101 protein-coding genes and 1 other RNA gene (1 of these 102 cut by a window edge) are annotated in these 112954 nt (G+C 70.0%); 66 read left to right on the top strand and 36 right to left on the bottom strand.

Going from position 1 to position 112954, the window contains the following annotated elements; all coding sequences use genetic code 11:
* The 17 genes from pilM to ACJ8AN_RS00750 all read left to right on the top strand — a co-directional run.
* A partial coding sequence (pilM, locus tag ACJ8AN_RS00670) for a type IV pilus assembly protein PilM (protein WP_407753218.1) occupies window positions 1-863 on the top strand: 863 nt, incomplete at its 5' end.
* A gap of 40 nt (window positions 864-903) precedes the next feature.
* On the top strand, window positions 904-1581 hold the full coding sequence (locus ACJ8AN_RS00675) for a PilN domain-containing protein (protein ID WP_407753219.1): 678 nt from the start codon (window positions 904-906) through the stop codon (window positions 1579-1581).
* 12 nt (window positions 1582-1593) lie between these two features.
* Entirely contained in the window at window positions 1594-2190 is a 597-nt protein-coding gene (locus ACJ8AN_RS00680; protein WP_407753220.1) for a type 4a pilus biogenesis protein PilO, read from the top strand.
* Window positions 2191-2240: 50 nt separating this feature from the next.
* Window positions 2241-2804, top strand: a complete 564-nt coding sequence (locus ACJ8AN_RS00685) for a pilus assembly protein PilP (RefSeq protein ID WP_407753221.1) — start codon at window positions 2241-2243, stop codon at window positions 2802-2804.
* Between the two features lie 68 nt (window positions 2805-2872).
* Window positions 2873-5623: a type IV pilus secretin PilQ gene (gene pilQ, locus ACJ8AN_RS00690; RefSeq protein WP_407753222.1), complete on the top strand. Its 2751-nt coding sequence runs from the start codon at window positions 2873-2875 to the stop codon at window positions 5621-5623.
* 36 nt (window positions 5624-5659) lie between these two features.
* Window positions 5660-6310, top strand: coding sequence for a hypothetical protein (locus ACJ8AN_RS00695; protein ID WP_407753223.1), 651 nt, complete (start codon window positions 5660-5662; stop codon window positions 6308-6310).
* 34 nt (window positions 6311-6344) lie between these two features.
* Window positions 6345-6707 (top strand): roadblock/LC7 domain-containing protein, encoded by a 363-nt coding sequence (locus ACJ8AN_RS00700; RefSeq protein ID WP_407753224.1) that lies wholly within the window; start codon window positions 6345-6347, stop codon window positions 6705-6707.
* Between the two features lie 105 nt (window positions 6708-6812).
* The gene (gene efp / locus ACJ8AN_RS00705; RefSeq protein WP_407753225.1) at window positions 6813-7391 is read left to right on the top strand and encodes an elongation factor P; all 579 of its coding nucleotides are present in this window, start codon (window positions 6813-6815) and stop codon (window positions 7389-7391) included.
* Window positions 7392-7425: 34 nt separating this feature from the next.
* On the top strand, window positions 7426-8022 hold the full coding sequence (accB, locus tag ACJ8AN_RS00710; RefSeq protein WP_407753226.1) for an acetyl-CoA carboxylase biotin carboxyl carrier protein: 597 nt from the start codon (window positions 7426-7428) through the stop codon (window positions 8020-8022).
* 40 nt (window positions 8023-8062) lie between these two features.
* Window positions 8063-9448, top strand: a complete 1386-nt coding sequence (accC, locus tag ACJ8AN_RS00715; RefSeq protein ID WP_407753227.1) for an acetyl-CoA carboxylase biotin carboxylase subunit — start codon at window positions 8063-8065, stop codon at window positions 9446-9448.
* 180 nt (window positions 9449-9628) lie between these two features.
* Window positions 9629-12838 (top strand): tetratricopeptide repeat protein, encoded by a 3210-nt coding sequence (locus ACJ8AN_RS00720; RefSeq protein WP_407753228.1) that lies wholly within the window; start codon window positions 9629-9631, stop codon window positions 12836-12838.
* Between the two features lie 24 nt (window positions 12839-12862).
* Window positions 12863-13813 (top strand): ExeA family protein, encoded by a 951-nt coding sequence (locus ACJ8AN_RS00725; protein WP_407753229.1) that lies wholly within the window; start codon window positions 12863-12865, stop codon window positions 13811-13813.
* 5 nt (window positions 13814-13818) lie between these two features.
* Window positions 13819-17751, top strand: coding sequence for a translocation/assembly module TamB domain-containing protein (locus ACJ8AN_RS00730; protein ID WP_407753230.1), 3933 nt, complete (start codon window positions 13819-13821; stop codon window positions 17749-17751).
* Between the two features lie 77 nt (window positions 17752-17828).
* Window positions 17829-20873, top strand: coding sequence for a POTRA domain-containing protein (locus ACJ8AN_RS00735; RefSeq protein WP_407753231.1), 3045 nt, complete (start codon window positions 17829-17831; stop codon window positions 20871-20873).
* A 74-nt stretch (window positions 20874-20947) separates the two neighbouring features.
* On the top strand, window positions 20948-21760 hold the full coding sequence (locus tag ACJ8AN_RS00740) for a hypothetical protein (RefSeq protein ID WP_407753232.1): 813 nt from the start codon (window positions 20948-20950) through the stop codon (window positions 21758-21760).
* A 752-nt stretch (window positions 21761-22512) separates the two neighbouring features.
* Window positions 22513-23850, top strand: a complete 1338-nt coding sequence (locus ACJ8AN_RS00745) for a lysophospholipid acyltransferase family protein (protein ID WP_407753233.1) — start codon at window positions 22513-22515, stop codon at window positions 23848-23850.
* Between the two features lie 4 nt (window positions 23851-23854).
* The gene (locus ACJ8AN_RS00750) at window positions 23855-26113 is read left to right on the top strand and encodes a hypothetical protein (protein ID WP_407753234.1); all 2259 of its coding nucleotides are present in this window, start codon (window positions 23855-23857) and stop codon (window positions 26111-26113) included.
* Window positions 26114-26130: 17 nt separating this feature from the next.
* Here ACJ8AN_RS00750 and ACJ8AN_RS00755 read toward each other — a convergent pair whose 3' ends face one another.
* Both ACJ8AN_RS00755 and ACJ8AN_RS00760 read right to left on the bottom strand, forming a co-directional pair.
* Window positions 26131-26694 (bottom strand): hypothetical protein, encoded by a 564-nt coding sequence (locus ACJ8AN_RS00755; RefSeq protein WP_407753235.1) that lies wholly within the window; start codon window positions 26692-26694, stop codon window positions 26131-26133.
* A 4-nt stretch (window positions 26695-26698) separates the two neighbouring features.
* Window positions 26699-26830: a hypothetical protein gene (locus ACJ8AN_RS00760; protein WP_407753236.1), complete on the bottom strand. Its 132-nt coding sequence runs from the start codon at window positions 26828-26830 to the stop codon at window positions 26699-26701.
* Window positions 26831-26980: 150 nt separating this feature from the next.
* Here ACJ8AN_RS00760 and ACJ8AN_RS00765 point away from each other — a divergent pair, with 150 nt between their 5' ends.
* The 3 genes from ACJ8AN_RS00765 to ACJ8AN_RS00775 all read left to right on the top strand — a co-directional run bounded on the left by ACJ8AN_RS00765 (window position 26981) and on the right by ACJ8AN_RS00775 (window position 30326).
* Window positions 26981-27763 carry an arylamine N-acetyltransferase family protein gene (locus ACJ8AN_RS00765; protein WP_407753237.1) on the top strand — a complete coding sequence of 261 codons (783 nt, stop codon included), beginning with the start codon at window positions 26981-26983 and terminating at the stop codon, window positions 27761-27763.
* Window positions 27764-27776: 13 nt separating this feature from the next.
* On the top strand, window positions 27777-29288 hold the full coding sequence (locus ACJ8AN_RS00770; protein ID WP_407753238.1) for an FG-GAP-like repeat-containing protein: 1512 nt from the start codon (window positions 27777-27779) through the stop codon (window positions 29286-29288).
* Window positions 29289-29393: 105 nt separating this feature from the next.
* Complete coding sequence (locus ACJ8AN_RS00775) at window positions 29394-30326, top strand: ASPIC/UnbV domain-containing protein (protein WP_407753239.1); 933 nt, start codon at window positions 29394-29396, stop codon at window positions 30324-30326.
* A 76-nt stretch (window positions 30327-30402) separates the two neighbouring features.
* On the opposite strand, the gene ACJ8AN_RS00780 is transcribed toward ACJ8AN_RS00775, so the two are convergent.
* From ACJ8AN_RS00780 to ACJ8AN_RS00795, 4 genes are all read right to left on the bottom strand, one after another.
* Window positions 30403-31473 carry an NADH:flavin oxidoreductase/NADH oxidase gene (locus ACJ8AN_RS00780; protein ID WP_407753240.1) on the bottom strand — a complete coding sequence of 357 codons (1071 nt, stop codon included), beginning with the start codon at window positions 31471-31473 and terminating at the stop codon, window positions 30403-30405.
* 155 nt (window positions 31474-31628) lie between these two features.
* Window positions 31629-32894, bottom strand: a complete 1266-nt coding sequence (locus ACJ8AN_RS00785; protein ID WP_407753241.1) for a spinster family MFS transporter — start codon at window positions 32892-32894, stop codon at window positions 31629-31631.
* Window positions 32891-33820: a Ppx/GppA family phosphatase gene (locus ACJ8AN_RS00790; protein ID WP_407753242.1), complete on the bottom strand. Its 930-nt coding sequence runs from the start codon at window positions 33818-33820 to the stop codon at window positions 32891-32893. Before ACJ8AN_RS00790 ends, ACJ8AN_RS00785 begins: the two co-directional genes overlap by 4 nt.
* A gap of 13 nt (window positions 33821-33833) precedes the next feature.
* Window positions 33834-35018: an aminotransferase class V-fold PLP-dependent enzyme gene (locus tag ACJ8AN_RS00795; protein WP_407753243.1), complete on the bottom strand. Its 1185-nt coding sequence runs from the start codon at window positions 35016-35018 to the stop codon at window positions 33834-33836.
* A 62-nt stretch (window positions 35019-35080) separates the two neighbouring features.
* Between ACJ8AN_RS00795 and ACJ8AN_RS00800 the strand changes: the two genes are divergently transcribed.
* Entirely contained in the window at window positions 35081-35992 is a 912-nt protein-coding gene (locus ACJ8AN_RS00800; RefSeq protein WP_407753244.1) for a glutaminase, read from the top strand.
* A gap of 6 nt (window positions 35993-35998) precedes the next feature.
* Here the strand turns inward: ACJ8AN_RS00800 and ACJ8AN_RS00805 are convergent, their stop codons facing one another.
* The 4 genes from ACJ8AN_RS00805 to ACJ8AN_RS00820 are packed head-to-tail and all read right to left on the bottom strand — an operon-like array spanning window position 35999 to window position 39234.
* Entirely contained in the window at window positions 35999-37285 is a 1287-nt protein-coding gene (locus ACJ8AN_RS00805; protein WP_407753245.1) for a DPP IV N-terminal domain-containing protein, read from the bottom strand.
* Window positions 37282-38052 carry an energy transducer TonB gene (locus ACJ8AN_RS00810; protein WP_407753246.1) on the bottom strand — a complete coding sequence of 257 codons (771 nt, stop codon included), beginning with the start codon at window positions 38050-38052 and terminating at the stop codon, window positions 37282-37284. Before ACJ8AN_RS00810 ends, ACJ8AN_RS00805 begins: the two co-directional genes overlap by 4 nt.
* A gap of 3 nt (window positions 38053-38055) precedes the next feature.
* A complete protein-coding gene (gene tolR, locus ACJ8AN_RS00815) occupies window positions 38056-38511 on the bottom strand; it encodes a protein TolR (protein WP_407753247.1) in 456 nt (151 codons plus the stop codon).
* A 12-nt stretch (window positions 38512-38523) separates the two neighbouring features.
* Window positions 38524-39234, bottom strand: a complete 711-nt coding sequence (locus ACJ8AN_RS00820) for a MotA/TolQ/ExbB proton channel family protein (RefSeq protein ID WP_407753378.1) — start codon at window positions 39232-39234, stop codon at window positions 38524-38526.
* A gap of 179 nt (window positions 39235-39413) precedes the next feature.
* Here ACJ8AN_RS00820 and ACJ8AN_RS00825 point away from each other — a divergent pair, with 179 nt between their 5' ends.
* Both ACJ8AN_RS00825 and murI read left to right on the top strand, forming a co-directional pair.
* A complete protein-coding gene (locus ACJ8AN_RS00825; protein ID WP_407753248.1) occupies window positions 39414-40466 on the top strand; it encodes a hypothetical protein in 1053 nt (350 codons plus the stop codon).
* A 109-nt stretch (window positions 40467-40575) separates the two neighbouring features.
* Window positions 40576-41394 (top strand): glutamate racemase, encoded by an 819-nt coding sequence (gene murI / locus ACJ8AN_RS00830; RefSeq protein WP_407753249.1) that lies wholly within the window; start codon window positions 40576-40578, stop codon window positions 41392-41394.
* Window positions 41395-41479: 85 nt separating this feature from the next.
* Here murI and carF read toward each other — a convergent pair whose 3' ends face one another.
* Window positions 41480-42328, bottom strand: coding sequence for a plasmanylethanolamine desaturase (carF, locus tag ACJ8AN_RS00835; protein ID WP_407753250.1), 849 nt, complete (start codon window positions 42326-42328; stop codon window positions 41480-41482).
* A gap of 212 nt (window positions 42329-42540) precedes the next feature.
* Between carF and ACJ8AN_RS00840 the strand changes: the two genes are divergently transcribed.
* The 6 genes from ACJ8AN_RS00840 to ACJ8AN_RS00865 all read left to right on the top strand — a co-directional run bounded on the left by ACJ8AN_RS00840 (window position 42541) and on the right by ACJ8AN_RS00865 (window position 48230).
* Window positions 42541-43083, top strand: a complete 543-nt coding sequence (locus ACJ8AN_RS00840; protein ID WP_407753251.1) for a hypothetical protein — start codon at window positions 42541-42543, stop codon at window positions 43081-43083.
* Window positions 43084-43144: 61 nt separating this feature from the next.
* Entirely contained in the window at window positions 43145-43840 is a 696-nt protein-coding gene (gene ftsE, locus ACJ8AN_RS00845; RefSeq protein WP_407753252.1) for a cell division ATP-binding protein FtsE, read from the top strand.
* Window positions 43837-44739: a cell division protein FtsX gene (locus ACJ8AN_RS00850; protein WP_407753253.1), complete on the top strand. Its 903-nt coding sequence runs from the start codon at window positions 43837-43839 to the stop codon at window positions 44737-44739. The genes ftsE and ACJ8AN_RS00850 overlap by 4 nt, the downstream gene beginning before the upstream one ends.
* Window positions 44736-45917, top strand: coding sequence for a murein hydrolase activator EnvC family protein (locus ACJ8AN_RS00855; RefSeq protein WP_407753254.1), 1182 nt, complete (start codon window positions 44736-44738; stop codon window positions 45915-45917). The genes ACJ8AN_RS00850 and ACJ8AN_RS00855 overlap by 4 nt, the downstream gene beginning before the upstream one ends.
* Window positions 45918-45948: 31 nt before the next feature.
* Window positions 45949-46833, top strand: coding sequence for an alpha/beta fold hydrolase (locus ACJ8AN_RS00860; RefSeq protein ID WP_407753255.1), 885 nt, complete (start codon window positions 45949-45951; stop codon window positions 46831-46833).
* A gap of 38 nt (window positions 46834-46871) precedes the next feature.
* Window positions 46872-48230 carry a S41 family peptidase gene (locus ACJ8AN_RS00865; RefSeq protein ID WP_407753256.1) on the top strand — a complete coding sequence of 453 codons (1359 nt, stop codon included), beginning with the start codon at window positions 46872-46874 and terminating at the stop codon, window positions 48228-48230.
* Between the two features lie 26 nt (window positions 48231-48256).
* On the opposite strand, the gene ACJ8AN_RS00870 is transcribed toward ACJ8AN_RS00865, so the two are convergent.
* Together ACJ8AN_RS00870 and ACJ8AN_RS00875 are read right to left on the bottom strand one after the other, a co-directional pair.
* Entirely contained in the window at window positions 48257-49159 is a 903-nt protein-coding gene (locus ACJ8AN_RS00870; RefSeq protein ID WP_407753257.1) for a DUF3455 domain-containing protein, read from the bottom strand.
* Window positions 49160-49266: 107 nt separating this feature from the next.
* Window positions 49267-50055, bottom strand: a complete 789-nt coding sequence (locus ACJ8AN_RS00875; RefSeq protein ID WP_407753258.1) for a glutaminyl-peptide cyclotransferase — start codon at window positions 50053-50055, stop codon at window positions 49267-49269.
* Between the two features lie 49 nt (window positions 50056-50104).
* On the opposite strand from ACJ8AN_RS00875, the gene ACJ8AN_RS00880 reads away from it, so the two are divergent.
* Window positions 50105-50878: a class I SAM-dependent methyltransferase gene (locus tag ACJ8AN_RS00880; protein WP_407753259.1), complete on the top strand. Its 774-nt coding sequence runs from the start codon at window positions 50105-50107 to the stop codon at window positions 50876-50878.
* Window positions 50879-50905: 27 nt separating this feature from the next.
* Here the strand turns inward: ACJ8AN_RS00880 and ACJ8AN_RS00885 are convergent, their stop codons facing one another.
* The 3 genes from ACJ8AN_RS00885 to ACJ8AN_RS00895 all read right to left on the bottom strand — a co-directional run bounded on the left by ACJ8AN_RS00885 (window position 50906) and on the right by ACJ8AN_RS00895 (window position 53663).
* A complete protein-coding gene (locus ACJ8AN_RS00885; protein WP_407753260.1) occupies window positions 50906-51856 on the bottom strand; it encodes an L-lactate dehydrogenase in 951 nt (316 codons plus the stop codon).
* A gap of 135 nt (window positions 51857-51991) precedes the next feature.
* Window positions 51992-53197, bottom strand: a complete 1206-nt coding sequence (gene thrS, locus ACJ8AN_RS00890) for a threonine--tRNA ligase (RefSeq protein WP_407753261.1) — start codon at window positions 53195-53197, stop codon at window positions 51992-51994.
* 295 nt (window positions 53198-53492) lie between these two features.
* Window positions 53493-53663, bottom strand: a complete 171-nt coding sequence (locus ACJ8AN_RS00895) for a hypothetical protein (protein WP_407753383.1) — start codon at window positions 53661-53663, stop codon at window positions 53493-53495.
* 14 nt (window positions 53664-53677) lie between these two features.
* Here ACJ8AN_RS00895 and ACJ8AN_RS00900 point away from each other — a divergent pair, with 14 nt between their 5' ends.
* From ACJ8AN_RS00900 to ACJ8AN_RS00910, 3 genes are all read left to right on the top strand, one after another.
* Complete coding sequence (locus tag ACJ8AN_RS00900; RefSeq protein ID WP_407753379.1) at window positions 53678-53959, top strand: LysR substrate-binding domain-containing protein; 282 nt, start codon at window positions 53678-53680, stop codon at window positions 53957-53959.
* Between the two features lie 182 nt (window positions 53960-54141).
* Window positions 54142-54804, top strand: a complete 663-nt coding sequence (locus tag ACJ8AN_RS00905; protein WP_407753262.1) for a sterol desaturase family protein — start codon at window positions 54142-54144, stop codon at window positions 54802-54804.
* Between the two features lie 27 nt (window positions 54805-54831).
* Window positions 54832-54984, top strand: a complete 153-nt coding sequence (locus ACJ8AN_RS00910) for a hypothetical protein (protein ID WP_407753263.1) — start codon at window positions 54832-54834, stop codon at window positions 54982-54984.
* On the opposite strand, the gene gspC is transcribed toward ACJ8AN_RS00910, so the two are convergent.
* Window positions 54951-55841 carry a type II secretion system protein GspC gene (gene gspC / locus ACJ8AN_RS00915; RefSeq protein ID WP_407753264.1) on the bottom strand — a complete coding sequence of 297 codons (891 nt, stop codon included), beginning with the start codon at window positions 55839-55841 and terminating at the stop codon, window positions 54951-54953. The two genes, ACJ8AN_RS00910 and gspC, sit on opposite strands and share 34 nt — an antisense overlap.
* 190 nt (window positions 55842-56031) lie before the next feature.
* Here gspC and ACJ8AN_RS00920 point away from each other — a divergent pair, with 190 nt between their 5' ends.
* From ACJ8AN_RS00920 to ACJ8AN_RS00930, 3 genes are all read left to right on the top strand, one after another.
* Window positions 56032-56880, top strand: a complete 849-nt coding sequence (locus ACJ8AN_RS00920; RefSeq protein ID WP_407753265.1) for an MBL fold metallo-hydrolase — start codon at window positions 56032-56034, stop codon at window positions 56878-56880.
* A 199-nt stretch (window positions 56881-57079) separates the two neighbouring features.
* A complete protein-coding gene (locus ACJ8AN_RS00925; protein WP_407753266.1) occupies window positions 57080-58069 on the top strand; it encodes a D-alanine--D-alanine ligase in 990 nt (329 codons plus the stop codon).
* A gap of 273 nt (window positions 58070-58342) precedes the next feature.
* Complete coding sequence (locus tag ACJ8AN_RS00930; RefSeq protein ID WP_407753267.1) at window positions 58343-59860, top strand: cellulose synthase family protein; 1518 nt, start codon at window positions 58343-58345, stop codon at window positions 59858-59860.
* 8 nt (window positions 59861-59868) lie between these two features.
* Here ACJ8AN_RS00930 and ACJ8AN_RS00935 read toward each other — a convergent pair whose 3' ends face one another.
* Window positions 59869-60447 (bottom strand): hypothetical protein, encoded by a 579-nt coding sequence (locus ACJ8AN_RS00935; RefSeq protein WP_407753268.1) that lies wholly within the window; start codon window positions 60445-60447, stop codon window positions 59869-59871.
* Between the two features lie 85 nt (window positions 60448-60532).
* Between ACJ8AN_RS00935 and ACJ8AN_RS00940 the strand changes: the two genes are divergently transcribed.
* The 3 genes from ACJ8AN_RS00940 to ACJ8AN_RS00950 are packed head-to-tail and all read left to right on the top strand — an operon-like array spanning window position 60533 to window position 63894.
* Entirely contained in the window at window positions 60533-61549 is a 1017-nt protein-coding gene (locus ACJ8AN_RS00940; protein WP_407753269.1) for a PEGA domain-containing protein, read from the top strand.
* A gap of 32 nt (window positions 61550-61581) precedes the next feature.
* Window positions 61582-63351, top strand: a complete 1770-nt coding sequence (locus ACJ8AN_RS00945) for a M1 family aminopeptidase (protein WP_407753270.1) — start codon at window positions 61582-61584, stop codon at window positions 63349-63351.
* 3 nt (window positions 63352-63354) lie between these two features.
* Complete coding sequence (locus tag ACJ8AN_RS00950) at window positions 63355-63894, top strand: DUF1697 domain-containing protein (RefSeq protein WP_407753271.1); 540 nt, start codon at window positions 63355-63357, stop codon at window positions 63892-63894.
* A 22-nt stretch (window positions 63895-63916) separates the two neighbouring features.
* Here ACJ8AN_RS00950 and ftsY read toward each other — a convergent pair whose 3' ends face one another.
* The 4 genes from ftsY to ACJ8AN_RS00970 all read right to left on the bottom strand — a co-directional run bounded on the left by ftsY (window position 63917) and on the right by ACJ8AN_RS00970 (window position 68507).
* Window positions 63917-65488, bottom strand: a complete 1572-nt coding sequence (ftsY, locus tag ACJ8AN_RS00955; RefSeq protein ID WP_407753272.1) for a signal recognition particle-docking protein FtsY — start codon at window positions 65486-65488, stop codon at window positions 63917-63919.
* 117 nt (window positions 65489-65605) lie between these two features.
* On the bottom strand, window positions 65606-66175 hold the full coding sequence (locus tag ACJ8AN_RS00960) for a hypothetical protein (RefSeq protein ID WP_407753273.1): 570 nt from the start codon (window positions 66173-66175) through the stop codon (window positions 65606-65608).
* Window positions 66176-66183: 8 nt separating this feature from the next.
* Complete coding sequence (locus ACJ8AN_RS00965) at window positions 66184-67626, bottom strand: NAD-dependent succinate-semialdehyde dehydrogenase (protein WP_407753274.1); 1443 nt, start codon at window positions 67624-67626, stop codon at window positions 66184-66186.
* A 17-nt stretch (window positions 67627-67643) separates the two neighbouring features.
* On the bottom strand, window positions 67644-68507 hold the full coding sequence (locus ACJ8AN_RS00970) for a hypothetical protein (RefSeq protein ID WP_407753275.1): 864 nt from the start codon (window positions 68505-68507) through the stop codon (window positions 67644-67646).
* Between the two features lie 183 nt (window positions 68508-68690).
* On the opposite strand from ACJ8AN_RS00970, the gene ACJ8AN_RS00975 reads away from it, so the two are divergent.
* Entirely contained in the window at window positions 68691-69248 is a 558-nt protein-coding gene (locus ACJ8AN_RS00975; protein WP_407753276.1) for a hypothetical protein, read from the top strand.
* A 14-nt stretch (window positions 69249-69262) separates the two neighbouring features.
* On the opposite strand, the gene rnpB is transcribed toward ACJ8AN_RS00975, so the two are convergent.
* Together rnpB and ACJ8AN_RS00985 are read right to left on the bottom strand one after the other, a co-directional pair.
* An RNA gene (rnpB, locus tag ACJ8AN_RS00980) (RNase P RNA component class A) lies at window positions 69263-69654 on the bottom strand.
* Between the two features lie 113 nt (window positions 69655-69767).
* Entirely contained in the window at window positions 69768-70493 is a 726-nt protein-coding gene (locus tag ACJ8AN_RS00985) for a zinc ribbon domain-containing protein (RefSeq protein ID WP_407753277.1), read from the bottom strand.
* A 161-nt stretch (window positions 70494-70654) separates the two neighbouring features.
* Between ACJ8AN_RS00985 and ACJ8AN_RS00990 the strand changes: the two genes are divergently transcribed.
* Window positions 70655-71488: a carboxypeptidase regulatory-like domain-containing protein gene (locus ACJ8AN_RS00990; RefSeq protein WP_407753278.1), complete on the top strand. Its 834-nt coding sequence runs from the start codon at window positions 70655-70657 to the stop codon at window positions 71486-71488.
* A 182-nt stretch (window positions 71489-71670) separates the two neighbouring features.
* Window positions 71671-71835 (top strand): hypothetical protein, encoded by a 165-nt coding sequence (locus ACJ8AN_RS00995; RefSeq protein ID WP_407753279.1) that lies wholly within the window; start codon window positions 71671-71673, stop codon window positions 71833-71835.
* 131 nt (window positions 71836-71966) lie between these two features.
* Here the strand turns inward: ACJ8AN_RS00995 and ACJ8AN_RS01000 are convergent, their stop codons facing one another.
* Window positions 71967-72257, bottom strand: a complete 291-nt coding sequence (locus ACJ8AN_RS01000) for an FYDLN acid domain-containing protein (RefSeq protein ID WP_407753280.1) — start codon at window positions 72255-72257, stop codon at window positions 71967-71969.
* A 144-nt stretch (window positions 72258-72401) separates the two neighbouring features.
* Between ACJ8AN_RS01000 and ACJ8AN_RS01005 the strand changes: the two genes are divergently transcribed.
* Both ACJ8AN_RS01005 and ACJ8AN_RS01010 read left to right on the top strand, forming a co-directional pair.
* Window positions 72402-74114 (top strand): AgmX/PglI C-terminal domain-containing protein, encoded by a 1713-nt coding sequence (locus tag ACJ8AN_RS01005; RefSeq protein ID WP_407753281.1) that lies wholly within the window; start codon window positions 72402-72404, stop codon window positions 74112-74114.
* Window positions 74115-74133: 19 nt separating this feature from the next.
* Window positions 74134-75321 carry an MFS transporter gene (locus tag ACJ8AN_RS01010; protein ID WP_407753282.1) on the top strand — a complete coding sequence of 396 codons (1188 nt, stop codon included), beginning with the start codon at window positions 74134-74136 and terminating at the stop codon, window positions 75319-75321.
* A gap of 233 nt (window positions 75322-75554) precedes the next feature.
* Here ACJ8AN_RS01010 and ACJ8AN_RS01015 read toward each other — a convergent pair whose 3' ends face one another.
* Together ACJ8AN_RS01015 and ACJ8AN_RS01020 are read right to left on the bottom strand one after the other, a co-directional pair.
* Complete coding sequence (locus ACJ8AN_RS01015; RefSeq protein WP_407753283.1) at window positions 75555-75830, bottom strand: DUF3006 domain-containing protein; 276 nt, start codon at window positions 75828-75830, stop codon at window positions 75555-75557.
* Window positions 75827-77038, bottom strand: a complete 1212-nt coding sequence (locus tag ACJ8AN_RS01020; RefSeq protein WP_407753284.1) for a ComEC/Rec2 family competence protein — start codon at window positions 77036-77038, stop codon at window positions 75827-75829. Before ACJ8AN_RS01020 ends, ACJ8AN_RS01015 begins: the two co-directional genes overlap by 4 nt.
* A gap of 103 nt (window positions 77039-77141) precedes the next feature.
* Here ACJ8AN_RS01020 and deoC point away from each other — a divergent pair, with 103 nt between their 5' ends.
* The 4 genes from deoC to ACJ8AN_RS01040 all read left to right on the top strand — a co-directional run bounded on the left by deoC (window position 77142) and on the right by ACJ8AN_RS01040 (window position 80887).
* Window positions 77142-77975 carry a deoxyribose-phosphate aldolase gene (gene deoC / locus ACJ8AN_RS01025; protein WP_407753285.1) on the top strand — a complete coding sequence of 278 codons (834 nt, stop codon included), beginning with the start codon at window positions 77142-77144 and terminating at the stop codon, window positions 77973-77975.
* A 22-nt stretch (window positions 77976-77997) separates the two neighbouring features.
* A complete protein-coding gene (locus ACJ8AN_RS01030; protein WP_407753286.1) occupies window positions 77998-78390 on the top strand; it encodes a TraR/DksA family transcriptional regulator in 393 nt (130 codons plus the stop codon).
* Between the two features lie 89 nt (window positions 78391-78479).
* A complete protein-coding gene (locus tag ACJ8AN_RS01035; RefSeq protein ID WP_407753287.1) occupies window positions 78480-80216 on the top strand; it encodes a phospho-sugar mutase in 1737 nt (578 codons plus the stop codon).
* Window positions 80213-80887 carry a hypothetical protein gene (locus ACJ8AN_RS01040; RefSeq protein ID WP_407753288.1) on the top strand — a complete coding sequence of 225 codons (675 nt, stop codon included), beginning with the start codon at window positions 80213-80215 and terminating at the stop codon, window positions 80885-80887. Before ACJ8AN_RS01035 ends, ACJ8AN_RS01040 begins: the two co-directional genes overlap by 4 nt.
* A gap of 24 nt (window positions 80888-80911) precedes the next feature.
* Here the strand turns inward: ACJ8AN_RS01040 and ACJ8AN_RS01045 are convergent, their stop codons facing one another.
* The 4 genes from ACJ8AN_RS01045 to ACJ8AN_RS01060 all read right to left on the bottom strand — a co-directional run bounded on the left by ACJ8AN_RS01045 (window position 80912) and on the right by ACJ8AN_RS01060 (window position 85398).
* Window positions 80912-81454, bottom strand: a complete 543-nt coding sequence (locus ACJ8AN_RS01045) for a sensor histidine kinase (protein WP_407753289.1) — start codon at window positions 81452-81454, stop codon at window positions 80912-80914.
* Between the two features lie 429 nt (window positions 81455-81883).
* Window positions 81884-82813, bottom strand: coding sequence for an ABC transporter permease (locus tag ACJ8AN_RS01050; RefSeq protein WP_407753290.1), 930 nt, complete (start codon window positions 82811-82813; stop codon window positions 81884-81886).
* Entirely contained in the window at window positions 82806-83942 is a 1137-nt protein-coding gene (locus ACJ8AN_RS01055) for an ABC transporter permease (protein ID WP_407753291.1), read from the bottom strand. Before ACJ8AN_RS01055 ends, ACJ8AN_RS01050 begins: the two co-directional genes overlap by 8 nt.
* Window positions 83935-85398: an ABC transporter ATP-binding protein gene (locus tag ACJ8AN_RS01060; RefSeq protein ID WP_407753380.1), complete on the bottom strand. Its 1464-nt coding sequence runs from the start codon at window positions 85396-85398 to the stop codon at window positions 83935-83937. Before ACJ8AN_RS01060 ends, ACJ8AN_RS01055 begins: the two co-directional genes overlap by 8 nt.
* A gap of 141 nt (window positions 85399-85539) precedes the next feature.
* Between ACJ8AN_RS01060 and ACJ8AN_RS01065 the strand changes: the two genes are divergently transcribed.
* The 10 genes from ACJ8AN_RS01065 to ACJ8AN_RS01110 all read left to right on the top strand — a co-directional run bounded on the left by ACJ8AN_RS01065 (window position 85540) and on the right by ACJ8AN_RS01110 (window position 93383).
* Window positions 85540-86844: a thymidine phosphorylase gene (locus ACJ8AN_RS01065; RefSeq protein WP_407753292.1), complete on the top strand. Its 1305-nt coding sequence runs from the start codon at window positions 85540-85542 to the stop codon at window positions 86842-86844.
* Window positions 86845-86937: 93 nt separating this feature from the next.
* Complete coding sequence (locus tag ACJ8AN_RS01070; protein ID WP_407753293.1) at window positions 86938-87114, top strand: hypothetical protein; 177 nt, start codon at window positions 86938-86940, stop codon at window positions 87112-87114.
* Complete coding sequence (locus ACJ8AN_RS01075) at window positions 87111-87491, top strand: PilZ domain-containing protein (RefSeq protein ID WP_407753294.1); 381 nt, start codon at window positions 87111-87113, stop codon at window positions 87489-87491. The genes ACJ8AN_RS01070 and ACJ8AN_RS01075 overlap by 4 nt, the downstream gene beginning before the upstream one ends.
* Window positions 87488-87892 carry a cytidine deaminase gene (locus ACJ8AN_RS01080; protein WP_407753295.1) on the top strand — a complete coding sequence of 135 codons (405 nt, stop codon included), beginning with the start codon at window positions 87488-87490 and terminating at the stop codon, window positions 87890-87892. The genes ACJ8AN_RS01075 and ACJ8AN_RS01080 overlap by 4 nt, the downstream gene beginning before the upstream one ends.
* 10 nt (window positions 87893-87902) lie before the next feature.
* A complete protein-coding gene (locus ACJ8AN_RS01085) occupies window positions 87903-89231 on the top strand; it encodes a 5'-deoxyadenosine deaminase (protein WP_407753296.1) in 1329 nt (442 codons plus the stop codon).
* 196 nt (window positions 89232-89427) lie between these two features.
* Window positions 89428-90162, top strand: coding sequence for a PspA/IM30 family protein (locus ACJ8AN_RS01090; protein ID WP_407753297.1), 735 nt, complete (start codon window positions 89428-89430; stop codon window positions 90160-90162).
* Window positions 90163-90192: 30 nt separating this feature from the next.
* Window positions 90193-91380, top strand: a complete 1188-nt coding sequence (locus ACJ8AN_RS01095) for an ABC transporter substrate-binding protein (protein ID WP_407753298.1) — start codon at window positions 90193-90195, stop codon at window positions 91378-91380.
* Window positions 91381-91420: 40 nt separating this feature from the next.
* Window positions 91421-92230: a hypothetical protein gene (locus ACJ8AN_RS01100; RefSeq protein ID WP_407753299.1), complete on the top strand. Its 810-nt coding sequence runs from the start codon at window positions 91421-91423 to the stop codon at window positions 92228-92230.
* A gap of 92 nt (window positions 92231-92322) precedes the next feature.
* The gene (locus tag ACJ8AN_RS01105; RefSeq protein WP_407753300.1) at window positions 92323-92793 is read left to right on the top strand and encodes a hypothetical protein; all 471 of its coding nucleotides are present in this window, start codon (window positions 92323-92325) and stop codon (window positions 92791-92793) included.
* An 11-nt stretch (window positions 92794-92804) separates the two neighbouring features.
* Window positions 92805-93383 carry a hypothetical protein gene (locus tag ACJ8AN_RS01110; RefSeq protein WP_407753301.1) on the top strand — a complete coding sequence of 193 codons (579 nt, stop codon included), beginning with the start codon at window positions 92805-92807 and terminating at the stop codon, window positions 93381-93383.
* Between the two features lie 63 nt (window positions 93384-93446).
* On the opposite strand, the gene ACJ8AN_RS01115 is transcribed toward ACJ8AN_RS01110, so the two are convergent.
* Entirely contained in the window at window positions 93447-94556 is a 1110-nt protein-coding gene (locus tag ACJ8AN_RS01115; protein WP_407753302.1) for an alpha/beta hydrolase, read from the bottom strand.
* 180 nt (window positions 94557-94736) lie between these two features.
* Here ACJ8AN_RS01115 and ACJ8AN_RS01120 point away from each other — a divergent pair, with 180 nt between their 5' ends.
* The 6 genes from ACJ8AN_RS01120 to ACJ8AN_RS01145 all read left to right on the top strand — a co-directional run bounded on the left by ACJ8AN_RS01120 (window position 94737) and on the right by ACJ8AN_RS01145 (window position 103586).
* The gene (locus tag ACJ8AN_RS01120) at window positions 94737-96347 is read left to right on the top strand and encodes a hypothetical protein (RefSeq protein ID WP_407753303.1); all 1611 of its coding nucleotides are present in this window, start codon (window positions 94737-94739) and stop codon (window positions 96345-96347) included.
* Window positions 96344-97039 carry an ABC transporter ATP-binding protein gene (locus ACJ8AN_RS01125; RefSeq protein ID WP_407753304.1) on the top strand — a complete coding sequence of 232 codons (696 nt, stop codon included), beginning with the start codon at window positions 96344-96346 and terminating at the stop codon, window positions 97037-97039. The genes ACJ8AN_RS01120 and ACJ8AN_RS01125 overlap by 4 nt, the downstream gene beginning before the upstream one ends.
* Window positions 97036-98319: an ABC transporter permease gene (locus tag ACJ8AN_RS01130; RefSeq protein WP_407753305.1), complete on the top strand. Its 1284-nt coding sequence runs from the start codon at window positions 97036-97038 to the stop codon at window positions 98317-98319. Before ACJ8AN_RS01125 ends, ACJ8AN_RS01130 begins: the two co-directional genes overlap by 4 nt.
* On the top strand, window positions 98316-99119 hold the full coding sequence (locus ACJ8AN_RS01135; RefSeq protein WP_407753306.1) for a hypothetical protein: 804 nt from the start codon (window positions 98316-98318) through the stop codon (window positions 99117-99119). Before ACJ8AN_RS01130 ends, ACJ8AN_RS01135 begins: the two co-directional genes overlap by 4 nt.
* 80 nt (window positions 99120-99199) lie before the next feature.
* Window positions 99200-101755, top strand: coding sequence for a protein kinase domain-containing protein (locus tag ACJ8AN_RS01140; RefSeq protein ID WP_407753307.1), 2556 nt, complete (start codon window positions 99200-99202; stop codon window positions 101753-101755).
* A gap of 76 nt (window positions 101756-101831) precedes the next feature.
* The gene (locus ACJ8AN_RS01145) at window positions 101832-103586 is read left to right on the top strand and encodes an ATP-binding protein (protein WP_407753381.1); all 1755 of its coding nucleotides are present in this window, start codon (window positions 101832-101834) and stop codon (window positions 103584-103586) included.
* Between the two features lie 49 nt (window positions 103587-103635).
* Here the strand turns inward: ACJ8AN_RS01145 and ACJ8AN_RS01150 are convergent, their stop codons facing one another.
* Window positions 103636-104568, bottom strand: coding sequence for a glutathione S-transferase family protein (locus ACJ8AN_RS01150; protein WP_407753308.1), 933 nt, complete (start codon window positions 104566-104568; stop codon window positions 103636-103638).
* Window positions 104569-104607: 39 nt separating this feature from the next.
* Between ACJ8AN_RS01150 and ACJ8AN_RS01155 the strand changes: the two genes are divergently transcribed.
* A complete protein-coding gene (locus ACJ8AN_RS01155) occupies window positions 104608-108054 on the top strand; it encodes a hypothetical protein (RefSeq protein WP_407753309.1) in 3447 nt (1148 codons plus the stop codon).
* Between the two features lie 48 nt (window positions 108055-108102).
* Here ACJ8AN_RS01155 and ACJ8AN_RS01160 read toward each other — a convergent pair whose 3' ends face one another.
* From ACJ8AN_RS01160 to ACJ8AN_RS01170, 3 genes are all read right to left on the bottom strand, one after another.
* Window positions 108103-110112: a LysM peptidoglycan-binding domain-containing protein gene (locus ACJ8AN_RS01160; RefSeq protein ID WP_407753310.1), complete on the bottom strand. Its 2010-nt coding sequence runs from the start codon at window positions 110110-110112 to the stop codon at window positions 108103-108105.
* A gap of 148 nt (window positions 110113-110260) precedes the next feature.
* A complete protein-coding gene (locus ACJ8AN_RS01165; protein ID WP_407753311.1) occupies window positions 110261-111868 on the bottom strand; it encodes a multiheme c-type cytochrome in 1608 nt (535 codons plus the stop codon).
* Window positions 111828-112211: a PleD family two-component system response regulator gene (locus ACJ8AN_RS01170; protein WP_407753312.1), complete on the bottom strand. Its 384-nt coding sequence runs from the start codon at window positions 112209-112211 to the stop codon at window positions 111828-111830. Before ACJ8AN_RS01170 ends, ACJ8AN_RS01165 begins: the two co-directional genes overlap by 41 nt.
* A 174-nt stretch (window positions 112212-112385) precedes the next feature.
* Between ACJ8AN_RS01170 and ACJ8AN_RS01175 the strand changes: the two genes are divergently transcribed.
* Window positions 112386-112954, top strand: the 5' end (the start) of a protein-coding gene (locus ACJ8AN_RS01175) for a mechanosensitive ion channel family protein (protein ID WP_407753313.1). The gene runs 1057 nt beyond the window's last position; 569 of the gene's 1626 nt are visible here — the first part of the coding sequence; the start codon lies at window positions 112386-112388; its stop codon lies off the right edge, out of view.

Raw genomic sequence — 112954 nt, forward strand, 5'->3', positions numbered from 1 at the left:
ACCGCGAGGTCGCGATCGGGGTCAGCGGTCACTCGGTGATCATCAAGAAGATCCCGATGCCGCGGATGACGCAGGAAGAGCTCGAGGAGTCCATCCAGTGGGAGGCGGAGCAGTACATCCCCTTCGACGTGAAGGACGTGAACATCGACACGCAGATCCTCAGCTCGGGGGCGGATGACGCCACGGGGCAGATGGACGTGCTGCTGGTGGCCGCGAAGAAGGACATGATCAACGACTACACCACCGTGGTCTCCGAGTCGGGGCTGCAGCCGGTGGTGGTGGACGTGGACGCCTTCGCCGTCCAGAACATGTTCGCCTCCAACTACGACGTCCCCGACAAGGAGACGGTGGTGCTCATCAACGCGGGCGCCTCGGTGGTGAACATCAACATCATCTCCAACGGGATTACCGTCTTCACCCGCGACGTCACCATCGGTGGCAACCAGTTCACCGAGGAGATCCAGAAGCAGCTCAACGTCTCCTACGAGGAGGCGGAGGCGCTGAAGATCGGTGGCACGCGCGGGGACTCGGACGCGGTGGTGCCCCAGGAAGTGGAGCGGGTGCTGCTGAGCGTGGCCGAGCAGGTGGCCGGTGAAATCCAGCGCTCGCTGGACTTCTACGCGGGCACCGCGGTGGACGCCAACTTCACCAAGGTCTACCTCTCGGGCGGAACCGCCAAGATTCCGGCGCTGTTCAAGACCATCGAGACGCGCGTGGGCGTGCCGGTGGAGATCCTCAACCCCTTCCGGAAGATCGACGTGGACAACCGCAAGTTCGACCCCGCCTTCATCATGGAGGTGGCGCCGATGGCCGCGGTGGCCGTGGGTCTGGCGTTGCGCCGCCCGGGTGACAAGCTCGGCTGATTCTTCCCCCTCCTTTTGAAGGCTCGAAGGACCGACTCACATGATGATTCGCATCAACCTGTTGCCAGTCCGCAAGAAGGTACAGCGGGAGATGGGCCGGCAGATCCTGGCCCTCTTCGCGCTCGTGCTCATTGGCGCTGGCGTAGGCAACTTCTTCTGGTACTCCGACCGTGACGGCGTGGTCCAGAAGCAGGCCGAGGCCCTGAACTCCACCCGCACGCGCATCGCCGACCTGGACAAGACGATCGGCGAGGTGAAGAACATCAACACCCGCAAGACCGAGGTGGAGAAGAAGCTGGCGGTGCTGGACGAGCTGCGCCGTGGCCGCTCCGGCCCCGTGCGCATGCTCGACGCCCTGTCCACCTCCTTCCCGAAGAAGGCGTGGATCAAGACCTTCGTCGAGGAGCGCGGCAACGTGAAGGTGACCGGTTCGGCCGTCAGCCACGACGACGTGGCCGAGCTGATGCGCAACCTCAACGGCATGGTGTGGACGCCCAAGGGGATTGGCCGCCTGGTGGAGCAGCGCAAGGAGGCCAAGACCTCGCGCGTGGAGCTCGTGGCGGCCGAGGCCACCATCGAGGAGTTCCCGGTGGGTGACATCAAGCCCTTCTTCAACAACGTGGACCTCAAGAGCACCGCGCAGCAGCCCGCCAAGGCCAACGGTGAGCCGTCCACGGTGGATTTCGACATCTCTCTCACCGCCAACTACGCCATCTGAGGAACCGGCACGATGGACAAGTACCTCGATAGAATCGTGAAGGCGCCCCCCGCGGTGAAGTTCGGCGGGCTGGCGGCCCTGGTGGTGCTGCTGACGGCCGCCAACTTCTTCTTCCTCATCCAGCCGCTCGAGGAGCAGATGGAGCAGCAGGTGGCCGAGCAGCGCCGGCTGGACCTGGAGCTGGCGGAGAAGAGCGAAATCGCCCAGAACCTCAACGAGCGCCGGCGCGAGATGGACGTGCTGGAGCAGAAGCTCGCCGAGGCCCTCACCGAGCTGCCGGAGAACAAGGACGTCGAGGAGCTGCTCGCGCAGCTCAACGACATTGGCAAGAAGTCCGGGCTGGAGATCGCCCGCGTGGAGCCGGGCCCCGAGACGGTGGGCGGCGGCGACTTCTTCGCGCGCATCCCCATCAAGATGGTGGTGAGCGGCAACTACCACGAGATCGCCATGTTCCTGCAGCAGGTGTCCACGATGCGGCGCATCGTGAACGTCAACAACATCAAGCTCGATGGCGCCAAGGTGAAGAACGAGAAGGTCGTGCTCAACACCTCGTTCCTCGCCACCACCTTCCGCTTCGTCAACACGAAGCCGGCTGAAACCAAGAAGTAGTCGCAGAAACTTGATCGGTCCTGGAAATGGGGCGACAAGGGGACCAGCGGATGAAGACGTTCCACTCCATGTTCATCTCGGGGGCACTGGCCCTCGCGCTCGTGGGTTGCGGCGAGGAGCCGCCGCCTCCGCCTCCGGTCGTGCCCAAGCGCGCCCAGGAGACGCCCAAGGAGAAGGCCGCGGAGACCGCGGTGGCCGGGCCCACCTACGTCTACGAATACAACCCGGTGGGGAAGCGGGATCCGTTCCGCAGCCCCATCGAAGATCTGGTGCGCGAGACTCCGCAGCCCGGCCAGCAGGTGGCCGCCTGCAACGAGCCGCTGTGCCAGTGGGACATCGACCAGCTCAAGCTGGTGGCGGTGGTGACCGGTGACGCCAACCCGATGGCCATGGTGGAAGACCCGATGGGCCGCGGCCACATCGTGCGTCGCAACACCCGGATGGGCCGCCAGGGCGGCAAGGTGACGCAGATCCTCCGCGACGAGGTCATCGTCACCGAGACGATCACCACGCCGGAGCGGGTGGTCTACAACCCGGTGAAGCTGGAGCTGAAGCAGGACGGCCGGGTGGACCCCGCCTACGACATGATGACGGGCAAGAACTGGGAGCCTTAGGCTCCGGGTGAGCGGAGAGCCGGGTTGGCCCGGCTCCCGTGGCCCACTGCAACTTGTTGAGGGGAAGCATGCTCGAGGAGAGCGCTGTGACGAGGGGCAAGTTGATGAGCATGGTGGCCGTTCTGGCGGTTGCCATCGCAGGCTTCGGGGCCCAGGCCGCCGAGCTCAATACGTTGCGCGACCTGAAGGTCGTGCAGACGGGAGCAGGCGCCCAGGTGGTGGTGACTGGCACCAGGGCTCCCACCTTCACCGTCTTCCGGTTGAGTGGTCCGGAGCGGCTGGTGGTGGATCTCTCGTCGGCGGATGCCACGGGCATCAAGGGGCACCACTCGGGCCAGGGACCTGTGTCCGGCGTGGTGGCCTCCCAGTTCTCGGACGAGCGCGCCAGCGTCGGCCGGGTGCTGGTGGCCCTGCAGCAGTCCGCGCAGTACGACGTGCGCGCCGACGGCAACCGGGTCATCATCTCCGTGGACGGAGCGGCGAGCGCCGCGCCGGCCGCCGAGGCGAAGGCCTCCGAGCCCAAGGCCGAGCCGGTGGCTCCGGCCGCGCCCGAGGTGAAGCCCGCGCCGGCCGTGGTGGCCCGGGCCGAGCCCGCCGCGCCGGTGGCTCCCGCGCCGCAGCCGGCCGTGGCCGAGCCGCGCGAGAAGAAGTCCGCTCCGCTGCCCGAGAACGTGGTGGCGGCCGAGGCGGACGAGCGCGACGTGGCGCACCCCGCCCGCCGGATTACCGGGCTCACCTTCGCCCGTGACACGCTGAGCATCCGCGCCGACGGCGAGGTGGCCCGCTACGAGGTGCTGGAGCTGGCGGACCCGCCGCGGCTCGCGGTGGACGTGTACGGCGTGGGCCTGTCGGCCAAGGCGCCGCGCGTGAGCTCCGGTCCCCTGAAGGATCTGCGCGTGGGCGCGCACTCGGACAAGGTGCGCCTGGTGATGGACGTGCGCGACGAGATGCCGGCCTACCGCGTGGAGCGTACCGGCCGCGGCCTGTCGGTGGTGCTGGGCGGCAAGGTGGCCCGCAAGCCCGCCACGCCCTCCGAGTCCCCCGAGAAGGCGGTGGCGAAGGTGGTGGCCGAGAACGAGCCCCTGCGCGCCAGGCCCGTGGACGCCCAGCCGGCGCCCATGGACGTCAAGGACCTGACCTTCGACGAGAACGACACCGGTGGCCGGGTGAACCTGAAGCTGTCGGGCGCGGTGGCCTGGAAGGTCGAGCGGCCGGATCCCCGCAGCGCGGTGCTGACGCTGGAGAACGCGAAGCTGCCGCGCCGCCTGGAGCGCAGCCTGGACACCAGCGCGCTGGAGACGCCGGTGAAGATGATCAGCGCCTTCTCGGTGCCCGGCGAGGGCAACCGGGTGCGCGTGGTGGTGGCCGCGGACGGCGCCATCGAGGAGAACGTCAGCCAGGTGGCCGGCGGCCTGTCCTGGCGCCTGAGCGTGAAGGATGGCGTGAAGACGGAGCAGGTGACGCTCACCCAGCGCACCGCCGGCTTCACCGCCGAGGCGCCCACCTACGCCTCCGAGGGCGCTCCCCAGCAGGCCCGCTACCGCGGCAAGAAGGTGTCCTTCGAGTTCAAGGACATCGACATCCAGAACCTGCTGCGCGTCATCGCGGAGATCTCCAAGAAGAACATCGTCGTCGCCGATGATGTCACCGGCAAGGTGACCATCCGCCTGCGCAACGTGCCCTGGGATCAGGCGTTGGATCTCGTCCTGCGCACCAAGTCGCTGGGCAAGGAGGAGATCGGCAACATCGTGCGCGTGGCGCCGCTCAAGACGCTGGAGGAGGAGGCCAAGCTGCGCCAGGAGCGCAAGAAGTCGCTCGTCGCGCAGGAGGAGCTGCTGGTGAACCTCGTCCCGGTGAACTACGCGGTCGCCTCGGACATGGCCGCGCGCGTGAAGGACGTGCTGAGCGAGCGCGGCAACGTCACGGTGGACACGCGCACCAACGTGCTCATCGTCAAGGACGTGCGCGCCAACATCGAGAAGGCGCGGGCCCTGGTGCGCAACCTCGACACCCAGACGCCGCAGGTGCTCATCGAGAGCCGCATCGTGGAAGCCAACACCTCGTTCAGCCGCGAACTGGGTGTCCAGTGGGGTGGCCGCGCCTCGGCCTCTCCGGCCACGGGCAACGCCACCGGCCTCATCTTCCCCAACTCCGTCGTCGTGGGCGGTGGTATCGAAGGCGGTGCGGCGGGCGTCTCCGACACCGCGCCCAACTTCGCCGTCAGCCTGCCGGCGGGCGTGGGCCTGGGCTCCGGTGGTGCGCTGGGCTTCTCCTTCGGCTCGGCCGGCGGAGCGCTCGCCATCAACCTGCGCCTGTCCGCGGCGGAGACCGAGGGTGTCGTGAAGACCATCTCCGCGCCCAAGGTGACGACGCTGGACAACAACACCGCCCGCATCAGCCAGGGTGTGTCCATCCCGTTCAGCCAGGTGTCCGCCTCCGGCGCCAACACCACCTTCGTCGAAGCGCGTCTGTCGCTCGAGGTGACGCCCCACATCACCCAGGATGGCAGCATCCTGATGACCATCAACGCGCAGAACAACCAGCCCGACCCGGCCAACACCGGTGCCAACGGCCAGCCCGCCATCCAGCGCAAGGAGGCCAACACCCAGGTGCTGGTGAAGGACGGAGACACCACCGTCATCGGCGGCATCTACGTGCGCCGGGGCAGCACCTCGACGGCCGCGGTGCCCTACCTGTCGAAGATTCCGGTGCTGGGTCTGCTGTTCAAGAACCACCGCGAGCGTGATGACCGCCAGGAGCTGCTCATCTTCATCACGCCCCGTATCCTCAACCGGCAGACGATTGCTCAGTCCCTGTAGCCGCTGCTCGTCGAGCCATCGAAGGAGTAGATGTTCATGAAGCGAATGATGGTGATCGCGGCACTCATGAGCGTGCCGCTGGGTTGTGTGTCCAATCAGGGCGACTCCTCCGTGCGGTTCCTCAACGTCCGCGCGCTGAAGCTCGAGTCGGATGAGTGCACGGCTACCCCCGATAGGTTCATCACCGGGGGCAGCCTCGATATCGCCCTCGGGAGCAACTACCTGATGGCCCCGAGCGTCGAGACCAATACCGCCACCCCGGCGAATGGCACGGGGCAGGGGTTGGATGTCACGATCAACGAGCTGGTGTACTCGTACGAGGTGTCGCCGGCGGGCATCAAGCTGCCCGCGGACGAGGTGGACCGCGTCCCCATCTACGCCGTCTACCGCGCGGACACGAATCCCGACGAGAGCTACCTCTTCATGTACGCCTTTGGTCCCAAGGCGCTGAAGGTCCTGCAGGAGCAGGTCCAGCCCGGGGGCGATCCGATCACCGTGCTCACCACCATCAAGGGCCAGGGCTACCTGAGCAGCGGCCAGTCGGTGGAGAGCAACGAGTTCACCTTCCCCGTCACCGTGTTCGCCAGCTCCTCGGTGCCCACCTGCGCCACGGACGAGTCCCTCAGCGGGACCTGCGGCGTGGTCGGCCAGGATGGGCCCATCCATTGTGTGAAGGCTGGGCCTTGACCCGCTCCCCCGAGCCTCCTACAAGCCAGACGCCATGTCCTTCCGCACGCACCTCGAGTCGGTGGTCAACCAGGTAGATGGGGCCCTGGCCTGTAGTGTGATGGGTTTCGACGGTATCTCCGTGGAGACCCACCAGAAGGAGGAGGCTCTCGAGCTGGAGCTCAACGGGGCCTGGGTGGAGTACGCCAACCTGCTCGGTCAGCTCCGCCAGGCCGCCGAGACGCTCAAGACGGGTGAGGTGCAGGAGGTCAGCGTCAACAGCGAGCGCGTGCTGACGCTGATGCGCCTCATCTCCCCGGACTACTTCCTGGTGCTTGCGCTTCGGGTGGACGGTAACTACGGAAAAGGCCGGTACGTCCTGCGGGTGATCGCCCCGAAGATCCGCGCCGAGCTGTAATCTGCCGGGCTGACGGCGCACCGCGCCGCGCCTTTCCACTTTGCAAGGCGCGGCCCCATCGGCTAGACACCCCGGACTTTTTCAAGCTGTCCGAAGGAGCCGTTCATGGCCGGTGTGATTGATACGTCCGACTTCCGCAAGGGCATGAAGATCGAAGTCGACGGTGAGCCGTTCGAAATCGTCGAGTTCCAGCACGTCAAGCCGGGCAAGGGCTCGGCGTTCGTGCGCACGTCCATCCGCAGCCTCCTGAGCGGCCGCGTGCTCCAGCCGACCTTCAAGTCCGGCGACAAGGTGGGCAAGCCCGACATCGAAGAGAAGGACATGCAGTATCTCTACGAGCAGGCGGGTGACTTCTACTTCATGGACACCCGCAACTACGAGCAGACGTTCATCAGCGCGGAAGTGCTGGGCGAGTCCCGCAACTTCCTCAAGGAGAACGTCAACGCCGCCATCATGTTCTACAACGGCAAGGCCATTGGCGTGACCCTGCCGAACTCGGTGGACCTCAAGGTCACCAAGTGCGATCCGGGCGTGCGTGGCGACACGGTGTCCGGTGCCTTGAAGCCGGCCACGCTGGAGACGGGCTACACCGTCAACGTGCCGCTCTTCATCAACGAGGGTGACATCCTCAAGATCGACACGCGCGACGGCAAGTACCTCACGCGTGTGGCCACCGCGGGCTAGTCCGCCCAGCGCGGTTCAGGGAGGGGAGACGGAATTGGCAACCAAGCGCAAGGCAATCCGAACGGAGTCCGCGCCCAGTGCGCAGACCGGTAGCGTTCGCCTGGAGAGCAACACCACGTCCCTGGACGTGGAGGCGCTCCGGCAGATCGTGGAGATCCTCGAGGCGTCCGAGGTGACGCGGCTCGTGTGGCAGCGCGGCGAGGAGCGGCTGTTCATCCGCCGCGGCCCCGTGCCGGTGCCCACCATCGTCCACGCGGCCCCGGTCTCGCCCTCGGTGAGCCCCGCGCCGGTGATGTCCGCCGCGCCGGTGATGTCCGCCGCGCCCGGCATGGCCGCTCCGGCGTCCGCGGCGGCTTCGGTTTCCGCGGCCGCCGCTGGAGCGGAGAAGCCCGGACACGTCGTCACCAGCCCGTTCGTGGGGACGTTCTACCGGACGCCCGCCCCGGATCAGCCGGCCTTCGTGGACGTGGGCTCGGTGGTGAAGAAGGGTCAGGTCCTCTGCATCATCGAGGCCATGAAGCTGATGAACGAGATCGAGGCCGACGTGGCGGGTCGCGTGGCGGAGATTCTCGTGGAGAATGGGCAGCCGGTCGAGTTCGGCCAGGCGCTGTTCCGCATCGAGCCGGTCTGACATACGTGGGCGCTCGAGCGCCCCGCGGAGGCACGACATCGTGTTCAAGAAGGTGCTGATCGCCAACCGCGGGGAAATCGCCCTGCGGGTCATCCGCGCTTGCCGCGAGCTGGGCATCGCCACCGTGGCGGTGCACTCCACGGCGGACGCCAACGCTCTGCATGTGCGGTTCGCCGATGAGTCGGTGTGCATCGGTCCGCCGCCCTCCAAGGAGAGCTACCTCAACATCCCGCAGCTGCTGTCCGCCGCGGAGATCACCCGCGCGGATGCCATCCACCCGGGCTACGGCTTCCTCTCGGAGAACTCCGAGTTCGCCAAGGTGTGCCGGGACTGCAAGATTCATTTCATCGGCCCCCGGCCGGAGATGATCTCGCTGATGGGCAACAAGGTGCGGGCGCGCAACGCGGCGCGTGAGGCCGGCCTGCCCCTGCTGCCCGGCAGCATCGGGACGGTGAAGAATCCCCAGGAGGCCGAGGTCTTCGCCAGGGAGATCGGCTTCCCGGTCATCCTCAAGGCGGCGGCCGGCGGTGGCGGCAAGGGCATGAAGATCGTCCGCGAGCCGAGCGCCCTGGCCCAGGCCTTCTCCACCGCGGCGGCCGAGGCCGTGGCCTCCTTCGGCAACGGCGACCTCTACATCGAGCGGTACGTGGAGAAGCCGCGCCACATCGAGATTCAAGTCGTGGCCGACGAGCACGGGCGCATCATCCACCTGGGTGAGCGCGAGTGCTCGGTGCAGCGCCGCCACCAGAAGTTGATCGAAGAGAGCCCCTCGCCGGCACTCACCCCCGAGCTGCGCCAGCAGATGGGGGAGATCTCCATCCGCGCCATGGAGAAGCTCGGTTACAACAACGTGGGCACCATCGAGTACCTGCTGGATGAGAACGGGCGCTTCTACTTCATGGAGATGAACACCCGCATCCAGGTGGAGCACCCGGTGACCGAGCTCGTCACCGGAATCGACCTGGTACGCGAGCAGATCAAGCTCTCCTCGGGCGAGCCGCTCAAGCGCAAGCAGGAAGACATCCAGATGCGCGGCCACGCGATTGAGTGCCGCGTCAACGCCGAGGACCCCATCACCTTCGCGCCCTGGCCGGGCAAGATCACGGCCTACAGCGCTCCGGGTGGCTACGGCGTGCGGGTGGACTCCAGTGCGTACGAGAACTACACGGTGCTGCCGTACTACGACAGCCTGCTGGCCAAGCTGATCGTCTACGCGGAGGACCGGCAGACGGCGATCCGCCGCATGCAGCGGGCGCTGGGCGAGTACGTGGTGCAGGGCATCCGCACCAACATCCCGTTCCATCGGGCGGCCATGGCGGAGGATGCCTTCGTCGAGGGCAACTACGACACGCGCTTCGTCGAACGGCTGCTCGCCTCCGAGACGGGCTCGCATCGGCTGCGCAAGGCCATCGAGGAGACCCCGTAGGCCAAGCCTGCTCGGCTGCTCATCGCGCAACCCCCTGATCCGAAAGGGGGTTGGGGCGGGTGGATTCCTTGACCCGCGAGGGAGGATTCCGTTAGCCTCGGGCCTCCCTCGCTGTCTCCTTGAAGGAAGCAGAAACCCCAGGTTTTCCGGGGGTTTCGCTCGGCAGGAAGCCCACGCTCGATGGACAAGAACAAGATCATCGAAGCCGCCGCCAAGCTCGTCGCGAAGGGCGCCTACGACAAGGCCATCAAGGAGTACCAGAAGGTCCTGGAAGTAGACTCCAAGGACGGCCGCGTCCTCCAGAAGATGGGGGAGCTGTACCAGAAGAAGAACGACAACGTTCAGGCGGCCCACTACTTCACCAAGGTCGCCGAGGGCTACTCGGCCGACGGCTTCTTCCTCAAGGCCGTCGCGCTCTACAAGCAGGTCCTCAAGCTCAATCCCAACCTGCTCGAGGTCAACCTCAAGCTGGCGGAGCTCCATCAGCAGCTCGGACTGATGTCCGAGGCCATGGCGTATTTCCAGATCGTCGCCAACCACTACGAGAAGGCCGGCGACGTCAAGAACTCCCTGGATACGCTCAAGAAGATGGTGGATCTCGACCCCGAGAACGTGGCGTCGAAGATCAAGCTCGCCGAGCTGTACGCGCGCGAGAACCTCACGCGCGAGGCCACGCAGGAGTTCAAGAAGGCCGCCGAGTACCTCAAGCGCAACAACCGGATGGATGACTGGTTCCGCGTCGCGGAGCGGTTGTCCACGTTGGATCCGGACAACGTCGCGATGGCGAGGGACCTGGCCCAGCAGTACCTGGCGCGCGGAGATCAGAAGCGCGCGCTCGCCCGGCTCCAGGTGTGCTTCAAGGCCGACGGGCGTGACATCGAGACGCTGAACATGCTCGCCCAGGCCTTCCACGGGCTCGGGCAGACGGCGAAGACGATCTCCGTCTACAAGGAGCTGGCCAAGGTCTACCAGGAGCGCGGCCGCAACCAGGACGCCGCCAACATCTGGAACCGCGTCGCCGAGTTGGATCCCGCCGATGCGGAGCTGGCCGAGTACCGGGCGCAGGGTCCCAGCGCCGCCGCGGCGCCCGCTCCGGCCCCGGTGCAGCAGGCCCCGGCTCCCCAGCCGGCGCCGGCGCCCGCTCCGGCTCCCCAGCCCGCTCCCGCCGCGAAGGCCGCGGCTCCGGCCCCCGCGCCCGCTCCGGCTCCCACCGCGGCTCCGGCTCCGGCGGCCCCCGCGCCCGCCCAGGCGGCGGCCCCGGCCCAGCCCGGCAAGGAGCAGTTCTCCAAGCTGCTGACGGAGACGGACGTCTACGTCAAATACGGCCTGCACGATAAGGCGCTCGAGCACCTGCGGAAGATCTTCGCGGTGGACCCGGAGAACCTCGACGCGCACGAGAAGGCGTACCACATCTACGTCGCCTCCGGGAACGCGGCCCAGGCCAGTGAGCAGCTGCTGAACGTGCTGCGCCTGTGCACGCGCCGCGCGGAGGTGCAGCGCGCCCAGCCGTACCTGGCCACCATCCTCCAGCAGAACCCCGGCCACCCCGAGGTGCCGGCCTTCCTCGCCGTGCTTCAGTCCGATGTCGCGGCGACAGCCGTGTCGGGCGTGCAGGTGGAGTCGGTGGGCGAGGACGCCATCCTGGTGGACTCCAACGACGACGAGATCGTCGTCGCCGACGCCCCTCCGGACGCCCTGGAGCACCCGCCGGGTGACGAGCTGGCCCTCGTCTCGGCGAGCAGCGTGGACGAGGAGGAAGAGGCGCAGATCCTCTCCGGCGAGTTCGGCGTCCCCGCGGACTCCGAGGACGGCGTGGTGCTGGCGGACGAGCCGGGTGCCGTGGTGTCCGGCGACGAGCCCCTCTTCGGCGCCGGCGACGAGCCCGAGGAGGCCACCACCGTCTTCATGGAGCCGGTCGGCGCGGATGACGCCGCGCTCGCGGCCGCCTCCTCCGTCGAGGACGAGCCTCTGCTGGCGGACGCCGGCGACTCGATGGCGCTCGGCGACGACGATTCGCCCCCCACGCAGGTGGCGGCGCCCTCGGCGCAGTTCCTCCAGGACGCTTTCTCGGACGACGCCGCCTTCCCCGAGCCGGACGACATGCCCACCCGGGTGGCGATGCGCCCGGCGGAGCTGGACGGCTTCGAGTCCGAGCCCACGTCCATTGGCGCTGCCCTGGTGCCCGAGGACGACGAGGGCACTCCGGTGGATTCGCCGTCGCTCGGCTCCTACGAGCTCGAGGAGCCCGCGCCCGTGGTGGCCGCGCCCGTGGCCAAGGCGCAGCCGGCGCCCACCAAGGCCCCGGCTCCGGCCCCCGCGCCCGCCGCGACCAAGGCCCAGCCGGCGCCCGCCGCCAAGGCGCAGCCCGCTCCCGCCGCCAAGGCGCAGCCCGCTCCCGCCGCCAAGGCGCAGCCCGCTCCCAAGCCCGCGCCCCCTCCCGTTGTCGAGGAGCCCCTGGAGGAGCCGGCGGGCGAGGAGTGCGACGAGGCCAGCTTCTTCCTCGACCAGGGTCTGCTCGAGGAGGCGCGCGAGATTCTCGAGACGGTGATGATCGCCTTCCCGGGCCACGCGCGCGCGGAAGAGCTGATGGCCCGGCTCGAGGCGCTCGAGTCCGGCGGTGCCCCCGCGGCCGAGGAGCCCGAGGCGGCCGAGGAGCAGCCCGTCTCCGTGCCCTCGGTGCCCGCGCTGGGCGAGTCCCCCGCCGAGCGCGACGCGTTCGACCTGGCGGCGGAGCTGGCCGGCGAGTTCGGCGACCTGGGCGGCGAGCAGCCCGCGGCCCCCGTTGTCGAGGAGGACTTCCAGTACTCGGTGGAGGAGGTGTTCGCCGAGTTCAAGAAGGGCCTCGCCAAGGTGGTCAAGCCCGAGGACGTGGACACGCACTACGACCTGGGCATCGCCTACCGCGAGATGGGCCTCATCGACGACGCCCTCAACGAGTTCGCCGTGGCGCGCGAGGGCTGCATGGGCAAGAAGCGTGAGGTGGACTGCCTCACGATGACCGGCCTGCTCCAGGTCCAGAAGGGCGATGCCGCCGCGTCGGTGAGCACCTTCAAGCAGGCGCTCGCCAGCGAGCACGCCATCGGTGAGGTCGCCAAGGCCATCGGCTTCGAGCTGGGCATGGCCTACGAGGCCACCGGCGAGTCGGGCAAGGCCCTCTACCACTTCCAGCGCGTGGCCGCGCTCGACCCGAAGTTCCGCGAGGTCTCCAGCCACGTGGAGCGCCTGGCCGCCACCACCTCCCCGGTGGCCGATCCCCTGCCTTCCGGACCCAAGCCCGGGTCCAATGGTGCATCCCCCGCGGCGGGTGCCCGTGCGTCCGTTCCCGCCGCTCCAGCCGCTCCCCCCGCGGCTGCTGGTGCAGCCAAGCCGCGCAAGGTTGGCTACGTCTAGCGCTGTCCGAGGTCCGCCGAGCCCATGACGACCTACCTCGATTACTTCGAGCTCACCCAGGAGCCCTTCTCCAACGCTCCGGTGAGCCGCTTCTATTACAACTCGGCCCAGCACTCCCAGGCGCTGACCCGGCTGATGCACTCGGTCAGCTACATGAAGGGCCTGTCCATCCTGGTGGGTGACATCGGCGCGGGCAAGACGACACTCGCCCGCCGCATGCTCGACTCGCTGCCCGAGGCCGAGTACGAGGCCGCGCTGCTCGTCATCATCCACTCGGGCATCACCGCCAACTGGCTGCTGCGGCGCATCGCCCTGCAGCTGGGCGTGGAGAACCCCGCCCAGGAGAAGCTGGCCCTCCTGTCCCAGCTCTACCAGCGGCTGCTGCAAATCTACGAGTCCGGCAAGAAGGCCGTCGTCCTCATCGACGAGGCGCAGATGCTGGAGACGCGCGAGCTCATGGAGGAGTTCCGGGGTCTGCTCAACCTGGAGGTCCCCGAGCGCAAGCTCATCTCCTTCGTCTTCTTCGGCCTGCCGGAGATCGAGAAGAACCTCAAGCTGGACCCGCCGCTCGCCCAGCGCGTGGCGCTCCGCTACAAGCTGGAGCCCTTCACCGCCGAGTCCACCGAGGCCTACATCAAGCACCGCCTGCGGCTGGCCGGCTCCCCGCGCATGCCCTTCACCGCCGAGTCCCTGGCGGCCGTGCACCAGCGCTCGGGCGGCACCCCGCGCGTCATCAACAGCATCTGCGACAACGCCCTCTTCGAGGCCTTCCTGGCCCGCGAGCAGATCATCGGCGACAAGCTCATCCATCGCGTCGCCGACAACCTGGGCCTGCAGGGCTCGGCGCTGCCCGAGGGTCAACAGAAGCCCGAGAAGCCCGCCGTGGCCGTGGCGGCCAGCAGTCGGGCAGGCGGCGGTTCCAAGGTGGACCTCGCGGAGATCGACCGCTACCTCGAGGGACTGGGTAAGCTGTAGCGGTTTTGGCTCCGCGCAAAAGGCAGCAGGGCGCACGCAAGGCGCCACTCTGGCTCATCGTCCTCACGCTCGTGTTGGGGACGGTGCTCTTCCTGCGCACGCGCATCGCCTGGGACAGCTTGTGCACCCAGGCCCGGCGCCAGCTCCCCACGCTGCTCGGCTTGGACGTCGGCATCGGCCAGTGTGAGGTGGATCCACTCGGCCAGCGGCTCATCCTCCGCGGCATCTCCGTCTTCGAGAAGGGCTCCGATTCGCCCCTGCTCGCCGCGGACTCGGCCGAGGTGCAGCTCGGCCTGCCCAACCCGTTCTCCGGCCAGCTCGCCTTCGACATGGTGCGCGTGCACCGGCCGCGGCTCGCGTTGGACCTGTCGCGTCCGCGTGCGCCCTCGAGCGAGCCGGGCGTGTGCCCGCTCAAACCGCTGCGGCACCTGCGCCTGTCCCGGCTGGCCATCACCGGCGCGGAGGTGCGGCTGACGCTGCCCGGCGGCCGGCAGGTGGAGGTGTCCGAGCTGGACGTGGCCCTGCGCGAGCGCTGGGGCGAGGAGGAGTTCGAGGTGGAGGCCCGGCGCGGCCTGGTGCGGCTGGCTCCGGGACAGGAGCTCGCCCTCGGACGGCTGGCGCTCTCGGGGGCGCTGGACGTGGACGAGGAGCTGCTGGAGCTGGACCGTGCCGAGGCGGCGCTGGACGACGTGACGGTGAACATCTCCGGCCGCGTGGAGCAGCTGTGCGAGCCGGTGCTCGCGCTGGACGCCCAGGTGTTCCTGCCGCTGCGCACGCTGTCCCGCGCGGGGCTGCTGCCCAGGCCCGCCGAGGGCCACCTCTGGACGCGCCTCACGGTGAACGGCCGTCCCGCGGCGCCCAGCGTGTCCGTGGAGCTGTCGGGCAGCGGGCTCGCCTATGGGAAGTACTCGCCGGGCTCGCTCACCGCGCGGCTGGCCTACGCCGACGACCTGGTGACGGTGGAGGAGCTGCTCGTTCCCATCGGCACGGGAGACGCGCGCATCACCGGCACGCTCGGGCTGCGTCCGGGCTTTCCGGTGGACGTGGACGTCGAGACGCACGACGCCTCGTTCGGCCTCCTCCTCGAGAAGGCCGGCCTGACGGGCTCGTGGGTGGACTTCCCGGCCTCGGCCAGGGCCCACCTGTCCGGCACGCTGACGCCCCGGCTCAACCTGTCGGGTGAGCTGTCCATGAGCCACGGCCGCTTCATGCTCGCCACCCGTGCCTACACCGCGCCCGAGTCCTCCGGCCGCACGCTGCTCACCTACGAGCGCGGCCACGTGCGCTCCCACGTGTCGCTGCTCGCGGACCGCGTCACCTTCACGGACATCGACATCGACTCGGGCCGCTCGCGCCTGGGCGGCGAGGTGACGCTCTTCTACGACTCGCAGAAGGGCCTGCTCGTCAACGCCCGCGGCGACATGGACCTCTCCGACTTCGGCCACATCGCGGGGCTGCGCTGGTCGGGGCGCGGCACGGCGAGCACCACCATCGAGGGCCCGTACTCGGAGGTGAAGATTGGCGCGAGCCTGTCGCTGCGCGACTTCGAGTTCTGGGACCTCGACCTGGGCGTGGTGCAGGGCAAGGTGACGTACGCGGACAAGGTGCTGGGCTTCCCCACCCTCTCCGGACAGAAGGGGCGCACCCAGTACTTCGGCAACGCGGCGGTCACCTTCGGGCGCTCGTTGCACCTGCGCACCGATATCCAGGTGCCCAAGGGCCGCACCGAGGACCTCATCGATCTCATCGCCCCGATGCACCCCAACGTCTCCCTCATGCAAGGCCCCGTGCAGGGCGAGGTGTCGGGCCGGGTGGAGATCGACAGCCCGTTGGACCAATTCGAGGGGCTGGTGGCGCTCGAGCTCAAGGACACCACGTACTACGGGCGGCGCATGGGCAACGGCTCGGCGCGGCTGCGCTTCGACGATGGCAAGGCCATGGTGCTGGAGCGCACGGTGCTCGAGGGCCAGCTGGGCCGCACCTGGGTGGACGGCAGCTTCGTCTTCTCCGGTCCCGACAAGGGCGTGCTGGACTACCGCTTCGGCGGCGAGCACCTGTCGCTGACGGAGCTCGTGGGCCCCGAGCCGGCCAGGCGCCTGGGGGTGCAGGGCGCGCTGTTGCTCGAGGGCACGGTGTCGGGCAACACGGACGTGCCGGTGACGACGGCCCGCGTGTGGGGCCCGCAGGTGACGTTCGCCGACCGCAACCTGGGCAACATGGGCCTGGAGGCGCGGCTGGAAGGGCGCGAGCTGCTGGTGGCCGGCCGTCCCTCGCGCGACACGAGCGGCTACCTCAGGATGAGCGTGAAGGAGCCGTACCCCTTCGAGGCGGCGTTGACGCTGGAGCTGCCCGAAATCCGTCCGCTGCTGCCCGCCAACGAGTTCACCCAGGGCCTGTCCGGCTCGGTGAAGGCCGTGGTGAAGGCGCAGGGCGCGCTGAAGAACACGCAGTCGCTCCAGATGAACGCCACCGTGGAGCGGCTCACCCTGTCGCGTGGGGAGCTCTCCGGCTCCAACGAGGCCCCCATCTCGCTCAACTACGCCAACGGCCGGCTGGACGTGCCCTCCTTCACCTTCCGCGGGCCGGACACCGTGCTGTCCGCGGAGGGCTGGGTGGGGCTGGACAAGATGCAGCTGCTGCTGAGCGGCTCCATGGAGCTGCGCCTGCTCGAGTCCCTCTCTCCCATGCTGGTGCGCACTGGCGGCCGCGTGGTGCTCAACGCCCAGGCCACCGGCAACCCGGGCAGCCCCAAGCTCGCGGGCACGGCCAACATCGAGGACGCGAAGCTGTCCCTGAGGGATCAGCCCCTGTCGGTTCGAGGCCTGAAGGGGCGGGTGGAGTTCACCGAGCAGCACATCTTCCTGCAGTCCCTCGCGGGCCAGCTCAACGAGGGTGAGCTGCTGGCCGACGGCGAGGTGCACCTGGCCGACCTCCATCCCACCGAGGTGAAGCTCAACGTTTCCCTCTCCGACGTGGCCACGCGCTTCCACGAGGACGTGCCCTTCAACACCACGGGCAAGCTGTGGCTCACCGGCAACCCGGACGCGCTGCAACTCGGCGGCGCGCTCGACATCCGCAACCTGCGCTACCGCCGTGGCCTGGAGCTGGACGACATCCTCAAGCGGTTCGCCCGCCGCACCGTGCTTCCCACCTCCACCGAGAAGCCCCGCGAGTACCTCTTCTTCGACGTCGGCCTGCAACTGGGCGATGTGCGCGTGGACAACAACCTGGCCCGCGCGCGGCTGACCGGCTCGCTGCGCCTCACCGGCACCAACGTGCGCCCCGGCGTCCTCGGCACCGTGGAGACCGCCGAGGGCAGCCAGGCCTTCTTCCGCAACAACCAGTTCACCATCAGCCGCGGCGTCATCGAGTTCCAGGACCGCTACGACATCGACCCCGTCTTCGACCTGCGCGCCCAGGCCCAGGTGCGCGAGTACCAGGTGAAAATGCACGCGTTCGGCCGCCCGGCCGCTCCCCAGGTGCTCCTCTCCTCGGAGCCGCTCCTGTCCGAGGGCGATGTCATCTCGCTCCTCACCCTGGGTCTCACCAGCACGGACAAGGACTCGGCGGCCTCGGCCAGCGTGGGGCTCGCCGCCGAGGCCTTCTTCAACATCTCCGGCCTGGACCGGCAGGTGCAGCGCTTCCTACCCAACAACCCGGTCCTCAAGGACCTGTCCCTCCAGATTTCCACCACCTACAACGACGCCACCCAGCAAGCGGAGCCCACCGCTCGCTTGGAGTCGAAGTTCCTCACGGAGCAGCTTAAGATTGGGCTGACGCAACCCGTCAGCGGGCGTGGAACACGCGCGCGTGCCGAGTACCATTTCGACAACCGCCTTTCCGCGCAGCTTCAGTGGGACAACGAGCACACCGAGAACGCTTTCGGCAACCTGGGGAACCTTGGACTCGAGCTCAAACTGGGCTGGGAGTCCGAGTAGGGCTGGCGTTTGCCCTGGTGCTGGCGGTGCTGCTGTTCCCCGCCGTGGCTCGGCCGCAGGAGTTTCCCGTCCAACCCGTGGTGCCCGCGTTGCCCTCCGGCCCCACGGTGATGGCGGTGGAGCTGCACCTGCCGGTGGACATGGACGCGGCGGGGCTGGGCGAGCTGGTGGCGGTGCGCAAGGGCCAGGCCCTGTCGGCCCGCGCGGTGCGGCGCTCGGTGGAGCGGCTGTGGGCCAGCGGGCGCTTCGCCGACATCGTCGTGCGCTCGGTGGAGGTCGAGGGCGGCGTGCGCGTGGTGTTCGAGCTCACGGCCATGCAGCCCGTGGTGCGCATCGGCCTCGAGGGCAACGTCGTCCTCGGTGACGCGGCCCTGCGCGAGGTGCTGCGCACCCATGGCATCGCCGTGGGCCAGCGGCTCGAGGAGGAGTCGCTCCAGGTGGCCATGGAGGGCCTGTCCCGCGCCTACCAGGGCCAGGGCTACAACGACGTGCGCATCGTGCCCTCTCGCGAGCCGGTCTCCGGAGGCGTGGCGCTGGCCTTCACCTTCTTCGAGGGCAACCCCACGAAGGTGGAGGCGGTGTCGGTGACGGGCAGCCCCGGCCTGCCGCTGTCCGAGCTGCTCGAGACGCTGGGCCTGCGGGTGGGCGGCGTGTTGGACCGCGCGGGCCTGGACTCCGGATTGGAGCGGCTGCGCACGCTGCTGCGCGAGCGCGGGTACTGGCGCGCCAACGTGGGCCAGCCCCTCATCGCCAAGGGCGCGTCGGCCACGGTGGTGGTGCCCGTCTCCGCCGGGCCGCGCTTCTCCCTGCACTTCCATGGCAACCACCACTTCGCGGACACGCTGCTCGAGCGCGTGCTCGCCTATGACGGCTCGGAGCCGCTGGACTCCGCGACGGTGGGACGGCTGGCCCGGCGGCTCGAGGCCTTCTACCGCTACCGGGGCTTCAACGACGTGCACGTGGAGCCGCGCGAGGTGCCGCGCCCCGACGGCGAGGAGGCGGTGCTCGCCTTCGCCCTCGAGGAGGGCCGCCCGCTGTACGTGCGCCGCGTCATCTTCCGGGGCAACACGCTGCTCTCCAACGAGGTGCTGCGCGAGATGCTCACCGAGCGCATCCGCGCCAATGAGCCCCAGCCCGCCACGCCGGCGCGCCTGAGCGAGGTGCTGGAGATGGGGCCGGGCACGCGCCGCCCCGGTCCGCCCGAGTGGGTGAGCGAGCCCGCCACCGTCTTCGTCGAGGATGCCTACCGCGAGGCCGCGGAGCTGATGACGGAGGCCTACCACGAGCGGGGCTTCCTGGAGGCCGAGGTGCGCTTCACCCGGCTGCGCACGAACGTGGCCCGGGGCACGGCGGTGGCCTGGTTCGACGTGAACGAGGGCACGCTGATGCGCGTGGCCGAGGTTCGCATCGACGGCGGCCCGCGGGGCTTCGACGGCCACAAGCTGGTGCCGGTGAAGGCCGGCGAGCCGCTGAACCGCGAGGCGGTGGAGCGCGGGCGGCAGGCGCTCGTCACGGAGCTGGGGCGCCAGGGCTACCTCTTCGCGCGAGCGGAGGCGGAGCCGAAGCCGGCCGGCGGCGAGTCCGGGGCGAAGCTGGCCGCGAGGCCCGTGAACGTCCTCTACCGGCTGGAGCCCGGACAGCGGGTGACGGTGGGCCGCGTCCTCATCCGTGGCACCTCGCGCACCAACGAGGAGGTGGTGCGGGCCACGGTGCTCATCAAGGAAGACGAGGTGGTGGACCCGGAGAAGCTCTACGAGAGCCAGCGCCGGCTCGCGCTCCTCAACATCTTCCGGCAGGTGACGGTGCGGCTGGAGAAGCCGGACGTGCCCGAGGCCAGCAAGGACGTGGTGGTGGAGGTGCGCGAGCGCCCGCGCTGGGAGGGCGAGGTCGCGGGCGGGTACTTCCTCTCGGAAGGCCCCCGGCTGGTGCTGGACGCGGCCCGGACGAACGTGGACGGGCGCGGGCTCAACCTGTCGGGCCGGTTGAAGCTCAACTACGTGGGGTGGAGCACCCAGGGGCTGGAGAAGGCCAGCCTCGCCAGGGTCCGCTGCGAGGCCCTGCCGGACGAGTGCGTCCAGCCCGGGCGCTATGCGTGGCTGAGCGACTTTGGCGGGCGCGCCGTGCTGTCGGCGGTGCAGCCGCGGCTCCACCTCCTGCTGCCCTTCGAGGTGGGCGCGCGCCTGGACCTCATCGGCGAGCGCGTGCAGCGGCCCTCGTACCTGTCCTCGCGAGTCGCCGCCGTGACGGGCCTGGACTGGTCGGCCACGCGCTGGCTGAGCCTCACGCTGCAGTACGAGCTGGAGGGCAACCTGCTGCAGCCCGGAGACCGCGTGCTCTCCACGCCGAGCCGCGCGGACCAGGAGCGGCTGCGCTTCCCGTTCGGCTTCTTCATCCTGCACTCGCTGCGCTCGGCCGCGGCGGTGGACCTGCGCGATGACCCGGCCAATCCGCACAAGGGCCTGCTGGTGTCCACCAGCGCCGAGTGGATGCGGGACATCAGCTCGTCGGAGACCACCAGCTCGGGCGAGCCGCTGGCGGCGCTGCCCATCAACGGCGTGAAGCTGTCCGGCAACGTGAGCGTGTACGCGCCGCTGATGTCCCGGGCGGTGCTGGCGCTGTCGCTGCGCGGCGGCACCATCGTCCCGCTGGAGAAGGACGCGCGCGTCATCGGCTCCAAGCGCTTCTTCCTGGGCGGCTCCAGCAGCCTGCGCGGCTTCCGCGAGGACGGCATCCTGGGCGAGGACCGGCGCACGGAGCTGCGGCGCCAGCTCGCCGACTGCCGCTCGCTCATCCACCCGTCCGGGTGCAGCTCGGAGTTGCTCACCATCCTCGGCGGCCAGGCGCCCATCAGCGAGGGCGGTGAGCTCTTCACCCTGGGCAAGGCCGAGCTGCGCGTCCCCGTGCGCTCCTCGTTCGACGTGGGCCTCTTCCTGGAGGCCGGCAACCTCTGGTTGGATCGGACGAACTTCAAGCTCACGGCGCTGCGCTACTCGACGGGCGTGGGCTTCCGCTACGTGACGCCCGTGGGCCCGCTGGCCTTCGACGTGGGCGTCAACCTGGACCCCGACGAGACGCTCAACGAGCCCATCGGGCAGATCCACTTCAGCATCGGCGCCTTCTAGGCCTCCCTCTCCCACGGGGCGAGGGCCGGGGTGAGGGTATCGCGGCTCTCGCCCCCGCCCTGTACACTGCGCGCGTGTTCTACAGCTTCGTACGTGCGGTAGTGGCCCTCACGCGTCCGCACATGACGCTTCTGGCCAGGGTGCCGCTCGTGTTTCTGTCCCTCCTGCTCGCGGGGGGATGTTCCGCCGCATCGGCAGGTCGCACCGGCGCTCAGGATTCCGGTGTTGCCAGGGGGCCGTGGGCGGAGGTGCCCGCCGTGGAGATGCCCACCGGAGACACCTCCATTCCCATCAGCCTGATCCGGGATGCAGCGGAAGGGCTTCTCAAGCGACCAGGGGCCAAGGTGTGCGATCCGGTGACGCAGCGGCCCATCGTGGGCCTGTCCACCGAATACTGCTCGACGGTCTACGCGGCGGGAAACCGTGACTCCCTATCCTGGCGAGTGACCGAGCCGGTCAGGGGAAGCCACGACTCATGCTCTCCGTTCTTCGCAGTGAAGGATGACGATTACCCTGCCTCGCAGGTGTGGGTGGTGGGCTACATCCACAACCACCCGTGTGCCGCCACTCCCTCTTCGCGCGATCTCGGCTCATGGCCCACGGACGAGTTCAATCCCTATGTGGCCATGGCGGAGGTCCGACTGGTTCCGGGCAACCCGGCTCCTGCCGTCCACGAGGGCATGGCCATCGAGATGGCTTCGGCGCTGGTGGCGGAGCGTCAGGACGGCACACGCGTCTTCCTTCGCTACTTTCCCACGGGGGAGATTCAACAGTGGAGCCAGGCGAAGGCTGGCTGGGTCACGCTCGGTCGATGCAGCCCACGCGAACGTACGAGTTTCGGTAGTGCGCCCAGGTGCGACGGGCTTTTGCAATTGCTGCATGAGTAACTCCAGCCGGTACCAGCACCCGCGGGAAGAGCTCACCATGCCAGGAACATTGCCGGGTGTGATTCGGGAGGGATGATGAAGGCGTGTGCGCTCGTGGTGCTCGCGGCGGTGATTCCAGGATGTGCATGGAGATCCCCATCTTGGAAAGGAGAGGTCGCATGGCCTGACGAGCACTCGGCCAGGCTGGTCGCTTCCCCCATGGAGGCCGGGGCCGCGCTCGCCGCCGCAGGTGCCATCCGTGAGGTGGTCAGAACCAACCCGCATCCTCATCTATTCAGAGGCTGTTCCAGTCCTGAGCAAGGGTTGGACGTTGTTGTCTTCACGGGTCCGACCTCCGGCTTGTATTACGTGGTGGTGCATCCACGCTTCGACCGATGTGGCGGCCCGATTGGGCGCGTGCTCGATGGATGGGACGCGTACGCAGTCACTCCTCAAGGTGAGGTGGTGGCCAAGGCCCCACCTCCAGCGGGTGAAACACCCGTGGTCGCACCGGCTCCCCTGAGCCAGCCTACGTCCGAGCCGAAACAGACCTCGGCCGAGCAGCCTCTGCCTCCACACGAGCTGACACCTGCCCCTGCCCCTCCGACTCGGGATTCAGGAACGGAGTCGCCTGCGCCGATGCCCTCGCCAGAATCCGTGCCCGCAGCTCCACCTCCGGCGGAGACTCCGCCTGCCGCTTCCTCCGTTCCTCCGGCCACTCCGTCTCCTGGGTGAGGGTCTCTCCCGCGCCCCACCCGGTGTACACTGCGCGCGTGTTCTACAGCTTCGTACGTGCGGTAGTGGCCCTGACGCTTCGGCTCTTCTACCGGGTGAAGGTGAATGCCCCCCCGGCCGAGCCCGAGGGCCCGGTCATGTTCGTCGGCAATCACCCCAATGGGCTCATCGACCCGGCGCTCGTCTTCATCCTCACGCGCCGGCACGTGACGTTCCTGGCCAAGGAGCCGCTCTTCCGGATTCCGGTCATCGGCGCGCTGCTGCGCGGGCTGGGCGCGCTGCCGGTGTACCGCAAGCAGGACAACCCCTCGCAGATGGGCAAGAACGAGGGCACGCTGGACGCGGCGCGCGGAGCGCTCGTGGCGGGCGGGGCCATCACCCTGTTCCCCGAGGGCAAGAGCCACTCGGAGCCCCAGCTCGCGGAGCTGAAGACGGGCGCGGCGCGCATCGCGCTCGGGGCGGCGAAGCAGGGCGCGGCGGTGCGCATCGTCCCGGTGGGCCTCACCTACGCGGACAAGCACCTGTTCCGCAGCGAGGTGCTCATCGAGGTGGGCGCCCCCATCGAGGTGAAGGACTTCCTCCCCGCGGACGAAGCGGGCGACGTGGACTCCGTGCGCCGGCTCACCGAGCGCATCGCCGAGGGGCTGCGCTCCGTCACCCTCAACCTGGAGAAGTGGGAGGACCTGCCGCTCATCCAGCTGGCCGAGCAGCTCTTCGCCTTCCGGCACAAGGAGGCCATGGACAAGGAGCGGCTGAAGCACTGGGCGCAGGGGCTCCAGCTCTTCCGCTCCGAGCAGCCCGAGCGCTTCGAGCGCCTGCGCGGCGAGCTCATGTCCTACTGGCGCCGGCTGGAGCTGGTGCGGGCGGACCCGACGGACCTGGCGCTGGAGTACCGGCCGGCCTCGGTGACGCGCTTCGTGTTGAAGAACCTGGCGCTGCTCGTGTTCGGCCTGCCGCTGTCCGCCCTGGGGCTCGCGCTCTTCTACGTGCCCTATCTCATCCCGAGGTGGGCGAGCCGCAAGGCCGAGCTGGACATCCAGGCGACGGTGAAGTTCCTCACGGCGTTCGTGATGGCGCTGGTGTGGTGGGGCGCGCTGACGGTGGGGGCGTGGCTGTGGCGCGGGGCGCCGCTGGGGCTGCCTGTGCTGCTGGGCGTGCCGCCGCTGGCGCTCTTCACGCTGTACTTCTCCGAGCGCTGGCGGGTGGTGCTGCGCGACGTGTCGGTGTTCTTCACGCTGGGCAGCCGCGCGCGGCTCAAGGCCCGGCTGCTCACCGAGGGCGAGCGGCTGGCGGCCGAGGTGGACCAGCTCGCCGGGGAGTTCCGGCCGCGTCTGGACCCGCCCGTTGCTCCATTAGCTGTGATAGCAGGGCGCTGAGCGCATGCTTTCCCGCGACGACACGTGGCCTGAGTCCATCCAGGCCCTCTATGAGCAGGTGGCGGGCTCCACGCCCGAGGCCGTGCTCGCGTCGCGTCCGCAGTGGACGGAGCAGCTCGCCGAGTGGGTGCGCGGCGCCACCCTCGACGAGCGGGAAACGGCCCAGGCGGCCACCTGGTCCCGGCTGGACTCCGGCGACCGCTCTCCCGGCGAATTGCTGTTCCTCCTGGCCCATTGCGGCGAGCTGCTGTGGCCCTACTCGGAGGCCCCGAGGGAGTTGCTCCAGCGGCTCCTCGCGCGCCAGGAGCAGCTCGTCCAGGCGATGAAGGCCGAGGGGCAGGGCGAGGCCGTGGAGCCGCTCGTGCGCCAGGTGGAGGCCGAGTCCTCCAAGGTGCTCGCGCGCTACCTCAAGCGCCACCCCGAGGAGTTGGTGACGCTGGTGAGCGGCGTGCGCTGCACCTTCGACGGCAAGGTGCTGCGCTTCAACGACACGCTGGAGGTGGACCTGAAGCTCCTGCTGGGCACGGAGCGGCGGGTCGTCGGGCGGTTGGATCAGCTCCGGGCACTGCTGCCCTACCTGCGCGAGGGCCGCGACAAGCTGGTGGGCTTCATCCGCGAGCGCGCGGCGAAGCTTCCCTGGCGCGAGTGCCGCGACATCCTCGAGGAGAAGCTCTTCCAGCTCGTGGCCACGCCCGGAGCGCGGAGCGAGCTGCGCGGCTTCCTGGGAAGCTACGCGCAGGGCAAGGGCGAGGCGCGCTGGTGCACCCGGGCGAGCCTGCTGCTCGCGAGGAACCTCGAAGAGGGAGGAGCGTTGGAGGTCATCGAGAACCTCAGTGAGCTGCTGGCGTACTTCGAGGCCCCGGTGGAGGGACTGCGAGGCGCCCTGCAGGCACTGGTGGCGAGCATCCACGAGGACAGGGAGCTCGAGCGGCACCGGCTCGTGGCGGACAAGTGCTGGGAGCACCTGAAGCCCGGGAAGGAGCCGGGCCTGGCGCTGGTGCTGCTGTGGCTGGAGGAGCGCATCTTCCGGGTGGCGCTGCGCCAGGGCGTGGAGGATGCCTTCGAGCGCCGCAACCGGGCGCGCGAGAAGGTGCGCGAGCTGCCGGTGGCCGAGACGCTGTGCTGGCTGTCCGAGGAGTGCGCGGACCTGTGGCCCCGCTTCGAGTCGGAGCGGCGGCCCGGAGCGGACGAGCTGTCGGCGTGGAGGCAGGAGGTGACGCGGCGCTTCGTGCGCAAGCCGGTACTGCGCAAGGCGGCCATCGAGTTCTTCCTGTGGTGCGCGCCGGACGCGGCGGCCTCGGAGGCAGAGCTGTTGACGCTGTCGTTGGTGAAGACGGGTACGGACCGCAGGCAGCTGCGCCGTCTGGGCGAGCACCCGTCCACGCGCGTGCGCTTCCGCGTGCGAGCCATCAACGCGTGGCTCGCGGCCGGGCCCGAGTCCACACCCGAGCCGCGGACGCCCGCGACGTTGACGGGAGCGCTGCGCCACCTGCGGGCCTCGGGGGCGATGACGCTCGGCGGGGGCCGGACGTGGCTGCGGGACAGGGACCTGGAGGAGCTGCTGCTCGGAGCGTTCAGCCGCGTCGAGCGGGACTTCTCCGCGCGCTACCCGGAGCACTTCCGCGAGGACGAGGCACGGCTCGTCACGCGGCTGCTCGAGGACCTGAAGCACGAGTTCGAGAGCATCCGCTCGGACCTGTCCATCCTGCTCTCGCAGGGGCAGCCCGTGCCGTTGGAGCTGGACCTGCGCTACCGGAGCACCCGGACGCCCGTGGAGGGCGAGCCAGTGCCGGAGAGCGCGAGGCCCGCGGGAGTGGAGCTGGCGTTCGTCCTGAAGGTCGAGGTGGACGGGTTCCTCACGACGAAGCGGGCGGTGCTGGTGCAGGCGACGAAGCTGGAGCGGCGAGGGGAAGGGCAGTGGGCGCCGAACCTCCGGCTCGGGCGCGAGCAGGTGGACGGGTTGCTCGGGCAGAGCGAGTGCTCCTTCTGCCTGTTCCTGGTGCCGCCCTCGCTGCGCGCCGAGTGCTGGATGGTGCCGGCGCGGCTGGTGCGAGGCCTGATGGATGCACAGGGCTCGCTCTCGACGGTGTCGCGCGAGGGAGCGCAGCGGGTGGCGCGCTCGCTGGCGCAGTGGATGACCTATGATCTGCTGGGCCTGTGGACCGGAGATGACCGGCCCGCGGTGCTGGAGCGGGCCGAGTCAGGCACGGCGCAGGGCCCGGACTTCGTGGTGGAGATCTCCGTCCGCAAGACCGGGCGGTGACGCGTTCCCGCGACCCGCTACGGCTCCTCCTCGAGCTGGCCGGTGGCGTCGAGGTACACGGCATAGCCGATCGCCATCAGCACGAAGACACCGACGGTGATCACCAGCGGCCAGAGCAGGTTGGCGCGGGTTCCTCCCGCTGCCTTGTGCCGTTGGTACACATCATCCAGGGACTGGGCCGCTGCCCGGGTGCCGAAGATGTTGATGATCAATCCGCCGTACGACCTGAACTGCAGAGCGATGACTGCCGCGGTCAACACCACCCCGAACACGGCCATGATGAGCGCGTTGCGCATCCGGGTCTTGTCTCCCAGCCGCTTCCAGTTGATGGCGGAGAAGATGCCCGCGAAGGCGAAGTTGCCGAGGACGCCCCACAGGTAGATGTACCAGGTCGGGTAGAGCCTGAGCTCCTTGCGGAGCAGCACCGCACAGGACTCACACAGCAGGCGCGGGCCGATCTTCTCGGGTGCTTCCTGGATGAAGGTGCCGCAGCGATCGCACGGCACTCCGGGCCTCTCGGAGGGAGAGGGGAGTGCCTCGGGGGAGGGGCCGGACGGGCGCGGGGCGGCGGACTCGGTCATGGCTTCATTCTACCCGCCAGCGGGGTTCTTCCTCGATGAGGGGTTCCTCTCGTCTGCTTCCGGCCTGGGACAGCTGCTCGAGCAACAACAACCGCTGAATCAGCAGGAAGCCCGGGTAGAAACCGAGGCTGTCCATCCGCCACTCGTGGGTGACGACGCGATGGCCGCTTGCTGGTACTCGCCGTAGCTGAAGGACTTCAGGTCTCGGAAGGGAATGCCTGGCCGCGTCCGGCGGCGAGGCTCGCTATACTGCGGGCCGTACCTTCAATCCGGTTTCGGGGGAGCCATGGACATCGGCCAGTACCTTCAGCGGCTCGGTTACCACGGGCCTCGCGAGCCCACGCTGGACACCCTGCGCGCGCTGCACCTGCGGCACCTCGAGTCCGTCCCCTTCGAGAACCTCGATATCCACGGCCAGCGGCCCATCGTGCTCGACGAGGCGGCCATCTTCGACAAGGTCGTCCGGCGCCGCCGAGGCGGATTCTGCTACGAGCTCAATAGCGTGTTCGCCGCGCTCCTGCGCGCCCTGGGCTTCCAGGTGACGTACCTGTCCGGGCGTGTGTCCTCGGATGGCGTCCGGGACACCGGGCCCGAGTTCGATCACCTCATCCTCGAGGTCTCGCTGGACGGGCCCTGGCTCGTCGACGTGGGCTTCGGTGAGGGGTTCTCCGAGCCGCTGCCCCTCGTTCCGGGCGAGTACGAGGTGGACGGGCAGCGGTTCCGCCTGGAGCGGCGTGGAGAGGACCAGGCGCTCTCGATGCGGCAGGCGGACGGGGCGTGGAAGCTGCTCTACGTGTTCTCGCGCGTGCCGAGGCGGTTGGAGGAGTTCGCCGGCATGTGCCACTACCACCAGTCGTCGCCCGACTCGTTCTTCCTCAAGAACCGGCTCTGCACGCTGAAGACGCCCACGGGCCGGGTGACGGTGAGCGGACAGCGGCTCCTCCTCACGGAGGCGGGGCAGCGCCAGGAGCTGACGCTCGGGTCGGAGGAAGCAGTCGAGCAGGCCCTGCTCGAGCATTTCGGAATTCCTCGGGGTGCTCTCGACCGGGCCCCGAGCGGGCCCGCGTGATAGGCTGAGCCCCGTGAAGCCCCTGGTGCTGGGATTGCTGCTGTGCGTGGCGTCGGTGCCCGCGCTCGCGATGGACCGCGAGCAGGTGCGCATGCTGCGGCAACTCAACGAGCGCGAGGCGTTGCAGGACTCGCTGGAGGCCTACTTCGACAAGCAGCTGTGCGCTCCGCTCAAGCGAGGCCGCTTCCTCTGGCCGAAAGAGGTGGCCGCTCCGGGAGTCCACCTGCCCGTGGAGGACTTCGTCTCGGTGGAGAACTGCAGCGTCCGGGCCCTGGGCTTCGAGCCTCGTGCGAAGGATGCCTCGGTGCGTCTGCTCTTCGAGCTGGATGGTATCGGCCGGGACGGAGCGCGCCGCACGGTGCGAGGCGAGTATCCCGCCACCTTCCGCCGGCTGCCCCGGAGCGCGTGGCGGCTGGAGCACCTGGACACGTCGCGAGCCCCCACCGTGACCGTGCGCACCGAGCCTCGCTTCCGCGAGTGGACCGAAGCCGCGGGGCTCTCGCTGCCCGACGAGTCCAAGCGGGACCATTCGAACATGCAGAACGGCTCGCTGGCCGTGCGCGACTTCGATGGGGACGGTCTGCCAGACATCCTGGTGGCCAACCCGAGCGGCCTCTTCCTGTTCCACGCCACCGCGCCCCTGCGCTACGAGCGGAGCGAGCTCGCGCTGCGTCCGCCCGCGCACACGTGGTTCTCCTCGCTGGCCGCCGGAGACTTCGACGCGGATGGCGACGCGGACGTGCTCGTCTTCTTCCAGACCGAGGAGCTGCAGGGGGCCACTCCCGTGCTGCTGCGCAACGACGGTGGCACCTTCACCGCGGTGCCCTCGAGCCTGCCCCGCGTCAACGGCCATGCCTCCGTCGTCTCGGACCTCGACGGCGACGGCCACCTGGACGTGGTGCTGCTGTACTACTCGCTGAGCCGTCCTCCGGATGATCAGCTCGATGCCAGCGATGGCCGCCCCCCGCGCTTCTTCCTCGGCCAGGGAGACCTCTCCTTCCGCGAGGTGGCTCCTCCCAAGGCTCAGCGTTACGGCCGCTGGGGCCTGGCCGCCGTGGCCGCGGACCTGCTCGGACAGGGCCGTCCCCAGGTGTACGTGGCCAATGACTTCGGCGACAACGACCTGTGGAGCCTGGAAGCGGATGGCTCTCCCCGGGACGTCACCGAGGCCCACGATTTGAGGGACCCGGGCAACGGCATGAGCGCCGACGTGGGAGACCTGGACGGGGACGGGCGGTTGGATCTGTACGTGGCCAACATGTTCTCCAAGGCCGGCACGCGCGTGCTCGCCGCCGCACGGGTGACGTCTCCCGGGCTCGAGGCCCGCCTGGACAAGTTCGCCGCGGGCAACACCCTCTACCTCGCGCGCGATGGGGGCCACTTCGAGGAGGTGGCGCTCGCCCGGAACGTCAACCGGGGGCTCTGGGCCTGGGGCTCCATCTTCCTCGACGCGGATGACGATGGACGGTTGGACCTCGCGGTGGCCAACGGCTTCTACAGCGCACCCAATCGAAAAGACCTTTGAAGTGTCTACTGGCGCCAGGTCCTGGCGCAGGCCATCTACAAGCAGTCCGGGGGGAGCACCCAGTCCCTCGAAGGCGCCAGGTTCCTCGCGAACACGCTGGGCGGCGTGGGCCCGCACGGCGGAGGTGATGGCTCACAGTCCTTCTCCGGTTGGGAGCCGAAGAAGCTGTGGCTGCAGCGGCCCGATGGCTTGTTCCAGGAGAGCGCGTGGTCGGATGGCTTCGACTCGCGAGCGGATGGCCGGGCGCTGGTGGCGCAGGACCTGGACGGAGACGGGGACCAGGACCTGGTGATGCTCAACCGGGCCGCGCCGCGGTTGCAGCTCTTCGTCAACGAGGGGCCCTCGGGCCGGGCGATGGAGCTGCGGCTGCGCGCCACGAAGAGCCACCCGGAGGCGAGCAATGCCACGGTGCGGGTGCGTACGGGCTCGGGCACGCGGGCCTTCCCGGTGCTGCTCACGCGGGGCTACCTCAGCGCGGTGGAGCCGGTGGTGCACGTGGGCCTGGGCGCGGAGGAGACGGCGGAGGTGGAGGTGACGTGGCGCGAGAGCGTCACCGAGTCCTTCGGGGCCCTGCGAGCCGGAAGCCGGTGGACGCTGGTGGAGGGAGGGGAGAAGTCGGAGGTGCCCTTCCGTGCTCCCTCGCCCCGGGCTCCGATGCCGAAGCTGCCGCTGCGCGTGGAGCAGGTGGGCGGCACGGTGGATGGGCATCCCACGGCCGTGCAGGTGTTCGCCTCGTGGTGCAAGCCCTGCCGCGAGGAGGTGCCGGTGCTGACGGCGCTGGCGAAGCAGGGGACGTGGACGGTGCGGGGACTCGGGGCCCACGAGGCCGGGCAGGTGGAGGACGAGGCCAGGAAGCTCGGCATTGGCTACCCGGTGGCCGCGCTGCCTCCCGAGGTGGCCGAGGCCCTGTCGCCCCGGGGCGAGCTCTCGCTGCCCACGGTGCTGCTGTATGACGCCTCGGGGAAGCTGGCGCGGGTGGTGCGCGGAGGCGAGCACCTGCCGGCCGCGCTCGCGGAGGTTTTCGCCGCCACGCCGTGAGGGCCCATCTTCGCGCGTCCACGGACGCACCGGCCACGGGATTGGCGGGTGCATCCGGGCTCGAGGAGGGGCGCGTTCAGTCCTGGGCGCGCTCGTACTGGGGAGGCCAGGCCACCTTGGCGTGGAGCTCGCGAGCCGCGTGCAGGGGCCAGTACGGGTCGCGCAGAAGCTCGCGCGCGAGGATGACCATGTCCGCCTGCTCGGTGCGCAGGATGTGGTCCGCCTGGAACGCCGAGCGGATGAAGCCCACGGCGCCGGTGGCGATGCCGGACTCCTTGCGGATGCGCTCGGCGAAGGGCGTCTGGTAGCCGGGGCCGGAGGAAATCTTCACGCCGGGCACGAGCGCTCCCGAGGAGCAGTCGATGAGGTCCGCGCCGTCCTGCTTGAGCAGCTTCGCGAGGGCCACAGACTCGTCGAGATTCCATCCACCGTCGGCCCAGTCGGTGGCGGAGATGCGCACGAAGACGGGCAGGTCCTCGGGCCAGCGCTTGCGCACGGCCTGCACCACCTCGCGGGTGAGCCGCACGCGGTTCTCGAACGAGCCGCCGTAGCGGTCCTTGCGCTGATTGGACAGCGGCGAGAGGAACTCGTGCAGCAGGTAGCCGTGCGCGGCGTGGAGCTCGAGCTGCCGGAACCCCGCGGTGTGCGCGCGCATGGCGGCGTCCACGAAGGCGCGAGTCACCCGCTGGATGCCCGCCTCATCGAGCTCGTCGGGCACCGTGTGCTCCGCGTCGAACGCGATGGGGCTCGGGCCGACGGGCTTCCACCCGTCCTTCACACCGGGGGGAATGGGCTTGCCGCCCGTCCAGGGCTGTCCGGTGGAGGCCTTGCGCCCCGCGTGCGCGAGCTGCATGCCGGCCACGGCGCCGTGCTCATGGATGAAGCGCACGATGCGCGCGAGCGGCGCGATGTGCTCGTCCTTCCAGATACCGAGGTCCTGCGGCGAGATGCGGCCGATGGGCTCGACGGCGGTGGCTTCGGTCATCACCAGGCCCGCGCCGCCGACGGCCCGGGTGCCGAGGTGGACGAAGTGCCAGTCGTTCGCGAAACCGTCCTCGCTCGAGTACTGGCACATCGGGGAGACGGCGATGCGGTTCTTGAACGTCACCCCGCGCAAGGTGAGGGGGGTGAACAGCACGTTGCTCATGCATCCTCCAGCATGTCGGCGCCGAGCCAGGAGGAGCCCGGCTCGGGCGTGGGCATACTGGGATAACCGCGCGCGAGCTGTCCCGCATTCTCTCGCGCACTGCATCACCCTCAACACCCCCGCCGTCGGGCAGGGGGCGCGGTGTCACGGGATGCTCAGGCGGTGACGTGCTTGAACAGCTTGCCGGCCATCAGCAGCGCGAGCCCGCCCAGCAGCACCGGCAGGGCGTTGATCTCGATGGCGAAGCTCAGGCTGCTCAGGTCGGCCACCTTGCCGATGGCGGTGGGCGAGATGGCATCACCCAGCATGTGGATGAAGAGCACGTTGAGGCCCATGGCGAAGGCGCGGAACGCCGGGGGCACGCCGTTGACGATGGCCGCGTTGATGGGGCCGCTGTTGAGGAAGATGAAGAACTGCGCCAGGAAGATGATGGCGAACATCGGCGCGTGCGAGCCCACCTTCGTCGACAGGAACATGAGGGGGGCCGCGATGAGCAGTCCCACGCCCGACATGCGCAGGCCACCGCCCTGTGCCCGCCGGTCCATCTTGTCTCCCAGCCAGCCGCCCACGAGGGTGCCCAGCAGGCCCGCCGTGGCGGTGACGGCGCCGGAGCTGAAGCCCGCTTCGCCCAGGGTCATCCCGCGCTCGCTGACGAGGAAGGTGGGCAGCCAGTACCCGAGCCCTCCGATGGCGAACGTCATCAGCGTGTAGCCCGCGGTGGTCCACCAGAAGGACGCGTTGTTCGCCAGTCCCTTGAGGCCCACGGCGAAGGGCAGCTTCGTCTGCGCCTCGGGTCCGTCCATGGCGCCGCGCTGGGGCTCGGGCATGAAGAGGGCCATGGTGCCGAGCACGAGGCCCGGCGCGCCGCCCACGAAGAAGGCCATGTGCCACGAGTAGGCCTGACTCAGCCAGCCGCCCAGCCCGTAGCCCACCGCCGCGCCCACGGGGATGGCGATGTAGAAGAAGGACAGCACCCGCGTGCGCTGCTGCCGGGGGAAGAGGTCGGAGATGATGGACGGGGCCACCGCGCCGTAGCCCGCCTCGCCGATGCCCACGCAGGCCCGGGCCACCATCAGCACGACGAAGGTCTTCGCCAGTCCCGAGGCCCCCGTCGCCAGGCTCCACAGCAGCACGCCAGCGGCCACGAGGTAGCGCCGCGGCAGGCGGTCCCCGAGGAAGCCGCTGATCGGGGAGGCCAGCATGAACACGATCATGAAGAAGCTGCCCAGGTAGCCCGCCTGCGTATTGGTGAGCTGGAAGTCCTGTTTGATGTAGGGCAGGGCGACGGTGACGATGTACCGGTCGAGGTAGTTGACCAGGTTGATGAGCGAGAGGATGAGCAGCGCGTAGTAGCCGGTGCGCGAGCTGGAGGCGGCGGAGGGAGCGGAGGCGGGGACGGCCACGGTGGCGGGGGTACTCATGAGTGGGTGGCTCCGAAACGGTGCGCGAGCAGGCCCCAACGCAGGCCGCGGTCGCTCACGAGGCAGCGGTCGAGCCCGAGTGCCTGCAGGCCCTCGAGCAGGATGAGGGCGCCGGCGGGAATCACGTCCGCGCGCTTGGGCTGGAGGCCGGGCAGCTTCTGGCGCTCGGCGAGGGGCAGGAGGCACAGCCGGTCCGCCATGGCCTCCAACTGGACGAGCGAGAGGGTGCCGCCGTGGACGCGCCCGGAGTCATACGGGTCGATGGCGTGGTGCACGGCGAAGAGCGTCGTCACCGTGCCGGCGATGCCCACGAGCCGGGCTCCCGGAGGGCAGGGGGGCAGGGCGGAGAACGTCTCGCGCAGGTGGGACTCCACGCGGGCGCGGTCCTCGGCGCTGAGCGGATCCGACGTCACGTAGCGCTCCGTCATGCGCACCGCGCCCACGTCGAAGCTGTGGCGGAAGGACACGCGGCCCTGGGTGTCGCCGTAGATGAACTCGGTGGAGCCGCCGCCGATGTCCATCACCACCAGGGGCCCGGAGGCCTCGCGTCCGAAGTCCTCGTAGGCCGAGGTGAAGGACAGCTGCGCCTCCAGCTCGCCGGTGATGATGTCCACGGTGACGCCGGCGCGGGCCTTGGCGGCATTGAGGAACTCGGAGCCGTTCTCCGCGTCGCGCGCCGCGCTGGTGGCGGACACGGCGATGGCCTCGGCGCCGAGGTTGCGCGCCTCGGTGGCGAAGTCGGAGAGCACCTGGAGGGTGGCCTCCATGCCCTCGGGCGAGAGGCGGCGGCTCTTGTCCACGCCCCGGCCCAGGCGGGTGATTTCAGCGCGCTCCTGGACGGCCTTGAAGCGGCCATCGGGCTGGCGGTCGGCGACGAGCAGGAGGACCGAGTTGGTCCCCACGTCGATGGTGGCGTAACGAGGCATTCGGCGGAGCTTATCAGCCCAGCAGCGCCTCCAAAGCCTCCGCCAGCCGCTGGTACTCCGCGTGCGAGTTGTAGAGCTGCGCCGACACGCGCACGTGACGGTGCGGGGGCCGGGGCCAGGGGGTGATGGGCACTTCAATCCCGTGCTCGAAGAGGATCCGGTCCTGGAGGGGGTCCAACCCGAGCGCCGAGGGCTGCGCCGGGAAGCCATCCGGGAGGGGCACGGTGGCCATGGAGCCCACCATGTCCTCGGGGCACGAGGGGGACACGCCGAGCCGTTGGCACAGGAAGGAGCGGGCCGCGAGCACCTTGGCGCGGTTGGAGGCCATGACCTCGGGCCAGCCGCCGGGGAGCAGGCCGCCCACGACCTCGAGCGCCTTGGGCACGCAGAGGTACGGGGTGGGGTCGTTGGTGCCGGCCCAGTCGAAGTCGAGTCGGAACTGGGAGCGGTCCTTGCGCCGCGAGTTGTAGCCGTGGCTGATGACGACGGGGCGGAGGCCGGGCTGTAGCTCCCGGCGGACGTAGAGGAAAGCGGCGCCCTTGGGAGCGCACAGCCACTTGTGGCAGTTGCCCGTGTAGTACGCGGCGCCGAGCTGGCGCAGGGACAGGGGCACCTGCCCGGGCCCGTGGGCGCCGTCCACGAGCGTCTCCACGCCCCGCTCTCGCAGCGTGCGGATGAGGGGGGCGATGGGGAGCACGAGGGCCGTCTGACTGGAGATGTGGTCGATGAGGAGGAGCCGGGTGCGCTCGGTGACGTGGGCGAGCACCGCGTCCACGATGGACTGGGAGGAGGGTACGGGCCAGGGGAGCTTCGCCACCACGACCTTCACGCCCCAGCGGCTGGCGACGAAGTCGAGCGCGTTGCGCGAGGCGTTGTACTCGTGGTCGGTGGTGAGCAGCTCGTCGCCGGGGGAGAAGCGCAGCGACTGGAGCACCGTGTTGACGCCAGTGGTGGCGTTGTTGATGAAGGCGAGGTCGTCGGGGTCCGCGTCGAGGAAGGCCCCGAGCGCCGCGCGAGCCGAGTCGGCGAGGGCCGTGATTTCCCGGTGGAGGAAGCGCACCGGCTCCGCCTCCATGCGGGCGCGCAGCCGGGACTGCTCCTCGAGCACCCGCGTGGGGCAGGCGCCGAAGGAGCCGTGGTTGAGGAAGGTCACCTCGGGATCGAGCGACCAGTGGGAGCGGAAGGGAGACGCGTCCATGGGCACGGGACTGTAGACCCTCGGCCTCGCGCGAAGTAAGCGCCACGGGAGCGAGGCACGGCATGGACTACCAGGAGGTGCTGAACCAGGTGCTGGAGGAGGTCCGGCCGGTGATGGGCCAGGGCAAGGTGGCCAACTACATCCCGGCCCTGGCGGCGGTGGACCCGGGCCAGTTCGGCATGGCGCTGGCGACGGTGGACGGCGAGCTGTTCGGCGTGGGGGACTGGCGGACGCCCTTCTCCATCCAGAGCATCTCCAAGGTCTTCACACTGGCCCTGGTGCTGGCCCGGGATGGGGATGCGCTCTGGCGCCGGGTGGGCAAGGAGCCCTCGGGCAATCCCTTCAACTCCCTGGTGCAGCTCGAGTACGAGCACGGCATCCCTCGCAACCCGTTCATCAACGCGGGAGCCCTGGTCATCACCGACCGGCTGCTCAGCCTCACAGGCGATCCGCGGGGCGTGCTCCGGGAGTTCCTCCGAGCGGAGAGCGGCAATCCCTCGCTGGACTTCGATTCCGTCGTCGCCGCCTCGGAAGCCGAACACGGTCACCGCAACGCGGCCCTGGCCCACTTCATGGCGGGCTACGGCAACATCGAGAACCCCGTCCCGAGCGTGCTCGAGCATTACTTCTGGCAGTGCTCGCTGGCGATGAGCTGTGCGGACCTGGCGCGGGCTTGCGGCTTCCTGGCCCGCCATGGCCGGCGTGCCGGGGGCGAGCGCCTGCTCACCCGGAGTCAGGCCAAACAGGTGAATGCGATCATGCTCACCTGTGGGACGTACGATGCCGCCGGGGAGTTCGCCTACCGGGTGGGCCTGCCCGGCAAGAGTGGCGTGGGAGGCGGCATCGTCGCGGTCATCCCGAACCGCTGTGGCCTGTGCGTGTGGAGCCCGGGGCTCGATGCCCGGGGCAACTCCGTGGCGGGCGTCGAGGCACTGGACCGGTTCACCACCCTGACCGGCCTGTCCGTGTTCTGACGCGGCTCAGCGGCCCCAGTCGGGCGTGGTGAGCGCGGCCTTGTCTTGCGCGGGCAGCGCCACCTGGTTGTTGCCATCGGCCGTCATCACGAAGAGCTGCGGGGGGCCGTTGCGCGTGGAGCTGAAGAGGATGAGGCGGCCGTTGGGCGAGAAGGTGGGCTCCTCGTTGTTGGCCTGATCCTGCGTGAGGCGCGTCACCTTGCCGTTGTCCACGTTGACGGTGAAGAGGTCGAACGCGTTGCGCTCGTCGCGAGCGGTGAAGGCGATGAGATCGCCGCGCGGAGACCAGTCGGGCGTCTGGTTGTAGTTGCCCTGGAAGGTGAGCCGGCGCACGCCCGAGCCATCCGTGTTCATCACGTACACCTGCGGCGAGCCGCCCCGGTTGGACACGAAGGCGATGCGCTTGCCATCCGGCGACCAGGCCGGGCTGGTGTTGATGCCGAAGCGCGTGTCGGTGAGCTGCTTCGCGTTGTCGCCATCCGGCCCGGCCACCCAGATTTGAGCGCTCTCCCCGTCGGCCAGCGCGTACGCGATGCGCTTGCCATCCGGAGAGAAGGCGATGCCGGTGGCCATCTGGCCCTCGGAGGTTTTCAGGTGCACGGTGTCGCCGCCCGGCTTGTGCACGTACAGGTCCGGCTTGCCCCCCTGGTACGAGGTGTAGCCCACCGAGCCGTCCGGCCCGAGCGTCGGCAGCAGGTTGATGCCGCCGCGGGTGAGCTGCTTCGCGTTGCGGCCGTCCCAGTCCGCCACCCACACGTCCTTGTGGGTGCCGGACTTGCGCACGTAGGTGATGTGCGAGAGGAAGGGGCTCGGCTCGCGGGTGTAGAAGCGGTAGATGGCGTCGGCGATCTTGTGGGCCAGCGTGCGAGGCTCCGCGGCGGGGGCGCTCTGGCTCGTCTTGAAGTCCTCGCGGCCGGAGCCCACGTTGAAGAGGCGCGCCTCGGCCTTCAGCTCGCCGTTCTCCTGGGCCAGCGTGTACTTCACCAGCGACTCGGCGCCCACGTCCGCCCAGCGCGAGAAGTTGATGCTGCCCGCGGCCATGCCCTCCTTGGCGTCCGCGAGGAAGCTGCTGCGCTCGAGCACCTGGAAGAGGCCGGAGGCGCGCAGGTCGTACATGAGCGCGTCGTCCACCTCCTGGGTAGTGGCCTTGGCCGCCTCGCCCTGTACGAGCGGAGCGGGGACGGCCAGCGGCAGGGGCCGGAAGTTGGCGCCGGAAATCTGGATGACGGGGGCCTGCGCGAGCGCCGCCAGCGGCAGCAGCACGAGCGAGAGGATGAGGGCTTTGGCGTTCACGGGCTGAACTCCAGGACGATGCCGCTCTTCTGCAGCGTGTCCCGTAGATGGTCGGGGGGAGGAGAGAAGGGCGAGGCCTTCTTCACCGCGGCCAGCACGGCCGAGTCGAAGAGGGTATTGCCGCTGGCCCTGGCCAGTTTGGCGTCGATGACCTCGCCGGTGCGGTTGAGGCGCATGGCCACCTGGGCCTTGAGGTACAGGCGCTCGTTCTCGGGGATGGTGTCCGCGACGTTGTAGTGGCGGCGCACCTGGGAGGAGAGCAGGCCGAAGTAGCGCTCGCCCTCGGCGGTGGCCGAGTCGCCGTTGGGATCTCCATCCTCGGCGCCGTCCAGCTCCTCGGGCGGCCTGGTGGACTTGGAGAACTTGTCGAAGGCGCCGAAGAGCTTGTTGCGCCGGTCCTCGCCCTTGGTCTCGCCCTTCTGGGGCGTGGGCTTGGGGGCGGGCTCGGGCTTCACCCCGGGGATGGCCACGGCCACCTTGGCCGGCTCGGGGGTGGGCGGCGTGGGAGCGGGCGCGGCCTCCACCTTCTTGGGCGGAGGCGGAGGCGGCTCCTCCTTGCGGGGCAGCAGCTTCTCGTCACGGGGCTTGCCCAGGCGCACCAGCGTGGCGCGGATGGGCTTTGGGTCCAGCTTCACCCGGGGGCCCTGGACGAAGGTGGTGTACAGCCCCACCGCGAGCAGCACCAGGGCGTGGCCTGCCAGGGACACTCCGAGGAATCGCCCCACGCGCGAGGGCCTGGGGGCGAGCAGGCTTTGGTTGTAGGCCATGGGCTAGCGCCGAGCCTCCTTCTTGCCCTTGGACGCCCGGCCGGTGCCCGTGGGGTCCGTGATCATCCCCACGTTGGTGATGCCGGCGCGCTGGGCGGCGGCCATCACGTCCACCACCACGCCGTAGGGCACGTCCCGGTCCGCGTGCAGGTACACTTCCTTGTCCGCCTGCGCCTTGGCGTTGCTGGCCAGCTTCTTCTCCAGCTCGTCCACCGGGATTTCCGCCTCGCCGATGTACACGTGCCGCTGCGCGTCGATGGACAGCACCAGCTTCTTCTCGGAGGCCTCCACCGGGGCGGCCTTGGCCTCCGGGAGGTTCACCTTCACGCCCTGCTGGATGAGGGGCGCGGTCACCATGAAGATGATGAGCAGCACCAGCATCACGTCCACCATGGGCGTGACGTTGATCTCGCTCATGGTGACGCGGCCGCCTCCGCCGCGATTGGAGCCCATGCCCATGGCGTGTGCCTCCTAGCGGAAGAAGTGCCGCTTGACGATGTTGAGGAAGTCCGCGGAGAAGTTGGCCATCTCCGTGTCGAACACCTTGATGCGGCTGACGAACGAGTTGTACGCCACCACCGCCGGAATGGCCGCGAACAAGCCCGCCGCCGTGGCGAACAGCGCGTTGCCCACCGGCGCGGCCACCGTGGCCAGCGTGGCGTTGCCCTGCTCGGCGATGGAGTTGAACGCGTTGAGGATGCCGATGACGGTGCCGAACAGGCCCACGAACGGCGAGGCCGCGCCCACCGTGCCCAGGAAGCTCACCCGCGACTCCAGGTCCGTGAGCTGCGCGGTGCTGGCCCGGTTGAGCGCCCGCTCCACGTTCTCGATGCCGCCGAGCCGCTCGCTCATGGCTCCTTCCGCGCCCTCCTTGTTCGTCTGGGCGAGCTTGGAGAGCTCCTCGTAGCCGGCGCAGAACACCTTGGACAGCGGCGAGCCCTCCAGCTTCTGGGCATCCTGGTAGATGGTCTCCAGCCGGGAGGCCTTCCAGAAGGAGTCGAGGAAGGCGAGGGACTGGGTCCGGGCGCGTGACAGCTGGGTGTGCTTGAGTGCGATGAGCGCCCAGGACGCCACGGAGACGACCATCAGCAGGCCCAGCACGCCCAGCTCCAGGAAGGAGGCGTCCCGGAGGATCTGCAGGTAGTTCATGGCGCCGAGCGCCAGGGGAAGTCGGGGCATCAACATGGGGGTCTGGCCGTAGCACCTGGGTCCGGGGGGGTCAAACAAACCCGACCCGGCGGGGGGTTGGTTGGTCGCTGCTGGCGGGCATTGAATAAATTCCCGGAGCGGGCGTCCGAGGGGAAGTGTGTCGGGCTGACTGCCCGCTCCCCCTCTCCTTCATCTAGAATCGAGGACGCCCCATGAACGCCAGACTCCTCGCAACATTCCTCTGCCTCGCCTCCCTCTCCACCGGCTGCATCATCGTCGACAACGACGGTAATGATGGCCCCTGCTGCACCACTCCTCCCCCGACCGGCCAGCCGGGCGACGTCACCGTCCTGTGGACGATCACCAACGGCCGCTGCGCGGACGCCCCGGAGGTCAAGAGCATCCAGATCTCCATCCCCGGCGAGACGCTCTACAACGGCGGCGTGTACGCCTGTAACACCGCGGGCGTGGACGGCATCGTGCTGCACGACTTCGCGGCCGGTAACTACACCTACACCCTCAAGGCCCTCAGCTACTCCGGCGAGGTCCTCTACATGGGCAGCGGTGGCTTCACGGTGAACGGGAACGTGCGCGTGAACGTGGACCTCACGCCCAACGGCCAGTCCTACACGCTCATCTCCTGGTACTTCCCGCCCAACACCTCCAGCTCCAACCCGTCCTGCTCGCAGGCCGGCGTGACGTCCATCAAGGCCAGCATCGACGGCGGTGACTGGGTCACCCTGAGCTGCGAGGAGGGCATGACCAACGGCGGCGTGCCGTCGCCGTACCTCAGCGCGGGCACGCACACCCTGCAGCTGGTCGCCTACGGGTATGACAGCGCGGGCCGCAACGGGATGCCGCTCTACAACAGCCAGGGCACGTTCACGACGACCTCGGGCGCGCCCACGTCCCAGAACTTCCGCTTCTACGAGGTGGGTGGCATCTCGGTGCGCTGGGACCTGTGGGACGGCTACCAGTACCGCAGCTGCGCCGAGACGGGCCTCACGGGGATGACCATCAACCTGCGCGACAAGGCCACCGGGGCGCTCGTCTACGGCACGGCCGGTGACCCCCAGTCCTGCACGGGTGCGCCCATCCTCTACCAGTTCCTCAAGCCGGGCAGCTACGAGGTGTACATCCGCGGCATGGTTGGCTCGAGCGTCGCCTACACCAACGAGGCCAGCCCGACGACGGTGACGGTGAGCGCCTTCGTGCAGAAGACGAAGGCCGACCCCTCCACCACCATCGTCCTCACCAAGCAGTAGCCACTGGCAGCTCGCCTGCCTTCCGGAGGGCCGGGGCACCCGCCTCGGCCCTCCTTGCTTTGCGGGCGGGCGGAGGGGGTTGGCATCAAACGTGATAGGGAACCAGGGCATGCGGCAAGGCAGCCACAGTCCCATCGGGGTTTTCGATTCGGGCGTCGGAGGACTGACGGTCCTCAAGGCGCTGATGTCCCACCTCCCGCACGAGAGCACGCTCTACCTGGGCGACACGGCGCGGGTGCCCTACGGCACCAAGTCGGGCGAGGTGGTGACGCGCTATTCGCTGAAGAACGCGGAGTTCCTGCTGGAGCGCGGCATCAAGCTGCTGGTGGTGGCGTGCAACACGGCGTCGGCGGTGGCGTTGCCGGCGCTATCGGCGGCGCTGCCGGTGCCGGTGGTGGGGGTGATTGCCCCGGGCGCGAGGGCGGCGCTGAGGCGGACGCGGGGTGGCGGGGTGGGCGTCATCGGGACGCCGGGCACCATCCGCTCGGGGGCGTACCAGCGCGAGCTGGAGGCGGCGGCGGGCTCCGAGGGCGTGAAGGTGAAGGCGCGGGCCTGTCCGCTCTTCGTCCCGCTGGCGGAGGAGGGCTGGATGTCGGGAGACGTCCCGCGGCTGGTGGCGCGCGAGTACCTGTCGGACTTCGCTCGGAGCGGGGTGGACACGCTGGTGCTGGGCTGCACCCACTACCCGCTGCTCAAGGACGTCATCGCTGAGGTGGTGGGGCCGCAGGTGTCGCTGGTGGACTCGGCCGAGGCGACGGCGGAGGTGGTGGGCGCGCTGCTGGAGGAGCAGCAGTTGCTGGCGTCGGCGGGAGGACAGCCCACGCACCACTACTTCGTGACGGACGTGCCGGAGCGCTTCATCGAGGTGGGCGCGCGCTTCCTCGGCCGTCCCATCCACTCCGCGGAGCAGGTGGACCTGTCCTTCTGAGTCCCGCCCCCCTCTCCCGCTCGATGGACGGTGATGAGGGGGGGCTCCACACTTACGGACGTCCGTAAGTGCGGGGCCGGGTGTGTCAGGAGGGCCGCGCCGAAGACACCGGCCGGGTCTCCTCGGGAGCCGTCTCGAGCAGCTCCTTGGCGGCCTGGACGACGGGGGCCTCGGCGGTGGAGGTGGCCTCGAAGAGCTCGATGGCGGCCTCGGTGCCGATGTCGTCCTTGCGCGGAATGGCCCCGGTGGCCCAGGTGATGAGGCGCTCCAGGGTGGGGAAGAAGCCGATCAGCATCAGCGGCTTGTTCATCCAGCCCACGGTGATGCAGTAGTACTTGTTGTAGGGCGCCGTGTGGTGGATCTGATGGTGGGCGGGGGGCAGGACGAGGTGGATGCGCTGCAGGAAGCCGATGAGCGCGGGCGGCTCGTCCAGATGCGACCACTTGTGGAACTGGTTGGTCGCCATGACCCAGAAGATCATCGCGCCGAGGAAGGCGGAGATGAACACCCAGCCCGGGCTGGAGTGGGGCAGGGCGACGGCGAGGACGGCCACGGGGATGGAGACGAGGCAGTTGTTGCCGTTGGTCTCCACGAAGTCGTGGCGGGTGATGGCCTTCTCGTCGACGTGGTGCTCGCGGAAGGGGCGGATGAAGGCCTTGCCGAGCACGGGCATGTCGGTGGAGCCCCAGGTGTCGCCCATCCAGTGGACGAGGCCGGAGACGAAGTCGGCGGCCAGGTAGCCCAGCAGCAGGGCGCTGAGGACCAGCCAGGTACCGGTGTAGGGCCCACCCCACAGCCGCCAGACGAGCGCGGACTCCAGACCCACGAAGGAGACGATGCTGGCGATCTCCATGGCCCGGATGGCGGGCGAGTAGCCCTGGGCCAGGGCCGTGGCGTCCTGCTGGCGCAGTTGGTTCTTGAGCTCGTTCTTCATCGTCGGTCCCGTCGAGGTGGATGGCCCCGGTGGAGGCTTCCCCCCGGTTGCGCGGCCAGTCTAACCCGCAGTGGGATTCTGGACGAAGTCATCGGGTGAACGGTGCAGGTGCCCGGCCTTCCAGCCGGGAGGCCAGCAGGCATTCGACCGAAAGGCGCCGTCGCGTTCCTTGTCACCCCCGGGTGCGACTGGTACGTTCCGCCGCCTCGGGCATGGCGAAAACCTTCGAAAAAGCCGTCACTGGCTTCAACCACAACATCAAGTACAAGGGGAAGGTCTACCACGTCCAGACCGAGGACTCGGGCGTCAACAACCCCCACATCATCACCCATCTGTTCGTGGGCGGTAACATCCTCGCGTCCAAGAAGACGTCGTACGCGGACATCCTCAACGCCGAGAACCTGGCGGAGGTGGTGCGCGAGTTGATGGAGGAGCAGCACAAGGAGATGCTGCGCAACCTCATCAACGGGGTCTACGACGGCTACGAGACGGGGGTACGCCACTACCAGCCGGGCCAGCTGGGCCCGGCCGAGGACGGCGCCCACGCGCGGCCGCAGCCGGCACCCAAGCCGGTCGCGCCCGTCGCTCCGCCCGCCGTCTTCGTGCCTCCGGAGATCGCCGCCGCGCGCGCCCTGCAGATCGCGCCGAAGATCAACGAGGTGGGTGTGGAGACGCTCTTCGGCGAGGACCTCATCTCCGAGAAGAGCCTGGACGAGGTCATCCTCAGCTACCTGGCGGGCGAGGACAACCAGTAGCCGCTCATCGGCGGCCGTGCGTTTGCCCTCCGGTGCTTCGGAGGCGATGATCGCCCCGCCGATGATTCAGATGTTTCACGTCTACAAGGCGTATCCGGGCGACCCCCCCGTCCTCTCGGACATCAACCTCCACGTGGAGAAGGGCGAGTTCGTCTTCCTCACCGGGCCCTCGGGCGCGGGGAAGACGACGCTCATGAAGCTCATCTTCTGCGGGGAGAAAGCCACCAAGGGACAGGTGCTGGTGGGCGGGCGCAACATCGCGCGCATCCGTGAGTCGGCCGTGCCCTACCTGCGGCGCAACATCGGGGTGGTGTTCCAGGACTTCAAGCTGCTGCCGCACCGCACGGTGGAGGAGAACGTGGCCTTCGCCCTGGACGTGCTGGGCGTGCCCCGGGCCCAGGCGCGCGAGCGCGTGCAGCGCATGCTCAAGCTGGTGGGCCTGCAGCACAAGTCGGGCTCGCTGCCGCTGAAGCTCTCCGGTGGTGAGCAGCAGCGCGTGGTCATCGCCCGGGCGCTCGTGAACGACCCGACCATCCTCCTGGCCGACGAGCCCACGGGCAACCTGGACCCGGCGCTCACGCTGGAGATCATGGATCTGCTGATGGACGTGAACGCGCGCGGCACCACGGTGCTGGTGGCCACCCACGACACCAGCCTCATCACCCGCTACCAGAAGCGCACGCTGCGGCTGGAGCGCGGAATGGTTGTGTCGGACGAGGACGGTGTGAAGGCCGCCCGGCGGATGGCGGCGGGATGAGCGCGCTGGCGAAGGCGGCGTACTTCTGGCGCTCGGCGGCCTCGGGCCTGCGGCATGCGCCCTTCGTGCACTTCATCGCGGTGACCACCATCGCCATCGCCCTCTTCTCCGCGGGGCTCGCGCAGGCCATGGGGCGCATGGTGGACGCGCTCATCGGCTCCATGGGCGGCGAGGTGCAGGTGACGGTGTACCTCTCCCCCGGGCTCGACGAGGAGGCCGCCGTGGTGCTCCAGGAGCGCATGGTGGCCATGAGCGGAGGCCGGGCCACGCTGGTGCCTCCGCAAGCCGCGCTCTCGCGCCTGGAGAAGGAGCTGGGCGACCTGGGCGAGGCACTGGCCCACCTGCCGGAGAACCCGCTGCCGCCCTCGCTGGAGCTGGAGGTTCCCCAGGAGCGGCGCACCCCCGGCGCGCTCAGGGCCCTGGCGCAGCAGCTGCGCGCCCTGCCCGGCGTCACCGGCGTGGACTACGGCGAGGAGGCGGTGGAGCGGCTCTCGGCCATCTCCAAGGCGCTGCGCTACGGCGGCTGGGTGGCCTTCGCCGTGGTGCTGCTGGCCACCGTCGTCATCGTGTCCGCGACGCTGCAGCTCGCCATCTACGCGCGGCGCGAGGAGATTGAAATCCAGAAGCTGGTGGGCGCGACGGATCGCTTCGTCAAGGCGCCCTTCCTCATCGAGGGTTTCCTCCAGGGACTGCTCGGGGCCGGGGTGGCGCTGGCGGGACTGGTGACCTTCGAGCGGGTGCTCGGGCCCGGCATGGCCTCGCTCTTCTCCTTCCTCGTGGGGTCCGGCGGCATGGCACCGCTGCTGGAGCCGGGCCTCGCGCTGGAGCTGCTGGTGGCGGGCTGCGGGCTGGGACTCGGCGGCAGCTTCATCGCGGTGGGGCGCTTCCTGCGGGTATGAGCCGGCTCGTCCTCCTCTGGCTGCTGCTGTGGGGTGGCGTGGCCCTGTCCCAGGACGAGGCCCCGGCGCAGCCGTCCGCGCAGGCCGAGGACGCCGCGTCCCCGCCGGCCGCGCCGCAGGACGAGGCGGCCGAGCGGGAGGCCATCCGCGAGAAGCTCGCCACGCAGCGGGCGGCGCTCGCGCTCATCGAGTCGCGCAAGGTGTCCGCGCTCGAGGTGCTGGAGATGGTGGAGCAGCGGGCGGCCACCAGCTCGCAGCGGGTGAAGGCGCTGGAGAAGGATCTGGCCGTGTTCCGCAAGCGCCTGGCCGTGGCCGAGCAGGAGGACGCGGTGACGCAGGAGATGCTGCGCGACCAGATGCGGCGGCTGTCCCCGCGGCTGTGGGGCATGTACCGGCTGATGCGGCGCCGGCCGCTGGAGGTGCTGCTGAGCGCGAAGGACTTCTCCGCCATGGTGTGGCGCTCGCGCGCGCTGCGGGCGACGCTGGAGGAGGACCTGAGACTGTTGCGCACGGTGCAGCGGGTGGCGCGGCTGCGGCGCCAGGCGGCGGCCGAGCTGCGGCGGTTACAGGGCTCGCTGGACGTGCGGCTGGGCTTCCTGCGTGAGCAGGCCTCGCTGGCGAAGGCACAGCAGGAGGCGCTCGAGGAGATTGTCGGCGCCATCAAGGGCGAGGCGGAGCTGGCGCGGCGCATGGTGCGCGAGCTGGAGCAGGCGGACGTGGACCTGACGCGCGTCATCCAGGAGATGAACGAGGGGCCGGCCACCTCGGGCTTCGGAGCGCTCAAGGGCAAGCTGCCGTTCCCCGCGCCGGGCGCCATCGAGGTGGGCTTCGGCCGGGTGGTGAATCCGCGCTTCAACACCGTCACCGTGCAGAAGGGCGTGGACATCCGCGCGGCCGCGGGCTCGCCGGTGAAGGCGGTGGCCGAGGGCACCGTGGCCTACGCGGGGTGGATGCGCGGCTACGGCAACCTGCTCATCCTCGACCACGGGGGCGGCTACCACTCGCTGGTGGCCCACCTGGCCTCCGTGGCCCAGCAGGTGGGCGCCCAGGTGGCGGCCGGTGACGTGGTGGGCGAGGTGGGAGACACGGGCTCGCTCAAGGGCGCCTACCTGTATTTCGAAATCCGCCGCGCCGGTCAGGCCGTGGACCCGGCCCCCTGGCTGTCGTCCGCTCGTTGATAGAGCCCCCACGGGAATGATGCGGTGCGGCATGGGGCTGGTTAATGTCCCCGCCGTGGATCTCATCTCAGGACTCCAGGAAGTCACCCGGCGCATGTTGGTGGCGCGCGGGGTGCGGTCGGGCATGGTGGACGTGGGCGGTCAGCCGCTCCACCACTACGAGCTGAAGGGCAGCGGCCAGGGGCCCACCGTGCTGCTGGTGCACGGGCTCGGCGGCACGGCCAACGGCTTCGCGCGCATCTTCTTCGGCCTGGCCAAACGCTTCGAGCGCGTGCTGGCGGTGGATATGCCCGGGCACGGCTTCTCGCCGGACTATTGCCTCGGGCCCACGTGCGTGCGCGGCCAGTACGAGCTGCTGGTGCGCTACTGCCGCGAGGTGGTGGGCGGCCCGTCCTTCGTGGTGGGCAACTCGCTGGGCGGGGCGCTGTCGGCGCAGCTGGCGACCGAGCACCCCGAGCTGGTGCGCGCGCTCGGGCTGGTGGCGCCCGCGGGAGCGGACGTGGGGCACGAGCTCATCCGCGAGGTGCTCGAGGCCATGGACGTGCGCACCGCCGAGCAGTCGCGAGCCCTCACCCGGCGCCTGTTCCACCGGCCACCCTGGCTCATGATGCTGTTCGCCGACACGCTGCGCGGCGTCTACTCCACGCCGGCGGTGCGCGCGCTGAGCGCGGACGCGCTGGCCACGGCCGAGTACCTCAAGGCCGAGGAGCTCCAGAAGCTCGCCATGCCGGTGCTCTTCGTGTGGGGTGGGAGTGAGAAATTGCTGCCCCACCAAAGCCTGGACTTCTTCCGCACGTACCTGCCGGCGCATGCGCGGGTGAGGGTGGTGGAGCAGTTCGGCCACATCCCGCACGTGGAGCGGCCGAACGAGCTGGTGTCGGAGCTGGTGCGGTTCGCGGACAGTGCCGGGCTGTAGGAGGGCCGGGGCGCGGGCCGGGTGCTAGAGTTGGCCCCATGCGCTCCCTGCACTCCTGGCGCGCGGCGCTCGCCGCGGGCCTGTTGCTCCTGGCTCCCCCGGCGCGGGCCGATGGACGTGAGCCCGCCTCCACCAACACGCCCACGTACGAGCAGCTCGAGGTGTTCGCCCGCGTGCTCTCGTACGTGGAGAACAACTACGTGGAGCCGGTGGACGACAAGAAGCTGATGCAGGGCGCCATCAAGGGAATGCTGGAGACGTTGGATCCCCACACCGTCTTCATGCCGCCCGAGGTCTTCAAGGAGATGAAGATCGACACCTCCGGCGAGTTCGGAGGGCTGGGCATCGAGGTGGCGCGCAAGGGCGACAGCATCGTGGTGGTGGCGCCGATCGACGACACGCCAGCGGCGCGCGCGGGCATCCGGGCGGGAGACGAGCTGGTCGCCATCGACGGCGAGAGCACGCAGGGCATGGGCGTGGGAGATGTGCTGCAGCGGATGCGGGGCCCGGCGGGCAAGCGGGTGCTGCTGACCCTCATGCGCGAGGGCTTCAACGCGCCGCGCGAGCTGGCCATCATCCGGGACCACATCCGCATCATCTCGGTGGAGGGCGCGCTGTACGGAGGCATCGCCCACCTGAAGGTGAAGAACTTCCAGGACCGCACGGCGCTGTACCTGCGCAAGGAGCTGGACCGGCTGCGGGAGCAGAACGGAGGCAAGCCGCTGCGCGGGGCGGTGCTGGACCTGCGCAACAACCCGGGAGGGCTGGTGGACCAGGCGGTGGCGGTGAGTGACCTGTGGCTGCCGGGGAACCTGCCCATCGTGAGCACGCGCGGGCGCAACGGCATCAAGGCGACCGAGGATCGGAGCAGGGACCGGGACACGGAGCCGGACTACCCGCTGGTGGTGCTGGTGAACGCGGGGAGCGCGTCGGCGTCGGAGATCGTCGCGGGAGCGCTGCAGGACTACGGTCGAGCGACCATCCTGGGCACGCAGACGTTCGGGAAGGGGAGCGTGCAGACGGTCATCGAGCTGGAGGATGGCTCGGGGCTGAAGCTGACCATCGCGCGCTACTACACGCCGAAGGGGCGGAGCATCCAGGAGAAGGGAATTACGCCGGACTACCAGGTGCCGGAGACCGCGGGCACCAAGGGGATGAAGGACCCGCAGCCGCGCGAGAAGGACCTGGAGCGGCACTTCAAGGCGGAGCCGTCGGTGGCGAGCGAGTCCGACGTGGTGGCGAAGCCGAAGGGCCTGCCCGAGAGCGTGCGCGACTGGGACGTGGCGGCGAAGCTGACGGACTACCAGTTGAAGATGGCGCTGAGCTACCTCAACAGCGTGGCGAACGCGGGAGCGAAGGCGCCGGCGCCCGTGAAGGCGAGCAACGAGACGCGCTGAGCCCGCTTCCCCTCTGCTCGAAGGAGCTACGGAGGCGTGAGGACGTCGATGAAGTAGTAGTCCGCCGAGTACGGCACTCGTTGCCGCTTGCCCACGTCCGCGGCGCCGCCGCAACCCGTTGCCGGGGCAATCCCTCCCGTCGTATTGAGCCGGAGCGCGTAGCCCGTCTGGGTCCCGTCGGACGTGGTCCTCGAAAACACCTCGGAGGGGAGCCCCTGGTCGATGCGCGCGACGTTGGCGACCCGCAGCTGTGGGACGTTGTCCGGCCCATTGGGGACCGAGGCTTCGACGGCGCCGACGAAGAGCGTCTGACCGGACGTGGGCGTTCCCTGGTCGAGCGCCGGAGCGGAGACGCGCCACGACGGGCCCACGGGTGGCGTGCCGGTGGGCGGGCCGTAATCAATGCCACCCGGGTAGCGGAAGTGGTCGAGGATCAACGTCTCCAGGTTCTGGACGGGCTGGGTGGTGAGGGGCTGGAGGCCCGCCTCGGGCTGGAGGAACGTCCAGGCGAAGCCGCTCCCGCTCTGGCGGCACTCGTAGACCTGGGCCGCTGGCGCCGAGCGCGTGTAATCCGGCATGGCGGACATGGTGCTGGTACCCAGGGGAGGTGGCTCCGCGGGCGTATCCACCGTCTTGTAAGCGGCCACGATGTGCGCGGAGGGCCGCGAACCCGACGGGCGGCCGAGCAGCTCTCGCAGATCGTACTGCGCACCACCGAGCGTCACCTGCACGAGTGCTTCCGGCACGTTGCCCGGCAGTTCCCCGGGAGCGTATTGGGAGAGCTGCTTCGTGGCCTCGGTCGCGGCGCGCGCTCGCTCGCCCGTGTCGGAAGTGCCTTCGTTCTCGTCCTCGTCACATCCCGTGAGGGCGCCGACGCAGGGCGCGAGCGCGGCGATGACGCAAAAGATTTTCACGGGGAAAGGCTTCAAGGTCGCCCTCCTTCGATAAGCACGAAGGGTGGTAGCGGCCTTCCGCGCCCACAATCCGTTCTACCGGAGGAGCGCGTGTTCTCTGCCCTACGCAACAGGTGCGGCGGCTACCGGGACACGGTGCGAATCTGGAACATCTTCGGCCAGTGCTTCCCGGTGACGATGAGCCGGTCTCGCGCCGAGTCGTAGGCAATGCCGTTCAGCACGTCCTCGTTGCCGGTGCGGTCCTCGTCCTTGAGCAGCCCCGTGAGATCGATCCACCCTGTCACTCGCCCCGTGGCCGGGTCGATCCGCGCGATGCTGCCGGTCCTCCACACGTTCGCGTAGACCTCGCCCTTGATGTACTCCAGCTCGTTGAGCTCGGAGACCTGGCGTCCGTCATCGGTCACCGTGATGGAGCGCTGCACCGTGAGCGTCTGGGGATCCAGGAAGCGCAGCGTGCTCGTCCCATCGCTCAGGATGAGCGACGTGCCATCGTCGGTGAGTCCCCAGCCCTCGGTGGCGTAGTTGAACTGGCCCACCTGCTGGAACGTCGCGGCGTCGTAGATGAAGCCCACATGCGAGCGCCAGGTGAGCTGGTAGAGCCGGCCCTTGAAGAAGTCTATCCCCTCGCCGAAGTACTCCCGCGCGAGGTCGTGCCTGCGCAGCACCGCGCCCGTCTCGAGCTCCACCTCGCGAAGGCTCGACTGCCCGTTGAGGCCCGTGCCCTCGTACAGCTTGCCGTCGCGGTACACGAGCCCCTGCGTGAAGGCGTTGGGGTCATGGGGCCAGCTCTGGACGACCTCGAAGCCGGACACGGGCGCGCTCGCCGCGGCGTGGATTTCATTACGGCAGGCGAACACGGTGAGGAACAGCAGGGGAGAGAGCCGCGCGAGCGCGGAACGTCGAGAGTTCACGATGAATGCTCCTGGAGCAGGCGGCTTCCATCTTATGCTCGCGGCCCCTATGCGTACTCTCCTCTCCGTCGCGTTCCTGTCACTGGCGGGCTGTGCCCACACGGCGCAGCCCTCGTCCTCCACCCCCGCCGCGAGCTCCTCGGCGGCCTCGCAGGCCATCGTCGCCGCGCCGGACCGGCCCGAGTCCGACCGGGCGCTCGACGCGGGGCGCCACCCCGCGGCCCTGCTCGAGTTCGTGGGTGTCCAGCCCGGCATGAAGGTCGCCGAGCTCATGGCCGGTGGCGGCTACACCACCGAGCTGCTCGCCCGCGCCGTGGGCCCCACGGGCGTCGTCTATGGCGAGAACCCCCACGTCGTGCTCGAGCGCTTCGCCGAGAAGCCTTGGAGCGAGCGGCTCGCCCGCCCCGTCAACAAGAACGTGGTGCGCGTGGACCGTGAGCTCGATGATCCGCTGCCGCCCGAGGCCACCCAGCTCGACGCCGTGGTGAGCAACATCATCTACCACGACAGCGTGTGGCTGGGGACCGACCGCGCGAAGATGAACGCGGCCATCTTCCGCGCGCTCAAGCCGGGCGGTGTCTACGTCGTCCTCGACTCGAGCGCGAAGCCCGGAACCGGTGTGAACGACGCGCAGACGCTGCACCGCATCGACGAGCAGACCGTGCGCTCCGAGGTGCTCGCCGCTGGCTTCCAGCTCGGGGCCGAGAGCGACGTGTGGCGCAACCCGGAGGACACCCGGGACTGGAACTCCAGCCCGAAGGCCGCGGGTGAGCGCCGTGGCACCAGCGACCGCTTCGCGCTGAAGTTCGTCAAGTCGCGCTGAGCCGCTCCCGTTCGCGCGCTGGGAGGCTCAAAAGCCCAGCGTGCGGATGGCCTGACGGATGGTGTCGGCGCTGCGCCGCAGGCCCTCTCGCTCCGAGTCGCTCAAGGGCAGCTCCAGCACCGCCTCCACGCCCTTGCGGTTGACGATGCTCGGCACGCTCAGACACACGTCGGTGATGCCGAGGTAGCCGTCCATGCGCGAGCTCACGGGCAGCACCCGCTGCTCGTCGTGCAGCACCGACTCGAGAATCTGCACCGTGGCCAGGCCGATGGCGTAGTTGGTGGCGCCCTTGCCCTTGATGATGTGGTAGGCGGCGTTGCGCACGTTGTCGAAGATGCGGGTGCGGTCCTCGTCCGTCACCCGCGCGCGTCCGGGCACCGCCCACTGCAGGAGGGGCACGCCGCCCACCGACGCCGAGCTCCACAGCGGAAGCTCCGAGTCCCCGTGCTCGCCCGCGATGAAGGCGTGCACGTTCTGCACCGCCACGTTGAGGTGGCGCGCCAGCAGGAAGCGGAAGCGCGAGGAGTCCAGCACCGTGCCGCTGCCGAACACGCGCCGCGCCGGCTGCCCGCTCAGCTTCTGCACCACGTACGTCAGCACGTCCACCGGGTTGGTCACCACCAGCAGCAGCGCATCCGGCGCCACCTTCAGCAGCTGCGGCACCAGCGAGCGGCACAGCTCCACGTTCTCGCCCGCCAGCTCCATCCGCGTCTGCCCCGGTTTCTGCTTGGCCCCCGCGGTGATGACCACCACGTCCGCGCCCGCGCAGACGTTGAGGTCGTCCGAGCCCTCCAGCGTGGCCATGGGGACGAACTGCAGTCCGTGGTTGAGGTCGAGCACCTCGGCGTCCACCTTGGCCCGGTTGACGTCGTAGAGGGCGAGCTGCCGGGCCACGCCACGAATCATGGCGGCATAGGCGATGGTGGCCCCCACCGCGCCGGCTCCGATGATGGCAATCTTGTTCACGCGCTCAGGCATAGGCGGCGCAGCCAAGCACAGCCGGGCGTCATGGCTCCAGGTTCCTGGCCGCCTGCCGTCGAGCCGACGACGGGACACGCGTTCGTGACCGACACTTCCGGGGGCGGTGACCTCGTGGGGCCACCGCCCCCTCCCTCACGCGGCGGCCGAGGGCCGGCACTCGGCGACGAGCGCCGCCACCGCCTCCTCCCAGGACAGGTCGCGCTGCTCTCCGTCCCGCCGCCGCAGCCGCACGGCGTTCTTCTCCACCTCGCGATTGCCCACCACCACGAGCCACGGCACACCGGCCTGGTGTGAGTCGACGATCTTCCGCGAGAGCGACTCGGCCCGCGCATCCACGCTCACGCGGCAGCCCAGCTCGCGCAGCTTCGCGGCGAAGCGCCCGGCGTACCCGGCGGCCGACTCGCCCACCGGGGCCACCACCACCTGCTCCGGCGCCAGCCACGCGGGCAGCGCGCCCCCGTGGTGCTCCAGCAGGATGCCGATGAAGCGCTCCAGGCTTCCGAGCATCGCGCGGTGGAGCATCATCGGCCGGCGCTTCTGTCCCGAGGCGTCCACGTAGCTCAGGTCGAAGCGCTCGGGCAGCACGAGATCGAGCTGGATCGTCCCGCACTGCCAGGCCCGGCCGAGCCGGTCCTTCAGCACGAACTCCAGCTTGGGCCCGTAGAAGGCGCCCTGGCCCGGTTGCATGAGGCAGTGGAGGCCCGCCTGTTTCGCGGCCTCGAGCAGCAGCGATTCGGCCAGATCCCACACCTCGTCACTGCCGGCGCGCTGGGCGGGGCGGCTGGAGAAGGCCACCTCCACGTGCTCGAAGCCGAAGTCGGCATAGAAGGCGTGGAGCGAGCGGCAGAAGCGGAAGACCTCCTCGCGCATCTGCTCCTCGGCACAGAAGACGTGGCCATCGTCTTGCGTGAACTGGCGCAGGCGGAACAGGCCGTGGAGCGCTCCGCCCGGCTCGTTGCGGTGCACGAGCCCGAACTCACCCAGCCGCAGGGGCAGGTCGCGGTAGCTGGGCGCCATGCGCTGCACGAGCTGGATGTGGCCCGGGCAGTTCACCGGCTTCACCGCGAGGTGCCGCCCGCCCTCGTCGGCGAGCTGGAACATGTTCTCGCGGAAGTTCTCCCAGTGGCCGCTGCGCTCCCAGATGGGCTGGGCGAGGATTTGCGGCGTCCTCACTTCGCTGTAGCCCTCGCGTTGCATCTGCAACCGGACACGGCTCTCGATGAGCCGGTAGAGCAGGTAGCCGCGCGAGTGCCAGAAGACCATGCCGGGCGCCTCCTCCTGCAGGTGGAAGAGGTCCAGTCGCTGGCCAAGGGAACGGTGATCGTGTTCGTCGAGCATTGCAGTCTCCGAGTCGGGACAAGAGGCCAACCGGTCGGAGCACTGAGCGCTTGCACGGACGCCCCGGCCGGTGAAGGCGGGGCAGGGAACCGTGCGTCCGTCAGCTCACGACACGCACGAGTCCGCTCCCGCCGGTGTTGGTGGCGGTGGTGGTCGTCGTGGTCGTGGCGAACGAGAAGCTCACGCGCTGCAAGGTGCGCGTGGGCGTTTTTTTTGTCAAGCCGGGTTCCGAAGACTGTCCGGCCGCCGTGCAACGCGCTCGGCGGCCGGTGCGAGGGTTTCGTCAGGCTCGCCGCTACGCACCCGTCCTTTGCAACTCCATGAGCCGCGCCACCGTGCGGCGTGCCCCCATGGCCCGGGCGTAGTCGAGCGCCGAACGCTTGTCTGCATCCGTTTGCTCGAGCGCCGCGCCGCGCGAGAGCAGCAGCTCGAGCACCTCCAGCCGGTCGAACATGGCCGCGAACATGGGGGCCCGGTGTCATTGCGACCATCGCGCCCTACGTGCTGCCCGAGGTTGTCCCCTCCCTGGTGAAGCAGTACCCCCGGCTGCGGATCCGCCTGCGCGAGGACAAGACGGAGCTGCTCGTGCGTGCCCTCGAGGAGGGACGGTTGGACGCGGCCCTGCTGGCGCTCGTCCCCGAGCTGGGCGACCTGGAGCACGCCGTCATCGCCGAGGATCCGTTCGTCGTCGCGGTGCCTCCGGGGCACGCGCTGGCGAAGAAGAAGCAGGTGCAGCTCGGGGCCTCGGCGAAGCGCTCCTGACGGAGGGGGACCTCCGGGCGCGTTTTCCCGCAACTGGTCCGATGGTCGTACCAGTCCGCGAAAAATGCGCCCGGGAGGGGCAGGGGTTCAGCGCACCGGGTACGTCAGGCGGAGCCGGGTGATGCGTCGGTCGAGGTCCGATGGACGTCCGGCCTGGCTCGTCGGCGGCTCTGGGGGGCACCATGCATTTCGAGCTCGAAGCATTCCTCGGTCGTTACCAGTTCCCGTGGATGATCGCCGTTCTCGTCTTGCTGCTCGTGCTCGAGACCTACCGGCCTCTCGTCCGGGAGCGGCGCGGGCGCCTCGTCCGCGGATTGCGCCACGGAGGGCTCTTCCTCCTGGGCCTCGGGGTCTTCGGCTTCATCATCGTCCTCACGAACACCCTGGCCGTGAGCGCCGCGGAGCATCACTTCGGTCTGCTCAACCGGGTGTCCCTGCCGGGCCCGGTCCACGTCGTGCTCGGGTTGCTCGTGCTCGACCTCGGGTCCTATGGCCGGCACGTGCTCTCGCACAAGGTGCCGCTCCTGTGGCGCCTGTACCGCGTCCACCACAGCGATCCGGAGCTGGATGTGACCACGCTCTTCCGGTTTCATCCCCTCGAGAGCCTCCTGGTGCTGCTCGGCCAGCTCGTGACGGTCGTGGCGTTCGGAGTCCCCGTGCTGGCGCTCCTCCTCTACGCCGTGCTCAACCTGACCTCGGAGTTGCTCCAGCACGCGAACCTCCGTCTGCCCGCCCGGGTAGACCGGTGGCTGTCGTGGGTGTTCACGAGCCCGGGCATGCACCATGTCCACCACTCGCGCCATGTCGAGCAGACCGACACCCATTACGCCGCCCTGTTCGCGTAGTGGGATCGGCTGTTCGGCACGTACCGCATGCCCCCCGAGGAGATGGATATCGAGCTCGGTCTCGCGGAGTTCGATGCGCCCCGGTACCAATCCTTCCGCGGGTTGATGGTGACTCCGTTCATCACGCCCGAGCCCACTCCCGCGCCTCAGCGCACCGAGTACGTCAGTCGCATCGGCTGACCGTTGCGCTCCACCTCCAGCTCCAGGCGCGGGGACTCGCGCATCTTCTGGTAGGCCTCGAGTCCGCGCTCCACGCTGTCGAGCGAGAGCCCGTTGATGCGCTGCAGGACGTCCCCGTTCTGGAGGCCGATCCGGCTGTAGAGCGAGTCGGGCCGGATGGAGAACATCTTGAACCCCTGGGGCTTGCCGTCGCGGAAGGAGGGGACGACGCGCGCCTGCATCATGAGCTCGTTGGGGTTGGCGAGCGCCTTGTCCAGGTCGTTGCGCGAGACCTCGTAGCTCTGTGGCCCGAGCTGGCGGACGTCGATAGCGGGCTTCGCGCCTGAAGCCACTGGAGGCAGGGTGGCTTTCGGGTCCATGCCCTGGGGCGCCGCGTCCGTCGCCGTCGGGCCGATGTACTCCACCCGCCCCGAGTTCAAGAGCAGCACCCGGGTGCGCTCGATGGCGATGACTTGTGCTCCCTGGAGGTCACCGCCCATCCAGATCGAGCGCGTGCGGTGCGTGGCGCCCTCGTACACGGAGGCGAAGGTGGCCGAGGGGTGGGTGCCCATCATCGTGCCCAACAGCCTGAGGCCCAGCGTGTTCGGCGTGGGCTCGTCTCCGGACGTGGAAGCGGGGATGACCTTCTCGCGCAATTTGTCCGGCAGCCCGAGGTAGCGGGCGAGCGGCGCCAGGGCCAGGGGCGTCGCCAGCTCCTCCTGGGGCCGCTTCGTCCGGGGTGCTTCTTCCTGGAGCGAGGGCGGGGGCTGGAGCCAGGCGTCCAGCACCGAGCTCACCGCATGGGCCATCACCAGGCAGGTGCATGCGGCGGTGACGAGGGTGAGTGCACGGAACGTGGGACGGAGGAGGGTGGACATCGGAGGTCTCCCGGAAGCGAGCGTGGATGCCGGTGCACAGAGCAAGGCCGGGACCAACGCGCGCACCAGGGGCCTCTCCAGAGGGAAGAGGGGGGTCCTTCGTCCCGTGCCGCTCGCCGCGAGCACGACAAGCTGTCAGTTGTGGCAAGCGGAGCGTGACAGCCCGTCCCCATCCGCTAGCCTCCCGGGAATGCTCACCGAGGTCAGCGCGGGGCCCTATACGATTCGAGGTATTTCGGTCGGCGGCGTGTACACGTCGCTCCAGGTGCCGGAGCTCGGCGTCGTGCTCGATGCCGGTGTGCCCATCCGCTCCTTCGCCGGCACGGATCGCATCTTCTTGAGCCACGGCCACTCCGACCACGCGAGCGCGCTCGGCTCGCTGCTCGGCATCCGGACGCTCATCGGCAAGGGGCCTCCCCAGGTGTTCCTGCCCGCGGAGATCGAAGCCCCCGTGCGCGAGTCGCTCGCCGTCCAGGGCCGCCTGCACCGCATGTCCACGGACATCGAGACCGTCCCCATGAATCCGGGCGACACGCAGCACCTCGGGCACGGGCTGTGGGTGCGCGCCTTCCGCACGCATCACTCGGTGCCCTCGCTCTGCTACCAGTTCTTCCGCCGCGTCTCGAAGCTCAAGCCCGAGTTCCAGTCGCTCCCCCCCGAGGAGATCGGCCGGCGGCGCAGGGCCGGTGAGCCCCTCTTCGACGAGGTGGACCGGCTCGAGCTCTCCTATGCCACCGACACGCTCTCGCGCGTGCTGGAGACCGCTCCCTCGCTGCTCGAGAGCCGGGTGCTGATTCTCGAGTGCACGTTCATCGATCCCAAGCGCACCGTGCAGGATGCCCAGGAGCGCTTGCACATCCACCTCGATGAAATTCTCGCCCGGGCCGAGCGCTTCCAGAACGAGGCCCTCGTGCTCATGCACTTCAGTCAGGCCTACCACCCCGATGAGGTGCACTCCGTGATTCAGGCCCGTGTCCCCGAGAGCCTGCGGGAGAGGTTACGGATTTTCGCTCCCACCTCGGGCCGCTGGTTCGGGTGAACGGGGGTTGTGGCTCCATTGCCGCGCCGTGGTCCTCGGGACACGCTCGCTCCGTGTGGGAACTCGCTCCCGGTGTCCCGATGTGCCGGAAAGACGGGGCTTTGCAGCAGCCGGGCGAGCATGTTTCCACCTCGAACCCGCCTGCTCTCGGCTGGCATCCCGCGTGCTGTAGTCCCCTGACAAGGAGGAATCCAAAGTCATGGGCAAGCGCGTCGGTGTTCTGATGGGTGGTTGGGGCGAGGAGCGGGAGATTTCCTTGAAGACCGGTGAGGCCGTCGTGGCGGCCCTCGAGGCGCGTGGCCATTCGGTGAGCCGCGTCTTCGCCGGCCCTGGTCTGGACCGCGCCCTGCGCTCGGCCGAGCTCGACGTGGCCTTCGTCGCCCTCCACGGCCGCATGGGCGAGGACGGCAAGGTGCAGGGCCTGCTCGAGCTCATGGGCCTGCCCTATACGGGCTCGGGCGTGCTCGCCTCCGCGCTCGCCATGAACAAGCCCATGGCCAAGAAGCTCTTCCGCCTCCACAACCTCCCCACGCCCCAGGGCTACCGCGTGGGCCGCACGGACGTCTCCCGCGCCCTGGAACTCCACGGCGACCTCGGCTTCCCCTGCGTGGTGAAGCCCGCGTGCGGCGGCTCCTCCGTGGGCCTCTCCCTGGTGCGCGAGCCCGAGGCGCTCGTCTCCGCCGTGGCCCTGGCCTGCCGCTTCGGCGGCGAGGCCCTCGTGGAGCGCATGGCCCGTGGCCGCGAAGTGACGGTGGGCATCGTGGGTGACGAGGTGCTCGGCACCTGTGAGATCGCCACCCCGCGCGAGGGCTTCGACTACGACGCCAAGTACAAGGGCGGCTCGCGCTACTTCCTCCCCGCGCGCCTGTCCCCCACGCGCCTGTCCAACGTGGAGTCGCTCGCGCTCGCCGCCTATCGCGCCCTGGGCTGCCGCGGTTATGGCCGGGTGGACCTCATCTGCTCGGAGGACGAGAACGACGTCATCCTCGAGGTGAACACCCTGCCGGGGATGACGCCCGTCAGCCTCCTGCCGAAGATCGCGGCCCAAAAGGGTCTCGATTTCCCCGCGCTGGTGGAGCGGATCCTGTCGCTCGCCACCCGCGACGAGGTGGACGTGGCCGAGGCGCCCCTGGCCCCCGAGGTGCCCCTGGCCGTGCCCTCCGCGCTGCCCCAGCGCGCCGCGAGCTGAGGCGGGGAAGACCTCGGAGGCCGCGGGTTTGCTCGGCCTCCCAGGGCTCCACGCCCGGTCCTGGTACCGACAACCATTTGACAGTCACCTGACGCGTCCCTATTGTCCGGCGCTCGTTGCCGCCCGGATAAGACAAACCCTTGTCATTCCGGACACATACGAGGCGGGGGGCTCCGCTCGGCCGGGTTCGGCGGTCCGTGTGGGTCGGTTTTTCTACTCCGCCGAGCAGGGTAAGGACCGCGGCGACTTCACCCGCGGTAGGGGCCAGGTCAGATGACCACCGTCGAGACCATCTTCTTGGGCGTGTACTTCGGCGTCCTGTGCGTGCTTGCGGTCTATGGATCGCACCGCTACCGGATGGCGTATCTGTACTACCGCCACAAGTTCAAGCTGCCGACTCCCAAGGGGGCTCTGCCGGCGCTGCCCCGCGTCACCATCCAGCTGCCCATCTTCAACGAGATGTACGTGGTGGAGCGGCTGGTGGAGTCGGTGTGCCGCATCGACTACCCGCGTGAGCTGCTGGAGATCCAGGTGCTGGACGACTCCACGGACGAGACGTGTGGCATCGCCCGCGCGTGCGTGGAGCGCCACCGGCAGAAGGGCCACGACATCGTCTACATCCACCGCGTCAACCGCCAGGGCTTCAAGGCGGGCGCGCTGGAGAACGGCCTGCTGACGGCCAAGGGCGAGTACGTGGCGGTGTTCGACGCGGACTTCGTGCCCACGCCGGACTTCCTGCTGCGCACGGTGCCCTTCTTCGCCGACTCCAAGGTGGGCATGGTGCAGGTGCGCTGGGGCCACCTCAACCGCGAGTACTCCATCCTCACCCAGGCCCAGAGCATCTTCCTCGACGGCCACTTCATCATCGAGCACACCGCGCGCAACCGCTCGGGCTGCTTCTTCAACTTCAACGGCACGGCGGGCATCTGGCGCCGCGTCACCATCTCGGACGCGGGCGGCTGGCAGCACGACACCCTCACCGAGGACCTGGACCTGAGCTACCGCGCCCAGGTGAAGGGCTGGCAGTTCATCTTCCTGCCCGAGGTCGTCTCGCCGGCCGAAGTGCCCGTGGAGATGAACGCCTTCAAGAGCCAGCAGCACCGCTGGGCCAAGGGCTCCATCCAGACGGCGCGCAAGCTGCTGCCGATGATTCTCAAGAGCGACCTGCCCTTCGCCGTCAAGCGCGAGGCCTTCTTCCACCTCACCAACAACCTGGCCTACCTGTTGATGGTGGTGCTCAGCGCCCTCATGCCGCTGTCCATGGTGGTGCGCTTCCAGCACGGCCTGTACGGCACGCTCTTCCTGGACCTGCCCTTCTTCCTGAGCGCCACCGCCAGCGTGTGCGCCTTCTACGTCGCCGCCCAGCGTGAGCGCGGCGCCAGGGGCTGGGAGCGGGTGAAGTACCTGCCCTTCCTCATGAGCCTGGGCATCGGCCTGGCCATCAACAACGCCCGCGCCGTGCTCGAGGCGCTCCTGGGCCAGCAGTCCGGCTTCACCCGCACCCCGAAGACGGGCGCCGAGGGCAAGAAGCTCGCCGTCGTCAAGAAGAGCTACCGCGGCGACAAGACCTGGATGCCCATCCTCGAGCTGTCCTTCGCGGCCTACTTCACCGGCGCGCTGTGGTTCGCCATCGACAAGCACATCTACAGCTCGGTGCCCTTCATCCTGCTGTTCCAGCTCGGCTTCCTGTACGTCGGCGTCTCCAGCCTCCTGCAGGGCCGCCTGAAGTTCAGCGAGTCCGCTCCCGCTCCCGTCAAGGTCAGCGAGGAGCAGACCCGCCGCGCCGCGTAGCCGGGCGCTCAGTGCCCCGCCGGAGTCCCCGCGTCTCCCGTCGTGGGGACTCCCGCATCCGGGGTCCCCGCATCCGGGGTCCCCGCGTCCGGGGCTCCCCGCAGCAGCCGCTGCTCCTTCCACACCGGCTTGGGGCCACTCGCCGCCGGCTTGCAGTCCTCGTCCACCGCCGTCGAGGCCACCGAGCGCAGCGTCAGCCCCTGCTCGTCACACACCGTCGCCTGCGTGGGGAAGCGCACCGGGCACTCGGTCCCCGTGCGCGAGAACGTCGTCGCCCGCGTCTCCCCCACGAAGCCGTCCGGTGTCCGGTTCAGCACGATGCGCACCGCCGTCCCCCCGTCCGTCCGCACCTCCCCGCCCTCGCGAGCACGCGCCAGCGTCAGCGTCAAGGTGCCCCCGTCATCCTCCCCGAGGTACCGGAACGCGGGGTTGTCCGTATGGTGGTACTCGCCTGCCTGGCCGCGCTCGCACCCCGGCGGCACCCGGATGGGCGGCGCCGCCGAGGGCAGGGCAGGGGTCCGGGCCGGACAGGCCGTGAGGGCGGCGGCGAGGCCACCCGCTACAATCCAGGGAATCGGTCGTGACATGGGGCGGCCATCCTCCCCCAACCCGTCCCCCGGGTGGACTCCTGTTTGACCCCTCTGTCCCGACTCTCTAACCTTTGTCCCCGTCATGCTCCTGCGCCGCGCCTTCCTGATCGCATTGGTCCTCTGCCTCGCCGCGCCTGCTTCCGCCTTCGCGCAGGGCATGGACGACATGCTCGCCCCCCTCACCTCGTCCAAGGGCAAGGGGAAGGGCAAGGGCAAGGGCAAGACCACCCCTCCCCGCACGCCCAAGACTCCGAAGACGTCGAAGACGGCCAAGGGCTCGAAGACGGGCAGGGGCAAGGGCGGCAAGCAGCAGCTCGCCACCCCCGAGCCCGAGCCCCAGGAGCAGCAGACTCCGGCCGCTCCGGCGGATGAGCTCCTCGCGCCGCTCGTCAAGAAGACCGAGCTGCTCGTGAAGCTCAATGCCCCCGTGCGCGGCGCGCGCCTGTTCGTCGATGACAAGGACCTTGGCCCGATTCCGAAGACGGGCCTCGAGGTGACTCCCGGCGAGCACACCGTGGTGGTGCGCCGGATGGGCTACCGCGACTTCTCCCGGCGCGTCACCGCCGCCGAGGGCGAGTCCACCGAGGTGGGCGTGCTGATGGAGGCCACCGTGGCCTTCGTGTCCGTGAAGGCCGATGTGCCGGGCTCGCGCGTGCTCATCAACGGCGAGGACAAGGGCACGGTTCCGCTCGACGGCGTGATGCTGCCGCCTGGCACCCACGACATCGTCGTCCAGCGCGAGGGCTTCCGCCCCGAGACGCAGCGCATCGCCGTGCGCGCCGGCAAGGAGTACACCGTCGACGTCAACCTGCGCCCGGAGGCCGTGGCCAGCGCCGACGAGCCCCGCAAGCCGCACCTCACGCCGAGCACCACCCAGTCGCCCTCGCCGCTCACCCAGCAGACGCCGTCCGTGTCGAGCGACACGCCGCTCACCAAGCGCTGGTACTTCTGGGCCGGCGTGGGCGCCGTCGTCACCGCCGCCGCCGTGGGCACCGTGGTCGCCACCTCCTCGCAGCCGCTGGATCCGAACAAGGTCTGCGGCGGCACCTGCGACGGTGTCATCAACCGCCCGACAGGCGGCGGGTTGTTCCAGTTCTGAGCCTCGGAGGACGCGGGTGTAACATCCCCGCCATGTCCTCACTCCTGCGTCGCTGGCCGCTGTTGGCGCTGCTGCTCGTGCCTGGGGTCGCTCCCGCCGCGGACTTCGTCCCTCCCGAGGTGCAGTTCTCCCTCCAGCACCTCAAGTCCGAGGAGAAGGCCCGCGCCGCTCAGGCGCTCGGGCCCCTGGAGGAGCTGCCGCGCTACCAGGTGCAGCTCGAGGTGGACCCCAAGGCGCGCAAGGTGACGGGCCACCTGCGGGTGGAGCTGACCGTGCGCAAGGCGCCACTGGAGGCCGTCCACCTGCGCGTCACGCCCAATGCGTTCAACCCGCAGGTGGCGCTCTCGGAAGTGAAGGTGAACGGGCAGCCCGTGAAGCTGCAGCACCCCGAGGACAGCCTCTACCGCGCCCCGCTCGCGAGCCCCGTGGCCCCGGGCAATCCGGTGGTGGTGGAGCTCGACCTCGAGGCGCGCGTGCCTCGCGCGGCGCCGGGCTCGAACTCGCTGCTGGGCTCGCTGGGCGCGGCGGGTGGGGCAGGGGACTACGGCGCCTTCGCCGCCATGGATGACTTCATGAGCCTGGTGGGCGTGGTGCCCCTGGTGCCTCCGCTCGATGCGAGCGGCAACCCCTGGGCGGGCCCCACCGGCGTGGGCGACCTGGCGCTGTACGAGCCCTCGAACGTGCTCGCCAACATCATCGTCCCCGCGGGCTGGAAGGTGTTCGCCACGGGCGTCGCCATGGGCGAGCTGCCCCAGAAGGACGGCCGCGTGCGCTTCAGCTTCGCCGCGGGCGCCGTGCGCGACTTCCCCGTGTTCGCCTCGCGCGGCTATCAGAGCGCCACCACGACGGTGAATGGCGTCACCGTGGAGAGCTACTTCGCCGCCCGGGACACCGTGGTGGGCAAGCGCGTGCTGACGTACGCCAGTGACGCGCTCACCGAGTTCGAGCGGCACCTCGGCCCGCTGCCCTTCAAGTCCTTCCGCGTGGTGGAGGCCCCGCTGTCCGGAGGCGCGGGCGGCATGGAGTTCCCCGGGCTCGTCACGGTGGGCACGGCGCTCTACCGCGGGGTGGGGGACCCCAACAGCGCGCTCGAGGGCATGCCGGGCATGGGGCAGATGCAGAGCCTGCTGCAGTCCATGGGTGGGGACACGGCGCCGCTCGCGCAGCTCGGCAAGACGCTGGAGCGCACGCTCGAGTTCACCGTGGCCCACGAGGTGGCGCACCAGTACTTCGCGGGGCTGGTGGGCTCGGATCCGATCAACGCGCCGGTGGTGGACGAGTCGCTCGCCCAATACGCGGCGGTGCTCTACATGGAGTGGAAGCACGGGAAGGCGGTGGCCGAGCAGGTGCGGCAGGAGTCGCTCGTGTCGGCCTACCACCTGTTCCGGCTCTCGGGAGGCAAGGACGCGGCGGCGGACCGGCCCACGTCGGCCTTCGACGACTCGATGCAGTACGGCGCACTGGTGTACGGCAAGGCGCCGCTGCTGCACCACGCCTCGCGCAAGCTGATGGGGGACGAGGCCTTCTTCAAGGGCCTGCGCTCCTACGTGGACACGTACCGCTTCAAGTGGTCGTGCACGGACTGCTTCACCAAGGAGCTGGCCAAGGCGAGCCCCTCGAAGGCCGCGGAGCTCGAGCGCCTGCGCGTGCGCTGGTGGAAGGAGGCCCATGGTGACGAGGACCTCGGCAAGGCGAACATGGGCGCGCTCCTGGGGGCCGGGGTGGATGGGGAGTCGTTGGACCCGGAGACGCTCAAGCTGATGGAAGAGCTGCTGCCGGGCCTGATGAAGGAGCAGGAGTAGGCCATGCCCAGGTACATCGCCCTGCTGCGCGGCATCAACGTCGGTGGCAACAAGAAGGTCCCCATGGCCCAGCTCCGCGAGCTGATGGAGGGCCTCGGCTACACCGACGTCGCCACGCTGCTCCAGAGCGGCAACGCCGTCTTCACGAGCAAGGAGAAGAGCCCGGCCAAGGTCGGCAGACAGCTCGAGGTGGCCATCGCCAAGGAGTTCGGCTTCGAGGTCTCCGTCGTCATCCGCACGCGGGACGAGCTGGCCGCGGCCATCCAGGCCAACCCGCTGTCCGGCGCCGAGGACGACCCGTCCCACTTCCTCGTGACGTTCCTGTCCGACGCCCCCGAGCCGAAGAAGCTCGAGGCGATTGATCCGAAGGCGTACCTGCCCGACGAGTTCCGCGTGGTCGGGCGCGAAATCTACGCCCGGTTCCCCAAGGGCATCGGGGACTCGAAGCTCGCCACTGTGCTCGGCGGGCCGCGCCTGGGCGTCACTCCGACGGCCCGCAACTGGAACACCGTCCTCAAGCTGCTGGAGCTCGCCGATAGCTGAGCCCCATCGTCGAGCCGTGCCGCTAGTCGAACAGCGCCTGGACGAACTCGCGGGGCTCGAAGCGGCGCATGTCGGCGACCTTCTCGCCGACGCCCACCCACACCACGGGCAGCTTCAGCTCGTCGCAGATGCCGATGATGACGCCGCCCTTCGCGGTGCCGTCCAGCTTCGTCAGCGCGATGGCCGTCACGCCCACCGCCTCGTGGAATTGCTTGGCCTGCTGGATGGCGTTCTGCCCGTTCGTTGAGTCCAGCACCAGCAGCACCTCGTGGGGAGCCCCGGGAAGCGCCTTGTCGACCACGCGCTTCACCTTCTTGAGCTCGTCCATCAGGTTCACCTTCGTGTGCAGCCGGCCCGCCGTGTCCGCGATGACCACGTCGGCTCCCGACTCCCTCGCCTTCTTGATGGCCTCGAAGATGACCGAGCTCGGATCCGCGCCCTCGGCGCCCTTCACCAGCTCGGCCTTCGCGCGGTCCGCCCAGACGTCGAGCTGCTCGGTGGCGGCGGCGCGGAACGTGTCGCCCGCGGCCAGCACCACCTTCTTGCCCTGGCCCGTCAGCTTCGCCGCCAGCTTGCCAATCGTCGTCGTCTTGCCCGCTCCGTTCACGCCCACCACCATCACCACGTGCGGCGGGCCTCCGCCCTCGAGCGTGCGCGGCACCGGCAGATCCACGATGCGCGTCACCTCCTCGCGGATGAGCCCCTTGATGCGGTCCGCGTCGCTCAGCTCGTTGCGCTTGAGCTTCTCGCGCGCCACCTCCACCAGGCTGGACGCCGTGCGCACGCCGATGTCCGCCGTGAAGAGGATTTCCTCCATCTCCGCCAGCACCGACTCGTCCACCTTGCGGTTGGAGCCGAACAGCCCGTTGAGCCGCGCCATGAAGCCCTGGCTGCGCGTCTTGTCCAGGCCCTGCGCCAGCGTCCGGCCCGCCTCGGCTTCAATCTTGGCGCGCGCCGCCGCCTCCTCCGCGCGACGGGCCTCCTCGGCCGCCGCCGCCTCGTGGGCCTTCTCCTCCGCCAGCAGCCGCTCGGCCTCCTCGCGCTCGCGCTTGCGCCGCTCCTTCGCCTCGTCGTCCGCCGCCTTCTTCGCGCGGTACTCGGCGCGCTTCTCCTCCTCCTCGCGCTCCTTGAGGGCCCGGATCTCGGCCTCCAGCCGGGCGCGCTCGGCGGCGTCCGTGGTGGCCTTCGCGGCGCGGGTGGCCTCCTCGCGCTGGCGGGCGAGCGCCTCGGCGCGGGCGTGAATCTCCTCCGCCTCGCGCAGCCTCGCGAGCTCCGCCTCCGAGGGCGGCAGCTCCACGCGCAGCTCCGGCCGCTCCGCCGGAAGCTCGGGCTTCTCCTTCCCGGGAGGCACGGGCGGCTTGCCGGGCACCTCGGGGCGCTTCTTGAAGAAGAGCTTGCGCGCGGCCGCCACCATCAGCGCCACGAGCAGCACCGAGAGGCCCACGCCCACCACCGTGCCCACGGGGCTGCCCTCGGGCGGCGGCGTGCCCGTCTCCGGCACCCCGGGCTGCGTCTGGGGCGGCTCCTGGGGCGGGGTGGGCTGCGGCGACGGCGCCTGCGCGAGGACGAAGGGGAGGGCGGTGGGCGTCTTCATGGCGCGCACCGCATACCTCAAGATGCCCCCCGAGTCCTTCCATCTTCGCCCTGAACCCCGGCCCGGGCGGCTCGGGGGCAGGGCATTGAACGCTTCAGCCGGCCCGGCGGAGCCCCTTCACTGCCGGTCGGCGACCAGCACCGACGTCAGGTAGAACAGGCGCCCCGGCCTGGGCTTGCCGGGCAGCCGCGAGCCCACCTCGTCCATGAGCGAGCCGATGAAGTGGATGTTCTTGGGGAAGATGAGCGCGGCCTGGGCCCGGAAGAGCACCGTGGCGTCGACCGTGTCCCCGTTGCGGTGGAAGTGCAGCTCGCGCATGCACTTGGCATCCCCGTCGGCTTCGTGCTGGGGCCGCGACGTGTTGGGGATGGTGATGACCGCCCGCTTCGAGGCGGGATACCGGGTGAGGCAGTCGACCACGTTGTCGAGCTTCTCGCGCATGCCCTCCCGGTAGTCGCCCTGGCTGCCTCCGCGCTGGTCGGAGAACCAGCGGCGCTGCTCCGGCCGCAGCTCGAGTCCCAGGTTGTACGCCGTGTACGCCTCCAGCGCGTCCCGGGAGAACAGCTCGGTCTCCACCAGCCAGTCATCCATCTGGATGTCCTGGTGGAAGTTGCGGACGATTGTCCCGCCCTTCGTCAGCTCGGTCATCAACTGCCAGACGCCACGACAGGTGCGCGCCTCGTTCATGTGGGGCCTCACAAGCCAAAACAGATGCTCTTCACTTCCAGGAACTCATCCAGGCAGCCCAGGCCGCCTTCCCGGCCGAGGCCCGATTGCTTGATGCCGCCGAAGGGCACCTCGGGCGCGCAGATGGAGGCGGTGTTGGCGCCCACCATGCCGGCCTCCAGCTCCTCGGCCATCCGCCACAGCCGGCCCGTCCGCTCCGTATAGACATAGGCAGACAGGCCCGCCTCGGTCTCGTTGGCCCGCGCGATGACCTCGTCCTCGGTGGTGAAGCGGTACACCGGCGCCACCGGGCCGAAAATCTCCGTCTGGTAGAGCCGCATCGCGGGCGTCACATCCCGCAGCACCGTCGGCTCGTAGAAGAGCCCGCCCCGGGCCGCCCGCCGGCCGCCCGTCACCGCCCGGGCTCCCTGGGCGAGCGCCTCGTCCACCACGGAGGCCACCTTGGCCACGGCCCGCTCGTTGATGAGCGGCCCCACCTGCGTCTCCGGCTCGAGGCCCGTGCCCAGCCGCAACCGGGCCACCCGGGCGGCGAGCTCCTCGACGAACCGGTCATACAGGGCGTCCTGCACGAAGAACCGGTTGGCGCCGATGCAGATCTGCCCGCTGTTGTAGAAGCGCGCGCCCACGGCGGCGTCGGCGGCCCGGGCGAGGTCCGCGTCCTCGAACACGATGAAGGGCGCGTTGCCACCCAGCTCCAGCGCGACCTTCTTCACGGTGCTCGCGGCCTTGGCCATGAGCGTCCGGCCCACCGCGATGGAGCCGGTGAACGAGACCATGTGGATGCGGGGATCCGTCGCCAACACCTCGCCCACCTCGCCCGGACTCGAGCAGGGGACGACATTCAACACGCCGGCGGGGAGACCGGACTCGGCGGCCAGCTTCGTGAGGGCCAGGGCGATGAGGGGGGTGAGCTCCGAGGGCTTGAGCACCACGGTGCACCCGGCGGCGATGGCGGCACCGCACTTCACCACCACGGCGGCGGCGGGGAAGTTCCACGGGGTGATGGCCGCGACCACGCCCACCGGCTGTTTGACGGTCAGGTTGCGCACCTCGCCGCCGTTGACCGGCAGCGTGTGGCCGTGCACCCGCCGGGCCTCCTCGGCGAACCACTTCAGGGAGGTGGCGCATTGGTCGATCTCCCCCAGCGCCTCCCGCAGCGGCTTGCCCTGCTCCCAGGTGAGGATGTGGGCCAGGTCCTCGCGGGCTGCGAGGAGCACCTGGGCCCAGGCCTCGACGCGCCGGGCCCGCTCGTGGGCGGGGGTGCGCCGCCAGCCGGGGAGCGCCCGAGCCGCCGCGGCCACCGCGTTCCGGGCCGCCTGGGCCCCCAGGTCGGCGACCTCGGCGATGACCGAGCCATCGCTGGGATTCCGGACCGGGAAGCGTGTCTCCCCGGCGAGCCACTCGCCGCCAATCCACGCACCGGGGGCCAGCAGCTCCCGACGTTCAATCATCCGCATGGTCATTCCCCTTAGAAGAGGGCGCCTTCGGCCCGCTGCGCCTCACGCACCTGGGCCCAGCGCTCGCGCAGGAACTGCTGGTGCACCGCCACGGCGTCCACGTCCTCGGAGACGAGCCCCTCGGGCATTCGCCGGTAGTTCGCCCCGGGCCGGCGGCTGGCCTCGGTGCGCGCGAAGTGCACCGCCTGGAAGTCGAAGCTGCGCAGCCCCGCCATCCGCCGCGGCTGCTCCAGCGTGGGCACGCGGTGGCGCATGCGCACGTTGTCGAACACCAGCACGTCCCCAGGCCGCGAGGGGGGAGAGGCCTCCTTCCCCGTCAGCGTGTCGCGCAGCACCGTGCCCTGGCACTCGCCCTGGTTCTCGTTGGAGAGCGTCAGAATCACCACCAGCCGAGGCAGCAGTCCCTCGTGCAGGGTGAAGCCGCCGTCCTCGTCCTTGCGGTAGTCGATGTACTCGCCGTCGAAGTGCTCGGTGACGGGCTTGCTGCCGCTGAGGTACGTCTGCCAGTTGAGCATGGAGCGGCTCGAGGCCGGCACCTCCGCCCCCAACAGCCCTCCCAGCACCTCGTCGTGGAAGCGCAGGAAGCGCGCCACCGCCTCCAGCCCCTCGTGCGACACCGTGGGCAACGGGCTGGGGCCCTGGCTGAGCATCATCGCGTGGCTGGTGCGCGTGGGCGTCTGGTCGCTGAGGTACACCGCGCGCCGGTCGATGTTCTCCACCCGGTAGTGCCGCGCCGCCATCTCGTCGCACTCACGCTCCAGCGCGCGGAGGAGGGTCGAGTCGAAGACGGCGGGCAGGTAGGCGTAGCCCTCCTGCTTCAACTGGGCGCTCACGCGCGGAGAATCAGGGCTCAGCAGGGCTGCGCTCGAGGACATGGACGGACTCCCGGCCTCCCTGCGTGGGAGGCGTTCGGACGAGCGGGCAGGATCCCATCTCCCTTCGCGCACTGTCAAAGCGGGCCGACGCCTCGGGGAAGTGGGGGGCCAGAGGAAGGGGACCGGGCGGGCCGAGGGTCTTGCTGGATGCCGCGCCGGGAAGCCGCTAGAAACCGGGGCGCCATGCGCCGTCCCACGCTCCTCGCCCTCCTCGTTCCCGCGTCCCTCCTCAGCGCCTGCATCGTCGAGGCCCCCGGTGGCTCCAGTCCCAACGAGCGGCGCCAGGCGGTGGTGGCGCAGGTGCCGCCGCTCTCGGTGCGCAACGGCGCCAACCTCGAGGACAAGGTGGAATTGGTGGGCGCCACGGTGAATCCGGGCCGCGTCTCCCCGGGCGACGCCACCCGAGTCACCGCCTACTTCAAGGTGCTCAAGCCGCTGGAGGAGGACTACATGGTCTTCGTCCACGTGGAGGACGCCGAGGGCCGCATGGAGCGCCTCAACGTGGACCACAAGCCGGCCGGCGGGCTCTACCCCACCACGCAGTGGAAGGCCGGCGAGACGGTGAAGGACGAGTTCGCCTTCCAGCTTCCGGCCGGGACTCCCGCCCGCCAGCTCAACATCTGGCTGGGCTTCTGGGACCCGAAGACGGACGCGCGCCTGGAGCTGAAGAACCCGGACGCGGTGCGCAACGATGGGCGCAGCCGCGTCCTGCTCGTGCAGGTGCCGGTGGAGCAGCAGTAGGCACAGGGAAAAAAAACCGGAGTGGCCCTGTAAGCCGAGTTTTGTCACCACCCCTTTCGGGATGGGCAGCGAACATTCATCTAGGGCCCTGGTTGCCCAGGGACCTCATCAGCGAGCAACCCGAGCGCATCGGGCGGGCAACCCTTGTCCCCTTTCGAGGACGCGCTCCTATTGGCTCTTGCTCCAGGTGGGGTTTTCCGTGCCGCCCGAGTCACCCCGGGCGCGGTGCGCTCTTACCGCACCGTTTCACCCTTACCGGCCCCTCGCGGAACCGGCGGTTTGTTTTCTGTGGCACTGTCCTGCGAGTCGCCTCGACTGGTCGTTAACCAGCACCCTGCCCTATGGAGCTCGGACTTTCCTCCCGTCACCCATTCCAGCGGTGACCAGCGTTCACCCGGACCACTCCGGCCCATGCCTCATACAACAGACACGGGGCCGGGGTCACTCCGGACGAGGGTGCTTGTGAGGCGCGCGGCCGGGCGGCCCATGGGCCCCCGGCTTCCAGGCCACGCGAGGCGGCTACTTCGCCGCGGGCGTCTCGAGCGCCTCGACGGCGTAGATGATGCGGTTGCAGGACGGGCAGATGTCCGTGCCCAGCGACACGCGCAGGTTGTTGTAGAGCTGCGGGGGCACGTTCATGTTGCAGCCCTGGCAGGTGCCGGCCACCACGCCCACCATCGCCGGCAGCTTCTTCTTGCGGATGGTCTCGTAGCGGCGCAGCAGCGTGGCGTCCACGACCGAGGCCACCTGCGAGCGCTTGCCCGAGAGCGCCTTCACCTGGCCCTCGGACTGGCTCTGCTTCTGGCGCAGCTCGGCCATGCGGGCCGACAGCTGCTGCTGGCGGGTGGAGAACTCGGCCTCCTTGCCCTTCACCGCCTCGCGCGCGGCGCCGAGCGTCTTGCTCAGCTCCACCAGCTCGTCGGCCATCGTCTGATTGGCCTTCTTGGCGATGTCGATTTCGCGGGCCAGGGCGGAGTACTCGCGGGTGGAGCGCTGCTCGGCCAGGCGCGCCTCCCACTTCTTCACCTTGTCCTTCTCGTCCGTGATGTTCTGCTCGAGCGTCGTCTTCTGCCGCTCGATGTCCGCGACCCGGTTGCGCTCCGCCTCGATGGCGCTGCGCGCGGCGCCCAGCTCACGCTCCAGCTCCGCCAACTGCCGGGGATGCACGTCCGCAGCCTTCTGGAGCGAGGCGACCTCGAGGTCCACCTTCTGCAGCTCCGCCAGCGCCTTCAGTTTCTCCCGCAAAATCGCTGCCTCCCAATGAGGGCCCTAGCCCAGCCCCCGGCCCTTCTACCAACAAGGATTTCCACGGTCCAACGCCCAATTCACCCGGGTGTCATCCCCTCGCGATGCGAGCGGCCGGGCGAGGTTTGAAATGCCTTCATGCTCCGGTTAGACCGGCGGGCGTGCGCTGTTCCTCCCCGACTCTCTCCGCCCTCGCCCTGCTGCTCTCCCTGGCTTCTGGCTGCCAGGAGTCGGCCTGGACGCCTCCTTCCTCCTCCCTGGCCGCCTCCCTGGGGGGCCGCCCCTCCTCCGGCCGCCCGGGCATCATCCAAGGTCATTTGAGCCTCTCGGGTCCGCCGCCCCTCCTGCCGCCCCTGCCCACCAGCCCCTCGGTGGCCGCCGTGTGTGGGCCCTCGGTGCCGGACCGCTCCCTCGTGGTGGGCCCGGACGGCGCGCTGGGCTACGTGGTGGTGGCGCTCGCCGACGGTACCGAGGCCCCCCCGCCGGCCGACCCCGAGGTCCCCTCGGCCTCCCTGGACCAGACGCGGTGCACCTTCGAGCCGCCGGTGAGCGCCGCCCGCGCCGGCACCGCGCTGGAGGTGCGCAACTCCGACGCGCTGCTCCACAACGTCGATGCCCTGGCGGGCTCGCAGCGCTCCATCCTCAACGTGGCCCTACCCATCCAGGGCTCGCGCGTGCGCCGTCCCCTGCCGGTGGCCCCGGGCGTCCTCCAGGTCCGCTGCGACCTGCACCCGTGGATGAGCGCCGCCGTCCGCACCTTCGAGCACCCCTGGTTCACCACCACCGACGCCTCGGGCCACTTCCGCCTGGAGGTTCCCCCGGGGACGCACGCCGTCATCCTCTGGCACCCGCGCCTGCCGGGCATCACCCGCTCCATTTCGGTGCGCCCCGGGGAGACGGTCCAGTTCGACTACTCCTGGGCGGCGCGGGAGGTGCGCGAGGCCGCCCAGGAGCCAGGCGCGCGTGAGACCCGGGCAGGAGAGGGCCGTCCTTGAGGGCGCCCCCCTTCGGGCAGCTCACCCGCCGTCATGACGAGTGAAGTCTATTTCATCCCACCTATTCATTTCACTCTCGCCGTGAACGGCCCTGGGACCACCAGCGCGCGTGGAAGCGAAAATTTTCCGTTGTGGGGAAAAGCTGCTACAGGGTGGTGGTGATGAGACCAGGGGGACGACCCATGCAGCCCAAGAAGCGACCGGCCCTGAAGGGCGCGTCGACGCCTGTCATTTCGACCAAGGCCCAGGAGCCTCGCCGCCCGGTGGGCCTCCAGACACTGGGGACCGCGCGCTACGAGCAACTGCGCCGCGCGCTCCACCTGCTGAGCACCCCGGCGGCTCGCTGAGCTGACGGCCGGGCGCGACGAAGCCGGGCCCGTTGCCGGGCCTGCCGCCGAGCCCCTGTATGAGCCCCTTCGAGAGCCCATCAACTGCGAAGGGGGCGCCGCCGGATGACGGTGCCCCCCTCGGGTGGAGCTCAGATTTCCTCGTCCTCCTCTGCCGCCACCTCGGTCTCCTCGTCCTCGAACTCGCCGAGCTCCTCCTCCTCGCTCTCCGCGGCGGCGGGCTCCTCGGGCTCGATGGGCTCGATGACCTTGGGGATGGACGACAACCGGCCACGTCTGCCCTCGGAGGGCGGCTTGAGCGCGGGACTTTCGCGCTGATCCGCGCCGCACTTCGGGCACAGTGGGTCCGGCTTCTTCATATCGTAGAACTTCGTGGAGCACTTGAAGCAGACGTACTTGTTCCCGAGGTCCTTCGCGGGCATGCGCCACCTTCTGTGTCAAGAGGGTAGGGGGGAGCGGCTCTTAGTTGGCCCGGCAGGCGGAGTCAACCCGATGGTTTGCACTCCACGGCCCAGGCGCTAGCATCCCACTGCCCGCCCTTGCGTGCGCGCGCCGGAACAGCCCCCTTGAACTTCTCCTGCAACAAGTGTCAGCGGCGGTACTCCATCGCGGACGACAAGGTCCGCGGCAAGACCGTCAAGGTCCGCTGTAAGAACTGCCAGAACGTCATCTCCGTGGAAGGCCCTCCCATGGAGGAGCAGGAGAGCACGCGCGTCGTGTCCCTGGCCGACGTGGAGCGCCTGCGCGAGCAGGACCGTTCGCTCGCCGAGGAGGAGGCGGCCATCATCCAGCCCGCGTCCGCGGCGTCCCAGTCCTGGGAGGACGAGCCCACGCGCACCATGCCGCTGCGCGACACGCGCTCGCCCTGGTTCGTGATGGTGAAGAGCAAGCAGGAGGGACCGCTCGACGAGGGCGCCCTGGCGGAGCTCGTCGCCTCGGGCACCGTGACGGGCCGCAGCTACTTCTGGCAGCAGGGCATGCCGGACTGGAAGCGGGGACAGGACATCGCCGAGCTGGCCGGCTTCTTCGCGCCCGCGGCCCCACCGCCCGCGCCCCCGCCGCCGCCCGCGCGCGTCGCGCCGCCGCCCCCCGTGATGGAGCCGGACCTCGAGCCCGCCCCCGTGGTGAAGTCGGCCACCTCGTGGCAGCCCGAGCCGTCTCCGCCCTCGCAGACGACGTGGCAGACCGAGCCCACGCAGCGCCGCCCGGCCGCCGTCTCCACCCCCTGGGAGCCCGACGCGGCCGCCGCCTACGACGGCCAGGGCGATGGTCAGGGTTATGACCGGGGCCATGGCCAGGGCGTGGGCGATGACGGGGCCTCCGATATCAACGGCGCGCCCCTGGGCGAGCTGTTCTCCGACCTGGACCTCCCCCAGTCCGAGCCGCAGGGCGAGCTGGGTTCGGACATGCTCGCGGGCTCGTCGCAGGAGGATCCGCTCGCCGGACTGGGCAAGGATCCGGGCAAGCGGCGCGCGCCGGTGGAGAACACCCAGCACTTCGTGAAGAAGGCGGGGGTGGACCGGCGCAACCCTCCCTGGAAGATCGCCCTCTTCGTCGTGCTGCTGCTCGGGTTGCCGGTGGTGGTGCTGTACGCGCTCACCGAGCTGCAGGTGGTGCCGCTGCGCGTCACCCGCGTGGACGCCCAGGGCAACACGGTGCAGGAGCCGGTGTCCGTCTTCTCGGCCGAGGGTATCGGCGAGCTGAGAGACCTGATGCTCGGCCACACCAGGCCGCCGCCTCCTCCTCCCGCCCCCACGGTCAAGCCCGAGCCCAAGAAGGCCGCCCCCGCCGAGCCGGCGAAGGAGCCGGCGAAGGAGGAGCCGCCGCAGGAGGCCGCCCAGCCCCAGGGTGAGGCCGCTCCGGCCCCGGAGGGCGAGGCGCAGCAGGCCGCGGCCGCGCTCTACGCCGAGGGCGAGAAGAAGGACGTGGGCCCCGAGGTGCGCGAGAACACCGAGGTGGCCGCCACGGACTCGGCGGAGAAGTCCGGCCCGCCGCAGGAGGCGCTCGCCAAGGTGGTGGCGCAGTCGCAGTCCGCCTACAAGTCCTGTATCGACGCGGCGCTGCGCAAGAATCCGAAGCTGCGCGACGGCAAGCTGCTGGTCACCGCCACCGTGGGCAGCTCCGGCAAGGTGAAGAAGGTGTCGTTGGACCGAGAGGACCTGGACAACACCATCGTGGGCAACTGCATCAAGGCGCGCACCCGGCGCCTGGTGTTCCCCGCCTTCTCGGGGGACGAGGTCGACGTCGAGATTCCGCTCGTCCTCTCCAAGTCCATGTAGTCGCGCGAGGAGACGGTTCGTGGACATCGCCACTCCTCGCGCGAGCCGTCTGCCGCGCGCCGTGGTGCTGCTCGGCGTGGTGAGCCTGCTCACCGACGTCAGCAGCGACATGATCTTCCCGCTGCTGCCGGCCTTCCTCGCCGCGAGGTTGCCGGCGGCGCCCCTGCTGCTGGGCACCATGGAGGGCGTGGCGGACCTCATCTCCTCCGTCCTCAAGTACCAGTCCGGCGTCTGGTCGGACCGGGCGCGCCGCCTCAAGCCCCTGGTGCTCTTCGGCTACGGCGTCTCCAGCCTGATGCGCCCGTTGATGGCCTTCGTCACGCTGCCCTGGCATCCCATCGCCATCCGCGCGTTCGATCGGGTGGGCAAGGGCCTGCGCTCCAGTCCGCGTGACGCCATCATCGCCCACTCGGTGTCCGCGGACTCGCGGGGCCGGGCCTTCGGCTTCCACCGGGGCATGGACCACGCGGGCGCCGCGGTGGGCTCGCTCGCGGCCATGGGGCTGGTGGCCGTGGGCCTGCGCGTGGAGCAGGTGTTCTTCGTCGCCGCCGTGCCGGGCCTGCTCGCCGTCCTCGCGCTCCTGCTCGTGCGCGAGCCCGAGCGCCCCGAGTCCGTCCTGGCCACGGGGGTGACTCGCGCGCTCGCGCCCGTGCCCCGCCGCATCGCCTACTACCTCGGGCCCGTCGCGCTCTTCGGCGTGGCCAACTCCACCGACGCCTTCCTCCTGCTGAAGCTCACCGAGGAGGGCGCCCAGCCCGAGTTCCTTCCCCTGGCGTGGCTGCTGCTGCAGGCGGTGAAGTCGGCCGTGTCGTTCCCGGCGGGACGGCTCTCGGATCGGCTGGGGGCCTCGCGGCTGGTGGTGACGGGCTGGTCCCTCTACGCGCTGAGCTACCTGGCGCTCGCGTGGGCCCGGGGCGTGACGCACACCCTGGTCGTCATCTCCATCTACGGGCTGTACCACGCGCTGGCCGAGGGCGCGGAGAAGTCGCTGCTTACCGCGCTCGTGCCGGCCGAGGCCCGGGGACGCGCCTTCGGCTTCTACAACGGGCTGACGGGTGTGTCCTCGCTCGTCGCGGGCCTGCTCTTCGGCGCGCTGTGGACGGCCCGGGGCAGCACCACCGCATTCGTCACCGCCGGAGTGCTCGCCGGGGTGAGCGCGGTGCTGCTCGTGGTGCTGCTGCCCCACGCGCGTCCCGCCGAGGCCTGAACCGCGAGCGCGTCTGAAGTCCAAGGAATTCCAGCGCTTGGGCGTGGCGGAGGGTATCTCGCCCCACCGGCTGCCCTCGTTTCACTTCTACGCGCGTAGAACCGGAATGGACCCCCCTCGTTTCACTTCTACGTGCGTAGAACCGGAATGGACCCCCTACGTTTCACTTCTACGCGCGTAGAACCGGAATGGACCCGCTGGAAACGGCGCCGGTCCCGGAAGAAGGAGGTTGGTTACAGGTCGAAGTCCCCGGGCGGCGGCGTCTTGCCCTTCATCGCCCGCTCGCGAGCCTCGCGCACCTCGTTGCGCAGGCGCTCGGTGGCCACCGCGTCCACCTCCAGTGTGTCGAGGTACAGCACGTCTCCCTCGCGGGCCCCGGGCGGCAGCTCCTCGCGCGGACGCGTCACCTGGCGCCCGTCCACGATGAGCACGGCGAGCTTGTCCTCGAAGCGGTCCAGGGTGCCCTGGGGCCTCGAGCGCGGCGGCTGCTGCTTCTTCTTCGTCTTCATGGGTCGCAGTCCTCGGCGGGACGGCGCTCGCGCACGGCGGTGGCCCGGTCCGTGTACACCGTGCGCTCCTGCGTCTTCGCCCGCTTGAGCGTGCCGCAGTCCTCGCGGTGGAACACCTTGCTGCCCTTGAGGCTCACGTAGCGCGTGCCCGAGGTGGCCACCGCCGGGACCGTGGCCGTGCGCCCGGCGGACGTCCCCTTCGCGGGCACTACCTGCGAGACAGGGGCCGCGCGCGAGCCTCCCGTGGGCATGGGCCCCTTGGCCACCGGCCCGGTCACCTGTCCGTTGACGGTGGTGGGCGTGCTCCGGCCCTTCCGCGGGGTGAGGGTGACGGTGGCGCCGTTGCTCACCGCGACCACCTCTCCCTGGAGGTCGGTGCGGAAGATGCGCGCGCCCACGGCGCCGAGCCGCTCGAGGGCCTCGTCGGTGGGGTGGCCGTAGTCGTTGCCCGCGCCGCAGGAGATGACGGCCGCCTGGGGCTTCACCGCCGCGAGGAAGGGCGCCGTCGAGGAGTAGCGGCCTCCGTGGTGCGCCACCTTCAGCACCGTGGAGGTGAAGTCGATGGGCTTCTCGAGGAGGTACTCCTCGGTCTCCGGCTCGGCGTCGCCCACGAAGAGGAAGGCCGTCTTGCCGTACGTCAGCTTGGCCACCACCGAGTTGGCGTTGACGTCCGAGCGCGTGTGCGTGAGGAACGCATCCCGCGGCGCGCGCGGCGAGAGGAGGGTGAGCGTCACGCCCTCGCCCAGGCCGATGGTGCGCAGCGTCTCGGGCGCGCTCGGGTTGGGGCTGGGCGTCATCACCTGGCCCACCTTCTGGCCCACCACGTCCAGCAGCTTGCGGTAGGACTCGCTCGGGTGGTCGAAGCCCGGGTCCATGTAGCGCCGCGCCCCCACCGCCTGAATCACCTTCGCGAGGCTGCCCAGGTGGTCCAGGTGCGGATGGGAGAGGATGACCAGGTCCAACGGCCCCTGCACCAACTGGCGCACGCGCGGCACCAGCGTGTCGTCGGCCTCGGGAGGGCCCCCGTCGATGAGGACCGTCTTGCCCGTGGGCGAGACGATGAGCGCCGCGTCACCCTGGCCCACGTCGAAGAAGTAGACGGTGAGCGGCTTGAGCGCGGGGGCCTGGGGGGCGGGGGTCGGGGCGGCCCGGCCCGGCAGGGCGGCGAGCAGGACGAAGAGGGCGAGGAGCAGCCGCACGAAAGGCATGGAGGCGCGGACTCTACCTCAGGGGGCGGGCGTGTGTTGCGTGACGCCCACGTGCCCGTCTCCGCGCTTCCCGAGCGGGCCCGAGTGGGCTACACCGCGCCCCATGGCCGAGGCCCAAGACATCAAGCGGGTCGTCGAGGAGATCGCCGACCACGTCCGCAACAGCATGCTCGGTACCCGGGCGGGCAGCGAGCCGTCCGCGCCGCCCGCTGGCTCCGAGTCCCCGCGCTCCGTGACCACGGCACGCCTCGCGCCCGAGTCCATCCAGAGCCACGCGGACCTGGCGCCCTACATCGACCACACGCTGCTCAAGCCCGAGGCCACCCGCGAGGACGTGGCCCGCGTGGCACGCGAGGCCGCCGAGCACGGCTTCGCCACGGTGTGCGTCAACTCGAGCCACGTGGCCACCGTGGCCGGGATTCTCGCCGGCTCGCGCTCCGTGCCCATCGCCGTGGTGGGCTTCCCGCTGGGTGCCGCGCTCTCCAGCGCCAAGGCCTTCGAGGCCCGCGAGTCCATCCGCCTCGGCGCGCGCGAAATCGACATGGTCATCAACGTGGGCGCGCTCAAGGCCCGCGACTACGCGACGGTGCTCGCCGACCTCGCCGAGGTGGTGCAGGCCAGCCGTCCCTACCCGGTGAAGGTCATCCTCGAGACGAGCCTGCTCACCCAGGACGAGAAGATCGCCGGCTGCGTGCTGTCCAAGGTCGCGGGCGCCGCCTTCGTGAAGACCTCCACGGGCTTCAGCACCGGCGGAGCCACCGTGGAGGACGTAGCCCTCATGCGCCGGGTGGTGGGCGACGACGTGGGCGTGAAGGCCTCGGGTGGCATCCGTTCGGCGGAGGACGCCCTGAAGATGATTCACGCGGGGGCCAACCGCCTGGGTGCCTCGGCGTCCGTGGCCATCGTCTCCGGCCAGAAGTCCACCGCGAAGTACTAGCCACCGCTCGTGGAGAGGACTCGTGACCGAGGCACAGCGCGAGAAGCTGAAGCAGAAGTTGCTGGCGCTCCATGCGGAGCTGACAGGCAAGGCGCCCTTGAAGATAGAGCCCAACCGCACCGACGAGGCGCGGGTGGGCGGCGACGAGGACGAGCAGCCGCTCAACGAGATGATGCAGGCCATCGCCTCCAAGCGGAACCGCAACCTGGACGGCGTGCTGCAGTTGGTGGTGAAGGCGCTCGGCAAGCTGCGCGATGACCCGGACTCCTTCGGCGAGTGCGAGGAGTGTGGCGACGAGATTCCGCCCGGCCGCATGGAGGCCATGCCGTACGTGCAGTACTGCGTGAACTGCCAGGGCCAGAAGGACGCCCCCAAGGGCGGCCCCACCCGACGCAAAATCACCGATTACACCTGAGCGCGTGCTCGGGTCTGATCATCGCTGAACAGACGGGGAGGGCGGGACGCGGCCGCACCGCGCCACCGTCCTTAATGGAGGGGAAGCACATGGACGCGACAGCACTGAAGGAGAAGGCCGAGGCGTGGCAGCGGGCGGACCCGGATGCGGTCACCGTGGCGGAGCTGCGCGAGGTGCTCGCGCGAGGGGACGTCGCGGACCTGGCGGACCGTTTCGCCGGAGACCTCGAGTTCGGCACCGCGGGCCTGCGCGGCGTGATGGGCGCGGGGCCCAACCGGATGAACCGGGCGGTGGTGCGGCGCACCACGGCGGGCCTGGCGCGCTACCTCAAGGCCACCGTCCCGGACGTCACCACCCGTGGCGTGGTGGTGGGCCGCGATGGCCGGCGGATGAGCGCCGAGCTCGCCGAGGACACCGCGTGCGTGCTCTCCGCCGAGGGCATCCCGGCGCACGTCTTCGACATGCTGGCGCCCACGCCGCTCACCGCCTTCGCCACCCTGCACCTCAATGCCGCCGCGGGCATCATGGTGACGGCCAGCCACAACCCGCCCGAGTACAACGGCTACAAGGTGTACTGGGGCAACGGCGCTCAAATCATCCCGCCCCACGACAAGAACATCGCCTCCTTCATCTCGAAGGTGGAGCCCGCCAACCTGGTGGAGCTGCTCACCCCCACCGAGGCGCACGCGCGCGGCCTGTGGCGGGACGTGCCGGACTCGCTCGGCGAGGCGTACCTGGATGCCATCCTCAAGCTGCGCGTGCACGGGCGCGGCTCGGACTCGCTCTCCATCGTCTACACCGCCATGCACGGCGTGGGCGGCACGTGGATGGAGCGGGCCATGGAGCGTGGCGGCTTCCGCCGCTTCCACGTGGTGGCCGAGCAGCACCAGCCCGACGGCGCCTTCCCCACCGTGCGCTTCCCCAACCCCGAGGAGCCGGGGGCCATGGACCTGTCGCTCGCCACCGCCGAGCGCGTGAAGGCGGACCTGGTGCTCGCCAATGACCCGGACGCGGACCGGCTGGCGGTGATGGCGCGCGACGCGGCGGGCCGGCTGCGCATGCTCACCGGCAACGAGGTGGGCGTGCTCCTGGGCCACTACCTGCTGGTGCAGGGCCCCACCCGGCGCGGCAGGCCGCACGTCGTCACCACCATCGTGTCCTCGACGCAGCTGGGGGACCTCGCCCAGGAGCTGGGCGTGGCGTACGACGAGGTGCTCACCGGCTTCAAGTGGATCGCCAACCGCGCCATCGAGCGCGAGAAGGCCGAGGGCACGCACTTCGTCTTCGGCTACGAGGAGGCCCTGGGCTACTCGGTGGGCACGGTGGCGCGGGACAAGGACGGCATCGGCGCGGGGCTGGTGTTCGCGGACCTGGCCGCCTGGTGCGAGTCGCGCGGGCAGACGGTGCTCGGCTACCTGGAGGAGATTCAGCGCCGCTTCGGCCTGTACGTGAGCGGGCAGAGCAACTTCACCTTCCCGGGCGCCGAGGGCGCGCAGGTGATTGCCCGCATCATGGAGGGCTTGCGCCGCTCGCCGCCCACGCGCGTGGGAGAGCTGCCGGTGAAGACGGTGAAGGACTACAAGAAGGGCGAGAAGCTCCCGCCCTCCAACGTCCTCGCCTACGAGCTGGAGGGCGGCGGACGGGTGACGGCGCGGCCGTCCGGGACGGAGCCGAAAATCAAATACTACTTCGAGCTGAAGGAGACGCCGGGCCCCGGCGAGCCGGTGGAAGCCGCGCGCGCCCGGGCCGAGGCGCGTCTCCGCAAGCTCATCGACGCCTTCATCGCGCTGGCGCGCGAGCGGGGGCAGCCGGAGGTGGGTCCGTGAAGCGCAGTGTTCTGAGTGGATTGCTGGTGGGAGTGCTCCTCGTGTCGGGCGCCGCGATGGCGCAGGAGGAGGGCGGCTATGGCGGCCGTGGCCAGGGTTGGTCCGTGCTGTCGGGCCAGACGGTGGGGCAGGGCAACGTGCTGACGGGCCAGGTGGGCTGGCCGGGCATCTCGCTGGGCCTCTTGCACGGGGCCACCAACCGCTTCGACATCGGCGGCAAGCTGAGCTTCAACTACGGCCGCGAGGGCATCGTCACCGAGGTGGTGCCGGGGCTCAAGCTGCAGGCGTGGATGCGGCTGATGCTGCTGCAGTCCTCGGGGGTGAACGTGGGGCTGAGCTTCGCCCCCGGGCCCTTCTTCTACTTCTACGACAACGGCACCGACGTGGGCCTGTCGCTGCCCATCGCCCTCACCGTGGGCATCCCCGTGGGCAGCGCCCTCATGCTCAACGTGGGCATGGACATCCCGTTCTACGTCACCTTCGGCACGGGCGGCGGCCCCGTCTTCCCCATCCTCTTCGGGGGCGGGCTCGAGTACTTCGTCGACCGCAGCCTCGCCGTCACCTTCAACGTGCGGATGGGCCCGTCCATCTTCCCCTATGATCAGCGCCGCTTCCGCGACCGGGCCGAGTTCACCATGGAGGCGATGTTCGGCGTCGCCTACCACCTCTAGCCGCTCCCGCCGGGCCCGCGAGCCCTACCAGCTCGCGGTGCCCTGGTCCGGCAGCTCCACGCTCACGGTGACGGTGCTCCCCGTGAGCCCGTGGCCCTTCACCGCGAAGCTTCCCCCCAGCAGCTCCACCAGCTCGCGCGCCGCCGTGAGGCCCTCGGCCGAGGCGCTCCGGAGCGCGTCGTGCGGCTCCTGCACCCCCGACACGTAGCGCAGCCGGAAGGTGGGGCCGTAGTCCCCGAAGTCGTCCTGCGGCTCCACCGTCAGCCGCACCGCCCGCGCGCTGGCCTCCGCGCTCCGGCGCGCCTCCACGGCGCTCGTCAGCAGGTGGAGCATCACCTGCTCCATCCTCCGGCGGCTCACCCGCGCGAACACCGGCTCGTCCGGCAGCTCCAGTTGCACCTCCGCGGGCTCCACGTGCCCCGTGGCGTGCAGCAGCGCCACGGCGTGCCTCGCCAGCGCGCACAGGTCCACGTGCTGCACGTCCGTGCCGTCCAAGGCGCCCACGGGACTGAGGTGGCCACGGCCCTCGCCGCTCATCGCCATCATCTGCTTCGGCCAAACGGCCATCGCCACCGCGCTCATCGCCTCACCTCGTGACTCGGTTGCTGTGTCTGGTTTCACGCCGGCTCCCCCCTCGTTGGCTCGGGACGCCGACCTCCCTCCTCGCCCACCATCCCCGCGACGAATCGCTCGTCCCGCGCCAGCCGCTCGCGCCCGGGGCCCTCGCGGAACCCCACTGTCACGCCGCGAACGAGCCCCCCTGGCGTGCACCCCATTCCATGCGATGGGCGTGCCGGGTGCGCCACCCTCTCCGCTCGAGTGTCCGGCGCCCGACGCTCCGTCGCTTCTTCCTTGAATCTCACGTCTTTGCTGTGTTGCCGGGAGGAAGGCACACTCCTGCCTCCCCGCGAGCACATGAGCGCAGGTGGGTCCGTTGTGAATCTCCGTCCGGAATGACCCAGGTGGCCCGGGACCTGTCCCGCGGGGCAGGTTGGCTCAGCGGGACTCCTGCTCGTAGGGGGTGCCGAGCGCGGCGGGGGCGTAGGTGCGCTGGCCCTGGAAGGCGAGCAGCGCGAGCGTCAGCAGGTAGGGCAGGGCGAGGAGGAAGCCCTGGGGCACCACCTGGAGCAGCTCGGGGGCGCTGGAGACGAGGCCGATGCGCAGCGCGCTGCCGGCGGAGAAGAAGACGGCGGCGAGGAAGGCGCCCAGGGGCGTCCAGCGGCCGAACACCATGGCGGCCAGGGCCATGAAGCCGAGGCCCGCCGGGGTGTGCTGCTCGAAGCGGTCCAACACGGCGGTGGAGAGCGTGGCCCCGCCGAGCCCCGCCAGCAGCCCGCCGCCCACCACGGCCAGCCAGCGCAGCCCCGTCACCGACAGGCCCAGGGTGGCCACCGCATGGGGCTTCTCCCCCACGGCGCGCAGCCGCAGGCCCAGGGGCGTGCGGTAGAAGAGCCAGTGGAAGGCGAAGGGCAGCGCCAGGGCGAGCCACGTGAGTGCCGAGTGCCCGGAGAAGGCGCGCAGCAGCGGCACCTCGGACACTCCGGGAAGGTGCCAGCGGGTGAGCTGCTGGATGGGCGGGGTGCCGTTGGGCCCGTAGAGGGACTCGAGGAGGTAGGTGCCTCCGGCGAGCGCCACCAGGTTGATGGCCATGCCGGACACCACCTGATCCGAACGCCAGCGGATGCACAGGTAGCCGTGCACCGCGGCCATGCCGGCCCCCGCGAGCATGCCCAGCAGCACGCCCACCGGCGTGGGGAAGGTGATGGAGGCCACGGCCGCGCAGAAGGCGCCCGCGCGCATCATCCCCTCGACGCCCACGTTCACCACGCCCGAGCGCTCCGAGAGCGTGGCCCCCAGCGTGGCGAAGAGCAGCGCGGGGAAGTACTCCAGCGTGGAGGACAGGAGGGCTTCCAGGATTTCAAGCACGGGGCACCTCCGGGCTCGGCTCGGGCTGCCGGGCGGTGGGCGCGGGTGCCGCCGCCTTGCGCCGCAGCAGGGCGAGCCACACCAGCCGTCCCGCCACGAAGAGCAGGGCGAGGCCTTGAATCAGCTCGGGGTAGCTCTTGTGCACGCCGAGCAGCTGCATGCGCGTGCCGCCCGCGCGCAGCACCCCGAAGAAGAGCGCGGAGAGCGTCACGCCCAGCGGGTGGTTGGCGCCGATGAGCGAGATGGCGATGCCGTCGAAGCCGTAGGGCGCGCCGAGGCTACCCGGGTACTTGAGCTCGGTGCCCAGCACCAGCACCGCGCCCGCGAGGCCCGCGAGCGCTCCGGCCAGTCCCATGGCCTCGGCCGTGCGCCGCGTCACCGGAATGCCCGCCGCCCGGGCCGCCTCGGGGCCGAGGCCCACCGCGCGCGTCTCGAAGCCCGTGCGCAGCCGCGCGAGCCACACCCACAGCACCAGCGCCACCCCCAGCGCCAGCGGGAAGCCGAGGTGCAGGCGCGACAGCTCTCCGAGGAGCCGGGGCAGTTGCGCGCTGGGCGCGATCTCCGCGGTGCCCGTGGTGGACAGGCCCGCGGCGGCTCCGGCCCGGAGCGGACCCAGCACCAGCCAGTTGTCCACCAGGCTCACCGCCACCCAGTTGAGCATGATGGTGGAGATGACCTCGTGGACGCCCCGGGCGAGCTTGAGGCCCGCGGCGATGAGCGCCCACAGGCCTCCGGCCACCCCGGCCGCGAGCAGTGCCGCCGGGATGTGCAGCACGGCGGGCAGTTGAAGCTGGGCACCCACCACCGCCGCCGCGAGCGCACCCACCAACATCTGTCCCTGGGCGCCGATGTTGAAGAGGCCCACCTTGAAGGCCACCGTCACCGACAGGCCGGTGAGCAGCAGCAGCGAGGCCTTGATGGCGGCCTCGCCCAGGGGCCGGGTGATGAGCGTGAGGCGGCCTCCCTCCAGGTACATGCCCCAGTCGCCCAGGCCCCCGCGGAGCATGTGCAGGTAGGCCTCGCTGGCCGTCTCCGCGTCGCGCGTGAGGGCGATGAAGCCCCAGCACACCGCGAGCGCCAGGAACACGGAGAAGACGGAGGGCAGCACCGCGCGCAGCCGCTCACCCATGGGCCACCTCCATTCCGGTGCCGAGCATCCGGCGGCCAATCTCCCGCTCGTCGAACTCCGGCCTCGAGAAGGTGCCGGTGATGCGTCCCTCGAAGAAGACGTAGATGCGGTCGGCCAGTGCCAGGACTTCCTCCAGGTCGAGCGAGACGAGCAGCACGCCCGCGCCCCTGTCCCGCGCCTCGCGCAGCTTCGACTGCACCTGCGCCACCGCGCCGATGTCCAGGCCTCGCGTGGGCTGCACCACCACCAGCAGCTTCGGCGCCGCGTCCAGCTCGCGCGCCACCACCACCTTCTGCTGGTTGCCTCCCGAGAGCGCCTGCAGCGGCACCTGGGGGTCCGGCGGCCGCACGTCATAGGCCTTCAGCAGCGCGTCGGTGCGCTCGCGCCGGCCCGTGAAGTCCACCTGCAACCCCCTGGCGAAGGGCGCCTGCGCCTGCCGTCCCAGCGCCACGTTCTCCTCCACCGTCATCGCCTTCACCACCGCGCGCCACAGCCGGTCCTCGGGCACGTGCCCCACGCCCCGCCGCCGCGCCTCGGCCGGAGACAGTCCCGTGAGCGGCTCGCCCAGCAGGGTGCCTCCGCCTCCGTCCAGCGTGCGCAGGCCCGTGAGCACCTCGGCGAGCTCCCGCTGCCCGTTGCCGTCCACCCCGGCGATGCCGACGATTTCTCCCGCGTGCACCTCCAGCGACACCCCGCGCAGCGCCGGCCGGCCGTCGGCTCCCCGCGCCCGCAGCTCCCTGGCCTCCAGCAGCTTCGCGCCCGCGGGCGGGTGGTACGTCTGTGCCTCGGCGTGCGGCATGCGTGACTCGCCCACCATCAGCGCCGCCAGCTCCTCGGGCCGGGTGTTCGCCGCGCGCACCTCCGCCACGAGTCTTCCGCGCCGCATCACCGCCACGCGCTCGGCCACGCCGAGCACCTCGCGCAGCTTGTGGCTGATGAAGACGACGGTGCGCCCTCCGGCCGCCAGCCCTCGCGCCACCCGGAAGAGGTCATCCGCCTCCTGCGGGGTGAGCACCGCGGTGGGCTCGTCGAGGATGAGCACCTGGGCGCCCCGGTGCAGCGCCTTCACGATTTCGACCTTCTGCTGCGAGCCCACGCTCAGCGTGTCCACCCGGGCGCGAGGGTCCAACTTGAAGCCGAAGCGCTCGCAGGTGGCGGCCACCTCCTGGCAGGCCCGCTCCACGTCCATCCGGCCCCAGCGCGAGGGCTCGCGGCCGAGCACCACGTTCTCCGCCACCGTCAGCGTGGGCACGAGCATGAAGTGCTGGTGCACCATGCCGATGCCCCGCGCGATGGCTTCCCTGGGGCTGCGCAGGCGCACCGGCTGGCCGTCCACGAGCACCTCGCCCGAGTCGGCCTGGTACAGCCCGTAGAGGACGTTCATCAGCGTGGACTTGCCGGCGCCGTTCTCGCCTACCAGGGCGAGAACCTCTCCGTTGCCGATGTCCAGCGACACGTCGTCCAGGGCGCTCACGGCGCCGAAGCGCTTGTGGATGTGGCGGAGGGAGATCAAAGCATTCCCCCTTTATCAGATGGTGGGCGGGGGACGCTTTTCTCCCGGTGCATGGCCGCCCGCTTTCCGCTATGGCCTGTCCTCGTGAGACCCTACGAGCTCATCAAGGCCAAGCGGGATGGGAAGCGGCTGGCGCCCGAGGACATCCGGGCGTTCATCGAGGCGTACACCTCGGGCGCGGTGCCGGACTACCAGATGTCCGCCCTGTGCATGGCGGTCTTCTTCCGGGGGCTGGACGCGGTGGAGCTGGGTGCCTGGACGCGCGCCATGCTCGAGTCCGGCGAGGTGGTGGATCTCTCGGACACACCGGGTGTGAAGGTGGACAAGCACTCCACGGGCGGGGTGGGGGACAAGGTGTCCGTGAGCCTGGCGCCCCTGGCGGCCGCCTGCGGTGTGCCGGTGCCGATGATTTCGGGCCGGGGCCTCGGGCACACCGGCGGGACGGTGGACAAGCTGCTGTCCATCCCCGGCTTCAAGATGGACGTGCCCGTGTCCGAGTACCGCCGGCTGGTGCGCGAGGTGGGCTGCTGCCTCATCAGCCAGACGTCGGCCATCGCCCCCGCGGACAAGAAGCTCTACGCGCTGCGCGACGTGACGGCCACGGTGGACTGCATCCCGCTCATCGCCAGCTCCATCATGAGCAAGAAGCTGGCGGAGGGCATCAACGCGCTGGTGCTCGACGTGAAGGTGGGCAGCGGCGCCTTCATGAAGCGGGCGGAGGACGCGCGGCAGCTGGCCCGGACGATGATTGGCATCGGCGCGGAGATGGGCCGCAAGGTGACGGCGCTGCTCACGGACATGGAGCAGCCGCTGGGCCGCGCGGTGGGCAATGCGCTGGAAATCATCGAGGCCGTGGAGATGCTGCGCGGCAGGGCCCCGGAGGACTACACCGAGGTGACGCTCGCCCTCACCGCCGAGATGCTGATGCTGGGCGGCAAGGCGGCCTCCCTCCCCGAGGCGCGCCAGATGCTGCAGAAGGTCATCGACGACGGGAGCGCGGTGCGCAAGCTCAAGGAGATCGTCTGGTCCCAGGGCGGAGACACGCGGGCCATCGACGACTACGCGCTGCTGCCCCGGGCGCGCGCCTCGGTGGACGTGGTGGCGCCGAGGGATGGCTTCGTCACCGGCATCGACACGGAGGCGGTGGGCCTGGCGGCGGTGGCCCTGGGCGCTGGGCGCCAGCGGGTGGACAGCGTCATCGACCCGGCCGTGGGCTTCACCCTGCTGCGCAAGGAGGGCGAGCCGGTGAAGGCCGGTGAGCCGGTGGTGCGCGTGCACTACAACGAGGCGGCCCCCCTGGAGGAAGTGAAGGCGCGCCTGGTCGCGGCGTACCGCTACGGGCCCCGGGCGCCCGCGCCCCGGCCCCTGGTGCTCGAGCGGGTGGAGTAGCCGCGCCGCGGCAAGTGTCGGGTGTTCACTGAAACCGCCCGCGCCTTCGCGAGTCCGTGCGGAGAGCGCGGGTGTAGGTATGATGCGGGGACGATGGGGCTCTACGAACAGGTTCAGGAGACGGCACGAACCATTCGGGACCGGGCGGGGAGCCTCTCGCCAAGGGTGGGCATCATCCTCGGCAGCGGGCTGGTCGACTGCGCCGACGGCTTCGAGCACAAGGCCGTCATCTCGTACACGGTGGCCCACGCGGGAGCGAGCAAGGCATGAGCGAGCAGTCCAAGGAAGGCAGCGAGCGGACGATGGACGACCGGCGGGAGTCCCCCCGCGTGGGCATGCGCATTCGCGTGAGGCGGGCGGACACGTCCGACGCATTCGACTCCCGCGAGGGCAACGTCTCGCTCGGGGGCTTCGCCTGGTTCGGCTATGCCCTGCCGGTGCGCACCCGGGTGGAGGCGCGCTTCTCACTGCCCGACGCCGAGGAGGAGCTCCAGGTGCTCGGCGAGGTCATCCACGTGGGGCACGGCTCGCGCGGCTCGTCCGCGCACGTGCGCTTCCTGGACCTGACGCCGGAGCTGGAGATGCGCATCGCCCGCTATCTCGACGACCTCGAGCTGGCGGAGGACAAGTCACGAGGCGGAGCATGAGCGTGGACATTCCCTGGGAGCAGCTGTTCGAGCAGGCCAAGAAGGTGCGGGAGCGCGCGCATGCGCCGTACTCGCGCTTTCCGGTGGGCGCCGCGGTGCTGTACGCGGACGGCGCGGTGGTGGCGGGCTGCAACGTGGAGAATTCCTCCTACGGGCTCTCCGTGTGTGCCGAGCGCGGTGCCCTGGCCGCCGGGGTGGCGCAGGGGCATGCCCGGCCAGTGGCGGTGGCCATCGTGGTGGACACGCCCACCCCGTGCCCACCCTGTGGCATGTGCCGGCAGGTGATGTTGGAGTTCGCCCCCAAGGAGCTGCCCGTGCGCAGCCGCAACCTCAAGGGCGACGAGGCGCGCTACTCCCTCGGCGAGCTCCTCCCCCACGCCTTCACCCGCGATTTCCTCTAGAGTCTCTCGCGTGGATCTGCTCCTCACCAACGGCACGGTCGTCACCATGAACCGCGAGCGCGAAGTGCTCGCGGAGGCAGATGTCCTCATCCAGGACGGGCGCATCGCCCGGGTGGGGCGCAACATCCGCACGCGGGGCGGCGTCCTGCGCGTGCTGGACGTGAGCGGCAAGGTGGTGCTGCCCGGCTTCATCCACGGGCACCTGCACGCCTGCCAGACGCTCTTCCGCAACCGGGCCGACGGGCTGGAGCTGCTCGACTGGCTGCGCGAGCGCATCTGGCCCTTCGAGGCCGCGCACGACGCGGCCTCCATGCGCGCCTCGGCGGACCTCACCTTCGCCGAGCTCATCCGCTCGGGGGCCACGGCCGCGCTCGACATGGGCTCGGTGCGCCACTACGACGCCGTCTTCGAGTCCGCCCGCGACTGCGGCTTCCGGCTCACCGGCGGCAAGGCGATGATGGACGCGCCCGACGTGCCCACCGGCCTGCACGAGTCCACCGAGGCCTCGCTCGCCGAGAGCCTCGCGCTGCTGGAGCGCTGGCACGGCTCGCATGGCAACCGGCTGCGCTATGCCCTCACGCCGCGCTTCGTCCTCTCGTGCACGGACAAGTTGATGCGCGAGGTGGGGCGCCTGGCCCGCGAGAAGGGCGTGCGCATCCACACCCACGCCAGCGAGAACCGCACCGAGTGCGACGTGGTGCGCGAGCGCACGGGCAAGAACAACGTGGCCTACTTCCACGAGGTGGGCCTCACGGGCCCGCACGTGACGCTGGCGCACTGCGTGTGGCCCACCGAGGAGGAGGTGCGGCTGCTGCGCGACACGCGCACGGTGGTGTGCCACTGCCCCAGCTCCAACCTCAAGCTGGCCTCGGGCCTCGCCCCGGTGCCCGAGCTGCTCGACGCCGGGGTGACGGTGTGCCTCGGCGCGGACGGCGCTCCCTGCAACAACAACCTGGACATCTTCACGGAGATGCGGCTCGCGGCGCTGCTGCACAAGCCGCGGGTGGGCCCCCGGGGCATGCCTCCCGAGCGCGTGCTGGAGATGGCCACGCTCGGCGGCGCCCGGGCCCTGGGCCTGGAGGCCGAGCTCGGCTCGCTGGAGGAGGGCAAGCGCGCGGACCTCACCGTGGTGGACCTCTCCGGGCCGCACTCCACCCCGTCCGATCCCCGCGACGTGCTCTCTCCGCTCGTCTACGCCGCCCGTGCTACCGACGTGGTGCACGTCATCATCGACGGCAAGCCCGTCCTCAAGGACCGCACCCTGATTACCCTCGACGCGGCTGGCGTGGCGTCGAGTGCCCGCCAGCACGCCGAGCGCATCGCCTCCCGGGTCCGCTGAGGGCCGGGAGGGCTCGGGAGGGGGTCTGGGGGTAGGGCCTGCTCGCACTCCGAGCGAAAGGGCATCACCCGGGACGTCGGCCGGCAATCATCGCCGTTCCGCGAGCGTAGACCCGAGGCATTCGCCATACGTGGAATACGGTGGGTTGGTGTAAGGTCCCCGCCAAGACTCGATTTGCAGGAGGTAGGCACCCGCCATGTGGCAACGGTTCACAAGGGCAATGCGCAGCTTCTTTGGCTTCTTCGTCTCCTCCATCGAGGACCCCGAGCTCATCCTGGAGCAGAACATCCGTGACCTGAACGATCAGGTCCCGAAGATGAACGAGTCCATCGCCATGGTGCGGGCGAACCTGACGCTCCTGGAGAAGGAGAACGCCAAGTACCAGCAGGACATCCGCGAGCTGACGGCGAAGGTGAAGGCGGCCATCCAGGCGGGCCGTGACGACCTGGCGGCCCAGTACGCCACCAAGCTGCAGACGGAGAAGGCGGCGCTCGAGCGCAACGAGCAGCAGCTGGCCACGGCCAAGGTGGCCTACGAGAAGTCGCTGAACCTGAAGAAGGCCTTCATGCGCGAGAAGGACCGCAAGACGCAGGAGGCGATGAACGCCATCCGCGACGCGCGGCGCGCGCAGTGGCAGTCGAAGGTGGCGGACGCCATGGAGTCCTTCCAGGTGGCCGGCATCGACGCCACGCACGACGAGATGCTGCGCAAGGTCAACGAGAAGGCCGCCATCAACGAGGCGCGCATGCAGATGGCGCTCGAGGGGGTGGACCACCAGGCCGTGCAGATCGAGGAGGACGCCGAGCGGCTGCAGGCGATGGACCTCGTGAAGCAGATGAAGATGGAGATGGGGCTGGACAGCCCCGCGCCGGTGTCCGACGTGGGTGGCGGCGCCGAGAAGACGATCGGCAAGAAGGTGGAGATCAAGTAGTCCCCCCGGGGACGGGAGGAGGCCGCTCGGATGGCAGTGAGACGCGGACCCGGCCTCTACCCGTTCCTGGTGTTGTGCCTCCTGGGGGCGGTGTACCTGCTGGCCTCGCGGCTGGGGTACCTGGACCGCCTCCAGGCGCGCTTCTTCCCGGCGGCCAAGGAGGCGGTGCGCCTGTCCCCGGGAGACTTCCCCGCGGGAGTGGCGGCGCCGGTGGCGGACCTGGCCTCGGTACCGCTGCGGCCCACGCTGATTGGCTTCACCGCGAGAGGCTCGGCGGCGGCGCTGCTGCTGGCCACGGGTGGGGCCTCGACGCTGGACAACCCCGTGGCGCCTCCGGGCGCGGCGCAGGGCGTGCTGAAGACGGCGTACGCCATGGACGCGCGCGCCGTCGTCTTCGCCAGCGAGGAGGAGCTGCGGCAGGCGCTGGCGGTGGGCGCGGAGCACGGCGGGGTGGACATGGCGGCCATCTCGGTGGACCGGCTGGCGGCGTGGCTGCCGTCGCTGCGGGACGCGGCGCCGCGCACGGTGATGCTGGTGGGACGCAGCCGCGGGCAGGAGGCGCTGGCGGCGGTGGGCGTGCCGGATCTGTCCTCGCTGCGCGGCAAGCGGCTGGGGGTGTACCCCTCGGGCTCCTCGTACTACTTCACGCTGTGGGTGCTCTCGCGCGCGGGCCTGCGCATGGCGGACGTGCGGTGGGTGGACCTGCCCTCCACGCTGGACGCGGGCCGGGCGCTGCGCGAGGGCCGGGCCGACGCGGTGTCCGGCCTGTGGGGCGACGTGGAGCTGGCGGCGCGTGATAGGGGAGGGGCGGTGCTGGCCACCACGGCGGATGCGCCGCACCTGGTGGCGACGGTGCTGGTGGCCCGGGGCGACTATGCCGCGCGCTACCCGGACGCGGTCCGCCGCGTCATCCGTGGACTGTTGGACGCGGGCGGCAGTGTGCAGAAGGATCCCGGGCCAGGCGCGCGGCTGCTGGGCGAGGTGGCGCCGTACCTGGGAGACCCCACCGAGGCCATCCGCAGTGCGCCTCCGGCGACGCTGGCGGACAATCGGGCGTTCTTCGGGCTTTCCGGCGAGGCGCCCGTCACCTATGACGAGCTGTTCCAGAGCGCCTCGGCGCTCTATCAGAAGATCAGGCGCACGGCGGTGGCACCGCCAGCCGAGGACACCCGCGATCTCGGCGCGCTGAAATACGTGTCGGAGGCGCGAGGGCCCTGAGCCCTCTGGAACGCGAGGCGCCTCCCTGGCGAGGACTTCCGTGGCGCGCACCCCCAACTTCCTGAAGGCCGCCTTCCTGATGCCCGCCAACCTGGTGGGGCTGTTGACCGCCGCGGCATCGTCGGCGCTCACGCACGAGCCCCTGCCCGCGCTGGTGGCGCTCGGCGTGGAGGGCGTGTTCCTGCTCGGGGCATCCACCTCGAAGCGCTTCCAGCGGGCGGTGCGCTCGCAGATGCCCGAGGAGAAGGAAGCAGAGGCGGCGCGCCAGCAGGTGGACGCGATCCTGTCGGAGCTGGCCGCCTCGCAGCGCGAGCACTACCAGCAGCTGGTGGGGCTGAAGGAGAAGATTCTCGCCAACTACGCGAAGCTGCCCGGAGGGCGGGTGCTGGCGGCGAGCAGCGAGCAGCGGTTGGACGCGCTGCTGACGTCGTTCCTGCGGCTCATCTCCACGCTGAACCAGTACCGCACGTACCTGAACTCGGCGGAGCGGCAGTCGCTGGAGAAGGAGGTGCGGCTGCTGGAGGCGGAGGTGGCGCAGGAGGCGAACCCGCGCCTGAAGGACGTGAAGGAGAAGCGGCTGGACATCATGAAGCGGCGGCTGGCGCGCTTCGAGCAGGCGGGGGAGAGCCGCGAGGTGGTGAGCCACCAGTTGGCGAGCATCGAGGACCTGATGCGGCTGACGCACGAGCAGTCGATCGCGATCCGAGACCCCGAGAGCGTCAACCGTCAGCTCGAGGCGCTGAGCGCCGAGGCGACGGCCACGGACGAGACGGTGCGCGAGATGGAGCGCTTCCTCGACTTCACCGAGGAAACCTCGGGCCCGCTGCCGCACGGGACGCGGGTTCGCTGAGGAGTTCCCGACAACGCGCGGCGTGAGCCGTTCCGTGTCCAGACAGTTCCCGGTCTCATGACTCCCGAGGGCTCAAGGCTCACGGGAGGAACATGATGCGAGGACTCTGGAAGCGAGTGTTCCTGTCAGGGGCGATGGCGCTGTTGCTGGAGGGGTGCGCGACCCTTCCCGGTGGGCACATCCCGCCTTCGGCCTTCGAGTTCCACGAGGTCGTGTCCGAGCAGGGACCTGGGGCGGGTGGATGGAAGATTGCGAAGGTGAACATCCTGTTGTGCCGGGTGTCCCAACGCAGGCCGTTGGAGGCCTGGTGCGACGTCGAAGTCGGAGTGCCCATCATCAACAAGAAACGCCCGATTTCGAACGTGACCGCACAGAGACGGTCGGCGGAAGCCGCTGATGCAGCGGCTCAAATGGTTCTGAGTGGACCCGAAACCGTCTCGGCACTTGCCTGCGCTCAGTTCCGGGACGAGATGTCGGTGTTGTTGAGAGCGTCTCTCAAGGGCGTCAGGGTGACGAAGTTCCTCACGGCAGGGATCGAACCGAAATCCTTCCCCGAAGATTGAGGGTCAACAGCATGGATGAGCGTTTTTCCGCGGAGTCCCTCATCAAACTCGTGCATCGCTACTACCCTTCGGGGCTTTATGAAGATGATCCGCGCCACGGCCAGAGCGAGGAATTCAAACGGCTGGTGGCAGCGAAGCAGGCTGCGATGAAGGATGCCGTGGATTGGAAAGGCTTCCTGCAGCGCGTTCGCGAGCAACTCCCCGATTGCCTCCAATGGGATCTACAGGCCCTTCGTTATGACCCGAGCCGCCATGTCCGGGTCTATCTGCCTGGCACCACGTTGGAGCAACGCGAGAAGAAGTGCGTCGTGGTGTACGTGAGCATCCTGGCTCCGGTGCATTTCCTCCATGCGTCTCAAGAGGTGGAACTGGACGAGGAACGATCTCACTCCGAGGCGTGGTTTCCTCCACTTCCTCCCGAGCTCCAGCCCCTCGAAGCGTTGCTGGACGCGCTCGCTCGCGAGTCGTTCGGGTCGGTCCGGTTGTCCAATGAGATCCTCTTCACCCCCGTGCCCGACCTCCAGGTGGGCAACACCCGATTGGGCAAGGTGAAGCTCCTCAATTGCCTCTTCTCCGACCGCATCTGGTGAGGGTGCTCGCGTCCCGGATGACGCGGCACCCTCACTCCGTTCCTCTCGCGAGGAGCGCGATGCTCAGTACGCCGTGCTCTGCCAGGGGAAGAGGTACGTCAGGGGAACATTGAGCCGCGCGGCCCACGAGGCCTCGTTGTGCCCCGCGCCCTGCGCCACGTAGTAGTACAAGTCGTTGCCCTGCACGTACCCGTCGGCCACCAGCGCGTCCCTCATGCGCGTCGTCTCCGTCAGCCCGTCGTTGTCCGTGCCCGCGTCGATGTAGAAGCGCACCGCCACCTTCGTCGTGGCCGTCTCCACCTGCTGCGTCAGCGTCTGGTTGTTCCACCAGAACGAGCTCGACATGGCCGCCAGCTTCCCGAACACCGTCGGGTTGCGCCGCCCCACGTAGAACGACACCAGCCCGCCCAGCGACGAGCCGATCAGCGCCGTGTTCGTCTTCGTCGTCAGCGTCCGGAAGTTCTGGTCGATGTACGGCTTCACCGTGTCGATCAGGAACCGCTCGTGCTTGTCCGCGCCTCCGCCGCCGTACTGCGCATCACAGCAGGGCGTGTACTCGTAGATGCGGTTTGAGCCGCCGTGGTCGATGCCCACGATGATGACCTCGTCCATCGCTCCGCTGCCGATGAGCGAGTTGGCCGTCTCGTCCATGCGCCACTCGGTGCCGTAGGTGGTCCGGGCGACGTCGAAGAGGTTCTGCCCGTCGTGCGCGTACAGCACCGGGTAGCGCTTGAGCGGATTCTCCGAGTAGCTCGGGGGCAGGTAGATGGTGAGCACGCGGGAGTTGCCGAACTGCGGCGAGTAGAAGTTGGACACGTACTGCAGCCGGCCCGAGGCCGCGCCGAAGAACGGATAGATGTCCACCGTGCTCCCGGCCTTGAGGCGGTAGTTGGCGCCCGTGGACCAGGTCGCGTCGTTGACGAGGGGCTTCACGTCCACGTCGCCCACGGAGTCGGCCCAGGAGAGCGTCCAGATGTTGCCCGTGGTCCACGTGGCGTTGGTGCCGGTGGTCCAGGACAGGGGCGCCTTGCTGCCCCGGAGGGTGATGCGGTTGCCGTAGCCCACGTCGTAGTGGACGCGGATGGTGGTGGCCTTGGCCGTGGTGCCCATGACCAGCAGCAGCAGTGCCGCCAGCAAACCGGCCCTGCGCGTGACGCAATCGTTCATGTCCATGGTGATGCTTGCCTCCCTGGGGGGTATCTCCGCTTCCCTGGACTCATCAGGTCGCGGATTGGCCACCCACTCTCCCAGTGAGTCTTCGGGTAGGGCAAGGTCGGCCCCCGGACGGCCCCTCCGGGATTCCAGCAGGAAGAATTTGACTCCAGGCCCCGGGCCGTCTGCACTCCCGTTCCCATGCTCCGCCGCGCCCCTCCCTGGCCCCTGCTCGTGCTCGTGCTGCTCGTGTTCGCCGGCTGCTCCCGTTGCGGCGAGAAGTCCGTGGGCGCCCGGGGCTCCAATCCCGCCCGCTTCCTGCCTCGCGGCGCCCCGGCCGCCCTCGTCGTGCCGGACCTCGGGGCGCTCGGCGAGAAGCTCGCGCGCTTCCAGAACCTCAAGCTGGCCAACTTCGTCGCCCAGCTCCAGAACGCTCAATCCGCCGAGTCCTACGTCTCCAGCATCATGCGCCAGGTGGGCGTGGACCTGCGCAGCCGCCAGGCCATGGAGGCCGCCGGCATCGACCCGGCCCGGGGCGCTGGCGCGGCCCTGCTCGGCGGAGGCCAGGCCTTCTCCGTGCTCGCCGTGAAGGACGAGAAGACGCTCACGGACACCTTCGCGAAGCTCGCCAAGGATCGCCTCGGAGCCGCGGAGCGCGCCGAGCAGAAGGTCCCCGGCGGGACGCTCGTCACCTTCAGCCGCGCCGGCGCGACGCAGCCCTCGCTGGGACTGCTCTTCACCGAGGGCTACGCCCTGCTGGGCGCGGGCGCCATGGTGTCGCAGCTCTCCGGCTACGCCACGCTGCCTCCGGAGAAGTCGCTCGGCCAGGAGCCGCTCCTCACCGCTTCCCTCAACCGGCTGCCCGCCGAGCGTGACTTCTACGCCTTCCTCCCCGGCGGTATCGGCTTCCTCGTCCCGGCGGGCACCACCCAGTCCGTCACCGTGACGGGCTCCGTCGGCGAGCGCGCGGTGACGCTGCGCATGGACTCGCCGTGGCCCGACACCCAGGCCTCGCTCGCCGCGCTCGTGCCGCAACAGGGGCCGGATCTGCTCGGCTACCTCCCCGAGGACAGCTTCTTCGTGGCGCGCTACCGGGGTGACCCCGCGCAGCTCGGCGGGGTGTGGCCCTACCTCGTCGGCTCTCAGGTGACGCAGGCCATGCAGCAGACCGGCTTCGACCTGAAGACCGAGCTGCTCGACAAGCTCGAGCCCGGCACCGTCGCGGGCGTGTCCCTGGCCCCCACCGTGCAACTCGGGGCCGGCCTGCCGTCGTTGGACCCTCGCCGCACCAACCCCTTCCGCTTCGTGCACCTGGTGGTGGTGGGCGAGTCCAAGGACGCGGCGGGCCTCGCCTCCGCGCTGGAGAAGCTGCCTGCCGTGGCCCAGCACTTCGGCGCCGAGGTGAAGCCCACGGACGTCAACGGGCAGCGCGTCTACCTCACCTCGTACCGGCAGGGCGAGGGCGCGCACTTCGCCGAGGTGGGCGACAAGGTGGTGCTCGCCGCGCCGCAGTCTCGCCTCGAGACGGCGCTCACCCGGCTCAAGGGTCCCGCGGGCACCAGCCCCGTGGCCGAGGACCTGCGTGGCGCGCTGAAGGAGCCGGTGTTGGGCATGGTGGTGGACCTGCGCCGCCTGTCGGACGCGGTGAAGGCGCTTCCCCCCGAGGCGTGGGGCATCGGCGGCTTCGCCATCAAGGCGACCACGGTGCGTTGGTTGGACGCCACGGATGACCTCCGCGCGGTGACGCTGGGCCTCTCCGAGAAGGAGAAGGCGCTGCAGGCCGAGCTCACCCTCTGGTTGGCACCCCATTGATACGCGCACGCGACATCGTCAAACAGTACGTGGATGGGGACGGCACCGAGGTGCGCGTCCTCGATGGACTCTCGCTCGACGTGGAGGATGGTGACTTCGTCGCGGTGGTGGGCCCCTCGGGCAGCGGCAAGTCCACGCTGCTGCACCTGCTGGGCGGGCTGGACGTGCACTACCAGGGCAACGTGGAGGTGGCGGGCGTGAAGCTCGCCGGCCTGAAGGACAAGGAGCTCGCGCGCTTCCGCAACCAGCACGTGGGCTTCGTCTTCCAGTCCTTCCACCTCATCCCCAACCTGTCCGCGGTGGAGAACGTGCTGATGCCCTCGCACTTCGGCCCCGCCTCGCTCGAGGCCCGCAAGCGCGCCGAGTCCCTGCTCGACCGGGTGGGCCTGCTGGCCAAGAAGGACCGCACCCCGGTGCGGCTGTCCGGCGGCGAGCGTCAGCGCGTGGCCATCGCCCGGGCCCTCTTCACCGGCCCGCGGCTGCTGCTGTGCGACGAGCCCACCGGCAACCTCGATGCGGCCACGGGCGCGGGCGTCATCTCGCTCTTCGAGGAGCTGCACCGCGAGGGGCTCACCCTGCTCGCCGTCACCCATGAGGAGCGGATGAGCTCGGCGGCCCGGCGCGTGCTGCGCCTCAAGGAGGGCCGGCTCGTCGAGGAGTCCCGTCCCGCGCTGGCCGGAGGTGCGTCATGAGGCTGGCGGCGCTGTCGCAACTGGTGCGGCTGAGCCTCGCGCGCGAGCGGCGGGGCGCGTTCTTCTCCGCCTTCGGCGTGGCCATGGGCGTGGGGGCGCTCGTCTTCTTCCTGGGCCTGGGCCTGGGGGTGGGCCGCGTCATTCAAGAGAAAATCTTCCCCAACGACGCGCGGCTGGTGGACGTGGTGCCTCCGGCGGTGTCGCTCGGCTCGTTCCTCGGGGGCGGCAAGCTGGACGCCGTCATGGTGGAGCGGCTCCAGGCGCTGCCGGACGTGGAGAAGCTCTACCGGAAGATGAGCGTGCGCGCCCCCGCGGCGAGCCTCTACAACGGCGACTTCTTCGGCCGGAAGCTGCGCATGGGCGTGGACGTGCTCGCGGTGGGGGTGGACCCCGGCCTCGTCGAGGGCGACGTGCAGCTGGGCAGGTTCGTGGACCCGGGGCCGGGCCAGCCCCTGCCGGGCCTCATCTCCACGCGGCTGCTCGAAATCTACAACAACACCTTCGCCCCGGCCCGCAAGCTGCCGAGGCTCACGCCGGGGATGCTCGTCGGCTTCACCCTCCCGGTGGACTTCAACCGCTCGTACGTGTCCGCCGCGCTGCCCAACACCCCCGTCATCTCGTCTCAAATCCAGGTGGTGGGCGCCTCGGACCGGGCGCTGCTCGCGGGCGTCACCATTCCCCTGGACACGGCCATCCGCCTCAACCGCGAGCTGGGCCAGGACACCGACTCGTACTCGGGCATTACGCTCGTGGCCACCAGCCCCGGCGCGGTGCCGGGCCTCGTGGCGGCGGTGAAGGAGATGGGCCTGGAGATCGACGATCAGGAGCGGCGGCTCGCGGAGAACGTGGGCGCGGCGGTGACGCTCACCACGTCCGCGCTGGCGCTGCTCTCCATCCTCATCTGCGTGCTCGCGGCGGTGAACATCGCCCATGCGCTGAGCGCCTCGGTGCGCGCGCGGGCCAAGGAGATCGGCGTCATGCAGGCGGTGGGCGCCTCGCGCTCGGACGTGCGCAACATCGTCCTGGCCGAGGCGGGCGTGGTGGGGCTCGTCGGAGGTTGCCTCGGCACCCTGGCCGCGATGCTGCTCGCGCTGCTCATGGACAAGCTCGCGGGCTCCTACCTGCCGCAGTTCCCCTTCAAGCCCGAGAGCTTCTTCTCCTTCCCCTGGCCCGTGGTGCTCGGGGGCGTGGTGCTCGGGCTGCTGGCCGCGGTGGCCGGGGCCTGGTTCCCCAGTCATCGCGCCGCCGCCACGGATCCCGCACGGACGCTCGCTGGATGACGCGGCCCTCGACCAAGACGCTGCTGGCCAACGCCGCGTGCCTGCTCACCCTCGGGTGGCTCTACGGTGGTGACCTGCGCGACGCCCTGCGCGCCCGCGGCGCCGAGGTGTCCGCCTTCCTGTCGCCGCCCCGTCTGGTGTGGCCCGCGCTGGTGCTGGCCGCCACGGGGGGGGTGCTCGGCATCGTCCTCTGGGGCCTGGTGCGCGGCCGCGCCGAGGACTTCAAGGGCTACCGGCTGCTGCCCATCCTCCTGGTGAGCGCGCTCTTCTTCGACCTGGTGCTCGCCGAGAACCAATTGCCCCTGCACTCCGACGACCTGGCCGCCCTGGCGATGCGTCAGTTCCAGGAGAGGGCCGGGGCCCTGTCCGAGGGAGAAACGGTGCCCTCGCGGCCGGAGGTGTTGCAGCCGCTGCTCGCGGACCTGGGCCAGCCGCCGTATCTGGTGCGTGGCGTGCGCGTGCCGGTCTGGTCACTCCAGGTGCGCGAGGAGTGCCAGGGGCCCGTCCAGCAGGCCCCCGGCCTCGCGGTGGGCACGTTCATCTACTGCGTGGCTCCCGGCCGCACCTCGGCCTGGCTGACGCTGGTCGGTCTCCCAGCAGGCGAGCGCTTTGGCCTTCCCTCGGTCTTCTCGGTGGACGGCCAGCCGCACGTGGCGGTGGTACGACCCACACCGCCCGAGGAGGCCGAGCCCCTCCAGGCCGAGGAAATGCCCTTCCCGGGCCTCCCCGAAGCCCCGCTTCCCGGTGTAGCCCCCGAGGCAACGGACGCGGGGGAACTGGCTCCGGCTCCCGCTCCCTGAGGGGCGTTCAACTCGCGCGGTTGACCCTATGGAGGGGCGGTCGATAGGCTCACCTCTCAAACACGCGAGCCACGCACCCCGTGACGACCACTCAACCGAAGCGGCAGCCCATCCCATTTGGGAAGTACCTCCTCCTCGACCGCATCAACATCGGCGGCATGGCGGAGGTGTGGCGCGGAAAGATGTTCGGCGCCGGAGGTTTCGAGCGCCTCGTCGCCATCAAGCGGATCCTTCCGAACATCGCCGAGGATGACGAGTTCATCGCGATGTTCATCGATGAGGCGAAGATCAGCGTCCAGCTGAACCACGCCAACATCGCTCAAATCTACGAGCTGGGGCAGATCTCCAACAGCTACTTCATCGCGATGGAGTACATCCCCGGCAAGGACATGCGGGCCATCTTCGACCGGTGCCGGAAGAAGAGCGAGCCGGCGCCCGTGCCGCTGGTGGCCTACGTGGTGTCGAAGATGTGCGAGGGCCTGGACTACGCCCACCGCAAGAAGAGCAACCAGGGGCAGGATCTCAACATCGTCCACCGCGACATCTCGCCGCAGAACATCCTCATCTCGTTCGAGGGCGAGGTGAAGGTCATCGACTTCGGCATCGCCAAGGCCGCGGGCAAGGCCACCAAGACGCAGGCCGGCATCCTCAAGGGCAAGTTCGGCTACATGAGCCCGGAGCAGATCCGCGGCCTGCCGTTGGACCGGCGCAGCGACATCTTCGCCATCGGCGTGTGTCTCTACGAGATGCTCACCGGCGAGCGGCTCTTCGTGGGCGACAGCGACTTCAGCGTGCTGGAGAAGGTGCGCAAGGCCGAGGTGGCCCCGCCCTCCACGTACAACCGCCGCATCCCCGAGGCGCTGGAGAAGATCGTCCTCAAGGCGCTCGCGCGCGACGTGGACGACCGCTACCAGTACGCCAACGAGCTGGGCGACGACCTGCAGCGCTTCCTGCTCACCTCCGAGTCCGTCTTCAGTCGCAAGGACCTCCAGCAGTACATGCGGTCCACCTTCGCCGAGGACGTGGAGCGCGAGAAGCAGCGGCTGCAGGAGTACGCCGACATCAAGCCGCCCGACGGCATGCTGGCCGCCATCGAGATGGGCTTCAGCGGCTCCTCGTCGGCGCCGCAGGTGCAGGCCCCGCCGGTCAGCGCGCCGCCGCCGGTGCCGAGCCAGCCGCCCGTGTCGCCGCCCATGCCCGCCACGCCCTCGCTGAGTGGGGTGCGCCGCTCGCCCACGCTCGGTACGCTGCCCAAGCTGACGGCCGCCGCGCCCCCGCCACCGCAGCTGGAGGAGGAGTCCGGGGCCACCATGGTGGTCAGCAGCCCGGAGCTCATCGGCGAGCCCACCACGCAGCCGGGGCTCGTGGGCCCCGGGCGCAAGGTGACGCCGGTGGAGGTGCCGCGCGCGGCCCTCATCGACGAGCAGCCGCCGCAGCGCGTCCCCAGCGTGCGGGTGCCGCCGGTGATGTCGCCTCCGCCGAGGCCTCCGGGCCCCCCGCCGTCCGCGGAGAGCACCACCGTGGCCCGCCAGGGCCGCAACACCATGGATGGGCTGCGCGCCGTCCGGCCGTCGACGGAGACGCCCGTCTCCGAGCCGCCCGTGGGTCCGCCGCCGCGGGCCTCGATGACGTCCATCCCCGCCGTGGCGGCCCCCCGGCCGCAGCCGCCGACGTTGGTGCCTCCGCCCGTGATGACGGAGCGCGAGCCGCTGGTGCACGAGGAGGAGGACCCGATGGAGCAGACCGCTCCGGTGCTTCCTCCGGCGCGCGCATCCCTCACCAACCCGAGGATTCCCGCTCCGGCTCCCGCCGCCGCTCTGGCGCCGGTGGCCGCCGCGACCAACCGCATGCCGCTCATCGCGGCCGTCGCCGCCCTGTTCATCGTGGCGGGCGTGGGCCTGGTGGGCTTCTTCGTGACGCGGCCGGCGCCGGCGCCCCAGGGGTACATCCTGGTGGATCTCCCCTCCGAGGTGCAGGGGCGCACCGGGCTGCGGGTGAACATCAACGGCCAGGACGTCGACAAGCTGCCCAGGTCCGGGCCCATCGTGCAGCCCACGAAGGTCGGCTCCACCCTGGTGATGGTGAGTGCCGAGGGCTACAAGACCTTCACCCAGACGGTGATGGTCACCGAGGGCGCCACGCCCCAGCCGGTGCCGGTGAAGCTCGAGCGCGAGAAGAAGGTGGCGCAGGTGGTCGTCGTCACCCAGCCGCCGGACGTGGAGCTGAAGGTGGGCGACAAGGTGGTGCGCGAGAAGGGCAGCAGCGCGCCCTACATCGGCGAGGTGCCGGCGGGCGAGAAGGTGGTGGTGTCCGCCAGCGCTCCGGGCTTCAAGCCCGCGCAGAAGGCGCTCGAGCTGTCCGCGGGTGACAAGCCGGCGAGCGTGCAGCTCACGCTCGAGAAGATCGAGCCGGAGGGCTTCGAGGTGCAGGTGCTGTCCACGCCCTCGGGGGCCACCATCGTCGCGGGGGGCCAGGAGCTGGGCGTCACCCCGAAGCTGGTGCGCCTGCCCCTGAGCGTGAAACAGGTGAGCCTGAAGCTGCGTTGCCATGAGGACGAGGACGTGGACGTGGCTCCGGGCGACGGGGCGCCGGCCACGGTGCGGCAGCGGCTGAAGAAGCAGCGCGGCTGCAAGTAGTCCCATCATTCAGACAGGCGCCCTCCCGTTCGAGGTGGGCGCCAGGGGCCTCGCGAGGGGCCGGAGGGGTGTGTTGGTGACCAGGTCACGCAAGGTGGATGCGGCGGATCCGCTCGCGGAGCTGCCCGGGTGGGCCCGCAAGCTGGCCCAGAAGTACTACACGAAGACCGTCAGCACCTTCCTGCTGTACGGCGCGGTGAGGGACCTGCAGCCCACCACCGCGGAGGACGGCGGCCGCAGCTTCGGGCCGCTGCGCACGTTCCTCTCCGAGGAGCTCTTCGGCGGGCGGGATCACGTCATCTTCTATGATCGCTCGTCCGGCATCCGCTCGGGCTCTCCGGAGACGCAGAAGGAGCTGCAGCGGAACATGGCCGGCTATGACGCGCTCTACGGCACGGACTACGCCAAGAGCCTGCCGAGGGACCCGGGCCGGGCGCTGCAGATCCTGGAGAACTTCCTGCGGATGCGGATGAGCGAGGGCAAGTCGCTCGCGCTCATCATCGACTTCGCCGAGACGCTGGTGCCCGGCGGGGAGATGAGCCACCTGTCCACCGAGGACCGCTTCGTGCTCGCCACGCTGGAGAAGTGGGGGCACGACCCGCAGTTCCTCGCGGGCGACATGTCCGTGGTGCTGCTGGCGGAGAACCTGGCGGACGTCTCCCCGCGCCTGACGCGCAACCCGTACGTGGCCACCATCGAGCTGCCCCTGCCCACGGAGGAGGAGCGGCTGGAGTACGTGCGCTACAAGCTGGAGGGCAAGAAGCTGGCGGCGGTGTCGGACGTGCCGCTCACGGGCCTGGCGAAGATGACGGCGGGCCTGTCGCGCATCAACCTGGACCGCGTGCTCACCGAGGCGCTCGAGCAGGGCGTGCGCATCACCAGCGACCTGCTCAAGGAGAAGAAGAAGGAGCTCATCCAGGCCGAGTGCCACGGCCTGCTGGAGTTCATCGAGCCGGTGCACACGCTGGACTCGGTGGCGGGCCACGGCAAGGCCAAGGAGATGCTGCGCAACGCGGCCAACGCGCTGAAGAAGGGGCGCATCGAGGTGATGCCCATGGGCTACCTCGTGAGCGGCCCGGTGGGCACCGGCAAGACGTTCCTGGTGTCCTGCTTCGCCGGAGAGATTGGCATCCCGGTGGTGAAGTTCCTCAACTTCCGCAGCCAGTGGCAGGGCGTCACCGAGGCCAACCTCGAGAAGATCTTCAACCTGCTCAAGGCGCTCTGGCCGGTGGCGGTGATGGTGGACGAGGCGGACACGTTCCTGGGCAACCGCGATTCGGGCGGGGACTCGGGGACGAGCAGCCGCGTGTTCGGCTCCATCGCCTCGTTCATGGGCAACACGGTGTACCGCGGGAAGATCGTCTGGTTCCTGATGACGGCGCGGCCGGACCTGCTGCCCATCGACCTCAAGCGCCAGGGACGCGCCGAGGAGCACCTCGCGCTCTTCTATCCGGAGACGGAGGCGGAGCGAGAAGAGCTCTTCAAGGTGATGCAGAAGAAGACGGGCCTGAAGCTGGAGGTGTCGTCCATCTCGGAGCTGATTCCGACGGGGACTCGCCAGCTGAGCGGCGCGGACATGGAGGCGGTGCTGGTGCGCACGCGCTTCCGGGCGCTGGCGCAGGGACGCGAGCAGGCGACGGTGGAGGACCTCAAGGCGGTGTTCGAGGACTTCGTGCCGCCGAGCTACCCGTTGGAGATCGAGCTGCAGAACCTGGTGGCGGTGCAGGAGTGCACCAGCCGCGAGCTGCTGCCCGAGAGCTTCCGCCGCCTGGACCGGGACCACATCACCCGGCGCGTGCGCGAGCTGAAGCTGCTGCTCGAGCAGGGCTGAGGCGTGCCGGGGTGGGGCCGTGGCTCCCCACCCCGAGCCCCTCGGGTGCTCACCCCGCCTTGCGCACCTCGAAGCCGAGGCGGGGGAAGTGCACGACGACCTCGCCCGCGCGCGCATCGACGCGCCGGACCGCGAGCTCGTTGGGACGCGAGAGCACGAGCTCTCCTTCCACCGGATCAACGCCGTAGTCGGTGGGGGCGATGCTGACGCGCTCGCCCTTCTCGAGGCCGTGCAGGTCGAGGAAGTCCTCGCCCTCGGTGGACACCGGCGTGCTGGCGGCGGCGAGCTTGACGGCGTCACCACCCTCCATCGTGTCGGACGTGCCGTGGCCCATGTCCTGGACGCGCTTCATCCACGCCACCAGGTGCGTGTGCGGCGCGAGGATGCCCGCGACGGCCTGGGCGCGCTGGATGAACCAGAGCCCATGGTAGACGGAGAAGTCGGCGATGCTCGGGGCCTTGCCGAGCAGCCAGGGCCGGCCGTCCGCGAGCTGGGCCTCGAGCTGCTGGAGGTAGAGCCGCAGCGCCCCGGTGGCCTCGGGAGGGCGCATGCGCGGCACGTTGGCCCGGAAGGCCGCGCGGTCGGCGAGGAACGCCTTGCCCTGTTCGGGAGGCATGTTGCCGAAGATGCTCTGCACCCCCGCCGGCTGGAAGACGTAGGGGATGACGGTCCAGAACAGCGTGGAGTCCGCCCACTGCGCCTGGATGCGCGCCAGTCCCTCCGACTCGGCCGGGTACAGCGTCGGCGAGGGGGCGAGCCGCTCCAGCACGTCCGCGATCAACGCCGTGTCGCAGTAGATGTCCGCGCCCATCTGCAGCAGCGGTGTCTTGCGATAGCCACCCGTCAACGCGATCACGTCCGGCTTGGGCAGGATCATGGGGATGGTGACGGAGGTCCATCGCAGGCCCTTGAAGCCGAGGATGGCGCGGACCTTCTCGGAGAAGGGCGAGAGCGGGTAGTGGTGCAGGATGGGTTGGGACATGATGGCTCCTCCGCGGGACTCTAGCGGCATGGAGGGGGCATGTTCGATTCGGATCGGCTCGTCGTCACGAACGCGGAGCTCGCGCGCCGCCTCGGAGAAGACCTCCTGCTCGGGAGTGTGTTCGCCTTCCTTCCCCGGCGGTTCTTCAAGAAGCGCACGTCCGCGTGGACCGAGCCCCTCTGGGGTGAATCCCAGGAGCCGCGGATCCTCTCGCTGCTCGGACCCGAGGGCGCCGCGCTCCCGGGCGCGAAGGTCCGGGCCGCGTCTCTGCCCAGGCTCTCGCTCTCGGCGATCACCAGTGACAAGGCGCTCTACCGCGAGGGACGCGACGAGGTGCACCTGCTCGTGTTGGATCCGCTCGCGCCGGGCGCCGAGGTGGTGCTGGAGGTGCTGGTGCACGGCGCGCTCTTCGCGACCCGTCCGGTGCGGCTCGATGCGCGTGGCGCGGCGGCGGTGACCCTGCGCGAGCTGCCCGCGGGTGACTACGAGGTGCGTCCCCAGGGCGCGCCGGAGGGGTTTCCCGCCTGCGAGTTCACCGTCGCCGAGTACCGGCTCGCGCCGCTCGTCATGCGGCTCGTGGAGCGGCGGCTCGAGGGCAGCACGCTCGGGGTGAAGCTCTTCCTGGAGAGCTTCGGCCTTCCGGTGACCGCGCGCGTGCGGATCGAGCTCATGGTGCGCGGGATGGGGCTCTCGGAGCAGGTCGTGGTGGTGCGCCAGGGCTTCGTGGAGGCCTCGTTCCAGCTCGTGGGACGCGGTCCGCACTTCATCAACGCGCAACTGATGCTCGACCCTTCGCGCACGGCGACCGTGCCCATCGTGGGCAGCCGCGAGGAGGAGCGCTCGCGCACGGTGCTGTCGAAGCTGGGCGAGGAGGTGGGAGCCTCGCTGCTGCCCGGAGCCTCATCGCAGCCGGTGCGTGGGCTGTGGCTGGATCGCGGGCCCATCCGCTCCACACCGTTCCAGCTCGAACGCGTGGACACGCGCAAGGCGCGGCTCACGGCGAAGACGACCATCGACACGGCGAGCCTCGTGGTTTTCGACGCGGTGGGGGGGCACCAGGAGCGTGTGCTCGGAGCGCTCGCGAGCGGCGCCGTCGTCGAGGTCGATGTGCCCGAGCCGATGGGCCTGCTCGCGCTCGGCGCGTTCGTCCAGGGCGAGCCCTTCGAGGGCTGGGCGGCGGTGATGACACCGGCTGCGGTGTCCGTGTCCATCTCCGTGCCGGAGAAGTGCACGCCCGGTGAGGAGGCGCGGATTCAGCTCGACACGGGTCGCGCAGAGGACGACGCGTCCGTGTACGTGGTGGTGAAGGACGCGCGGCTGCTCTCGACGGACACACCCGCCAGCCGGCTCGCGGGCGGGCTCAAGGCCCATGCGGAGAGCGCGGGGCGCGTGCTGGACGTGGGCAAGGTGGACACGCGTCTCGCCGGGGTCGTGCCCGACGAGACCGTGTTGTTCGAGATGGAGTACGAGCGGGGCGTGGTCTATTCGGCCGTGGCCGCGGGCGATGCGTGGGAGGACGACGATGGTTCCTATTCCGCCGTGCTGCTCGAGAGCACTCCCGCCCTGGCGGAGGTCGCCGCGCCGCACACCGGAGCCGGTCGCGAGGCCGGGTCCCCTCCGTCGCGTGTGACCCAGGAGCCCGAGGTGTTGTTCGCGGGGCTCGTCGAGACCCGGAACGGGAGGGGCACGCTGCCGGTGCGGCTCGGGCCCGGGTTCGCCGACTACCTGGTCGAGGCCTTCGTCCTCTCCGGGCTGGACTGGGCACCGGCCGAGGCGCGCTTCCGGGCGGAGAAGGAGCAATTCGTCTCGCTGGAGCTGCCGGCGTTCGTGCACCCCGAGGACGCGGCGCTCGCGCGGCTTCACGTGGGCTCGCGGCTCGAGGGCGTGCGGGTGCGTGTCCTGCGCGAGGGCGTGGAGGTGCCGCTCATCCGCGAGGGGCGGGTGCTCGCCGCTGGGGAGCCGCTCGGCGTGGGCCTCACGGAGCTGACGTTCCTGGCGGGGCCGGGCCGTTACGATGCGGTACTGGAGGGCCCGTCGGGCGTCCTGGCGCGCGAGGTGAAGCAGGTGGAGGAGCCGGGACGGCTGCGGCGGCTCGCGCGGACGGTGCGCCTGCTCGAGCCGGGAGAGGCGTTCTCGGTGGAGGAGGACGCGTCGATCGTCTCGTTGCGCGTGCTTCCGGGGCTGAAGAGTCCCTTCCGCGCGCTGGTGACGGCAACGGCCGACTATGGCCACGCGTGTTGCGAGCAGACCGCGGCGAAGATGCTGGCGGCGTGCGCGATGTACGCGCTCGCGGGAGAGGGGAGCGGACAGGAGACCGGCGCGGCGGTCCGGGACAAGGCCGAGTCCATCATCCTGGCGGGCGTCGCACGTGAGCGCTCGATGTTCCTCCGGGGCCGCGGGTTCAAGATGTACCCGGAGGTCTTGGACGAGCCGCATGCGTATTGGGGGCCGAAGGCGGCGATGCATCTCCAGCACCTCGCGCTGCTGAAGGACCTGGGGGGCGAGGCGGCGATGGGCCCGGCGCTCTCGCGCGCGGTCGAGGAAGGGCTCGAGATGGCCGGGGACGCGATGCGCGCGTACGGGCTCACCTGGCCGCCGTCGCGCATCCAGAACCCCGAGGACGCCTATCTGGCGCTGCGATTCGGTGGTGGCGGGAACGAGGCCGAGGCGCTCGAGGTGGTGCGGCGGTGGGTGGAGACGTCGCGCGAGGCGAAGCTGGGGGCCGTGGAACTGCGCACCGGGCTCTCCTACGCGGCGGCGGTGCTCCTGCGGGCGGGAGGCGCGGCGGAGCTCCCGCTGGCGCTCGCGCTCGCCAACCAGGTGGTGGCGCAGCTTGGCGAGAACGGGCGGCTGTATTCGACGGTGGATTCGGTCGCGGCGATCGCGCTCATGGCCGAGTTGCAAGCGGCGGGCGTGGGGGGAGGGGCGGAGGCCGTCGAGGTGGACGGGGAACGCGTGCCGGTGGTCGAGCTCGCGGCGAGCGCTCGCGCGGTCCGTTCGGTGCGTGCGCTGGACACCCGCGTGGCGGTGGAGCTCACGCGCCAGCGCGAGGAGGACTGGGGCGGGTTCCTCGCGAAGCTTCCGGTCGCGGTCTCCCTGCACAAGGGCAACGCCGTCTCACGGACACTGACCGCGACGGACTCGGTGGAGCTGCGGGTGCGGCTCGAGAGCGGTTACGAGCCCGGAGACCTGCTCTGGGTGTGCCTGCCCGATGCGCTCTCGCGCGTGGTGGGCGGCGGGCAGGTGAAGCGCTTCTCCGTCGATTTCGGCGGCGAGCACGAGCTGCGCATCCCGCTGGCGGCCACGGGAGTGACCGTGAACGGGAAGGGCGAGTCCGCGCCCGCGCGCTTCGCGGTCTGCGTGCGCAACATGTTCGAGGAGGAGCGCGGCGGCAGCCCCGGGTTCATCGAGGTCACGGTGGCGCCGGCCCCGGGGGGCTCGGCGCTCGGGCGCACGCTCGACGCGCTGAAGCACCTGTTCAGCTGACGCGGCCGGGAGGAGGCCTTGGCCCGCCTCCCGGCTCGGGGCGGGGAACTACGGCGCCTTCACGACGAGCCGCATGCCGGTGGGCAGCCGGGTGGTGTCCTTGATGTTGTTCCAGCGCTTGAGGTCCTCGACGGTCACGCCGTAGCGCTGGGCGACGCCCCAGATGGACTCACCCGCGGCGAGCTCGTGCACGGTGCCGGGGCGGCCCGCGTTGGCGGCGGGGGCCCGCTGGGCGATGACCGTGCCCGCGCGCTCCTCCACCTGCTTGGGCGCGTTGTCCTGCCACACGTACAGCACCGAGCCCACCTTCAGGGCCTTCTTGGCGGTGCGCGCGTTCAGGTCGTTCCACTTGCGGAGATCATCCGCGCTCACCTGGAAGCGCGTGGCGATGGCCCACAGGCTGTCACCCGACTGCACGCCGTAGGTGATGCGCTTGCGGCCGTTGAGGGTCTCCGTCTTGACGGGGCCGCTGGCCACCGGGCCGCGAGGCGTCCCCGCGGGCACCTCGTCCTCGGGGCGCGGCACCGTCACGCCGCTGCGCCGCGCCTGGGCCACCTTGCGCGCCAGCGCGCTGTCCGTGCCCGCGTCCTTGCCCGTCCCGCGCGAGGCCGGCACCGGAATCACCAGCTCCGTGTTGAGCCGCAGGGTCTTCAGGCTCTTGAGCTGGTTCATCTGCAGGATGGCCTCGGGCGCCGTGCCGTACGTGAGGGCGATCTGCGACAGCGTGTCGCCGCGCTTCACCTTGTGCACGCGGAAGGTCAGCCGCTCCTTGGCCGGCAGCTTCGCGAAGTTCTCCGCGAACTGCGGGGCCGTGCCCTTGGGCAGGCGCAGCACGTAGGGATTCTTGGGGCTCGCCGGCGGGGTGCACCAGCGCCGCAGCTCGGGGTTGAGCTCCTGGAGCTGCGTCACGCTCACGTTGGCCGCCCGGGCGACGACATCCAGGTCCGTGGCGTCGTTGAGCTTCACCTCGTCGAAGACGAGTGGCTGCTCGTAGACGAACTCCTTCTCCGAGAAGCCGAAGGCGGCGGGGTGCTTGGCGATGAGCGCCGCGGCGATGAGCTTGGGCACATAGTGCCGCGTCTCCAGCGCCAGGCCCTTCTCCGTGGGGGCGGAGATCTCCCAGAAGTTGTTGGTGCCCATGCGCTCCATCAACCGCCGCACCCGGCCGCTGCCCGTGTTGTAGCCCGCCCACGCCAGGTACCAGTGGCCCAGCTCGCTGTGGAGATCCTTGAGGTAGCGCGCGGCGGCGTAGGTGGCCTTGATGGGATCCTTGCGCTCGTCCACCCAGAAGTCCTGGCGCAGCCCGTACTGGCGGCCGGTGCTGGAGATGAACTGCCAGGGCCCGGCGGCCTGCGCCCACGAGTAGGCCTGGGGCGAGAAGCCGCTCTCAATCATGGCCAGGTACACCGTGTCGCGCGGCAGGCCCTGGGCCTCGAGGATGGGCTGCATCACCGGCAGGTAGCGCGTGGAGCGGCTCACCCACTTGCTGAACCACTTGCGGCCCGGCCCCTGGAAGAACTGGATGTACTGGGCCACCAGCGGCTGCATCTCCACCGGGATGTCGTAGCGGGCCTGCACCCGCGAGACGTCGAAGTTGGAGAGGTCCGTCATGAGCGGCAGCTCTCCGGTCTCCTCGTCCTCGCGGAAGGTGGGCTCCTCGAGCGCGTCCAGCATGCGCAGGCGCAGCGGGTTGGCCACGCCCAGGCGGCGCAGCGACTGGAGCACCTCGGCGTTGGGCCGGGCGCCCGGATCCAACGTGGCGCCCTCCAGGGCCCGCATCTCCTCGAGCTCGGTGGACTCGACGGCACCCGGGTCGTTCTGAAGGTCCTCCAGCACCTCCTCGGCGGATTGGAGGGGGACCTCGGCGGGGTCCTCACCCGCGGCGGCGGCCGGGGCGGGAGCGGGGGCCTCGGGCTGCTGGGCGGAGGCGACCCTCAGCTGCTTGTCCTGGGCGCTGAGCACCCGCATGCCGGGCGGGGGCGGGGGCATCGGCACCGCCTCGGCGGGCGAGGGCGGGGCCGAGGCGAGGACCAGGAGGAGCAGGCTGAAGGACGGCATGGTCACCTGGGAGCCGGCTGCCGGAGGGGCCGGGTTGATTGGAGGCGCAAGTGTTCGATGCTTTTCGCGTCATTCAAACAAGCATCCAAGCGGGCCATCTTCCCATCGGTCGCTACCGCCGGGAAGAAACACACCACCTGGACGTGTTTCACGGCTTCGACTTCACCGCCCGTGGCTGGCCATGGCCGGGGCCGAGGATTCTCGGCACGTAGGTGGCGAAGTCGAAGTGGGGCGAGTTCTCCCGGTTGTGGCAGGTGACGCACACGGCCTGCCCCGGCTTCGCGGTGATGTTGTCCTGGGACGGGTCCTCGGCGTGGAGCGAGCCCGGGCCGTGGCAGCTCTCGCAGCCCACGCTCTCGCGGCCGGCCGTCTTGTCCAGGCGGCACACCCCGCCGGGCTTCTCCCAGCCGGTGACGTGACAGCCGGTGCAGTTGAGGTGGAACTGCTTGCCCACCCCCTCCAGCGTCTTCCAGGACTCGTGGTGCTTGGAGCCCTTCCACAGGGGGAAGGCGTCCGCGTGGCACTCCTCGCAGGCGGCGCTGCCCACGAAGGCGGCCTGGCCCTTCTCGGGGGCGGGGCAGTCCTGGCCATGGGCCCTGGCCCACTCGAGGTTCATCTTCCCCACGTCCGCGTCGTAGGCCTTCACCACCGTCTGGGTGTCGGCGTCCGAGGGGAGGGTGGACTCGAGGGGGACGAAGCGCAGGGCGAAGCTGTCGCTGTCCCCGGTGGCGGTGACGGGCGCGGTGAGCAGGGCCTGCCGGCGCGCCACCAGCTCCTCGCGCTTCTGCTGCTTGAGGGCCTTGAGCTGGGGCTCGATGCCGGGGAGGTTGATCTCCTTGTCCAGCAGCGCCAGGCGCCGGTCGATGGAGGCGGCCTCCTTCTCACCTTCCTCCGCCGTCTTCTGGAGGGTGAAGCGGCCGCCCGGCTTGGGGCCGTAGGCCAGGTCCACACGCAGCAGCTCGCGGCCCTTGCTCTGCAGCGCGGCCACGGGGACGGCGTCGCGCACCAGCTTGTGCTCCTCGCCGTCGAACTCGCCGGGCGTATGGGTGGCGAGCACCAGGTCCACGCCTGGCTCCGGCGTGGCGGCGGCCCGCTGGGCCTCCTGGAGGGTGCCGTGGAAGAGGCCCACCACGAAGGCGGCTCCCTCGGCCCGGGCCTTCGCGGCCGCCTGCTTCATTCCGGCCGCGTCCGAGGCGCTCACCACGCCCACCTTGCGCGCCCCGGCGGCCAACACCTGGTAGCCCCCGGGGGCGAGCTCGGGCAGCCCCAGCCCCCGGCGGAAGTCGGCGCCGCGCGTGTCGTCCAGCTCGCCCACCGCGCGCACCGCGAGGCCCATGCGCTTCATGGCGTCGGCGAGCGCCCGTGCCTTGCGCTCCTCCTGGGGCACCTGCTCGGGCTTGAGGGTGTGTTCCCCGAAGAGGCTGTCACCGCCGTCCACATAGAGGACGGGCAGGGCGCCCTTGCCCGCCTCGCGCACCTGCGCGGCCGCGCGCTCGATGCCGCCGCGCATGTTCTCGCTGCAGCCGCAGGGGCCCAGGTAGCCGCGCACGTCCGCGGAGAAGAAGAGGATGGCGCCCGGGGCGTCCGCCTTCGCGGAGGCCGCCGTACCCGAGGCCGCTCGCGGCTCGCCGGCCCGTGTCTCCTTGTCGCGCGAGCACCCCGAGGAGAGCGCCGCCAGCAGGAGGAGGCCGGTGACGAGCCGCCGCTTCACCGCGTCACCAGATGATGCTCTGCACCAGCTCGTCGATCTTCTCACCCATCTTCTCCAGGCCGTTCACCTTGGACAGGCTCCCGTCGGCGCCGACCTGCTCGGCCAGCTTGCTCAGCTCGTCGTCCGGGAGGCTGGAGAAGAGGATGATGGGGATGTCCTGGGTGCCGTACTCGTTCTTCAGGGTGCGGCAGATGTCGGTGCCCTTGGCCTCGGGCATGTGGATGTCGGTGAGGATGAGGTCCGGCTTCCACGTCTGCAACGTCTTCTCGAACTCCATCAACGTGGAGGTGGCGATGACTTCATAGCCGCGCGCCTCCAGCACGGCCTTCTCCATGGCGAGAGTGATCTCGCTGTCGTCGATGAGGAGGATTTTGCGCTTCTCGTGCACGGCGACCTCTTCCTTGGCGGCCTTTTCTAGCCCATCGCTGTTGATGGCTCCAAGGCTTTCCCGTCCGGGTGGAATCCAGGGGGAGACGACCCGACAGCTACCCTGGAAGGCAGGCGACCTTCCAGCACAATAGGTGTTGCCCGTCGAGTCCGGTGTGGGCACTAAGGGCTGCCTATGCGCCGCGCCCTGACTGGACTGTGCCTCCTGCTGTCCGTCGTCCTCCCGCTGGGGGCCTGGGCCCTCAACAACGGCCTGGGGGCGCCTCCCGGGACGGTGGACCGGTCCACGCCCTACGCCTCCGCCAAGGGCTTCTCCGACGCCGTCCACCGAGGCAACTACGAGCTGGCCGCGCATTACCTGGACCTCGATTTCCTCCCCCTGGCCCGCCAGAAGGAGGAGGGGGCCCGGCTGGCCAGGCGGCTCAAGTACGTCCTGGACCACAAGCTGCCCCTGGGGGTCATCGCCAACCTGAGCAAGGAGCCCGAGGGCGACCCGGAGAATCCCCGTTTCGACCAGATCGACGCCCTCACCGTGGGCGACACCGTCTACCCCATCCGGCTGTCCCGCGTGCGGGTCGGTCCAGGTGAGCAGGTGTGGGTGTTCAGCGAGGCGACGGTGCGGGCGGTGGATCCGCTCTACGAGGAGTACGGCCCGCTGGTGGGCGAGGTGCTGCCGCCGGTGTTCTTCGAGCGGCCGGTGCTGGGGCTGGAGCTGTGGCAGTGGCTGGGCCTGGTGGGGACGTT

Origin of the sequence: Archangium sp. (genome assembly GCF_045802675.1) — a bacterium.
GTDB lineage: Bacteria > Myxococcota > Myxococcia > Myxococcales > Myxococcaceae > Archangium.

Excerpts from the sequence above, each read along its gene's own strand:
- ACJ8AN_RS00675 (WP_407753219.1), top strand. The coding sequence starts at position 904 with ATGATGATTCGCATCAACCTGTTGCCAGTCCGCAAGAAGGTACAGCGG.
- ACJ8AN_RS00680 (WP_407753220.1), top strand. The coding sequence starts at position 1,594 with ATGGACAAGTACCTCGATAGAATCGTGAAGGCGCCCCCCGCGGTGAAG.
- ACJ8AN_RS00685 (WP_407753221.1), top strand. The coding sequence starts at position 2,241 with ATGAAGACGTTCCACTCCATGTTCATCTCGGGGGCACTGGCCCTCGCG.
- pilQ (WP_407753222.1), top strand. The coding sequence starts at position 2,873 with ATGCTCGAGGAGAGCGCTGTGACGAGGGGCAAGTTGATGAGCATGGTG.
- ACJ8AN_RS00695 (WP_407753223.1), top strand. The coding sequence starts at position 5,660 with ATGAAGCGAATGATGGTGATCGCGGCACTCATGAGCGTGCCGCTGGGT.
- ACJ8AN_RS00700 (WP_407753224.1), top strand. The coding sequence starts at position 6,345 with ATGTCCTTCCGCACGCACCTCGAGTCGGTGGTCAACCAGGTAGATGGG.
- efp (WP_407753225.1), top strand. The coding sequence starts at position 6,813 with ATGGCCGGTGTGATTGATACGTCCGACTTCCGCAAGGGCATGAAGATC.
- ACJ8AN_RS00720 (WP_407753228.1), top strand. The coding sequence starts at position 9,629 with ATGGACAAGAACAAGATCATCGAAGCCGCCGCCAAGCTCGTCGCGAAG.
- ACJ8AN_RS00725 (WP_407753229.1), top strand. The coding sequence starts at position 12,863 with ATGACGACCTACCTCGATTACTTCGAGCTCACCCAGGAGCCCTTCTCC.
- ACJ8AN_RS00750 (WP_407753234.1), top strand. The coding sequence starts at position 23,855 with ATGCTTTCCCGCGACGACACGTGGCCTGAGTCCATCCAGGCCCTCTAT.
- ACJ8AN_RS00755 (WP_407753235.1), bottom strand. The coding sequence starts at position 26,694 with ATGACCGAGTCCGCCGCCCCGCGCCCGTCCGGCCCCTCCCCCGAGGCA.
- ACJ8AN_RS00760 (WP_407753236.1), bottom strand. The coding sequence starts at position 26,830 with ATGGACAGCCTCGGTTTCTACCCGGGCTTCCTGCTGATTCAGCGGTTG.
- ACJ8AN_RS00765 (WP_407753237.1), top strand. The coding sequence starts at position 26,981 with ATGGACATCGGCCAGTACCTTCAGCGGCTCGGTTACCACGGGCCTCGC.
- ACJ8AN_RS00780 (WP_407753240.1), bottom strand. The coding sequence starts at position 31,473 with ATGAGCAACGTGCTGTTCACCCCCCTCACCTTGCGCGGGGTGACGTTC.
- ACJ8AN_RS00785 (WP_407753241.1), bottom strand. The coding sequence starts at position 32,894 with ATGAGTACCCCCGCCACCGTGGCCGTCCCCGCCTCCGCTCCCTCCGCC.
- ACJ8AN_RS00790 (WP_407753242.1), bottom strand. The coding sequence starts at position 33,820 with ATGCCTCGTTACGCCACCATCGACGTGGGGACCAACTCGGTCCTCCTG.
- ACJ8AN_RS00795 (WP_407753243.1), bottom strand. The coding sequence starts at position 35,018 with ATGGACGCGTCTCCCTTCCGCTCCCACTGGTCGCTCGATCCCGAGGTG.
- ACJ8AN_RS00800 (WP_407753244.1), top strand. The coding sequence starts at position 35,081 with ATGGACTACCAGGAGGTGCTGAACCAGGTGCTGGAGGAGGTCCGGCCG.
- ACJ8AN_RS00810 (WP_407753246.1), bottom strand. The coding sequence starts at position 38,052 with ATGGCCTACAACCAAAGCCTGCTCGCCCCCAGGCCCTCGCGCGTGGGG.
- tolR (WP_407753247.1), bottom strand. The coding sequence starts at position 38,511 with ATGGGCATGGGCTCCAATCGCGGCGGAGGCGGCCGCGTCACCATGAGC.
- ACJ8AN_RS00825 (WP_407753248.1), top strand. The coding sequence starts at position 39,414 with ATGAACGCCAGACTCCTCGCAACATTCCTCTGCCTCGCCTCCCTCTCC.
- murI (WP_407753249.1), top strand. The coding sequence starts at position 40,576 with ATGCGGCAAGGCAGCCACAGTCCCATCGGGGTTTTCGATTCGGGCGTC.
- carF (WP_407753250.1), bottom strand. The coding sequence starts at position 42,328 with ATGAAGAACGAGCTCAAGAACCAACTGCGCCAGCAGGACGCCACGGCC.
- ACJ8AN_RS00840 (WP_407753251.1), top strand. The coding sequence starts at position 42,541 with ATGGCGAAAACCTTCGAAAAAGCCGTCACTGGCTTCAACCACAACATC.
- ftsE (WP_407753252.1), top strand. The coding sequence starts at position 43,145 with ATGATTCAGATGTTTCACGTCTACAAGGCGTATCCGGGCGACCCCCCC.
- ACJ8AN_RS00850 (WP_407753253.1), top strand. The coding sequence starts at position 43,837 with ATGAGCGCGCTGGCGAAGGCGGCGTACTTCTGGCGCTCGGCGGCCTCG.
- ACJ8AN_RS00855 (WP_407753254.1), top strand. The coding sequence starts at position 44,736 with ATGAGCCGGCTCGTCCTCCTCTGGCTGCTGCTGTGGGGTGGCGTGGCC.
- ACJ8AN_RS00860 (WP_407753255.1), top strand. The coding sequence starts at position 45,949 with ATGGGGCTGGTTAATGTCCCCGCCGTGGATCTCATCTCAGGACTCCAG.
- ACJ8AN_RS00865 (WP_407753256.1), top strand. The coding sequence starts at position 46,872 with ATGCGCTCCCTGCACTCCTGGCGCGCGGCGCTCGCCGCGGGCCTGTTG.
- ACJ8AN_RS00880 (WP_407753259.1), top strand. The coding sequence starts at position 50,105 with ATGCGTACTCTCCTCTCCGTCGCGTTCCTGTCACTGGCGGGCTGTGCC.
- ACJ8AN_RS00885 (WP_407753260.1), bottom strand. The coding sequence starts at position 51,856 with ATGCCTGAGCGCGTGAACAAGATTGCCATCATCGGAGCCGGCGCGGTG.
- thrS (WP_407753261.1), bottom strand. The coding sequence starts at position 53,197 with ATGCTCGACGAACACGATCACCGTTCCCTTGGCCAGCGACTGGACCTC.
- ACJ8AN_RS00895 (WP_407753383.1), bottom strand. The coding sequence starts at position 53,663 with ATGTTCGCGGCCATGTTCGACCGGCTGGAGGTGCTCGAGCTGCTGCTC.
- ACJ8AN_RS00905 (WP_407753262.1), top strand. The coding sequence starts at position 54,142 with ATGCATTTCGAGCTCGAAGCATTCCTCGGTCGTTACCAGTTCCCGTGG.
- ACJ8AN_RS00910 (WP_407753263.1), top strand. The coding sequence starts at position 54,832 with ATGCCCCCCGAGGAGATGGATATCGAGCTCGGTCTCGCGGAGTTCGAT.
- gspC (WP_407753264.1), bottom strand. The coding sequence starts at position 55,841 with ATGTCCACCCTCCTCCGTCCCACGTTCCGTGCACTCACCCTCGTCACC.
- ACJ8AN_RS00920 (WP_407753265.1), top strand. The coding sequence starts at position 56,032 with ATGCTCACCGAGGTCAGCGCGGGGCCCTATACGATTCGAGGTATTTCG.
- ACJ8AN_RS00925 (WP_407753266.1), top strand. The coding sequence starts at position 57,080 with ATGGGCAAGCGCGTCGGTGTTCTGATGGGTGGTTGGGGCGAGGAGCGG.
- ACJ8AN_RS00930 (WP_407753267.1), top strand. The coding sequence starts at position 58,343 with ATGACCACCGTCGAGACCATCTTCTTGGGCGTGTACTTCGGCGTCCTG.
- ACJ8AN_RS00935 (WP_407753268.1), bottom strand. The coding sequence starts at position 60,447 with ATGTCACGACCGATTCCCTGGATTGTAGCGGGTGGCCTCGCCGCCGCC.
- ACJ8AN_RS00940 (WP_407753269.1), top strand. The coding sequence starts at position 60,533 with ATGCTCCTGCGCCGCGCCTTCCTGATCGCATTGGTCCTCTGCCTCGCC.
- ACJ8AN_RS00945 (WP_407753270.1), top strand. The coding sequence starts at position 61,582 with ATGTCCTCACTCCTGCGTCGCTGGCCGCTGTTGGCGCTGCTGCTCGTG.
- ACJ8AN_RS00950 (WP_407753271.1), top strand. The coding sequence starts at position 63,355 with ATGCCCAGGTACATCGCCCTGCTGCGCGGCATCAACGTCGGTGGCAAC.
- ftsY (WP_407753272.1), bottom strand. The coding sequence starts at position 65,488 with ATGAAGACGCCCACCGCCCTCCCCTTCGTCCTCGCGCAGGCGCCGTCG.
- ACJ8AN_RS00960 (WP_407753273.1), bottom strand. The coding sequence starts at position 66,175 with ATGAACGAGGCGCGCACCTGTCGTGGCGTCTGGCAGTTGATGACCGAG.
- ACJ8AN_RS00965 (WP_407753274.1), bottom strand. The coding sequence starts at position 67,626 with ATGATTGAACGTCGGGAGCTGCTGGCCCCCGGTGCGTGGATTGGCGGC.
- ACJ8AN_RS00970 (WP_407753275.1), bottom strand. The coding sequence starts at position 68,507 with ATGTCCTCGAGCGCAGCCCTGCTGAGCCCTGATTCTCCGCGCGTGAGC.
- ACJ8AN_RS00975 (WP_407753276.1), top strand. The coding sequence starts at position 68,691 with ATGCGCCGTCCCACGCTCCTCGCCCTCCTCGTTCCCGCGTCCCTCCTC.
- ACJ8AN_RS00995 (WP_407753279.1), top strand. The coding sequence starts at position 71,671 with ATGCAGCCCAAGAAGCGACCGGCCCTGAAGGGCGCGTCGACGCCTGTC.
- ACJ8AN_RS01000 (WP_407753280.1), bottom strand. The coding sequence starts at position 72,257 with ATGCCCGCGAAGGACCTCGGGAACAAGTACGTCTGCTTCAAGTGCTCC.
- ACJ8AN_RS01015 (WP_407753283.1), bottom strand. The coding sequence starts at position 75,830 with ATGAAGACGAAGAAGAAGCAGCAGCCGCCGCGCTCGAGGCCCCAGGGC.
- ACJ8AN_RS01020 (WP_407753284.1), bottom strand. The coding sequence starts at position 77,038 with ATGCCTTTCGTGCGGCTGCTCCTCGCCCTCTTCGTCCTGCTCGCCGCC.
- deoC (WP_407753285.1), top strand. The coding sequence starts at position 77,142 with ATGGCCGAGGCCCAAGACATCAAGCGGGTCGTCGAGGAGATCGCCGAC.
- ACJ8AN_RS01035 (WP_407753287.1), top strand. The coding sequence starts at position 78,480 with ATGGACGCGACAGCACTGAAGGAGAAGGCCGAGGCGTGGCAGCGGGCG.
- ACJ8AN_RS01045 (WP_407753289.1), bottom strand. The coding sequence starts at position 81,454 with ATGGCCGTTTGGCCGAAGCAGATGATGGCGATGAGCGGCGAGGGCCGT.
- ACJ8AN_RS01055 (WP_407753291.1), bottom strand. The coding sequence starts at position 83,942 with ATGGGTGAGCGGCTGCGCGCGGTGCTGCCCTCCGTCTTCTCCGTGTTC.
- ACJ8AN_RS01070 (WP_407753293.1), top strand. The coding sequence starts at position 86,938 with ATGGGGCTCTACGAACAGGTTCAGGAGACGGCACGAACCATTCGGGAC.
- ACJ8AN_RS01075 (WP_407753294.1), top strand. The coding sequence starts at position 87,111 with ATGAGCGAGCAGTCCAAGGAAGGCAGCGAGCGGACGATGGACGACCGG.
- ACJ8AN_RS01080 (WP_407753295.1), top strand. The coding sequence starts at position 87,488 with ATGAGCGTGGACATTCCCTGGGAGCAGCTGTTCGAGCAGGCCAAGAAG.
- ACJ8AN_RS01090 (WP_407753297.1), top strand. The coding sequence starts at position 89,428 with ATGTGGCAACGGTTCACAAGGGCAATGCGCAGCTTCTTTGGCTTCTTC.
- ACJ8AN_RS01095 (WP_407753298.1), top strand. The coding sequence starts at position 90,193 with ATGGCAGTGAGACGCGGACCCGGCCTCTACCCGTTCCTGGTGTTGTGC.
- ACJ8AN_RS01105 (WP_407753300.1), top strand. The coding sequence starts at position 92,323 with ATGATGCGAGGACTCTGGAAGCGAGTGTTCCTGTCAGGGGCGATGGCG.
- ACJ8AN_RS01110 (WP_407753301.1), top strand. The coding sequence starts at position 92,805 with ATGGATGAGCGTTTTTCCGCGGAGTCCCTCATCAAACTCGTGCATCGC.
- ACJ8AN_RS01115 (WP_407753302.1), bottom strand. The coding sequence starts at position 94,556 with ATGGACATGAACGATTGCGTCACGCGCAGGGCCGGTTTGCTGGCGGCA.
- ACJ8AN_RS01120 (WP_407753303.1), top strand. The coding sequence starts at position 94,737 with ATGCTCCGCCGCGCCCCTCCCTGGCCCCTGCTCGTGCTCGTGCTGCTC.
- ACJ8AN_RS01130 (WP_407753305.1), top strand. The coding sequence starts at position 97,036 with ATGAGGCTGGCGGCGCTGTCGCAACTGGTGCGGCTGAGCCTCGCGCGC.
- ACJ8AN_RS01135 (WP_407753306.1), top strand. The coding sequence starts at position 98,316 with ATGACGCGGCCCTCGACCAAGACGCTGCTGGCCAACGCCGCGTGCCTG.
- ACJ8AN_RS01150 (WP_407753308.1), bottom strand. The coding sequence starts at position 104,568 with ATGTCCCAACCCATCCTGCACCACTACCCGCTCTCGCCCTTCTCCGAG.
- ACJ8AN_RS01155 (WP_407753309.1), top strand. The coding sequence starts at position 104,608 with ATGTTCGATTCGGATCGGCTCGTCGTCACGAACGCGGAGCTCGCGCGC.
- ACJ8AN_RS01160 (WP_407753310.1), bottom strand. The coding sequence starts at position 110,112 with ATGCCGTCCTTCAGCCTGCTCCTCCTGGTCCTCGCCTCGGCCCCGCCC.